At 59.2% G+C, this 110056-nt stretch carries 121 protein-coding genes and 1 pseudogene (1 of these 122 cut by a window edge); 72 read left to right on the top strand and 50 right to left on the bottom strand.

What is annotated here, in order from left to right; translation table 11 throughout:
• From rplC to bfr, 29 genes are all read left to right on the top strand, one after another.
• Positions 1-605: the 3' portion of a 50S ribosomal protein L3 gene (gene rplC, locus B348_RS0113725; RefSeq protein ID WP_003194649.1), read on the top strand. The gene continues 31 nt to the left of window position 1, outside the view; 605 of the gene's 636 nt are visible here — the last part of the coding sequence; its start codon lies off the left edge, out of view; its stop codon occupies positions 603-605.
• 12 nt (positions 606-617) lie between these two features.
• Entirely contained in the window at positions 618-1220 is a 603-nt protein-coding gene (gene rplD / locus B348_RS0113720; protein ID WP_003176424.1) for a 50S ribosomal protein L4, read from the top strand.
• Complete coding sequence (gene rplW, locus B348_RS0113715) at positions 1217-1516, top strand: 50S ribosomal protein L23 (RefSeq protein WP_002555488.1); 300 nt, start codon at positions 1217-1219, stop codon at positions 1514-1516. The genes rplD and rplW overlap by 4 nt, the downstream gene beginning before the upstream one ends.
• Before the next feature lie 14 nt (positions 1517-1530).
• Positions 1531-2355, top strand: a complete 825-nt coding sequence (gene rplB, locus B348_RS0113710; RefSeq protein ID WP_003176423.1) for a 50S ribosomal protein L2 — start codon at positions 1531-1533, stop codon at positions 2353-2355.
• A 16-nt stretch (positions 2356-2371) separates the two neighbouring features.
• A complete protein-coding gene (gene rpsS / locus B348_RS0113705; RefSeq protein ID WP_002555486.1) occupies positions 2372-2647 on the top strand; it encodes a 30S ribosomal protein S19 in 276 nt (91 codons plus the stop codon).
• A gap of 11 nt (positions 2648-2658) precedes the next feature.
• The gene (gene rplV, locus B348_RS0113700; protein ID WP_003103908.1) at positions 2659-2991 is read left to right on the top strand and encodes a 50S ribosomal protein L22; all 333 of its coding nucleotides are present in this window, start codon (positions 2659-2661) and stop codon (positions 2989-2991) included.
• A 13-nt stretch (positions 2992-3004) separates the two neighbouring features.
• The gene (gene rpsC / locus B348_RS0113695) at positions 3005-3691 is read left to right on the top strand and encodes a 30S ribosomal protein S3 (RefSeq protein WP_003176422.1); all 687 of its coding nucleotides are present in this window, start codon (positions 3005-3007) and stop codon (positions 3689-3691) included.
• A 12-nt stretch (positions 3692-3703) separates the two neighbouring features.
• Positions 3704-4117, top strand: coding sequence for a 50S ribosomal protein L16 (rplP, locus tag B348_RS0113690; RefSeq protein WP_017736665.1), 414 nt, complete (start codon positions 3704-3706; stop codon positions 4115-4117).
• Positions 4117-4308 carry a 50S ribosomal protein L29 gene (gene rpmC / locus B348_RS0113685; protein ID WP_002555481.1) on the top strand — a complete coding sequence of 64 codons (192 nt, stop codon included), beginning with the start codon at positions 4117-4119 and terminating at the stop codon, positions 4306-4308. Before rplP ends, rpmC begins: the two co-directional genes overlap by 1 nt.
• 2 nt (positions 4309-4310) lie before the next feature.
• Complete coding sequence (rpsQ, locus tag B348_RS0113680; RefSeq protein WP_003176419.1) at positions 4311-4577, top strand: 30S ribosomal protein S17; 267 nt, start codon at positions 4311-4313, stop codon at positions 4575-4577.
• Between the two features lie 23 nt (positions 4578-4600).
• Positions 4601-4969 carry a 50S ribosomal protein L14 gene (gene rplN / locus B348_RS0113675; RefSeq protein WP_002555479.1) on the top strand — a complete coding sequence of 123 codons (369 nt, stop codon included), beginning with the start codon at positions 4601-4603 and terminating at the stop codon, positions 4967-4969.
• A gap of 11 nt (positions 4970-4980) precedes the next feature.
• Positions 4981-5295, top strand: coding sequence for a 50S ribosomal protein L24 (gene rplX, locus B348_RS0113670; RefSeq protein ID WP_003176416.1), 315 nt, complete (start codon positions 4981-4983; stop codon positions 5293-5295).
• A gap of 22 nt (positions 5296-5317) precedes the next feature.
• A complete protein-coding gene (gene rplE, locus B348_RS0113665) occupies positions 5318-5857 on the top strand; it encodes a 50S ribosomal protein L5 (protein WP_003194642.1) in 540 nt (179 codons plus the stop codon).
• A 13-nt stretch (positions 5858-5870) separates the two neighbouring features.
• On the top strand, positions 5871-6176 hold the full coding sequence (gene rpsN, locus B348_RS0113660) for a 30S ribosomal protein S14 (protein WP_003176414.1): 306 nt from the start codon (positions 5871-5873) through the stop codon (positions 6174-6176).
• Between the two features lie 206 nt (positions 6177-6382).
• The gene (gene rpsH / locus B348_RS0113655; RefSeq protein WP_003176413.1) at positions 6383-6775 is read left to right on the top strand and encodes a 30S ribosomal protein S8; all 393 of its coding nucleotides are present in this window, start codon (positions 6383-6385) and stop codon (positions 6773-6775) included.
• A gap of 12 nt (positions 6776-6787) precedes the next feature.
• Complete coding sequence (gene rplF, locus B348_RS0113650; protein WP_003176412.1) at positions 6788-7321, top strand: 50S ribosomal protein L6; 534 nt, start codon at positions 6788-6790, stop codon at positions 7319-7321.
• 10 nt (positions 7322-7331) lie between these two features.
• Positions 7332-7682: a 50S ribosomal protein L18 gene (gene rplR / locus B348_RS0113645; protein ID WP_017736664.1), complete on the top strand. Its 351-nt coding sequence runs from the start codon at positions 7332-7334 to the stop codon at positions 7680-7682.
• A 3-nt stretch (positions 7683-7685) separates the two neighbouring features.
• The gene (rpsE, locus tag B348_RS0113640) at positions 7686-8186 is read left to right on the top strand and encodes a 30S ribosomal protein S5 (protein ID WP_003176409.1); all 501 of its coding nucleotides are present in this window, start codon (positions 7686-7688) and stop codon (positions 8184-8186) included.
• Between the two features lie 2 nt (positions 8187-8188).
• Positions 8189-8365, top strand: a complete 177-nt coding sequence (gene rpmD, locus B348_RS0113635; RefSeq protein WP_003186033.1) for a 50S ribosomal protein L30 — start codon at positions 8189-8191, stop codon at positions 8363-8365.
• A gap of 3 nt (positions 8366-8368) precedes the next feature.
• On the top strand, positions 8369-8806 hold the full coding sequence (gene rplO / locus B348_RS0113630; protein ID WP_003176407.1) for a 50S ribosomal protein L15: 438 nt from the start codon (positions 8369-8371) through the stop codon (positions 8804-8806).
• Entirely contained in the window at positions 8807-10135 is a 1329-nt protein-coding gene (gene secY, locus B348_RS0113625; RefSeq protein WP_017736663.1) for a preprotein translocase subunit SecY, read from the top strand. It begins immediately after the preceding gene.
• A 27-nt stretch (positions 10136-10162) separates the two neighbouring features.
• Positions 10163-10279, top strand: coding sequence for a 50S ribosomal protein L36 (gene rpmJ / locus B348_RS1000000130960; RefSeq protein WP_002555468.1), 117 nt, complete (start codon positions 10163-10165; stop codon positions 10277-10279).
• A 129-nt stretch (positions 10280-10408) separates the two neighbouring features.
• Positions 10409-10765, top strand: coding sequence for a 30S ribosomal protein S13 (gene rpsM / locus B348_RS0113620; protein ID WP_003194635.1), 357 nt, complete (start codon positions 10409-10411; stop codon positions 10763-10765).
• Positions 10766-10795: 30 nt separating this feature from the next.
• Positions 10796-11185 carry a 30S ribosomal protein S11 gene (gene rpsK / locus B348_RS0113615; RefSeq protein WP_002555466.1) on the top strand — a complete coding sequence of 130 codons (390 nt, stop codon included), beginning with the start codon at positions 10796-10798 and terminating at the stop codon, positions 11183-11185.
• An 18-nt stretch (positions 11186-11203) separates the two neighbouring features.
• Positions 11204-11824: a 30S ribosomal protein S4 gene (rpsD, locus tag B348_RS0113610; protein WP_003210056.1), complete on the top strand. Its 621-nt coding sequence runs from the start codon at positions 11204-11206 to the stop codon at positions 11822-11824.
• A 22-nt stretch (positions 11825-11846) separates the two neighbouring features.
• On the top strand, positions 11847-12848 hold the full coding sequence (gene rpoA, locus B348_RS0113605) for a DNA-directed RNA polymerase subunit alpha (RefSeq protein WP_003176403.1): 1002 nt from the start codon (positions 11847-11849) through the stop codon (positions 12846-12848).
• A 41-nt stretch (positions 12849-12889) separates the two neighbouring features.
• A complete protein-coding gene (rplQ, locus tag B348_RS0113600) occupies positions 12890-13276 on the top strand; it encodes a 50S ribosomal protein L17 (RefSeq protein WP_003176402.1) in 387 nt (128 codons plus the stop codon).
• Between the two features lie 238 nt (positions 13277-13514).
• Positions 13515-14963 carry a catalase gene (locus B348_RS0113595; RefSeq protein WP_017736662.1) on the top strand — a complete coding sequence of 483 codons (1449 nt, stop codon included), beginning with the start codon at positions 13515-13517 and terminating at the stop codon, positions 14961-14963.
• Positions 14964-15118: 155 nt separating this feature from the next.
• Complete coding sequence (gene bfr / locus B348_RS0113590; RefSeq protein ID WP_017736661.1) at positions 15119-15583, top strand: bacterioferritin; 465 nt, start codon at positions 15119-15121, stop codon at positions 15581-15583.
• A gap of 66 nt (positions 15584-15649) precedes the next feature.
• Here bfr and uvrA read toward each other — a convergent pair whose 3' ends face one another.
• Positions 15650-18484 carry an excinuclease ABC subunit UvrA gene (gene uvrA, locus B348_RS0113585; RefSeq protein WP_017736660.1) on the bottom strand — a complete coding sequence of 945 codons (2835 nt, stop codon included), beginning with the start codon at positions 18482-18484 and terminating at the stop codon, positions 15650-15652.
• A gap of 178 nt (positions 18485-18662) precedes the next feature.
• Between uvrA and B348_RS0113580 the strand changes: the two genes are divergently transcribed.
• From B348_RS0113580 to tam, 3 genes are all read left to right on the top strand, one after another.
• The gene (locus B348_RS0113580; protein WP_017736659.1) at positions 18663-20057 is read left to right on the top strand and encodes an MFS transporter; all 1395 of its coding nucleotides are present in this window, start codon (positions 18663-18665) and stop codon (positions 20055-20057) included.
• A 9-nt stretch (positions 20058-20066) separates the two neighbouring features.
• Positions 20067-20582 (top strand): single-stranded DNA-binding protein, encoded by a 516-nt coding sequence (locus tag B348_RS0113575; RefSeq protein ID WP_003232445.1) that lies wholly within the window; start codon positions 20067-20069, stop codon positions 20580-20582.
• 138 nt (positions 20583-20720) lie between these two features.
• Positions 20721-21482: a trans-aconitate 2-methyltransferase gene (tam, locus tag B348_RS0113570; RefSeq protein WP_017736658.1), complete on the top strand. Its 762-nt coding sequence runs from the start codon at positions 20721-20723 to the stop codon at positions 21480-21482.
• Positions 21483-21503: 21 nt separating this feature from the next.
• Here the strand turns inward: tam and B348_RS0113565 are convergent, their stop codons facing one another.
• Entirely contained in the window at positions 21504-22067 is a 564-nt protein-coding gene (locus tag B348_RS0113565) for a cysteine hydrolase family protein (RefSeq protein ID WP_017736657.1), read from the bottom strand.
• Positions 22068-22163: 96 nt separating this feature from the next.
• On the opposite strand from B348_RS0113565, the gene B348_RS0113560 reads away from it, so the two are divergent.
• Positions 22164-23123 carry a GlxA family transcriptional regulator gene (locus B348_RS0113560; RefSeq protein WP_017736656.1) on the top strand — a complete coding sequence of 320 codons (960 nt, stop codon included), beginning with the start codon at positions 22164-22166 and terminating at the stop codon, positions 23121-23123.
• 113 nt (positions 23124-23236) lie between these two features.
• Here B348_RS0113560 and B348_RS0113555 read toward each other — a convergent pair whose 3' ends face one another.
• The 3 genes from B348_RS0113555 to B348_RS0113545 are packed head-to-tail and all read right to left on the bottom strand — an operon-like array spanning position 23237 to position 26212.
• On the bottom strand, positions 23237-24184 hold the full coding sequence (locus tag B348_RS0113555) for a lysylphosphatidylglycerol synthase domain-containing protein (protein WP_017736655.1): 948 nt from the start codon (positions 24182-24184) through the stop codon (positions 23237-23239).
• A complete protein-coding gene (gene clsB / locus B348_RS0113550; protein WP_017736654.1) occupies positions 24174-25436 on the bottom strand; it encodes a cardiolipin synthase ClsB in 1263 nt (420 codons plus the stop codon). The genes B348_RS0113555 and clsB overlap by 11 nt, the downstream gene beginning before the upstream one ends.
• Positions 25433-26212, bottom strand: coding sequence for an endonuclease/exonuclease/phosphatase family protein (locus tag B348_RS0113545; RefSeq protein WP_017736653.1), 780 nt, complete (start codon positions 26210-26212; stop codon positions 25433-25435). Before B348_RS0113545 ends, clsB begins: the two co-directional genes overlap by 4 nt.
• Before the next feature lie 168 nt (positions 26213-26380).
• Between B348_RS0113545 and B348_RS0113540 the strand changes: the two genes are divergently transcribed.
• Both B348_RS0113540 and B348_RS0113535 read left to right on the top strand, forming a co-directional pair.
• Entirely contained in the window at positions 26381-28459 is a 2079-nt protein-coding gene (locus tag B348_RS0113540; RefSeq protein WP_017736652.1) for a mechanosensitive ion channel family protein, read from the top strand.
• A gap of 87 nt (positions 28460-28546) precedes the next feature.
• On the top strand, positions 28547-29431 hold the full coding sequence (locus B348_RS0113535) for a sugar nucleotide-binding protein (RefSeq protein ID WP_026136777.1): 885 nt from the start codon (positions 28547-28549) through the stop codon (positions 29429-29431).
• A gap of 140 nt (positions 29432-29571) precedes the next feature.
• Here B348_RS0113535 and B348_RS0113530 read toward each other — a convergent pair whose 3' ends face one another.
• From B348_RS0113530 to B348_RS0113510, 5 genes are all read right to left on the bottom strand, one after another.
• Positions 29572-30270, bottom strand: coding sequence for an OmpW family protein (locus tag B348_RS0113530; protein WP_017736650.1), 699 nt, complete (start codon positions 30268-30270; stop codon positions 29572-29574).
• Between the two features lie 94 nt (positions 30271-30364).
• Positions 30365-30886, bottom strand: a complete 522-nt coding sequence (locus B348_RS0113525; RefSeq protein WP_017736649.1) for a DUF3299 domain-containing protein — start codon at positions 30884-30886, stop codon at positions 30365-30367.
• 11 nt (positions 30887-30897) lie between these two features.
• Entirely contained in the window at positions 30898-32163 is a 1266-nt protein-coding gene (locus B348_RS0113520) for an ABC transporter permease (protein WP_026136776.1), read from the bottom strand.
• Position 32164: 1 nt separating this feature from the next.
• Positions 32165-32875, bottom strand: coding sequence for an ABC transporter ATP-binding protein (locus tag B348_RS0113515; protein WP_017736647.1), 711 nt, complete (start codon positions 32873-32875; stop codon positions 32165-32167).
• 153 nt (positions 32876-33028) lie between these two features.
• Positions 33029-33622: a DUF2796 domain-containing protein gene (locus tag B348_RS0113510; RefSeq protein ID WP_017736646.1), complete on the bottom strand. Its 594-nt coding sequence runs from the start codon at positions 33620-33622 to the stop codon at positions 33029-33031.
• Between the two features lie 131 nt (positions 33623-33753).
• Here B348_RS0113510 and B348_RS0113505 point away from each other — a divergent pair, with 131 nt between their 5' ends.
• Positions 33754-34095, top strand: a complete 342-nt coding sequence (locus tag B348_RS0113505) for a hypothetical protein (RefSeq protein ID WP_017736645.1) — start codon at positions 33754-33756, stop codon at positions 34093-34095.
• Here the strand turns inward: B348_RS0113505 and trxA are convergent.
• The 4 genes from trxA to B348_RS0113485 form a co-directional block, all read right to left on the bottom strand.
• Positions 34092-34964 carry a thioredoxin gene (gene trxA, locus B348_RS0113500; protein ID WP_017736644.1) on the bottom strand — a complete coding sequence of 291 codons (873 nt, stop codon included), beginning with the start codon at positions 34962-34964 and terminating at the stop codon, positions 34092-34094. The two genes, B348_RS0113505 and trxA, sit on opposite strands and share 4 nt — an antisense overlap.
• Before the next feature lie 72 nt (positions 34965-35036).
• Complete coding sequence (locus B348_RS0113495; RefSeq protein WP_026136775.1) at positions 35037-36038, bottom strand: Abi family protein; 1002 nt, start codon at positions 36036-36038, stop codon at positions 35037-35039.
• Between the two features lie 251 nt (positions 36039-36289).
• Positions 36290-36943 carry a methyltransferase gene (locus B348_RS0113490; protein ID WP_017736642.1) on the bottom strand — a complete coding sequence of 218 codons (654 nt, stop codon included), beginning with the start codon at positions 36941-36943 and terminating at the stop codon, positions 36290-36292.
• A complete protein-coding gene (locus tag B348_RS0113485; RefSeq protein ID WP_026136774.1) occupies positions 36940-37395 on the bottom strand; it encodes a YbaY family lipoprotein in 456 nt (151 codons plus the stop codon). Before B348_RS0113485 ends, B348_RS0113490 begins: the two co-directional genes overlap by 4 nt.
• Positions 37396-37534: 139 nt before the next feature.
• Between B348_RS0113485 and nrdR the strand changes: the two genes are divergently transcribed.
• From nrdR to B348_RS0113430, 11 genes are all read left to right on the top strand, one after another.
• The gene (gene nrdR, locus B348_RS0113480; protein WP_017736640.1) at positions 37535-37999 is read left to right on the top strand and encodes a transcriptional regulator NrdR; all 465 of its coding nucleotides are present in this window, start codon (positions 37535-37537) and stop codon (positions 37997-37999) included.
• Positions 37996-39132 carry a bifunctional diaminohydroxyphosphoribosylaminopyrimidine deaminase/5-amino-6-(5-phosphoribosylamino)uracil reductase RibD gene (ribD, locus tag B348_RS0113475; RefSeq protein ID WP_017736639.1) on the top strand — a complete coding sequence of 379 codons (1137 nt, stop codon included), beginning with the start codon at positions 37996-37998 and terminating at the stop codon, positions 39130-39132. The genes nrdR and ribD overlap by 4 nt, the downstream gene beginning before the upstream one ends.
• Before the next feature lie 48 nt (positions 39133-39180).
• Positions 39181-39843, top strand: coding sequence for a riboflavin synthase (locus B348_RS0113470; RefSeq protein ID WP_017736638.1), 663 nt, complete (start codon positions 39181-39183; stop codon positions 39841-39843).
• Between the two features lie 15 nt (positions 39844-39858).
• On the top strand, positions 39859-40950 hold the full coding sequence (gene ribBA / locus B348_RS0113465) for a bifunctional 3,4-dihydroxy-2-butanone-4-phosphate synthase/GTP cyclohydrolase II (protein ID WP_017736637.1): 1092 nt from the start codon (positions 39859-39861) through the stop codon (positions 40948-40950).
• Between the two features lie 88 nt (positions 40951-41038).
• Positions 41039-41515: a 6,7-dimethyl-8-ribityllumazine synthase gene (gene ribE / locus B348_RS0113460; protein WP_003176356.1), complete on the top strand. Its 477-nt coding sequence runs from the start codon at positions 41039-41041 to the stop codon at positions 41513-41515.
• The gene (nusB, locus tag B348_RS0113455) at positions 41512-42012 is read left to right on the top strand and encodes a transcription antitermination factor NusB (RefSeq protein WP_017736636.1); all 501 of its coding nucleotides are present in this window, start codon (positions 41512-41514) and stop codon (positions 42010-42012) included. The genes ribE and nusB overlap by 4 nt, the downstream gene beginning before the upstream one ends.
• A gap of 17 nt (positions 42013-42029) precedes the next feature.
• Positions 42030-42995 carry a thiamine-phosphate kinase gene (gene thiL, locus B348_RS0113450; protein ID WP_017736635.1) on the top strand — a complete coding sequence of 322 codons (966 nt, stop codon included), beginning with the start codon at positions 42030-42032 and terminating at the stop codon, positions 42993-42995.
• A 55-nt stretch (positions 42996-43050) separates the two neighbouring features.
• Positions 43051-43770, top strand: a complete 720-nt coding sequence (locus B348_RS0113445; protein ID WP_017736634.1) for an ABC transporter substrate-binding protein — start codon at positions 43051-43053, stop codon at positions 43768-43770.
• Positions 43771-43899: 129 nt separating this feature from the next.
• Positions 43900-44517: a GTP cyclohydrolase II gene (ribA, locus tag B348_RS0113440; RefSeq protein WP_016978544.1), complete on the top strand. Its 618-nt coding sequence runs from the start codon at positions 43900-43902 to the stop codon at positions 44515-44517.
• On the top strand, positions 44514-44933 hold the full coding sequence (locus B348_RS0113435; RefSeq protein WP_017736633.1) for a nuclear FMR1 interacting 1 family protein: 420 nt from the start codon (positions 44514-44516) through the stop codon (positions 44931-44933). Before ribA ends, B348_RS0113435 begins: the two co-directional genes overlap by 4 nt.
• The gene (locus B348_RS0113430; protein ID WP_017736632.1) at positions 44930-45718 is read left to right on the top strand and encodes a cobalamin-binding protein; all 789 of its coding nucleotides are present in this window, start codon (positions 44930-44932) and stop codon (positions 45716-45718) included. Before B348_RS0113435 ends, B348_RS0113430 begins: the two co-directional genes overlap by 4 nt.
• 101 nt (positions 45719-45819) lie before the next feature.
• Here B348_RS0113430 and B348_RS0113425 read toward each other — a convergent pair whose 3' ends face one another.
• From B348_RS0113425 to B348_RS01000000130025, 8 genes are all read right to left on the bottom strand, one after another.
• The gene (locus B348_RS0113425) at positions 45820-47709 is read right to left on the bottom strand and encodes a TonB-dependent receptor domain-containing protein (protein ID WP_017736631.1); all 1890 of its coding nucleotides are present in this window, start codon (positions 47707-47709) and stop codon (positions 45820-45822) included.
• 156 nt (positions 47710-47865) lie between these two features.
• Positions 47866-49764 (bottom strand): 1-deoxy-D-xylulose-5-phosphate synthase, encoded by a 1899-nt coding sequence (gene dxs, locus B348_RS0113420; RefSeq protein ID WP_017736630.1) that lies wholly within the window; start codon positions 49762-49764, stop codon positions 47866-47868.
• A 111-nt stretch (positions 49765-49875) separates the two neighbouring features.
• A complete protein-coding gene (gene ispA / locus B348_RS0113415) occupies positions 49876-50763 on the bottom strand; it encodes a (2E,6E)-farnesyl diphosphate synthase (RefSeq protein WP_017736629.1) in 888 nt (295 codons plus the stop codon).
• Entirely contained in the window at positions 50760-51002 is a 243-nt protein-coding gene (locus B348_RS0113410; protein ID WP_003176346.1) for an exodeoxyribonuclease VII small subunit, read from the bottom strand. The genes ispA and B348_RS0113410 overlap by 4 nt, the downstream gene beginning before the upstream one ends.
• 88 nt (positions 51003-51090) lie before the next feature.
• Entirely contained in the window at positions 51091-52230 is a 1140-nt protein-coding gene (locus B348_RS0113405; RefSeq protein ID WP_017736628.1) for a Fic family protein, read from the bottom strand.
• Between the two features lie 92 nt (positions 52231-52322).
• Positions 52323-54752, bottom strand: coding sequence for a TonB-dependent siderophore receptor (locus tag B348_RS0113400; protein ID WP_017736627.1), 2430 nt, complete (start codon positions 54750-54752; stop codon positions 52323-52325).
• 103 nt (positions 54753-54855) lie between these two features.
• Positions 54856-55788 (bottom strand): FecR family protein, encoded by a 933-nt coding sequence (locus tag B348_RS0113395; RefSeq protein WP_017736626.1) that lies wholly within the window; start codon positions 55786-55788, stop codon positions 54856-54858.
• Complete coding sequence (locus tag B348_RS01000000130025; RefSeq protein WP_017736625.1) at positions 55785-56294, bottom strand: RNA polymerase sigma factor; 510 nt, start codon at positions 56292-56294, stop codon at positions 55785-55787. Before B348_RS01000000130025 ends, B348_RS0113395 begins: the two co-directional genes overlap by 4 nt.
• Before the next feature lie 196 nt (positions 56295-56490).
• Between B348_RS01000000130025 and B348_RS1000000130500 the strand changes: the two genes are divergently transcribed.
• Positions 56491-58407, top strand: coding sequence for a hypothetical protein (locus tag B348_RS1000000130500; protein ID WP_017736624.1), 1917 nt, complete (start codon positions 56491-56493; stop codon positions 58405-58407).
• Here the strand turns inward: B348_RS1000000130500 and B348_RS0113380 are convergent.
• Together B348_RS0113380 and B348_RS0113375 are read right to left on the bottom strand one after the other, a co-directional pair.
• Positions 58404-58802: a MerR family transcriptional regulator gene (locus B348_RS0113380; RefSeq protein ID WP_017736623.1), complete on the bottom strand. Its 399-nt coding sequence runs from the start codon at positions 58800-58802 to the stop codon at positions 58404-58406. The two genes, B348_RS1000000130500 and B348_RS0113380, sit on opposite strands and share 4 nt — an antisense overlap.
• Positions 58741-59385 carry an NAD(P)H-dependent oxidoreductase gene (locus B348_RS0113375; RefSeq protein ID WP_017736622.1) on the bottom strand — a complete coding sequence of 215 codons (645 nt, stop codon included), beginning with the start codon at positions 59383-59385 and terminating at the stop codon, positions 58741-58743. The genes B348_RS0113380 and B348_RS0113375 overlap by 62 nt, the downstream gene beginning before the upstream one ends.
• 244 nt (positions 59386-59629) lie before the next feature.
• Here B348_RS0113375 and B348_RS0113365 point away from each other — a divergent pair, with 244 nt between their 5' ends.
• Positions 59630-60394, top strand: a complete 765-nt coding sequence (locus tag B348_RS0113365) for a type IV toxin-antitoxin system AbiEi family antitoxin (RefSeq protein WP_017736620.1) — start codon at positions 59630-59632, stop codon at positions 60392-60394.
• Positions 60384-61315 (top strand): annotated as a pseudogene (locus tag B348_RS01000000130015) (nucleotidyl transferase AbiEii/AbiGii toxin family protein). The gene B348_RS0113365 and the pseudogene B348_RS01000000130015 overlap by 11 nt, the downstream one beginning before the upstream one ends.
• Positions 61316-61424: 109 nt before the next feature.
• On the opposite strand, the gene ycaC reads toward B348_RS01000000130015, so the two are convergent.
• Entirely contained in the window at positions 61425-62057 is a 633-nt protein-coding gene (gene ycaC, locus B348_RS0113355; protein WP_017736618.1) for an isochorismate family cysteine hydrolase YcaC, read from the bottom strand.
• A gap of 374 nt (positions 62058-62431) precedes the next feature.
• Positions 62432-63106, bottom strand: coding sequence for a hypothetical protein (locus tag B348_RS0113350; protein WP_017736617.1), 675 nt, complete (start codon positions 63104-63106; stop codon positions 62432-62434).
• 237 nt (positions 63107-63343) lie between these two features.
• Here B348_RS0113350 and B348_RS0113345 point away from each other — a divergent pair, with 237 nt between their 5' ends.
• The 4 genes from B348_RS0113345 to B348_RS1000000131960 all read left to right on the top strand — a co-directional run bounded on the left by B348_RS0113345 (position 63344) and on the right by B348_RS1000000131960 (position 67416).
• Positions 63344-64630, top strand: a complete 1287-nt coding sequence (locus B348_RS0113345) for a hypothetical protein (protein WP_017736616.1) — start codon at positions 63344-63346, stop codon at positions 64628-64630.
• A gap of 68 nt (positions 64631-64698) precedes the next feature.
• Positions 64699-64929 carry an AlpA family transcriptional regulator gene (locus B348_RS0113340; RefSeq protein ID WP_017736615.1) on the top strand — a complete coding sequence of 77 codons (231 nt, stop codon included), beginning with the start codon at positions 64699-64701 and terminating at the stop codon, positions 64927-64929.
• A gap of 332 nt (positions 64930-65261) precedes the next feature.
• A complete protein-coding gene (locus B348_RS0113335) occupies positions 65262-66227 on the top strand; it encodes an inovirus-type Gp2 protein (protein WP_017736614.1) in 966 nt (321 codons plus the stop codon).
• 178 nt (positions 66228-66405) lie between these two features.
• The gene (locus B348_RS1000000131960; protein WP_156796360.1) at positions 66406-67416 is read left to right on the top strand and encodes a hypothetical protein; all 1011 of its coding nucleotides are present in this window, start codon (positions 66406-66408) and stop codon (positions 67414-67416) included.
• On the opposite strand, the gene B348_RS0113325 is transcribed toward B348_RS1000000131960, so the two are convergent.
• Positions 67344-68075, bottom strand: a complete 732-nt coding sequence (locus tag B348_RS0113325; protein WP_231980899.1) for a GntR family transcriptional regulator — start codon at positions 68073-68075, stop codon at positions 67344-67346. The genes B348_RS1000000131960 and B348_RS0113325 overlap by 73 nt on opposite strands.
• Before the next feature lie 459 nt (positions 68076-68534).
• Here B348_RS0113325 and B348_RS0113320 point away from each other — a divergent pair, with 459 nt between their 5' ends.
• From B348_RS0113320 to B348_RS1000000130955, 9 genes are all read left to right on the top strand, one after another.
• Positions 68535-70145, top strand: coding sequence for an ABC transporter substrate-binding protein (locus B348_RS0113320; protein WP_024947383.1), 1611 nt, complete (start codon positions 68535-68537; stop codon positions 70143-70145).
• Between the two features lie 67 nt (positions 70146-70212).
• Positions 70213-71253: an ABC transporter permease gene (locus B348_RS0113315; protein WP_017736610.1), complete on the top strand. Its 1041-nt coding sequence runs from the start codon at positions 70213-70215 to the stop codon at positions 71251-71253.
• The gene (locus B348_RS0113310; RefSeq protein ID WP_019818817.1) at positions 71250-72095 is read left to right on the top strand and encodes an ABC transporter permease; all 846 of its coding nucleotides are present in this window, start codon (positions 71250-71252) and stop codon (positions 72093-72095) included. The genes B348_RS0113315 and B348_RS0113310 overlap by 4 nt, the downstream gene beginning before the upstream one ends.
• The gene (locus B348_RS0113305; protein WP_017736608.1) at positions 72092-73750 is read left to right on the top strand and encodes an ABC transporter ATP-binding protein; all 1659 of its coding nucleotides are present in this window, start codon (positions 72092-72094) and stop codon (positions 73748-73750) included. Before B348_RS0113310 ends, B348_RS0113305 begins: the two co-directional genes overlap by 4 nt.
• A complete protein-coding gene (locus tag B348_RS0113300) occupies positions 73747-74703 on the top strand; it encodes an NAD(P)-dependent oxidoreductase (protein ID WP_017736607.1) in 957 nt (318 codons plus the stop codon). Before B348_RS0113305 ends, B348_RS0113300 begins: the two co-directional genes overlap by 4 nt.
• Positions 74700-75623, top strand: coding sequence for an allantoinase PuuE (locus B348_RS0113295; RefSeq protein WP_019751963.1), 924 nt, complete (start codon positions 74700-74702; stop codon positions 75621-75623). Before B348_RS0113300 ends, B348_RS0113295 begins: the two co-directional genes overlap by 4 nt.
• The gene (locus B348_RS0113290) at positions 75616-76377 is read left to right on the top strand and encodes an SDR family NAD(P)-dependent oxidoreductase (protein WP_017736605.1); all 762 of its coding nucleotides are present in this window, start codon (positions 75616-75618) and stop codon (positions 76375-76377) included. The genes B348_RS0113295 and B348_RS0113290 overlap by 8 nt, the downstream gene beginning before the upstream one ends.
• 154 nt (positions 76378-76531) lie before the next feature.
• Positions 76532-77968, top strand: coding sequence for a dihydropyrimidinase (gene hydA, locus B348_RS0113285; protein ID WP_017736604.1), 1437 nt, complete (start codon positions 76532-76534; stop codon positions 77966-77968).
• Positions 77965-78714, top strand: coding sequence for a fumarylacetoacetate hydrolase family protein (locus B348_RS1000000130955; RefSeq protein WP_019818812.1), 750 nt, complete (start codon positions 77965-77967; stop codon positions 78712-78714). The genes hydA and B348_RS1000000130955 overlap by 4 nt, the downstream gene beginning before the upstream one ends.
• 1127 nt (positions 78715-79841) lie before the next feature.
• Here B348_RS1000000130955 and B348_RS1000000131770 read toward each other — a convergent pair.
• The 15 genes from B348_RS1000000131770 to B348_RS0113200 all read right to left on the bottom strand — a co-directional run bounded on the left by B348_RS1000000131770 (position 79842) and on the right by B348_RS0113200 (position 93948).
• Positions 79842-80087 (bottom strand): SDR family oxidoreductase, encoded by a 246-nt coding sequence (locus B348_RS1000000131770; protein ID WP_256203226.1) that lies wholly within the window; start codon positions 80085-80087, stop codon positions 79842-79844.
• 14 nt (positions 80088-80101) lie between these two features.
• The gene (locus B348_RS0113265) at positions 80102-80281 is read right to left on the bottom strand and encodes a hypothetical protein (RefSeq protein ID WP_017736600.1); all 180 of its coding nucleotides are present in this window, start codon (positions 80279-80281) and stop codon (positions 80102-80104) included.
• A 13-nt stretch (positions 80282-80294) separates the two neighbouring features.
• A complete protein-coding gene (gene radC, locus B348_RS0113260; RefSeq protein WP_017736599.1) occupies positions 80295-80792 on the bottom strand; it encodes a DNA repair protein RadC in 498 nt (165 codons plus the stop codon).
• Positions 80764-81714 (bottom strand): hypothetical protein, encoded by a 951-nt coding sequence (locus B348_RS0113255; protein ID WP_017736598.1) that lies wholly within the window; start codon positions 81712-81714, stop codon positions 80764-80766. Before B348_RS0113255 ends, radC begins: the two co-directional genes overlap by 29 nt.
• 91 nt (positions 81715-81805) lie before the next feature.
• Positions 81806-82810, bottom strand: coding sequence for a YqaJ viral recombinase family protein (locus tag B348_RS0113250; RefSeq protein ID WP_019818805.1), 1005 nt, complete (start codon positions 82808-82810; stop codon positions 81806-81808).
• 75 nt (positions 82811-82885) lie between these two features.
• Positions 82886-83854 carry a DUF932 domain-containing protein gene (locus tag B348_RS0113245; RefSeq protein WP_017736596.1) on the bottom strand — a complete coding sequence of 323 codons (969 nt, stop codon included), beginning with the start codon at positions 83852-83854 and terminating at the stop codon, positions 82886-82888.
• A gap of 92 nt (positions 83855-83946) precedes the next feature.
• Entirely contained in the window at positions 83947-84276 is a 330-nt protein-coding gene (locus tag B348_RS1000000131955; protein WP_074059157.1) for a hypothetical protein, read from the bottom strand.
• Positions 84277-84571: 295 nt separating this feature from the next.
• Positions 84572-85957, bottom strand: a complete 1386-nt coding sequence (locus B348_RS0113235; protein WP_017736594.1) for an aspartate aminotransferase family protein — start codon at positions 85955-85957, stop codon at positions 84572-84574.
• Positions 85958-85968: 11 nt separating this feature from the next.
• Positions 85969-87441, bottom strand: a complete 1473-nt coding sequence (locus B348_RS0113230; RefSeq protein ID WP_017736593.1) for an NAD-dependent succinate-semialdehyde dehydrogenase — start codon at positions 87439-87441, stop codon at positions 85969-85971.
• 145 nt (positions 87442-87586) lie between these two features.
• Entirely contained in the window at positions 87587-88066 is a 480-nt protein-coding gene (locus tag B348_RS0113225) for an Lrp/AsnC family transcriptional regulator (protein WP_017736592.1), read from the bottom strand.
• A gap of 139 nt (positions 88067-88205) precedes the next feature.
• Positions 88206-89207 carry a N(2)-acetyl-L-2,4-diaminobutanoate deacetylase DoeB gene (gene doeB / locus B348_RS0113220; protein ID WP_017736591.1) on the bottom strand — a complete coding sequence of 334 codons (1002 nt, stop codon included), beginning with the start codon at positions 89205-89207 and terminating at the stop codon, positions 88206-88208.
• A gap of 3 nt (positions 89208-89210) precedes the next feature.
• Entirely contained in the window at positions 89211-90401 is a 1191-nt protein-coding gene (doeA, locus tag B348_RS0113215; protein WP_019818799.1) for an ectoine hydrolase DoeA, read from the bottom strand.
• 43 nt (positions 90402-90444) lie between these two features.
• Positions 90445-91437, bottom strand: coding sequence for an ectoine utilization protein EutC (gene eutC, locus B348_RS0113210; protein ID WP_017736589.1), 993 nt, complete (start codon positions 91435-91437; stop codon positions 90445-90447).
• Positions 91438-91473: 36 nt separating this feature from the next.
• Positions 91474-92445, bottom strand: coding sequence for a hydroxyectoine utilization dehydratase EutB (gene eutB, locus B348_RS0113205; RefSeq protein ID WP_019818796.1), 972 nt, complete (start codon positions 92443-92445; stop codon positions 91474-91476).
• A 108-nt stretch (positions 92446-92553) separates the two neighbouring features.
• A complete protein-coding gene (locus B348_RS0113200; protein ID WP_017736587.1) occupies positions 92554-93948 on the bottom strand; it encodes a PLP-dependent aminotransferase family protein in 1395 nt (464 codons plus the stop codon).
• Between the two features lie 276 nt (positions 93949-94224).
• Between B348_RS0113200 and ehuB the strand changes: the two genes are divergently transcribed.
• The 5 genes from ehuB (at position 94225) to B348_RS0113170 (ending at position 97679) form a co-directional block, all read left to right on the top strand.
• Complete coding sequence (ehuB, locus tag B348_RS0113190; RefSeq protein ID WP_017736585.1) at positions 94225-95082, top strand: ectoine/hydroxyectoine ABC transporter substrate-binding protein EhuB; 858 nt, start codon at positions 94225-94227, stop codon at positions 95080-95082.
• Between the two features lie 69 nt (positions 95083-95151).
• Complete coding sequence (gene ehuC, locus B348_RS0113185) at positions 95152-95811, top strand: ectoine/hydroxyectoine ABC transporter permease subunit EhuC (RefSeq protein WP_019818793.1); 660 nt, start codon at positions 95152-95154, stop codon at positions 95809-95811.
• Entirely contained in the window at positions 95808-96464 is a 657-nt protein-coding gene (gene ehuD, locus B348_RS0113180; RefSeq protein ID WP_017736583.1) for an ectoine/hydroxyectoine ABC transporter permease subunit EhuD, read from the top strand. Before ehuC ends, ehuD begins: the two co-directional genes overlap by 4 nt.
• A gap of 80 nt (positions 96465-96544) precedes the next feature.
• Positions 96545-97339, top strand: coding sequence for an ectoine/hydroxyectoine ABC transporter ATP-binding protein EhuA (ehuA, locus tag B348_RS0113175; protein WP_017736582.1), 795 nt, complete (start codon positions 96545-96547; stop codon positions 97337-97339).
• A 100-nt stretch (positions 97340-97439) separates the two neighbouring features.
• Positions 97440-97679, top strand: a complete 240-nt coding sequence (locus B348_RS0113170; protein WP_017736581.1) for a hypothetical protein — start codon at positions 97440-97442, stop codon at positions 97677-97679.
• 484 nt (positions 97680-98163) lie between these two features.
• On the opposite strand, the gene B348_RS0113165 is transcribed toward B348_RS0113170, so the two are convergent.
• Positions 98164-98496 carry a hypothetical protein gene (locus B348_RS0113165; protein ID WP_017736580.1) on the bottom strand — a complete coding sequence of 111 codons (333 nt, stop codon included), beginning with the start codon at positions 98494-98496 and terminating at the stop codon, positions 98164-98166.
• 233 nt (positions 98497-98729) lie between these two features.
• On the opposite strand from B348_RS0113165, the gene B348_RS0113160 reads away from it, so the two are divergent.
• Positions 98730-98948: a hypothetical protein gene (locus B348_RS0113160; RefSeq protein WP_017736579.1), complete on the top strand. Its 219-nt coding sequence runs from the start codon at positions 98730-98732 to the stop codon at positions 98946-98948.
• A 116-nt stretch (positions 98949-99064) separates the two neighbouring features.
• On the opposite strand, the gene B348_RS0113155 is transcribed toward B348_RS0113160, so the two are convergent.
• Both B348_RS0113155 and B348_RS0113150 read right to left on the bottom strand, forming a co-directional pair.
• Complete coding sequence (locus tag B348_RS0113155) at positions 99065-99685, bottom strand: tyrosine-type recombinase/integrase (protein WP_017736578.1); 621 nt, start codon at positions 99683-99685, stop codon at positions 99065-99067.
• 149 nt (positions 99686-99834) lie between these two features.
• Complete coding sequence (locus B348_RS0113150; RefSeq protein WP_017736577.1) at positions 99835-100752, bottom strand: LysR family transcriptional regulator; 918 nt, start codon at positions 100750-100752, stop codon at positions 99835-99837.
• A 143-nt stretch (positions 100753-100895) separates the two neighbouring features.
• Between B348_RS0113150 and B348_RS0113145 the strand changes: the two genes are divergently transcribed.
• From B348_RS0113145 to B348_RS0113135, 3 genes are read left to right on the top strand one after another with little or no spacing between them, the layout of a single operon-like run.
• Positions 100896-102320 carry a cytosine permease gene (locus B348_RS0113145; RefSeq protein ID WP_017736576.1) on the top strand — a complete coding sequence of 475 codons (1425 nt, stop codon included), beginning with the start codon at positions 100896-100898 and terminating at the stop codon, positions 102318-102320.
• A gap of 50 nt (positions 102321-102370) precedes the next feature.
• Positions 102371-103984 carry a class I adenylate-forming enzyme family protein gene (locus B348_RS0113140; protein WP_017736575.1) on the top strand — a complete coding sequence of 538 codons (1614 nt, stop codon included), beginning with the start codon at positions 102371-102373 and terminating at the stop codon, positions 103982-103984.
• Positions 103981-104973 carry a DsbA family protein gene (locus B348_RS0113135; protein WP_017736574.1) on the top strand — a complete coding sequence of 331 codons (993 nt, stop codon included), beginning with the start codon at positions 103981-103983 and terminating at the stop codon, positions 104971-104973. The genes B348_RS0113140 and B348_RS0113135 overlap by 4 nt, the downstream gene beginning before the upstream one ends.
• 164 nt (positions 104974-105137) lie before the next feature.
• On the opposite strand, the gene B348_RS0113130 is transcribed toward B348_RS0113135, so the two are convergent.
• From B348_RS0113130 to B348_RS0113105, 5 genes are all read right to left on the bottom strand, one after another.
• On the bottom strand, positions 105138-106343 hold the full coding sequence (locus B348_RS0113130) for an integrase arm-type DNA-binding domain-containing protein (protein WP_017736573.1): 1206 nt from the start codon (positions 106341-106343) through the stop codon (positions 105138-105140).
• Positions 106344-106707: 364 nt separating this feature from the next.
• Positions 106708-107481, bottom strand: a complete 774-nt coding sequence (locus B348_RS0113120; RefSeq protein WP_026136772.1) for a S24 family peptidase — start codon at positions 107479-107481, stop codon at positions 106708-106710.
• A 213-nt stretch (positions 107482-107694) separates the two neighbouring features.
• A complete protein-coding gene (gene ppa / locus B348_RS0113115) occupies positions 107695-108222 on the bottom strand; it encodes an inorganic diphosphatase (RefSeq protein ID WP_003176323.1) in 528 nt (175 codons plus the stop codon).
• A gap of 109 nt (positions 108223-108331) precedes the next feature.
• Positions 108332-109147: a zinc-dependent peptidase gene (locus B348_RS0113110; RefSeq protein ID WP_017736570.1), complete on the bottom strand. Its 816-nt coding sequence runs from the start codon at positions 109145-109147 to the stop codon at positions 108332-108334.
• Positions 109148-109153: 6 nt separating this feature from the next.
• Positions 109154-109810 (bottom strand): DedA family protein, encoded by a 657-nt coding sequence (locus B348_RS0113105; RefSeq protein ID WP_017736569.1) that lies wholly within the window; start codon positions 109808-109810, stop codon positions 109154-109156.
• Between the last annotated feature and the right edge of the window lie 246 nt (positions 109811-110056).

Genomic DNA, 110056 nt, shown 5'->3' with positions numbered 1-110056 from the left:
GTATGACCCGTATTTTCACCGAAGAAGGTGTCTCCATTCCGGTCACGGTCATTGAGATCGAACCGAATCGCGTCACCCAGTTCAAAACTGAAGAAACCGATGGCTATCGTGCAGTGCAAGTCACTGTCGGCGAGCGTCGTGCTTCGCGCGTGACTGCTGCTCAAGCAGGTCACTTCGCAAAAGCAAACGTTGCAGCTGGTCGTACTGTTATGGAGTTCCGTCTTGAAGATGGCGACTACCAGGCTGGCGATCTGATCAACGCTGAAATCTTCGCCGCTGGTCAACTGGTTGATGTAACCGGTCAGTCCAAGGGTAAAGGCTTCCAGGGTACGATCAAGCGTTGGAATTTCCGTGGCCAAGACAACACTCACGGTAACTCCGTTTCCCACCGCGTCCCGGGCTCTATTGGCCAGTGCCAGACTCCTGGTCGTGTATTCAAGGGCAAAAAAATGTCCGGTCATATGGGCGCTGAGCGCGTGACCGTGCAGTCCCTCGAAGTAGTGCGCGTCGACGCTGAACGCAATCTGTTGTTGGTCAAGGGTGCTGTTCCTGGCGCTACTGGCGGCAACCTGGTTGTACGTCCAGCGGCCAAGGCTCGCGGTTAAGGGGAAGCTGACATGCAATTAAATGTAAATGACGCTCAAGCGATCGAAGTTTCCGAACTGACATTTGGCGGCGAATTCAACGAGACGCTCGTTCACCAAGCAGTCGTGGCCTACATGGCCGGCGGCCGTCAAGGTAGCAAGCAGCAAAAGACCCGTTCCGACGTACGTGGTGGCGGTAAGCGCCCTTGGCGTCAGAAAGGCACTGGCCGTGCTCGTGCCGGTACTATCCGTAGCCCAATCTGGCGTGGCGGCGGTACCACTTTCGCAGCTCGTCCACAGGATCACTCTCAGAAGCTCAACAAGAAGATGTACCGCGCAGCACTGCGCTCCATCCTTGCTGAACTCGTGCGTACTGATCGTCTGGTCGTGGTTCAGGACTTCGCTGTTGAAAGTCCAAAAACCAAAGATCTGCTGGGCAAGCTGAACAATATGAGCCTGACCGACGTTTTGATCGTGTCTGAAGCTGTTGATCAGAACCTGTACCTGGCTGCTCGCAACCTGCCACACGTTGATGTACGTGACGTGCAAGGTTCCGATCCAGTTAGTCTGATCGCATACGACAAGGTGTTGATCACCGTGTCGGCCGTGAAGAAATTCGAGGAGCTGCTGGGATGAACCAGGAACGCGTATTTAAAGTTCTGCTTGGCCCGCACGTTTCCGAAAAGGCTACGGTTCTGGCTGACAAGAAAGGCCAGTTCGTTTTCAAGGTTGCAACTGACGCAACCAAGCTGGAAATCAAGAAGGCCGTCGAAAGCCTGTTCAGCGTGAAAGTAGAGCGTGTTACTACCCTGAATGTTCTGGGTAAGAGCAAGCGCACTGCTCGCGGTCTGGGCAAGCGTAATGACTGGAAGAAGGCAGTTATCTCCCTTCAGCCAGGCCAAGATCTCGATTTCAGCAGCAGTGCTGAGTAAGGAAGGGGTGCATCATGGCAATCGTTAAATGCAAACCGACTTCCCCTGGCCGCCGTTTTGTGGTCAAGGTGGTCAACCAGGAGCTGCATAAAGGCGCTCCTCACGCACCGCTGCTCGAGAAAAAATCGAAGACTGGTGGTCGTAACAACAATGGTCGTATTACCACTCGTCACATCGGTGGTGGCCATAAGCAGCATTATCGTCTGGTCGATTTCCGTCGCAACGACAAAGATGGCATCTCTGCCACTGTCGAGCGTATCGAATACGATCCAAACCGTACTGCTCACATCGCTCTGCTGCTGTACGCAGATGGCGAGCGTCGCTACATCATCGCCCCTAAAGGCGTGAGCGCTGGCGACCAGCTGATCGCAGGTGCCCTGGCACCGATCAAGCCGGGCAACGCTCTGCAACTGCGTAACATTCCAGTTGGTAGCACCGTACACGGCATCGAATTGAAGCCAGGTAAAGGCGCACAGATCGCTCGTTCCGCTGGTGCTTCGGCTCAGTTGATCGCTCGTGAAGGTGTCTACGTGACCCTGCGTCTGCGTTCTGGTGAGATGCGTAAAGTGCTGGCTGAATGCCGCGCGACCCTGGGCGAAGTCTCGAACTCCGAGCACAGCCTGCGTTCGCTGGGTAAAGCTGGTGCCAAACGCTGGCGTGGCGTTCGCCCAACCGTTCGTGGTGTTGCCATGAACCCGGTTGACCACCCACACGGTGGTGGTGAAGGTCGTACCTCTGGTGGTCGTCATCCGGTATCGCCATGGGGCTTCCCGACTAAGGGCGCGAAGACTCGTGGTAATAAGCGTACCGACAAAATGATCGTCCGTCGTCGCAAGTAAATAGAGGGATACGACAGTGCCACGTTCTCTGAAAAAAGGTCCTTTTATTGATCTTCACCTACTGAAGAAGATCGAAGTGGCGGCGGAAAAGAATGATCGCAAACCGGTGAAAACCTGGTCGCGTCGTTCGATGATCCTGCCACAAATGGTCGGTCTGACCATCGCAGTACACAACGGTCGTCAACACGTCCCAGTTCTCGTTAACGAAGACATGGTCGGCCACAAACTGGGCGAGTTTGCCGGTACCCGCACTTATCGTGGGCACGTGGCAGACAAGAAAGCCAAGCGTTAAGGGGTTAGGAAATGGAAGTAGCCGCTAAGTTGTCGGGCGCTCGAATCTCCGCCCAGAAAGCCCGCTTGGTCGCCGACCAGATCCGCGGGAAGAAGGTGGGCGAAGCGCTCAACCTGTTGGCTTTCAGCAGTAAGAAAGCCGCCGAGATCATGAAGAAAGTGCTGGAGTCGGCCGTAGCCAACGCCGAGCATAACGAAGGCGCAGACGTTGATGACCTGAAGGTCAGCACCGTTTTCGTCAACGAAGGGCGTTCGCTGAAGCGCATCATGCCACGTGCCAAAGGCCGTGCTGATCGCATCGTCAAGCGGTCTTGCCATATCACTGTCAAGGTTGCTGACAAGTAACGGAGTCGAAGAGATGGGTCAGAAAGTACATCCCATTGGCATTCGCCTGGGAATCGTCAAGGAGCACACCTCCGTCTGGTACGCAGACGGTCGGACTTATGCGGACTACTTGTTCGCTGATCTGAAGGTGCGTGAGTATCTCCAAGACAAACTAAAAAGCGCGTCCGTAAGCCGTATCGATATCCATCGTCCGGCACAAACTGCACGTATCACCATCCACACCGCTCGTCCAGGTATCGTTATCGGGAAGAAAGGTGAAGATGTTGAGAAACTGCGTCAGGACCTGACCAAGCAAATGGGTGTGCCTGTGCACATCAATATCGAAGAGATCCGTAAGCCGGAGCTCGACGGTATGCTGGTTGCGCAGAGCGTAGCTCAGCAGCTGGAGCGTCGCGTAATGTTCCGTCGCGCTATGAAGCGCGCCGTACAGAACGCCATGCGCATTGGTGCCAAAGGCATCAAAATCCAAGTGAGCGGTCGTCTCGGCGGTGCTGAAATCGCACGTACTGAATGGTATCGCGAAGGTCGTGTGCCACTGCACACCCTGCGTGCCGACATCGACTATGCCAACTACGAAGCTCACACCACTTACGGTGTGATCGGTGTAAAGGTTTGGATCTTCAAAGGCGAAGTAATTGGTGGTCGCCAAGAAGAACTGAAACCACAAGCACCAGCGCCTCGTAAAAAAGCTGCTAAGTAAGGGGTACGCCAAATGTTGCAACCTAAGCGTACGAAGTTCCGCAAGCAGATGACAGGCCACAACCGTGGTCTGGCTCAGCGCGGTAGCAAAGTCAGCTTCGGCGAGTTCGCGCTGAAGTCTGTAGCTCGTGGTCGTCTCACCGCTCGTCAGATCGAGTCAGCGCGTCGTGCTCTGACCCGTCACGTTAAACGTGGCGGCAAGATCTGGATCCGTGTATTCCCGGACAAACCGATCTCCAAGAAGCCTCTCGAAGTGCGGATGGGTAAAGGTAAGGGTAACGTGGAATATTGGGTTGCCCAGATTCAGCCAGGCAAAGTCCTGTATGAAATCGAGGGTGTTACTGAAGAGCTGGCGCGTGAGGCTTTCGCCCTGGCTGCTGCAAAGCTGCCGCTCGCCACCTCCTTTGTTAAACGGACGGTGATGTGATGAAAGCGAATGAACTTCGTGAAAAATCCGCACAGCAGCTGAACGAGCAACTGCTCGGCTTGCTGCGCGACCAGTTCAATCTGCGTATGCAGAAAGCAACTGGCCAGTTGGGGCAGTCTCATCTGCTCTCGCAAGTTAAGCGTGACATCGCTCGCGTGAAGACTGTGCTCAACCAGCAGGCAGGTAAGTGATCATGGCTGAAGCCGAAAAGACTGTCCGTACGCTGACTGGCCGTGTTGTCAGCGACAAGATGGACAAAACCATCACCGTTTTGATCGAGCGTCGCGTTAAGCACCCGATCTACGGTAAATATGTTAAGCGTTCGACTAAGCTGCACGCGCACGACGAAACCAATCAGTGCCACATCGGCGACAAAGTCACTATTCGTGAAACTCGTCCGCTGGCCAAGACCAAGTCTTGGGCACTGGTTGATGTTCTCGAACGCGCTGTGGAAGTCTAAGGACTAGGGGTCGGAGAAATTATATGATTCAGACTCAATCCATGCTCGATGTGGCCGATAACAGCGGCGCTCGCCGTGTTATGTGCATCAAGGTGCTGGGTGGCTCCCATCGTCGTTACGCTGGTATCGGTGACATCATCAAAGTTACCGTGAAGGAAGCAATTCCTCGCGGTAAAGTGAAAAAAGGCCAAGTGATGACTGCTGTTGTAGTCCGCACTCGTCACGGCGTACGTCGTGCTGATGGCTCCATTATCCGCTTTGATGGCAACGCTGCTGTTCTTCTGAACAACAAGCAAGAGCCGATCGGCACCCGTATCTTTGGGCCAGTGACCCGTGAACTTCGTACTGAGAAGTTCATGAAGATCGTCTCGCTCGCCCCAGAAGTGCTGTAAGGAGATCCGACATGCAAAAGATTCGTCGTGACGACGAGATCATCGTGATCGCCGGCAAAGACAAAGGTAAGCGCGGTAAGGTGCTTAAGGTTCTCGCTAATAACCGTCTGGTTATCGGTGGTCTGAACCTGGTTAAGCGTCATACCAAGCCTAACCCGATGTCGGGCGTGCAGGGCGGTATCGTCGAGAAAGAAGCTCCGCTGGATGCTTCTAACGTCGCCATCTTCAACGGCGAAACCAACAAGGCTGACCGCGTTGGTTTCAAAGTAGAAGACGGTAAGAAAATTCGTGTCTTCAAGTCGACCCAAAAAGCGGTTGATGCTTGAACACTGCTAGGTAGATTAGACCATGGCACGACTACAAGAGATTTACCGGAAGGAAATCGCCCCTAAGCTTAAGGAAGAACTTAAGCTTGGGAACGTGATGGAAGTTCCGCGCGTTACCAAAATCACCCTGAACATGGGTCTGGGCGAAGCGATCGGCGACAAAAAAGTCATCGAGCACGCTGTTGCTGACCTGGAAAAGATCACCGGCCAGAAAGTCGTTGTGACCTACGCTCGGAAATCCATCGCTGGCTTTAAAGTCCGTGAAGGTTGGCCGATCGGCGTCAAAGTGACCCTGCGCCGTGAGCGTATGTACGAGTTCCTGGATCGTCTGCTGTCGATCTCCCTGCCTCGGGTTCGCGACTTCCGCGGCCTGAATGCCAAGTCCTTCGATGGTCGTGGTAACTACAGCATGGGCGTGAAAGAGCAGATCATCTTCCCGGAAATCGACTACGACAAGATCGATGCTCTCCGCGGTCTGGACATCACCCTGACCACCACTGCCAAGAACGATGATGAAGGTCGCGCCCTGTTGCGTGCTTTCAAATTCCCGTTCCGCAACTGATTGGAGTAGGACCATGGCCAAGATGAGCATGAAAAACCGCGAGCTGAAGCGTCAGCTCACGGTTGCCAAGTACGCCAAGAAGCGTGCAGCACTGAAAGCAATCATCGTTGATCTGAACGCAAGTCCAGAAGCGCGTTGGGAAGCTACAGTAGCTCTGCAGAAGCAGCCACGTGACGCAAGCGCTTCGCGCATGCGTAACCGCTGCCGCCTGACCGGTCGTCCACACGGCGTTTACCGCAAGTTCGGCCTCGGCCGTAACAAACTGCGTGAAGCGGCAATGCGTGGTGACGTACCAGGTCTGGTTAAAGCCAGCTGGTAAGTACTTTCAACGTCCTGGTGGTCGGAATCGAAAGATACTGACCACCGGTGGCCTTGAATCTGGAACAAGCCCCTTTTGGGGCTTGTTTCATTTCCGGAGTGTGTCTAAAATACGCGGCTCGCCTGAGCCCGTGTTTTTTACCCGGAGATTCTCGGCGACATATGTAGCCGCAAGGCTAATTTTTTTGTATTAGGAGCGTCTAGCCCATGAGTATGCAGGACCCGTTAGCGGACATGCTAACTCGTATCCGTAATGCCCAGATGGCTGAAAAGTCCGTCGTAAGCATGCCATCTTCCAAGTTGAAGGTAGCTGTTGCCAAAGTCCTGAAAGACGAAGGCTACATTGCGGGTTATCAGATCAGCAGCGAAATCAAACCACTGCTGTCCATCGAGCTGAAGTACTTCGAAGGCCGTTCGGTCATCGAGGAAGTGAAGCGCGTTAGCCGTCCAGGCCTGCGTCAGTACAAGTCCGCTGAAGATCTGCCGAAAGTTCGTGGCGGTCTGGGCGTGTCTATCGTCTCCACCAACAAAGGTGTGATGACGGATCGTGCTGCGCGCGCTGCCGGTGTCGGCGGCGAAGTTCTTTGCACTGTGTTCTAAGGGGGGATAAGCATGTCTCGCGTCGCTAAGAACCCCGTTAAGCTGCCAGCCGGTGTCGAAGTAAAATTCGCAGGCCAACAGCTTTCGGTGAAGGGTGCCAAGGGTACTCTTGAACTGAACATCCATTCGTCCGTTGAGATCGTTGAAGAAGCTGGTGAGCTGCGTTTCGCTGCTCGCAATGGCGATCAACAAACTCGCGCAATGGCCGGTACCACGCGTGCGTTGGTAAACAACATGGTCCAAGGCGTAAGCCAAGGCTTCGAGCGTAAGCTCCAGCTGGTCGGTGTTGGTTACAAAGCGCAAGCAAAAGGCACGGTTTTGAACCTGGCCCTTGGCTTCTCGCACCCAGTGGATTACGAACTGCCGGAAGGCATCACCGCTGAGACTCCTAGCCAGACCGATATCCTGATCAAGGGCATCGACAAGCAACTGGTAGGTCAAGTGGCTGCTGAGATCCGCGACTTCCGTCCACCAGAGCCGTACAAAGGCAAAGGTGTGCGCTACGCGGACGAAGTCGTCCGTCGTAAAGAAGCCAAGAAGAAGTAGGGCATAGCAAATGACCGACAAAAAAGTTACTCGACTGCGTCGCGCTCGCAAAGCACGCCTGAAAATGCACGAACTCGAAGTCGTGCGTCTCTGCGTGTTCCGCTCGTCGCAGCACATCTACGCCCAGGTCATCTCGGCCGACGGCAACAAAGTCCTGGCGAGCGCCTCGACTTTGGATAAAGAACTGCGTGATGGTGCCACTGGCAACATCGACGCGGCCACTAAGGTTGGCCAGCTGGTCGCTACGCGTGCTAAGGCCGCTGGCGTCTCGCAAGTGGCTTTCGACCGCTCTGGCTTCAAGTACCACGGTCGCGTGAAAGCGCTGGCTGATGGCGCTCGTGAAGCTGGGCTGGAGTTCTAAGTTATGTCAAATAACGACCAAAAGCGCGACGAAGGCTACATTGAGAAGCTGGTTCAAGTTAACCGCGTAGCCAAAACCGTTAAAGGCGGCCGTATCTTCACTTTCACCGCGTTGACCGTGGTTGGTGATGGTAAAGGGCGTGTTGGCTTCGGCCGTGGCAAGTCGCGTGAAGTGCCTGCTGCGATCCAGAAGGCAATGGAAGCTGCTCGCCGCAACATGATCCAAGTTGACCTGAACGGCACCACTCTGCAGTACGCAATGAAGTCCGCCCATGGCGCTTCGAAGGTGTACATGCAGCCTGCTTCTGAAGGTACCGGTATCATCGCTGGTGGCGCTATGCGTGCTGTCCTCGAAGTTGCTGGCGTCCAGAACGTTCTGGCCAAGTGCTACGGCTCGACTAACCCGGTAAACGTGGTTCACGCCACTTTCAAAGGTTTGAAAGCTATGCAATCTCCTGAGTCCATCGCTGCGAAGCGTGGTCTGACTGTCAAGGAGATCTTCTGATCATGGCTACCGTTAAAGTAACGCTGATCAAGAGCATGACCGGCCGCATCCCTAACCACAAACTGTGCGTTAAGGGTCTGGGTCTGCGTCGCATCGGTCACACTGTAGAAGTACTTGATACTCCCGAGAATCGCGGGATGATCAACAAGGCTTACTACATGCTGCGTGTAGAGGGTTAATCGATGAAACTCAATGATCTGAGTCCAGCGCCGGGTTCCCGTCGCGAAAAGCATCGTCCGGGCCGTGGTATCGGTAGCGGTTTGGGTAAGACTGGTGGCCGTGGCCACAAAGGTCAAACCTCCCGTTCCGGTGGCACCATCGCTCCAGGCTTTGAAGGCGGTCAACAGCCGCTGCATCGTCGCCTGCCTAAGTTCGGTTTCGTATCCCTGAAAGCCATGGACCGCGCAGAAGTGCGTCTGTCCGAGCTGGCCAAAGTGGAAGGCGACATCGTTACTGTGCAGACCCTGAAAGATGCCAACGTGATCAACGTCAACGTACAGCGTGTGAAAATCATGCTGTCCGGTGAAGTGACTCGCGCTGTCACTATCGGCAAGGGAATCGGCGCCACCAAAGGTGCGCGTTCGGCTATCGAAGCAGCTGGCGGCAAGTTCGAGGAATAAATGGCTAAGCAAGGTGCTCTCTCAGCGCTCGGCAAAGGCGGTATGTCTGAACTTTGGGCTCGTCTGCGTTTTCTGTTCCTGGCGATTATCGTCTACCGAATAGGCGCACACATCCCGGTTCCAGGTATCAACCCGGACCGACTCGCAGACCTGTTTCGACAGAATGAGGGGACCATTCTTAGCTTGTTCAACATGTTTTCCGGCGGCGCGCTGGAACGGATGAGCATCTTTGCACTGGGGATCATGCCGTACATTTCGGCATCGATCATCATGCAACTGATGACCGCCGTCAGCCCGCAGCTGGAGCAGTTGAAGAAGGAAGGTGAAGCTGGCCGTCGCAAGATTAGCCAGTACACCCGCTACGGCACTGTAGCCCTCGCCCTGGTCCAGGCTATCGGCATGTCCGTTGGTCTGGCTGGGCAGGGTGTTGCGTTCACTGGTGACTTTGGCTTCCATTTCGTCGCGGTATCCACGTTTGTGGCTGGTGCGATGTTCATGATGTGGCTGGGTGAGCAGATTACTGAGCGTGGTGTTGGTAACGGTATCTCGATGTTGATTTTCGCAGGTATCGTCGCCGGTCTTCCGAGAGCAATTGGGCAGTCTTTCGAGTCTGCACGTCAGGGTGATATCAATATCTTCGCCCTGGTTGCCATCGGTTTGCTGGCAGTAGCGATTATCGGTTTTGTGGTGTTCATTGAGCGTGGCCAGCGTCGTATTGCTGTTCACTACGCCAAGCGTCAGCAGGGCCGTAAGGTCTTCGCTGCGCAGACCAGCCACTTGCCGCTGAAAGTGAATATGGCCGGTGTTATTCCGGCAATTTTCGCGAGCAGCATTTTGCTGTTTCCGGCTTCGTTGGGTACCTGGTTTGGTCAGTCTGAAAATATGGGCTGGCTGCAGGACCTCTCTCAGTCGATCGCTCCTGGTCAGCCGTTGAATATTCTGCTGTTTAGTGCAGGGATTATTTTCTTCTGCTTCTTCTATACGGCGTTGATGTTCAATCCGAAAGACGTAGCGGAAAACCTGAAGAAGTCCGGTGCCTTTATTCCGGGCATCCGTCCAGGTGAGCAGTCGGCACGCTACATTGATGGCGTTCTGACTCGTTTGACCCTGTTCGGTGCTCTATATATGACGGCCGTGTGCTTGTTGCCCCAGTTCCTGGTGGTTGCAGCAAACGTTCCGTTCTACCTTGGCGGGACCTCGTTGCTGATCGTCGTCGTGGTTGTGATGGACTTCATGTCCCAAGTACAATCGCACCTCGTTTCGCACCAGTACGAATCCCTGATGAAGAAAGCCAACCTGAAGGGCTACGGCAGCGGCATGTTGCGCTGAGTACCCATAAGGTTCGAGGAGTTGGTGATGAAAGTTCGTGCATCGGTGAAAAAGCTGTGCCGTAACTGCAAGATTATTCGCCGCGAAGGTGTTGTTCGAGTAATTTGCAGCGCGGAACCGCGTCACAAACAGCGCCAAGGCTGAGTGTGATCCGCTTGAAGCCCGGCAGCTAGTGCGCTGCCGGGTTGATTATTTGTTATTACAGCGATATTATCTCGCGCCCTATTTCTTGGCTTCCGGGGCGTAGGTAGCTGTCAATTGGAGTCCCACTGAATGGCCCGTATTGCAGGCGTTAACATTCCAGATAACAAGCACACTGTTATCTCGCTGACCTACATCTATGGTGTTGGTCGCACAACTGCGCAGAAGATTTGCGCGGTCGCTGGGGTAAACCCAGCCGCTAAGATCAAGGATCTGAGCGACGAGCAGATTGAACAGCTGCGTGGCGAAGTGGCGAAGTTCACCACTGAAGGTGACCTGCGTCGCGAAATCAACATGAAAATCAAGCGTTTGATGGACCTCGGTTGCTATCGCGGTCTGCGTCATCGTCGTGGTCTTCCAGTACGCGGTCAGCGTACCAAGACTAACGCGCGTACCCGTAAAGGTCCGCGTAAGCCGATCCGCAAGTAATCGCCCCAGCGAATCGACAGGAAAATTATCATGGCAAAACCTGCTGCTCGTCCTCGTAAAAAAGTTAAAAAGACAGTGGTTGATGGCATCGCCCACATCCATGCTTCTTTTAACAACACAATCGTGACCATCACCGACCGTCAAGGTAACGCGCTGTCTTGGGCTACCTCTGGTGGTTCGGGTTTCCGCGGTTCCCGCAAGTCCACCCCGTTTGCTGCTCAAGTAGCTGCTGAGCGTGCTGGTCAAGCTGCGCTGGAATACGGCCTGAAAAACCTCGACGTTAACGTCAAAGGTCCAGGTCCAGGTCGTGAGTCTGCTGTCCGTGCTTTGAACGGCTGTGGCTATAAGATCGCCAGCATCACCGACGTGACGCCAATCCCGCACAACGGGTGCCGTCCGCCGAAGAAGCGCCGCGTGTAATCCAGGAGATTGTAAAGAATGGCTCGTTACATTGGTCCAAAATGCAAACTCGCTCGTCGCGAAGGCACCGATCTCTTCCTGAAGAGCGGCGTGCGCGCGATCGAATCGAAGTGCAACATTGAAGCAGCACCTGGTATCCACGGCCAACGCCGCGGTCGCCAGTCCGACTACGGCACCCAACTGCGTGAAAAGCAGAAGGTCCGTCGTATCTACGGCGTTCTCGAGCGTCAGTTCAGCGGCTACTACAAAGAAGCTGCTGGCAAGAAAGGTGCAACCGGTGAAAACCTGCTGCAACTGCTCGAATGCCGTCTGGACAACGTTGTATACCGTATGGGCTTTGGTTCGACTCGTGCCGAATCCCGTCAGCTGGTATCGCACAAATCCGTCAGCGTAAACGGCCAAACCGTTAACGTCCCGTCCTACCAGGTTCGTGCTGGTGACGTGGTCGCGATTCGCGAGAAAGCAAAAAACCAACTTCGCATTGTCCAAGCTCTCGATCTGTGTGCCCAACGTGGCCGCGTAGAATGGGTAGAAGTAGACACTGAGAAGAAGTCGGGCGTTTTCAAGAACGTTCCTGCTCGCAGTGATCTGTCCGCCGACATCAACGAAAGCCTGATTGTCGAGCTCTACTCCAAGTAAGGGCTAGAAAATAGGTGCATCCATGCAGATTTCGGTAAATGAGTTCCTGACACCCCGCCACATTGATGTGCAGGTTGTCAGTCCAACCCGCGCCAAGATCACTCTCGAGCCTCTCGAGCGTGGTTTTGGCCACACCCTGGGCAACGCGCTGCGCCGCATCCTGTTGTCCTCAATGCCCGGCTGTGCAGTAGTCGAGGCCGAGATTGACGGTGTGCTCCACGAGTACAGCGCCATCGAAGGTGTACAGGAAGACGTAATTGAAATCCTGTTGAACCTTAAAGGTCTGGCTATCAAGCTGCACGGCCGTGACGAAGTTACGCTGACCTTGTCGAAGAAGGGTTCGGGGGTGGTTACCGCTGCCGATATTCAGCTGGATCATGATGTCGAGATCGTTAATCCCGATCACGTAATCGCTAACCTGGCGTCTAACGGCGCCCTGAACATGAAGCTCACCGTAGCTCGTGGTCGTGGTTATGAACCGGCCGACTCGCGTCAGAGCGATGAAGACGAAAGCCGCAGCATTGGTCGCTTGCAGCTTGACTCTTCGTTCAGCCCGGTTCGCCGTATCGCATACGTGGTGGAAAACGCCCGTGTCGAACAGCGTACTAACCTGGACAAGCTGGTTATTGATCTGGAAACCAACGGTACTCTGGATCCTGAAGAGGCTATCCGCCGCGCTGCAACCATTCTGCAACAGCAGTTGGCTGCGTTCGTCGACCTCAAGGGTGACAGCGAACCAGTGGTAATCGAGCAGGAAGACGAGATCGATCCGATCCTGCTTCGCCCGGTTGACGATCTGGAACTGACTGTACGTTCGGCTAACTGCCTTAAGGCGGAAAACATTTACTACATCGGCGACCTGATTCAGCGTACCGAAGTAGAACTGTTGAAGACTCCGAACCTGGGCAAGAAATCCTTGACTGAAATCAAGGACGTTCTGGCCTCCCGCGGTCTGTCCCTCGGCATGCGCCTCGACAACTGGCCGCCTGCAAGTCTTAAGAAGGACGACAAGGCGACTGCCTGATCGTCGTAATCACCGAACGTGAGTTTGGTAAGGAATGAACCATGCGTCATCGTAAAAGTGGTCGTCACCTGAGCCGTACCAGCTCGCACCGCAAGGCCATGTTTCAAAACATGGCGGTGTCGCTGTTCGAGCACGAGCTGATCAAAACTACACTGCCGAAAGCTAAAGAACTGCGTCGCGTTGCTGAGCCGCTGATCACTTTGGCCAAGACAGACAGCCTGGCTAACCGCCGTCTGGCTTTCGACCGTACTCGTTCGAAAGCTATCGTTGGTAAGCTCTTCAACGACCTGGGCAAGCGTTACGCTACCCGTGAGGGTGGCTACCTGCGCATCCTCAAGTGCGGTTTCCGCGCTGGCGACAACGCGCCTATGGCGTACGTCGAGTTGGTTGATCGTGCTACTGCTGGCGAAGCTGTAAGCGCCGAGTAAGACGTCAAGCTGTAACGAAGAACCGGGCCTAGTGCCCGGTTTTTTGTGCGCGTAATAAAAGCGCGATTTGTACAAGCTTCCCCAGGTAGGGCTCGGCACTATGGCTGTTGGAGTTGTTGGTAGTAATTTTCTATTGATGTCCGCAATTTAATGAATTTGTGGGTGTCATGTTGATGATCAATACTCTCCACCAAGCCGATTAGCCGGCAGTTCCAAGTCCGACCTGAGGAATACGCACATGAGCCAGAATAAAATCCTTACGACCGCCAGCGGTGCTCCCGTTGCGGACAACCAGAATTCCCGTTCCGCTGGCCCGCGCGGCCCGTTGCTACTCGACGATTTTCACCTGATCGAGAAGCTCGCTCACTTCAACCGTGAAAACATTCCTGAGCGCCGTGTACACGCCAAGGGGTCGGGTGCTTACGGTACGTTCACTGTTACTAAAGACATCACGCAGTACACAAGCGCCAAGTTGTTCGAGTCTGTTGGTAAACAAACGCCAACTTTCCTGCGCTTCTCCACTGTAGGCGGCGAGCGCGGTTCGGCGGATACCGAGCGTGATCCACGTGGCTTTGCTCTGAAGTTCTACACCGAAGAAGGCAACTGGGACATCGTGGGTAACAATACCCCTGTGTTCTTCATTCGCGACCCGCTCAAGTTTCCAGACTTCATCCACACTCAAAAGCGCCTGCCGCAAAGCAACCTCAAAAGCGCGCAAATGATGTGGGACTTCTGGTCGCACTCTCCAGAAGCGTTGCACCAGGTCACCATCCTGTTTTCGGACCGTGGCATCCCAGACGGCTACCGTCACATGCACGGCTTCGGCAGCCATACTTACAGCCTGATCAACGCCCAAGGCGAGCGTCACTGGGTTAAGTGGCACTACAAAACCAAGCAGGGCATCAAGAATCTGGCGCCGGCCGAAGCGGCACGTTTGGCCGGTACTGATCCCGATTACGCCCAGCGCGATCTGTTCGGTGCAATCGAGCGCGGTGATTTCCCGAAATGGCGCGTCTGCATCCAGATCATGACTGAAGCCCAGGCGAATGCTCACTACGAGAACCCCTTTGATGTGACCAAAACCTGGTCGCAGAAGGAATTCCCGTTGATCGAAGTGGGTGAACTGGAACTCAACCGCAACCCACAGAACTACTTTGCAGAAGTCGAGCAAGCGGCGTTCGGTCCAAGCAATATGGTTCCAGGCGTAGGCCTGTCGCCAGACCGCATGCTTCAAGGTCGCGTTTTCGCCTATGCCGATGCCCACCGCTACCGTGTTGGCACCAACCACCAGCAACTGCCGGTGAATGCCCCTCTGAGCCCGGTGAACAGCTACCAGCGTGACGGTTCGATGGCATTCGGCCCTAACGGTGGTGCCGCTCCTAACTACGAGCCCAACAGCTACGCCGATGCGCCTAAGCAAGCGCCTCAGTACGCCGAGCCTGCGCTGGCGCTGAGCGGTGCTGCCGATCGTTACGATCACCGCGAGGACACTGACTACTACAGCCACGCAGGGGCGCTGTTCCGCCTGATGAGCGATGAGCAAAAAGCGTTGCTCACCAGCAACATCGCCGGTGCGATGGCGGGTGTGTCGAGTGATGTGGTTCAGCGTCAACTGGCGCATTTTTACAAGGCCGATCCGGCGTACGGAGAAGCAATCGCAAAGGCACTGGGTGTATCGCTTAACTGACTCTAAACGATAAGCAGAACCGCCCTCATTTGGGCGGTTTTTGCGTTATTTCAGCTACTTTTCTCGGGAAATCTTCACTTTTCTGCCGTTGATCCCGTGACCTCCGAGTCAGCATGGTTCAAACTACAGACTTTCAAGCAGGGAGATGTAGGGCGATGCAAGGTCACCCCGACGTAATCGATTACCTCAACACGTTGCTGACGGGCGAACTGGCAGCTCGTGACCAATATTTCATCCACTCGCGTATGTACGAAGACTGGGGCTTTACCGAGCTCTACGAACGTATCAACCATGAAATGGAAGAAGAGGCACAGCACGCCGACGCACTGATGCGCCGCATCCTGATGCTCGAAGGCACGCCGCGCATGCGTCCCGACGACCTGGACACCGGTACCACGGTGCCTGAGATGCTCGCCAGTGACTTGCGCCTGGAGTACAAGGTACGTGCCGCACTCTGCAAGGGCATTGAGCTCTGCGAGAAGCACAACGACTATGTCACCCGTGAAATCCTGCGTGTGCAGTTGAACGACACCGAAGAAGATCACACCTACTGGCTGGAAAAGCAGTTGGGCCTGATCAAGCTGGTCGGCCTGGAGAATTACCTGCAATCGCAGTTCTGATCCCCGGCTACAAAAAAGCCCCTGTCGCCTTAACGGTGACAGGGGCTTTTTGTTGGGCCCGATAAATCAGGCCCGGTCGCGCGCCAACAACGGTTTGAGGTAGTAACCAGTGTGCGACTGCGGCATCTCGGAGACTTCCTCCGGTGTGCCCACCGCGATGATCTGGCCACCTTTGGAGCCACCTTCCGGCCCGAGGTCCACCAGCCAGTCAGCAGTCTTGATGACATCCAGATTGTGTTCGATCACCACCACGGTGTTGCCGTGGTCGCGCAAGCGATGCAGCACGTCGAGCAATTGCTGGATATCCGCGAAGTGCAAACCGGTGGTCGGCTCATCCAGGATATACAAGGTCTTGCCGGTATCACGCTTGGACAGCTCGCGCGACAGCTTCACCCGCTGCGCCTCGCCGCCGGACAGCGTGGTCGCCGATTGGCCCAATTTGATATACGACAGGCCCACATCCATCAACGTCTGCAGCTTGCGCGCCAACGCCGGAACCGCGTCGAAGAACACCCGAGCTTCCTCGATGGTCATCTCCAGGGTTTCGTGGATGCTTTTGCCCTTGTACTTGATCTCCAGGGTTTCGCGGTTGTAGCGCTTGCTCTTGCACACATCGCAAGGCACGTAGATGTCCGGCAGGAAGTGCATCTCCACCTTGATCAGGCCATCGCCCTGGCACGCTTCGCAGCGCCCGCCCTTGACGTTGAACGAAAACCGGCCAGGCCCGTAGCCCCGCGAGCGGGATTCCGGGACACCTGCAAACAACTCGCGAATCGGTGTGAACAACCCGGTGTAGGTCGCAGGGTTCGAACGAGGCGTGCGGCCAATGGGGCTCTGGTCGATATCGACCACTTTGTCCAGGAGCTCCAGGCCCTTGATGCTGTCATGCGCTGCCGCTTCCAGAGTGGTCGCGCCGTTCAAGGCGGTGGCACTCAACGGGAACAGGGTGTTGTTGATCAGCGTCGATTTACCTGAGCCGGAAACACCCGTCACGCAGGTTAAGAGTCCCAGGGGAATCTCCAGGTCCACATTACGCAAGTTGTTGCCACGCGCGCCCTTGAGGTGCAGTGCCTGCTTCTTGTTGCGCGGTGTGCGTTTGGCCGGTACTTCAATTTTCACGCGGCCAGACAGGTACTTACCGGTCAGCGAGTCAGGGTGCGCCATGACTTCGGCCGGCGTGCCCTCGGCGACAATGTGCCCACCATGAACACCCGCGCCCGGGCCGATATCGACGACATAATCCGCCAGGCGAATTGCATCTTCGTCGTGCTCGACCACGATCACGGTGTTGCCGATATCCCGCAGGTGTTTCAGCGTGCCCAGCAGGCGATCGTTGTCCCGTTGGTGCAAACCGATCGACGGTTCGTCGAGGATGTACAGCACCCCCACAAGACCCGCGCCAATCTGGCTGGCCAGGCGAATCCGCTGGGCTTCACCGCCGGACAACGTATCTGCGCTGCGATCCAGCGACAGGTAGTCCAGGCCCACGTTGACCAGGAACTGCAAGCGCTCGCGAATTTCCTTGAGGATCTTGTCGGCAATCTCGCCGCGACGGCCGGTCAGCTTGAGTACACCAAAGTACTCACAGGCGTCGCCGATAGGCAGGTTGGTCACCGCCGGCAACGTCTTCTCACCCACCCACACGTGCCGCGCTTCACGACGCAGGCGCGTGCCGCGGCAATCCGGGCAGGGTTGGGTACTGAGGAATTTCGCCAGCTCTTCACGCACGCTGGCTGATTCGGTCTCGCGGTAGCGGCGCTCCAGGTTTGGCACGATGCCTTCGAACGGGTGCGAGCGTTTAACGATGTCGCCGCGGTCGTTCAGGTATTTGAAGTCGACATTCTGCGGACCGCTGCCATGGAGGATGACTTTCTGCTGGTCCGCCGGCAGTTGGTTGAACGGCACTTCCAGGCTGAATTTGTAGTGGGATGCCAACGACCCCAGCATCTGGAAGTAATAGACGTTACGCCTGTCCCAACCACGTATCGCACCTTCGGCCAAGGTCAGCTCGCCATTGACCAGGCGCTTGATGTCGAAGAACTGCTTCACGCCGAGGCCATCGCACGTCGGGCAGGCGCCGGCGGGGTTGTTGAAGGAGAACAGCTTGGGTTCCAGCTCGCTGATGGCATGGCCGCAGATTGGGCAGGCAAAGCGCGCGGAGAAGATGATTTCCTCACCCGGCTCGTCGTCCATCGGCGCCACCAGGGCAATGCCATCTGCCAGCTTCAAGGCCGTCTCGAACGATTCCGCCAGGCGCTGCTGCAGGTCAGCCCGCACCTTGAAGCGATCCACCACCACATCGATGGAGTGCTTCTTCTGCTTGTCGAGCTTCGGCGCTTCGTCCAGCTCATAGAGCTTGCCGTTGATCCGTGCACGTACAAAACCTTGTGCACGAAGCTCTTCGAAGACGGAAAGGTGTTCGCCCTTGCGCTCGCGAATCACCGGTGCCAGCAGCATCAGCTTGGCGCCTTCCGGCTGGGCCAGCACCAGGTCAACCATCTGGCTGACGGTCTGGGCTTCCAGGGGAATGTCGTGGTCGGGGCAACGCGGAATACCTACGCGCGCGTATAGAAGACGCAGATAGTCGTAGATTTCGGTGATGGTGCCCACGGTGGAGCGCGGGTTGTGGGAGGTCGACTTCTGCTCGATGGAGATCGCCGGCGACAGGCCTTCAATGGTGTCGACGTCGGGCTTTTCCATCATCGACAGGAACTGCCGGGCATAGGCCGACAGCGATTCCACATAGCGCCGCTGGCCTTCGGCGTACAGCGTATCGAACGCCAGGGACGATTTGCCGGACCCCGACAAACCGGTGATGACGATCAGTTTGTCCCGGGGCAGGGTCAGGTCGATGTTCTTCAGGTTGTGGGTTCTAGCCCCACGAATCAGGATCTTGTCCAAGATGGCCTCGCACGGCGGGCGTAAATAATGCCGGAGTATACGGCTAAAGACTGGATGAATATACACTGTCAAAGTGCCGTGTGCAGCCTTACATGAAAGCTGCGCGGCAAACCGCCGCATATACCCTCTCAATCGATGGGACTGGTAGAATCGCCGCCGGTTCACACGAGGTTTTTCCATGCACGATCCCCACAGCGAACGCATGAGTAGCGGCGAGACCCGAGCGGCAAGCGGTCTGGCCCTGGTGTTCGCGTTCCGTATGCTTGGCATGTTCATGGTGTTGCCGGTACTGGCGACCTACGGGATGGACCTCGCAGGCGCGACCCCCGCCTTGATCGGCCTGGCGATTGGCGCCTATGGCCTGACCCAGGCGATATTCCAGATTCCATTCGGGATCATTTCCGACCGCATTGGCCGCCGCCCGGTGATTTACCTGGGGCTGATCGTGTTCGCCCTCGGCAGTGTGCTCGCGGCCCAGTCGGATTCGATCTGGGGCGTGATTGCCGGCCGTGTCCTACAGGGCGCCGGGGCGATTTCTGCCGCCGTCATGGCACTGCTGTCGGACTTGACCCGCGAACAACACCGCACCAAGGCCATGGCCATGATCGGCATGACCATCGGCCTGTCGTTTGCCGTGGCCATGGTGGTCGGTCCCTTGCTCACAAGTGCGTTCGGCCTGCACGGCCTGTTCCTCGCCACCGGCGGCATGGCGCTGTTCGGTATCGTGATCGTGGCCTTCATGGTGCCGCGCTCCACCGGCACGCTGCAGCACCGCGAATCGGGCGTTGCGCGCAAGGCGTTGCTGCCGACGCTCAAGCACCCCGACCTGCTGCGCCTGGATTTAGGTATCTTCGTATTACACGCCATGCTGATGTGCAGCTTCGTCGCCTTGCCCCTGGCGCTGGTGGAAAAAGCCGGCCTGCCCAAGGAGCAGCACTGGTGGGTCTACCTCACGGCACTGCTGATTTCGTTCTTCGCCATGATCCCGTTCATCATCTATGGCGAGAAGAAACGCAAAATGAAACAAGTGCTCCTCGGCGCCGTCGCGACGCTGATGCTCACTGAGCTATTCTTCTGGCAGTTCGGCGACAGTCTGCGCGCACTGGTAGTCGGCACGGTGGTATTTTTCACCGCGTTCAACCTGCTGGAAGCTTCGTTGCCTTCGCTGATCAGTAAAGTTTCACCGGCCGGAGGCAAGGGCACGGCGATGGGGGTGTATTCCACCAGCCAGTTCCTCGGCTCTGCACTGGGCGGCATCATGGGCGGCTGGATGTTCCAGCATGGCGGTTTGTCGGTTGTGTTCCTCGGATGCGCCGGGCTGGCTGCACTTTGGCTAGCCTTTGCTGTTACCATGCGCGAACCTCCATACGTCACAAGCCTGCGCCTGCCGTTGTCGCCCGAAGCAATTCGTGAAGCCGGCCTGGTAGAGCGCCTAAAGGCCGTTGTTGGGGTAACAGATGCGGTAGTGATCGCCGAAGAAGCCGCCATCTACATCAAATTGGACACCGAATTATTGGATCGCGCGACGCTTGAGCAACTGGTCAACCCAGTGCCGACAGCGCGCCCAGCCTAGGAGAACGTTATGGCCCGTGGGGTTAACAAAGTCATATTGGTCGGTACATGCGGCCAGGATCCCGAAGTTCGCTACTTGCCTAACGGTAACGCCGTGACCAACCTGAGTCTGGCGACCAGCGAACAGTGGACCGACAAGCAAACCGGCCAGAAGGTCGAGAAAACCGAATGGCACCGTGTGTCGATGTTCGGCAAGGTGGCAGAGATCGCCGGTGAATACCTGCGCAAAGGTTCGCAGGTCTACATCGAAGGCAAGCTGCAAACCCGCGAGTGGGAAAAAGACGGTATCAAGCGTTACACCACCGAAATCGTGGTCGACATGCAAGGCACCATGCAACTGCTGGGCGGCCGTCCACAGGGCGACCAACAGGGCCAGGGCGGCATGTCCAACTCGGCTCCGCGTCCACAGCAGTCGCGTCCGCAGCCAAGCCAGCAGCCTCAGCGTGAGTCGCGTCCAGCGCCACAGCAGGCCGCTCCGCAACCGGCCCCGGATTTCGACAGCTTTGATGACGATATCCCGTTCTAAGGTCCAAGACCCAGAACACACAAAACCCCCGATAGCCCAGGCTTCGGGGGTTTTTTATTGCCCGATCATCCGGGCATTTGTTCTCAGAGCCCACAGGATTTAGGCTGTGGCCAACCTTTAACACGAAGGAATGCTGCGATGACCTGGTCAGCCAAGCAATACACGATGTTCGAACTGCAGCGCACCCGTCCGGTCCGTGACCTGGTGGCGGCGATTCCCAATACCGACGTGCGCACCGCCGTCGACCTGGGTTGCGGCCCCGGCAACTCCACCGAAGTACTGGCCGAGCGCTTCCCGCACGCCCACGTCACCGGCATGGACAGCTCCGACGACATGCTCGCCGACGCCCGCAAACGCCTGCCGGCACTGAGTTTCGAGCTGGCGGATATTGGCGACTGGAACCCAGCGCAAGCCTTTGACGTGATCCTGGCCAACGCATCCCTGCAATGGTTACCGAATCACGCCACGCTGTACCCGCACCTGGTCAACCAACTGACACCCGGCGGCACGCTGGCGGTGCAAACCCCGGACAACCTCGACGAGCCTGCCCACCGGCTCGCCCGTGAAGTCGCTGCCGAGGGCCCATGGGCCGCCAAGATCGGCGCGGTCAAACACAATGAGCGCCACGCCGCGAGCTACTACTACGAACTGTTGAGCAAACACTGCAGCACCGTCGATGTGTGGCGTACCACTTACCTGCACCCGCTGGCAGATCACGCCGCGGTGGTGGAGTGGTTCAAGGCGTCGGCCCTAAGGCCATTCCTCGCGCCTTTGACCGATAGCGAAAAGGCCGCCTTCCTACAGGAATACAAGGCGCGGATTACCCAGGCTTACCCAGCCCTGGCCGATGGCACTGTATTGCTGCCATTCCCGCGCCTGTTCATCATCGCGACGCGCTAACGTCGGGCACGCAAGTGGCGGTCAGGCCGCCGCCGCTTGCGCCTGCAAGTATTCATCCGCCGACACCACGCCCGCATAACCAAATGCCAGTGAGGCCATATACGCCCCATGCACTTGCGCGGCTGGAATCACCTGGCCATTGAACTCCAGATCCCGGGTGGCGCAGGCGTCGTGAATGACCGTGACCTTGTAGCCCAGATCCGCCGCCGCCCGCACCACGGCATCAATGCACATGTGGCTCATGCTGCCGACCACCACCAGTTCGGTGATGCTGCGTTGTTCCAGTAGCGCACGCAGATTGGTTTCGCGAAACGCATTGACGAAATGCTTCAACACCACCGGCTCGTTGCCCTCGTTCAGCACCTTGGGATGCAAATGCGCACCCTCGGAACCTGGTGTGAAGAATGGTGCGTCTTGGGATGTGAATTCGTGGCGCACATGAATCACCGCATCACCGGCCTGGCGAAACGCTTGCAGCACCTGCGCAGCCTTGTCCGCCGCGGCGTCCACGCCGTCGAGTGGCCACTTGCCCTGAGGGAAGTAGTCGTTCTGGATATCGATTAGGATGAGTGCTTGCTTGGCCATGGGTATTGCCTCGTGATGGGTTGATGGGCCCAGTATCTTCGCTGGCGCCTGCACCTGGGATTGGCTGCACCGACAATAACAGGGGGAAAACTGACAATGGTCGTTGTTGAGTTGGGTGTGTTGATCTACCAGGGCGCGCAACTGGCCGCCGTGCATGGTTTGACCGACTTGTTCGGCGTGGCCAACCGGATCGCCGCCGAGCATCGATCTGCGCAATTGCCATTGCTGCGGGTCAGCCACTGGCAAGTGGATGCACTGGGCCAACCGCTGCGTGTGTTCGACAGCCACCCAGGCCTGGATCAACCGATGATGGCTGTGCTGGTGCCGCCGTCCATCGGCGAGTTTACCGAAGAACAAACGCCGCCGGCGCTGTTGCAGTGGCTGCGCGAGCAACATGCCACGGGCACGGTGCTTGGCGGCGTGTGTATCGGTTCGATCATGCTGGCGCGCAGTGGCCTGTTGGATGGGCGCAGCGCCACCACCCATTGGTCATCGGCCCAGTCCTTCGCGGCCCGCTATCCGGCGGTGCGGCTGGAGGCGGATAAGCCCATCGTCGATGACGGCGACCTGATCACCACGGCCGGGCTGATGGCCTGGTCCGAACTGGGCCTGCGCCTCGTGGATCGGCTGATGGGCCCGAGCATCGCCGCCGACACGGCACGCTTCCTGGTGATCGAGCACAGCGACAGCGCCAGCCAGTGCGGCAGTAACTTTGCGCCGATCCTTGGGCATGGCGATGGCGCCATCCTCAAGGTTCAGCATTGGCTGCAAGCCAGCGGGGCGGTGGATGTGTCTGTCGCCGCCATGGCGCAAGAGGCGGGCCTTGAGGAGCGCACCTTCCTACGGCGTTTTCGCAGCGCCACCGGCTTGAAGCCGACTGAATACTGCCAGCACCTGCGCGTGGGCAAGGCGCGGCAAATGCTTGAATTCACCAACGGCACCATTGATCACATCGCTTGGACCGTGGGCTACCAGGACCCCAGCGCCTTTCGCGCCACCTTCAAGAAAATCACCGGCCTGGCGCCCAGTGATTACCGCAGTCGATTTGGCGTTTAAGATCCCGGTGTTCTCTAAGCCGTCTTCGCGAGCAAGCCCGCTCCCACATTGGAATACATTTCAACTGTGGGAGCGGGCTTGCCCGCGATTGCGGTAGACCGATCAACACAAGCTCAAGCCGGCGCCTTCTTCACCCGCAACGCCTTCGCCTTGGCCTCCACCCCGAGGTACATCACCAGCGCGATCAGCAGTGGCAAAATAAAGTAGATCGCCCGATAAGCAATCAGCCCCGCCAGCAAGCTGCCCCGCGACGCCTCATGTTGCAGCAATCCAATAAACACGGCCTCCAACACCCCAAGCCCCGCCGGGATATGGGTGATCACGCCGGCGATGGCGCTGATGAGCAACACCCCGAGTACCAACGGGTAGTCCAGCTTGGCCGGCAGCAGGGTAAAAATCACCGCCGCCATCAGCGACCAATTCAATGCGCCCAAGGCCAACTGCAAGCACGCCATGCGCACTGACGGCAGGTTGATCTCCATACCGCGAACCGACCAAGCGCGTTTTTTCGAGAATTGGCAGGCGGCCAAGTAACCAAGACTAAGCAGCACCAACACAACCCCAATGCCCTGCAACGCGCCGGTACTGACTTTCCACCCTGGCGGCATGGTCACCAGGCCACTGCTGAAAATCACCCCGGCCAGCGCCATATAGCCGAACCAATTGGTCGCCAGGCTAAGCCCCAGGATCTTGGCGATATTGCCGGTGCTCACCCCCAGCCGCGAATACAACCTGTAGCGCATGGCAATCCCCCCAACCCACGCGCTGAGGTTGAGATTGAAGGCGTAGCTGATGATGCCCACCGGTAGGATCTGCTTCCACGTCAAGTCTTGGCGAATGTAGGTGCGGCCGATCAAATCAAAGCTGGCGTACACCAAAAAACTGCACAGCGTCACCGCGCCTGCGATCAGCAAGGTACGCAGCTTGAAGTCCCCCAGGGTCTGTACCACCTCGCTCCAGTCGATGCGCCGGGCGAGCAGGGTGAACAGTACGACCAGCGCCAGGAAGAACACCACGGTCAGCGGTTTCTTCCAGCGTTTGAAGCGCGATTCAGCGCTCATTGGCCTGGCCCTTAAACGGTTTCAGCCGCGGTTTATGGGCGGGCAGCCAACCGGTCATCGCGGGGAAGTGACGCATCACATGAAACACCAGGAAACCTACGGTCAATCGCCACAGCCACAAACGCGGCTTGCGGTTTTCCGGCATGGTCTGGCAGTGATCGCGGGCGAGTATTTCCAGGCGCTCATAGAGCTGTTGGTTGAATGCGCGATCGCGTATCAGCACGTTGGCTTCCAGGTTCAGCGCCAGGCTCAACGGGTCCAGGTTACTCGAACCCACGGTGCTCCAGTCGTCATCCACCAGCGCAACTTTGCCGTGCAGCGGGCGCTGGCAATACTCGTGGATCACCACGCCATCCTTGAGCAGGTAGTCGTAGAGCATGCGCGCGGCCAGCTTGGCTAGAAGCACATCCGGTTGGCCCTGCATGATCAGTTGTACCTGTACGCCCCGGCGCGCCGCGTTGCGGATTTCCCGCAGCAGGCGGTAGCCGGGGAAGAAATAGGCGTTGGCGATCACCACGCGTTTTTGCGCGTGACTCAGGGCGTGGATATAGGCTTCTTCGATGTCATCGCGGTGCTGTAGGTTGTCGCGATAAATCAGGCGCACCATGCCCTCGGCGCTTTCGGCCGTCCACGCTGAAGGCCGCTGCTGGCGCCACCGCCAACCGCGCCGGGCGCGTGGCTGACGGCCGCTTTGTGCGAGGGCGAAATGATGCAGGTCGGCCACCGCCGGACCCGTCACCTGCACCGCATAATCCTGCTTGGCCTCGGGGCCGAAATCCCCCAGATGGTCGGCCGAAAAATTGACCCCGCCGATAAACGCCACGGCGGCGTCCACCACGACGATCTTGCGATGCAGGCGGCGAAACCAGTTGGTGCGAAAACCCAGGGTCTTGGACGCCGGGTCGAACATCTGCACCGTCACCCCGGCGTCCGCCAGCTCACCGAGAAACGACGGGCTCAGCTCGCCACAGCCAAAGCCGTCGAGGCTGACCACCACCTTCACGCCACGCTGCGCCGCGTCGATCAGGATGTGTTGCAGCTCATGCCCCACCTTGTCTTCGAACAGGATAAAGGTCTCCAGCAGGATTTCCCGCTGCGCCTCGCGCAGAGCCTCGAAGACCTTCGGGAAGTACGCCTCGCCGTTTTCCAGCAACTGCACCTGGTTATCGCTGTGCCAGCCGTAGTCCAGGTCGCGGGCCTTGGCGGCGTCCGGCGGCTGGTCGGTGGCGATGTGTTCGACGGCGACGCTCATAGCTCGATCTCCACCGACAGCGGCACATGATCTGACAGATGCGACCAGGGCCGTGTGGTCAACACCCGGGGGTTATGCACCTTGAGGTGGCGCACGTAGATGCGGTCCAGCGGCAACAGCGGCAGGCGCGCCGGGAAGGTGCGTGCCGGTTTGCCGTGGGCCTGCATGAACACTTCGGTGAGGCCGCTCTGGCTCAAGTCGGCCTTCTGCCGCCAGTCGTTGAAATCTCCGGCCACCACCAGTGGCGCATCGGCCGGAATCTCGCGGATGCGTTGCTCCAGCAGGCGCAGTTGCTGCTGGCGATGCCCCTCGCGCAGGCCCAGGTGGATGCAGATCGCATGCACCTCCTGCCCGGTGCCCGGCAGTCGCAGTACGCAATGCAGCAGGCCACGGTTTTCATGGCCGCTCTGGGAGATGTCCAGGTTGTCGTAGCGCACAATCTGGAATTTCGACAGCAACGCATTACCGTGGTCCCCGTGGGGGTAGACCGCGTTGCGCCCGTAGGCGAACTGCGGCCAGATGCTGTCGGCGAGGAATTCGTACTGCGGCATGTTCGGCCAGGCGCTGTAGCGCTGCGGGTGGCGTTCGTGGGTGCCGTGGATTTCCTGCAGGAACACCATGTCCGCGCCCACACTGCGCACGGCTTCGCGCAGCTCGGGCAGGATGAAACGCCGGTTCAGGGCGGTAAACCCCTTATGGATATTGACCGTCAGCACCGTGAAGCGGGTGATGGCAACGCTGGGGGTGACGGGCATCCAGTCGGGACTCGCAGCCATGGTTGCTCCTGAAAAAGAGTGGGGCTTTGCCCCCGTTTAAGGCTGACTCTAGGGGGCGGCGGAAAGTTTCCAGCGTCCTACGGACGGCATAAACATGGCCGGGCGGGGGAACGATCAAGGCCCAAACCCGTCAGTTCCTTACAGACCCTGCTGAAGGAGCCCGGTGTTTTGCTGAACTCAAAGACTGCACTACTGCTCGGTGCGCTGCTGTTGTGCGGCAGCGGCGCACTGCAAGCCGCCGACCCGCAAGCCGAAGCACCGGCCAAGCCGGAACTGCTGGTGGAAGGCGGCCTGCTCGGGGCCATCAGTTCCAGCATCGACAATGTGCAGGACAAGCTCGACCTCAATCAGAGCCTGGTCGATGCCTGGCGCCTGCGTGCGGACCGGGCGGCAGACGAAGTAGGGCGGTTGGTGGACCAGGCGTCAGAACGTTCGCCATGGAGCGTCGCCGGGGACTTCCTGCTGTTATCCGGGGTGTGGATCGGCGCGTTTGCGTTGCTCACGTTGTTGGGGCGCTGGTTCGTGCAGCGCCTGAGCCGGCGCGCCTTTGTCGAACAACGCGAGCGCCTGCAAGCCGTGCTCGGCTACGTGGTGCCCTATACGCTGCCGGCACTGGTCTGCCTGCCCTTGACGCTTTACGTCAGCCATTTTTTACCCACATCAGTAGGAAGAGCGCTGGCGCTGTGTTTTGCCTACGCCACCAGCAGCGGGATCTTTTCCACGTCGATGCTGCTGTGTGTGATCGTCATGTTCAACCTCGGCCACAAACGGCCAGCCGTGGCGATTATTCGCAGTTATTGCCCCAGGCCGCTGTTCCTCATCGGCTTTCTCGCCGCCCTCAGCGATGCCCTGACCAGCCCACAAATCGCCCGTCAACTCGGTGGTAATATCACCAGCAGTATCGCGGTGTTTACCGGCCTGTTTGCTGCGGTGATCTTCGGCGTACTGGTGGTGCGCCTGCGCCGGCCAGTCGCCCACCTGATCCGCAACCGGCCGTTGGCCCAGCGCCTTAAACACCCGGCGTTGCAGCAATCGCTGCGGGTGTTTTCCGGGCTGTGGTACTGGCCGATCCTGTTGATGGTGCTGGTCTCGGCGATCAACCTGATTGGCGCCGGTGACGACAATCAAAAGGCCCTGCGCTGCGCGTTGTTCACGACGATCCTGCTGATCGGCACGGTGTTCCTCAGCACGGTGCTGCAACACCTGTTCAAGTCCCGCAGCCAGGTGGCGATCCAGCGCAGCAGTGCCTATAAGGAACGTTTCCTCAGCCTGTTGCACGCGATTTTGCGTATCGCCATGGCCATCGGGTTTATCGAGATCCTCGGGCGGATCTGGGGCGTCTCGTTGTTTGAGTTTGCCGAGCGCAATTCCATCGGCCGGGCGATCAGTGATTCCCTCAGCAGCATCGGCTTGATCCTGCTGATGACCTGGCTGTTCTGGGTGGTGCTCGACACGGCGATCCAGGAAGCCTTGAAGCCACCCGTCAACAAACGCTCCAGCCGCCAGCCGAGCACGCGGGTGAAAACCATCCTGCCGCTGGTGCGCAACGCGGTGAAAATCATCCTGGTGGTGATCTGCGCGATCACCACCATGGCCAACCTGGGGATCAACGTCGCGCCGCTGCTGGCGGGTGCCGGGGTGGTGGGCCTGGCGATTGGTTTTGGCTCGCAGCAACTGGTGCAGGATGTGATCACCGGGCTGTTCATCATCATCGAAGACACCCTGTCCATCGGCGACTGGGTGGTGCTCGACTCCGGCCACGCCGGCACCGTCGAAGGCCTGACCATCCGCACCCTGCGCCTGCGCGACGGCAAGGGGTTTGTGCATTCGGTGCCGTTCGGGCAGATCAAGGCGGTCACCAACCAGTCGCGGCAATTTGCCTACGCGTTCTTCTCGGTGCAGTTCACCTACGACACCGATGTGGACAAGGCCGTGGAGTTGATCCGCGAGGCGGGCCAGTCGATCCGTGACGATGGGTTCCTCAAGTACAACCTGCAAGGGCCGCTGGAGGTGTTTGGCGTGGATAAGATGGACCTCAATGGCGTGGTGCTCACGGCGCAGTTCCGTACCGTGTCGGGTGGGCAATATGCGGTGAGCCGTGCCTTCAACCAGCGCTTGAAGAAGCTTGTGGATAACTGCGCCGAGGTGCAGTTTGCGCAGACTTATCCACAGCAGGTGATGGTGCCCGTCAAGGCGGCCCTTGAGCATGAGCCGCCGGAGGCCGGCGCGAAGACAGTTAATCCGTGACGGTTGCGCTACAAACCCGCAAAATGCAACGATTCTGACCAATACTTAAATAGCCATCGTTCCACACTGACCGGGCCTGCACACTCTATGCGAATGCGCCTTATGTTGTTGGGCGGCGGGAATGCCCTCGGGCAGGCGCTGATTCGCCTCGGTGCAGAGGAAGACATCGGTTTCCTCGCCCCCAAACCGCCCCAAGACGGCTGGGATGCCGCGAGCCTTACCCAATTGCTCGACGACACCCGTCCCGATGCGTTGATCAACCTCGCCTACTACTTCGACTGGTTCCAGGCCGAAGCCGTCAGCGAAACCCGTCTGGCCGCCCAGGAGTTCGCCATCGAACGCCTGGCCGAACTGTGCCAGCACCACACCATTACCTTGCTGCAACCGTCCAGCTACCGCGTGTTCGATGGCTCCCGTGCCACCGCCTACAGCGAAAAGGACGAGCCGGTGCCCCTGGGCCTGCGCGGCCAGGCGTTGTGGCGCATCGAGCAAAGCGTGCGCGCGACGTGCCCGCAACATGTGTTGCTACGTTTTGGCTGGCTGCTGGATGACAGCGTCGACGGTACTCTCGGGCGCTTTTTGGCCCGGGCCGAGAAGCCGGATGAATTGCTGATGGCGGATGACCGTCGTGGCAACCCGACGCCGGTGGATGATGCGGCGCGGGTGATCATCTCGGTGCTCAAGCAACTCGATTGTGCGGCGCCGCTGTGGGGCACCTATCACTACGCCGGCCAGGAGGCGACCACGCCGTTGGCGCTGGGCCAGGCGATCCTCACGGAAGCGCGTACGTTTCATCCGCTGGCGATTGAATCACCCACCGCCCAGGCCCATGCGGCTCGGCCGGACGCGAGTGATGAACCGCAACATGCGGTGCTGGCCTGCAAGAAGATCCTGCACACCTTTGGCATCAAGCCACGGGCGTGGCGGGCAGGGTTGCCGGCGTTGCTGGATCGGTTCTACCGCCATACCTGACACCGCCCCAAACGCAAATGTGGGAGCTGGCTTGCCTGTGATGCAGACACCTCGGAGTTTCAGTCATACCGAGGTGATGCTATCGCAGGCAAGCCAGCTCCCACACAGTCCAGCTCCCACATTTTTTTATGCGGTGTGGCTTAGAACTTGTAGCCGATACCCACCATGTAAACCATCGGGTCCACGTCCACATTGACCTTGGCGCGCGTGCCTTGGCCCAGGGCGTTGTTGTCCACGGTGGCCTTGGTGCTGATGTCGATGTAGCGCGCCTGGGCGTTGATCATCCACTTGTCGTTGATCATGTAGTCCGCACCGATCTGTGCGGCCCAGCCCCAGGAGTTTTCTGCCTTGAAGTTGCTGAAGCCTGCACCCTGGGCGCGGCTGCCGACGTGCTCGTCGTAGATCCAGGTGTAGTTGATACCGGCGCCTACGTAGGGTTGGAAGGCGGACTTGTTGTCCAGCGGGTAGTACACGACGCTCAAGGTCGGCGGCAGGTGTTTCAGGGTGCCGAGCTTACCGTTGGCGGCGCCGAGGGCGGTGCCCTTGATCTTCACGTCGTGCTCGAACGGCGTGGCGGCCAGCAGTTCGATACCGACGTGGTTGGTCAGCATGTAAGCGAAGTTGAGGCCCAGTTGGGTGTCGCTGCTCATGGTCGCCTTGCCGCCCAGGTTGGCGCCGGCCAATGGGCCCTGGTCAACTTTGACGGTGCCGCTGTCGGCCTTCGGGTTCACGGTGATTGCACCGGCGCGAACCAGAATGTCGCCCGCTTCGTGAGCGTGGGCAACCGGGGCGACGAGGGCGAGCGCGAAGAGGGACGCGCCGAGCAGGGACTTGTTCATGGGAGCTCCAAAGGACGTTTAAAAGTTGTAGGTCCAATGGTAAAGATCGTTCCGTGCGGTCTTTTGATTCAGCTCAATGAAAGGGCGATCAGCGTTATTCCTGCAGTTCGTACATGTAAATCTTCTCGGCCTCCATCTGGTAACCGGCATCGGCCAGCTCGCTGGTGGACGGCTTGACCTGCATCGCGCCTTCGATCCAGTACGGCTGGTACAGCTCATCGAGCTTCACGCCGACTTCGCTTTTCACATGCACGATCTGGTTCGATGGCGGCGGCGGCACATGGATGCACGCGCCGAAATACGGCACCAGCAAGAACTCGGTGGTGCGACCTTCTTCGCTGACTTCCAGCGGCACGATGTAACCCGGCAAACGAATATGCTGACCGTCAAGCGCCTGCACCACCGGCGCGTTGGGCAGATCCTGCTTGGCCGCTGGCGCCGCTTCGGCCGACAAGGCATCGGCCATGCCTGACAGATCGTGCAACGGTTTCATGTTTGGCACTTCCGGCGGCGCGTCAGGTGGGATCATCTCCTGCCACGACAAATCCTTGGGCTGGTCGCCGGCCCACACGGGCGCGGATACCAGCAGCAACAACGCAAACAGCGCACGACGCATCGAAGCCTTCCTCATAAACGTATGGACAGGCCGTCGGCCAGGGATTGTCGATAGGCGCGCCACGCGGGCACGCCTCCCATCAACAGCGCGGCGGCCAGGATACCGGCGAGCAGCGTCCATTCATATTCGCTCGGCCACGCCATTGGCAAGTCCAGGCCGTAGTTGGCCTGCAAATAGCCACGTGAGGCGGCGATGCACACGTACAACAAGCCAACCCCGGCGACCACGCCAGACAGCGCCAGGGCGAAGGCTTCAAAGATCAGCAACGTCGCGATATGCCACGGGCGGGCGCCCACCGAACGCAGGATCGCCATCTCGCGGCGGCGCTCGTTGAGGCTGGTGAGGATCGCCGTGAGCATGCCGATCAAGCCGGTCAGCACCACGAACAGCGAGATCACGAACAGGGCTTTTTCGGCGGTGCCCATCATGCTCCACAACTCTTGCAGCGCCACGCCCGGCAGGATCGCCAGCATCGGTTCGCCACGGAATTCATTGATCTCCCGTTGCAGGGCAAAGGTGGAAATCTTGTTGTTCAAACCCAGCATGAACGCGGTGATGGCCTGCGGGGTGAGGTCCATGTTGCGCGCCTGATCGGCGCTGATGCGGCCTTTGCCCTGGGCGGGCACGCCGTTGTGCCAGTCGATATGGATCGCTTCCATGCCGCCGAGGCTGATGTGCAGCGTGCGGTCCACCGGCGTGCCGGTGCGCTTGAGAATGCCGACCACGGTGAAGGGTTTGTCGTCGTGCTTGACCAGGCTCACCACCGCCACGCCGTGGGCCAGCACCAGCTTGTCGCCGAGCTTGTAGTGCAGCGCCTCGGCGACTTCGGCGCCGAGCACCACTTCAAACGGGTCGGTGGCGAAGGCGCGGCCGCTGGCCAGTTCGAGGTTTTGCTTGCGGCCGTACTGGTAGTGCTCGAAGTAGGAGTCGTTGGTGCCCATCACGCGGTAGCCGCGATGGGAATCGCCGAGGGAAATCGGGATCGCCCACTTCACTTGGGGGTTGGCGGCGAAGTGTTCGTAGCTGTCCCAACGGATGTTGTTGGTGGCGTTGCCGATGCGGAACACCGAGTACAGCAACAGGTTGACCGAGCCGGAACGGGCGCCGACGATCAGGTCGGTGCCGCTGAGGGTGCTGGCAAAACTGTTGCGCGCCTCGACGCGCACGCGTTCCACCGCCAGTAACAAACAGACGGAAAGCGCGATGGCGAACGCGGTGAGGATCGCGGTAAAGCGGCGGTTAGCCAGGCTGGCCATGGCTAGACGGAACAGATACATCTCAAACCTCTGCGGGCGTGGCGGCGCGATTGAGTTCGGCCAGCGACAGGTGGCGGTCGAACAGCGCAGCCAGGCTTTGGTCATGGCTGACAAACAGCAGGCTGGCGCCGGCGTCACGGCATTCGGCGAACAACAGCTGAAGGAAAGCTTCGCGGGCGTCGTAGTCCAGGGCCGAGGTGGGTTCGTCGGCGATCACCAGTTCCGGTTGGCCGATCAACGCCCGGGCAGCGGCGACCCGTTGTTGCTGGCCGATGGACAGCGAATCGGCGCGGCGCTCCAGCAAGTCCTTGTCCTTCAAGCCCAGGTGCGCGAGCAGGGTGGCAGCGGCTTGATCGACACTGCCGTGGCGCTGCTTGGCCCGTTGTGCGCGCAGCTTGGAAAAGTGGCACGGCAACTCGACGTTCTCGCGCACCGAGAGGAACGGCAGCAGGTTGAACTGCTGGAAGATATAGCCGGTGTGGTCCACGCGGAAACGGTCGCGGGCGCCGGCCGACAGTTCGGTGAGTTCCTGGCCGAGCAGGCGGATGCTGCCCTGGCTGGGCTTCTGCACACCGCCGAGCAGGCCCAGCAGCGTGGTCTTGCCGCTGCCGCTCGGGCCCTTGAGGAACAGGGTTTCACCCGCTTCCAGGCGGAACGCGGGGATATCCAGCAACTGCGGGTGACCGGGCCAGTTGAAGCCCAGGTCGGACAGTTCGATCAATGCTTGGGTCATGGGAAATCAGTGTCGCCTGTTGGCTGGGTTGCAAATGTGGTGCTGGACCCCTGTGGGAGCTGGCTTGCCTGCGATGGCATCACTGCGGAGTGTCTGATGTACCGCGCCGCCTGAATCGCAGGCAAGCCAGCTCCCACATTGACCGGGTCTGCTTCAGAACTTCAGGGTAGCGGCTGTAGCCGTCGCATCAACACCTTGCTGACCGCTCGGCCCGATCAGTTGTACCTGAATTTTCTGGGTGGCGGGGAAGGTCTTGAACACTTGGCTCAGGTCGAGATTGCTCAGGGCCGTCGGCGTGGCGCAGGTGAATTGGTAGTGGGCGTGGATTTCGCTGTGGTCGTGATGATGCTCGCCACCCTTGGCGTCGTGATCGTGGTCGTCATCATCGTCGTGATCGGCTTCGGGTTTGTCGCCGAACAGCGGGCTGTTGAGTTCCTGGCTGCTGACCACGCATCCGGCGCCTTTGGGCAGGTTGAACAGGGCCAGCGGGTTTTCCAGCTGTTTGCGCACGGCGGCGACCTTGGCTTTGTCGGCGGGCGTGCTGGCCACGTGTTCAAAACCCACCAGGTTCATCGCCGGGCTGTCCAGCTCAAGCTCCAGGGCCTGGCCGTCCAGCACCGCGTTGAGGCGACCCACGCCATGCTCGTGGGCGCCGAGGCTGCCGTGTTCGTGGTCGTGCTCTTCATGAGCATGGGCAACCGCCAGTGGCAGCAGGGCAAACGGCAAAGCAAGCAACAGACGGCGCATGGGGCGGCTCCAGGACATGAAAGTTTTGTTATGTGATCTTATAACAATAGTCGCGAGAGTTTGACCGCCTGCTTGGCGTTGCGCAAGCCGCATGGGAGCATGCCGGTCAGAAAAGTGCAGGAGTACGGACGATGTTGCGAATTCGAGGAACCGTCGGCGACCTGCCGGTGGATTTGACCCTGGAGTTGGACGACGGCGATTGGGCACGCCTGGGCGCGCAATTGCAGGCCGCCCCGCTGCCAAGCGCACCGGCAGCGGCGCCGGTCAAACAGGATGAGGATCAGTGGCAGAGCGCCCAGGATCTATTGCGCAATGCCGGGCAGCTCAACGGCCTGGAGTTGCTCGATCAATTGGAAGGCTTGGCCGGCGACGCCTCGGCGGGCAAGCGCCTGTTGGTGCGCCTGCGCCACAGCGCCAAGGTCAAGGTCGCCAGCGGCGGGGATACGCCGCTGTACAGCTGGATCGGTGATTAGTACAGCGCCGCGAACAACTTGCGACGGTACACCGTGACCAGCGGGTGATCGTTGCCCAACAGCTCGAACACCTGCAGCAAGGTCTTCTGCGGCAAGCCTTCGCTGTAGCTGCGGTTGCGGATAAACAACTTGAGCAAGCCTTCCAGCGCCGCGTCGTACTGCTGGCGCGCCAGTTGCTGGATGCTCAGTTGATAGGCCGCTTCATCATCCTGCGGGTTTTGCGCTAGGCGGCTTTTCAGGTCGGCGGCGTCCGGCAGGTCGGCGGCCTGGCGCAGGAAGGTGATCTGCGCCTTGGCGCCGGCGAGGGCGGCTTTGTGCTCGTCGCTTTCGACCGCATCCAGCACTGTTTGCGCTTCACCCAGTTCGCCACGTTCGGCCAGGCAGCGTGCATACAGGATCAGCGCGGCGGCGTTGGTGTTGTCCTCGCCCAGCAGCGTCACCAGCACGGCCTCGGCATCGCTGATGCGACCGTCGGCAAACAACGCCTGGGCCTGCTCCAGCGGATCTGCGGCGGCCGGTGGTGGCATCTGCACATGGGGCTCCAGCATTGCCCGCACCGCCGACTCCGGCTGCGCCCCGGCAAACCCGTCCACCGGCTGGCCATCCTTGAACAGCACCACCGTCGGCAGGCTGCGAATGCCGAAGCGCGCGACGATGTCCTGCTCGGCCTCGCAATCAACCTTGGCCAGCAGCAACTCGCCCTGATAACTCTCGGCAATCTGCGCCAGCAGCGGCATCAACGCCTTGCACGGCGCGCACCACTCGGCCCAGAAATCTACCAGCACGGGCTTGTGGAACGAATTCTCGATGACGGCTTGGTCGAACGTAGCGGTGGTGGCATCGAAGATGTACGGCGTGGGCTCACTCATGGGGCGTCTCGAAGAAAGCGGGAATGGGGCAACTATAAGGGCTGGCGCTGGCTACCGGAAGCTGCATGGCGTTCAGGTGCGAGGTGCGTGCCAAAAAGCGTCTTGATGCCAGTCGGGGGGAAACCCCATCGCCTTGAGGTTGACTTCGGGAAACTCATGGACGAGCTGACACAGGCGCTGACCCCAGCGAGCATTCGGGCTTACCTGATGCATCAGGTGATTCAATATGCAGAGGACCGCGAAAATGCGCGTATGTGGTCCTGGCAGGAAGAGGTGCGCCGGCCACGGGAAATTGGCTTTCTTCGGCAACTCGGGACGAATACCCAATTCCCGGTTCCACATCCGCGAATGATGGGCGCACATGTTTCGGACAGTGGTCAGGGTATGCAGCCAGGACTGCATCAAGGGCGCTGCTAGCCCTAGACGCTTGGCAATGGCCTTTTTGTCCGAGTCCCTGGCCAGGCCTTTGTAAAGGTGGGACAAGTCGCCCAGCGTCAGCTCTTCCAACATAGCCCAGCCAGGCATCAAAGGCGGATGGGAGTAAGTTGCCGGGTAATGGCGGGCATAGCTTTCTTTCGCTCTATGGCGTTTAAGTGTGGCTTTTCTGTTGTCGTCCGCATGCAGCTGGTCGATGCGCTCGCATTCTCGCTGGTAGTCACGCGTTGCGTTGGATTGCTTGATCGACAGGGTTGTCAGCAGGCGCTGATGATCGAACGCAGGGTGGAACATCTGTGGGTTGATATACCAGTGACTGCCGTAAACAGGTCCCATGTGGTTACTGATAACGGCGCGCGATGCAACTTCAACCCTTTCGATTGCATCCATGCTCAGTAAACGAAGTCGCCGGTCAAAATCGTAGAGGCGGGTTAGTTGACGAAACTGGCTACCGTTACGAAATCGATGGTCCCTATCTTCTGGTTGTTGGAAGGGTCGCATGTAGGGGCTTAATCGAAAGAAGCTGACTGCCTGCAAAAAGGACTCGGCCCGAGCCTCATTTTGAATATGTAAGCCTCGGCGCTTGAGCAGTTCCAGTTGCGAAGGAACGTCGATGGCAGGCTTGCTGAAGGACCTCATGCCCAAAAAGTACCGGGCATAAAAAACCCGCACAATTTGTGCTTGGCTACTGACGCAACCAGAGGCATGGCGGGTGTATTGCCGCAGAGGTTAGGCAGCGGCCTTACTCTTTGCAAGGCTTTAATAAGCGAAATTGTAAGTGTAGGCATGCTGGTCGATTGTCCAGGCCGCGTGCGAAAGGAGCGTATTGTCCTCGCCGTTCCTATCCCTGTCTCAACCAACCTATTGCCAGAAATTTGTAACGCACGGGCTTATCGCCGCGAGTGGTACAGGCTCACCTTGCGAAACTCCCAAGGCTCCGCCAGGTCCGGCAGCGTCAGCGCATCAAGGATCTCCAGCCGCCGATAATCCGCATGCTGAAAGTCGCGCACCCGCGAATCCGCCACCAACGCCTCTCGGCCACGGGTGAGGAATTGATCCAATAACGGCAGGTTGGCGCGGTCGTAAAGCACATCGGCCACGAGGATCAGGTCGAAGCGGTCGGCTTCGGCGAAGAAATCCGCCGAATAACCCAGCGTCACACCGTTGAGTTCGGCATTCGCCCGGCACGCCGCCAGCGCCAGCGGATCAAGGTCGCACGCCACGACTTCCAGCGCGCCGGCTTTGACGGCCGCAATCCCGGCCACGCCGGAACCGGCGCCAAAATCCAGCACGCGCTTGCCGGCCACCCACTCGGGGTTTGCCGCGAGGTAGCGCGCCAGCGCCAGGCCGCTGGCCCAGCAGAAGCTCCAGTAGGGCGGTTCATGCAGGATACGCCGGGTTTCTTCGGGGCTGAAGGCGCGGTCCATGTTGTCCGCGTCCAGCAGCCATAACGACAACGCGGTGCCCGGCAGCGGGCAGGGCAGCAGTTGTGCGTCGCCGATCAGTTCGCTCAGTGCCGCTTGCAGGGGCAGCGGTGGCGTCATGGTGCCTTGACGAGTTGCAGGGGGCCGGTGGTCTGGGTGATCGCCTGGGTGATGCGTACGGCGGGCAGGTGCAGGATCAACTGGCCGGACTGGCTGGCGCGGCCGCGCACTTCAACGCGGGCACCGGCGGGGAAGGCCTCGGGGTTGAAGCGCAGGCGGAAGGCCAGGGGCTTGCCGTTGCCGGTCAGCACGCTGCTGGCGAGCAGTTGTTGTGGGCGCGAGCGTTCGTCGATCACCAGCAGGGCCATCTCGACTTCGGCGCCGGCGGGCACGTTGGTCAGGCTGCCGTTGATTTCACGCTGATAGGCCGGCAGTGGGCCGAGGTCTTCAATGCCCGGGACCTTTTTCTCTTGCGCCGGCACCGGTTGCGGCGTGGACGGTTTAGGGGCTTCGCTGCTGCAGGCGACCAGGAAACCGAACAGGGTGAGCAAGACAAGTGGTCGTAACTGCATGTACGGCTCCAGAAAGGGCAAAATCCGTGGCTTTAAAATCAAGAAACATAATAGCCAGTCTATATACCGTAAAGGCTATGGCTTGTCTTGCCACGGGGATGCGCTACCATGGCCCTCCCTTTTTTTGTTGCCTGCCACCATGCACTGTCCCTTCTGCGGTGCCAACGACACCAAGGTCATTGACTCACGTCTGGTCGCCGAGGGCGATCAAGTGCGTCGCCGGCGCGAATGCCTGGCCTGCGGTGAGCGTTTCACCACCTTCGAAACCGCCGAACTGGTATTGCCGCGCCTGATCAAGTCCGACGGCAGCCGCCAGCCTTTCGACGAAGACAAACTGCGCGCCGGTATGCAGCGCGCCCTGGAAAAACGCCCGGTGAGTGTCGAGCGCCTGGAAGCTGCGCTGGTGCATATCAAGCACAAGCTGCGGGCGACCGGCGAGCGCGAGGTCAAGAGCCTGGTGGTTGGAGAGCTGGTGATGGGCGAGCTGCAAAAGCTCGACGAAGTCGCCTATATCCGTTTCGCCTCGGTGTATCGACGCTTCCAGGACCTCAACGAGTTCCGCGAAGAAATCGACCGCCTGGCCCGTGAGCCTGCCAAACAATGACCCCACCGTCTGCCGAACAAGCTGTCCTCGACGCCCACTACATGGCCCGCGCCCTCGAATTGGCGCGCAAGGGCCTGTACACCACCCATCCCAACCCCCGGGTCGGCTGCGTGATCGTGCGCGATGGGCAGATTGTCGGCGAAGGGTGGCATGAACGCACCGGCGAGCCCCACGCCGAGCCCAACGCCCTGCGCGCCGCCGGTGACAAGGCCCGTGGCGCCACGGTGTACGTGACCCTCGAACCCTGTAGCCACCACGGCCGCACGCCGCCCTGCGCCGATGCGCTGGTGAGTGCCGGCGTGGCGCGGGTGGTGGCGGGTATGCAGGACCCGAACCCGGAAGTGGCGGGGCGCGGTATGCAGCGTCTGGCCCAGGCCGGGATCGAAATCTGCAGCGGCGTGCTGGAAAGTGAAGCGCGTGCGTTGAACCCCGGTTTCCTTAAACGCATGGAACACGGCCTGCCGTTTGTGCGGGTCAAGCTGGCGATGAGCCTGGACGGCCGCACCGCGATGGCCAGCGGCGAGAGCCAATGGATCACCGGTCCCGCCGCCCGTGCCGCCGTGCAACGCCTGCGGGCCGAGGCCAGCGTGGTACTGACCGGCGCCGACACCGTGCTGGCCGACGGTGCGCGCCTGACCGTGCGCGCCGCCGAGTTGGGCCTGGATGCAGAGACCACCGCACTGGCCATGTCGCGTCCGCCCTTGCGCGTGTTGATCGATGGCCGCTTGCGCGTGCCGCTCAACGCGCCGTTCTTCAAGGCCGGCCCGGCGCTGGTCATTACCTGTGTGACGCCGGAAAACCAGTTCCCCCGTGGCCCCGAGTGCCTGGTGGTGCCGGGCGTCGAGGGTCAGGTCGACCTGCGTTCGGCGCTGGTGGCCCTGGCGGCCCGTGGCGTCAACGAAGTGTTGGTGGAAGCCGGCCCAAGCCTGGCGGGCGCCTTTGCCCAGCAAGGCCTGGTGGATGAGTACGTGATTTTCATCGCCGGCAAGTTCCTCGGCTCCGCCGCGCGGCCTTTGCTGGACTGGCCGCTTGAGAAATTGGCGGACGCCCCCCAACTCAAGATCACTGAAATGCGCGCTGTAGGCGATGACTGGCGAGTCACTGCCATCCCTGTGCCAGCAGCGAGCGTATAATTCTGACCGGGCGCTCAAGAGCCCCGCACCGTTTTCCAGGAGAAGGCCATGTTCACCGGCATCATCGAATCCATCGGCAGCATCCGTGCCATGACCCCAAAAGGCGGCGACGTACGCCTGTCGGTTGAAACCGGCAAGCTGGACCTCGGCGACGTCAAACTGGGCGACAGCATCGCCATCAACGGCGTGTGCCTGACGGTCATCGAGTTGCCAGGCAACGGCTTTGCCGCCGACGTCAGCCGGGAAACCCTGGACTGCACCGCGATGAACGACCTCAAGGCCGGCAGCCCGGTCAATCTGGAAAAAGCCCTGACCCCGACCACCCGCCTGGGCGGCCACCTGGTCAGCGGTCACGTCGACGGCGTCGGCGAAGTGGTTGCGCGCAGCGAAAACGCGCGTGCCGTGGAATTCCGCATTCGCGCGCCCAAAGAGTTGGCCAAGTACATCGCCCACAAAGGCTCGATCACCGTCGATGGCACCAGCCTGACCGTGAACGCCGTGAACGGCGCCGAATTCGAACTGACCATCATTCCCCACACCCTCAGCGAAACCATCATGGCGTCTTACCAGCCAGGTCGCCGGGTGAACCTGGAAGTGGACTTGCTTGCCCGTTACCTGGAGCGCCTGTTGTTGGGCGATAAGGCCGCAGAGCCAACCGGCAGTAACATCACCGAAAGTTTTCTGGCCGCTAACGGCTACCTGAAATCCTGACCAAGGGGGTGCCGCGTGGCGCTCAATAGCATCGAAGAACTGGTTGAAGACATCCGCCAAGGCAAGATGGTCATCCTGATGGATGACGAAGACCGCGAGAACGAAGGCGACATCATCATGGCCGCCGAGGCGTGCCAGGCCGAGCACATCAACTTCATGGCCAAGCACGCCCGCGGGCTGATCTGCATGCCCATGAGCCGCGAGCGCTGCGAACTGCTCAAGCTGCCGTTGATGGCGCCGCGCAATGGCTCGGGTTTTGGCACCAAGTTCACCGTGTCCATCGAAGCCACGACGGGTGTCACCACCGGTATCTCCGCCGCTGACCGCGCACGCACCGTGCAAGCCGCTTCCGCCAAGGACGCCAAGGCCGAAGACATCGTCAGCCCCGGCCACATCTTCCCGCTGATGGCCCAGCCCGGTGGCACCCTGGCCCGTGCCGGCCACACCGAAGCCGCCTGCGACCTGGCGCGCATGGCCGGTTTCGAGCCAAGCGGGGTGATCTGCGAAGTGATGAACGACGACGGCACCATGGCCCGTCGCCCGGAACTGGAAACCTTCGCCGCCGAACACAACCTCAAGATCGGCACCATTGCCGACCTGATCCACTACCGGATGATCCACGAACGTACCGTTCAGCGGATTGCCGAGCAGCCACTGGACAGCGAACTGGGCCAATTCAATTTGGTGACCTACCGTGATTCAGTGGAAGGCGACGTGCACATGGCCCTGACCCTGGGCACCATTTGCGCCGAAGAGCCGACCCTGGTGCGTGTGCACAACATGGACCCGCTGCGCGACCTGCTGATGGTCAAGCAACCGGGTCGCTGGAGCCTGCGCGCCGCCATGGCTGCGGTTTCCGAGGCAGGCAGTGGCGTGGTGCTGTTGCTCGGCCACCCGCTGGATGGCGATGTGTTGCTGGCGCATATCCGCGAAACCGCCGACCACGCGCCGGTGAAAAAACCGACCACCTACAGCATTGTCGGTGCCGGTTCGCAGATCCTGCGTGACCTCGGTGTGCGCAAAATGCGCCTGATGAGCGCACCCATGAAATTTAATGCCATATCCGGTTTCGACCTGGAAGTAGTAGAATACGTGCCCTCCGAATAAAGGCCGGCGATCCTTGCCCCTTGTTCGCGGTTAAATCATCACTAAGGGACGCCGTTTGCGCGTCCCGGCTCTTTAAGAGATTTGTCGAATGACCCTGAAGACCATCGAAGGTACCTTCATCGCCCCCAAAGGCCGCTACGCCCTGGTAGTGGGCCGCTTCAACAGCTTCGTGGTTGAAAGCCTGGTAAGCGGTGCCGTGGACGCCCTGGTTCGCCACGGTGTGAGCGAGAGCGACATCACTATCATCCGTGCGCCTGGCGCCTTCGAAATTCCACTGGTTGCGCAAAAAGTTGCGCAGCAGGGTGAATACGCGGCGATCATCGCCCTGGGCGCGGTCATTCGTGGCGGTACTCCGCACTTCGAATACGTGGCTGGCGAATGCACCAAGGGCTTGGCCCAGGTGTCCATGGAGTTCGGCGTACCGGTTGCGTTCGGCGTGCTGACCGTGGATTCCATCGAGCAAGCCATCGAGCGTTCCGGCACCAAGGCCGGCAACAAAGGCGCTGAAGCTGCCTTGTCCGCCCTGGAAATGGTCAGCCTGCTGTCGCAGTTGGAGGCCAAGTGATTTCCGACGAGAGCGACAACTTCAACCCGCGCGAGCCACGTCCAGCCGATGCCGGCAAGCCGTCCAAGAACGAGAAGCGTCGCGCTGCTCGTCAGTTGGCGACCCAGGCCCTGTATCAGCGCCACCTGGCCGGTACTTCGCTGAACGAAATCGAAGCGCAGTTTCGCGTCGACAACGATTTTACCTTCGCCGACCTGCCGTACTTCCACGACATCCTGCACGGTGTGCATGCGCACCTGACCGAGATCGACACGGCCCTGGCCCCTTGCCTGGACCTGACCATCGAGGAGCTGGACCCGGTTGAACTGTGCGTGATGCGCCTGTCTGCCTGGGAACTGCTGTACCGCGTCGACGTGCCGTACCGCGTAGTGATCAACGAAGGCATCGAACTGGCGAAAGTCTATGGTTCGACCGACGGTCACAAGTTCGTCAACGGCGTGCTCGACAAGCTGGCCCCGCGCCTGCGTGAAGCCGAAGTGAAGGCGTACAAGCGCTAACCTGCGCTTGATTCGCAATGGGCGAGTTTGAGCTGATCCGCAAATACTTCGCCGCCGCGCCTTGTGCGCAGGGCGGCGAAGGCATTGCCCTGGGGATCGGCGACGACTGCGCCTTGCTGGCGCTCCCCGCCGGGGAGCAGCTGGCAATCTCCACCGATACCTTGGTGGCTGGGGTGCACTTTTCCGACCCCTGCGACCCGTTCCTGCTCGGCCAGCGCTCGTTGGCCGTGGCCGTGAGCGACCTGGCCGCCATGGGCGCCAACCCCCTTGCATTCACCCTTGCCCTCACCACCCCGACCGTCGATGCCGATTGGCTGCAACGCTATGCCCAGGGTTTGAACGCCATGGCGCAAAGCTGCGGCGTTGGCCTTGTGGGCGGTGACACCACGCGTGGCCCGCTGAGCCTGACCCTGACCGTGTTTGGCCGGGTGCCCGCCGGGCAGGCGTTGACGCGCGGCGGGGCGCAGCCGGGCGATTTGTTGTGTGTGGGCGGCGAGTTGGGAGATGCCGCTGGCGCCTTGCCACTGGTGCTGGGCCAGCGCAGCGCCGAGGCGGCGATTGCCGAGCCGTTGCTGGCGCACTATTGGTCGCCGCAACCGCAGTTGGCGTTGGGGCTGGCGTTGCGGGGCAAGGCGACCTCGGCCATGGATATCTCCGACGGGTTGCTGGCCGATTGCGGGCATATCGCCAAGGCCTCGGCTGTCAGCCTGTTGATCGAACGCCAGCGGTTGCCGTTGTCCCAGGCGCTGCTGGCGTTTGTCGGTGACGACGACGCGCGCGTGGCGGCCTTGAGCGGGGGCGACGACTACGTGCTGGCGTTCACCCTACCGCCCGGCGAACTGGCGTCGCTGCTGGCAAACGGTTGGCCGATCCATGTGATCGGCCGGGTCGAGGCGGGGCAGGGCGTGACGCTGCTGGACGCCAACGGCCAGGACATCACCCCGGCCGTGCGTGGCTATCAGCACTTTCGCGAAGCGCCGTAAGTCGGCGACCTGCGCTAATCTCTACAGGGTCTTTACGGAGTAGGAGCTTGTCACCATGGATGTGCGCCACTGGCTGCTGATCCTGCTGTGCGCCTTCATGCCTCTGGCCTACGCCGATGAGGCTCCCGGCAAAGTCATGCTCGCCAGCGAAGCCTGGGACGACTACACCAACGCTGATGGCAGCGGCCTGGCCTGGGACGTGTTGCGTGAAGTGTTCGAGCCGGCCGGGATACAGCTGCAAACCCGCACTGTGCCGTATACCCGCTCGGTTGGCCTGGCCCAGCGCGGCGAGGTGGATGGCTGGGTCGGTTCCTACCGGGACGAAGCCACCGGCGTGCTCTACCCCCATTGGAACTTTGACTCCGACCACATCTACGCCCTCGGGCTGGCCAGCACGCCGACGCCAACCCTGGCGACACTGGGCGACTACCGCTTGGCCTGGGTGCGTGGCTACAAGTACGAGGAATATTTGCCCAATGTCCACCGGTTCAACCAAATCGAACGCCGCGATGGCATTTTGCCGATGCTGCAACACGGTCGGGCAGACTTCTATATCGATGCGCTGAGCGAGGCGAAGTACGTCCTCAGTCAATCCGAGGAGCCGTCGAAGTTCCAGCTCACCCACATTGCCGAGCTGCCGTTGTATATCGGCTTTGCCGATACTGAGCGGGGGCGGGCGTTGATGGCGGTGTATGACCAGCGCGTCGAGGCATTGGTGAAAAGCGGCGAATTGAAGGCGATCTTCGAGCGCTGGAAGCAACCCTACCCGTTCTGATCTGCATAGAACCGAGTGGAAGGCCAATCGAACCTATTGATCTTTATCAACGATAATTCAGCTTAAGCGTCTGTAGGAACGTGCTGTTACAATGGCCGCCTTTGTAAAAACTGAAATCAGGAGCACACGGTGCCCGTCGTTTTCGTCGCCGCTTCCAAGCTGCCTACCCCTTTTGCCACGTTCACCATGAACGGCTTTCTTGAAGAAGCCACCGGGCGCGAGCACGTTGTGCTCAGCCTTGGCGATATCGCTGACGGCGCACCGGTGCTGGGCCGCGTGCACTCCGAGTGCCTGACCGGTGACGCCCTGTTCAGCCAGCGTTGCGACTGCGGTTCGCAACTCGAAGCAGCGATGCGCGCCATCGCCCGTGAAGGCCGTGGTGTGCTGTTGTACTTGCGTCAGGAAGGCCGTGGCATTGGCCTGATGAACAAGATCCGCGCCTACGAGCTGCAAGATGGCGGCGCCGATACCGTCGAGGCCAATGAGCGCCTGGGCTTTGCCGCCGACCAGCGCGACTACGCGATCTGCCTGCCGATGCTCGAACACCTGGGGGTCAAATCCCTGCGCCTGATGACCAACAACCCGCGCAAGGTCAAAGCCTTGACCGAGATGGGCATCACCGTCGCCGAGCGCGTGCCGCTGCACACCGGGCACAACCCGCACAACAAACTCTACCTGGCCACCAAGGCCAGCAAGCTCGACCACATGATGGGCAACGAGCACCAGGGCGAGGTTGACCGCGCGTGACCCGTGGCCAGGTGAAACGGCGACTGTCCTTCAACTGGTGGCAGTACCTGGCCCTGGCACTGCTGCCCTTGTTTGTGATCAACCTGGTGTTCGGCCAAGCCGAATCCCTGCTGCCCGTGCTGGCCATGCCGTTCTTTATTGCCGGCGTGGCCTCGATGTTTCTCAGCCTGCGCTATTTCCACGGCTATAAACACGCGCTGATCGCCACCTCGAAAGCCCTCGACACCCCCGAAGAACCCGCCGCCTGGATCACCCTCGCAGCCCGTCGGCGTACCGCCTTGCTGATTGCCGCCGTGCCCGCCTGGATCGGCGCGCTGGCCGTGTTTGTCGGCCTGGAAGCGGTGCCGTTGTTTCTATTGGCGCTCTCGACCCTGGTGCTGTTCTACCTCTATCGCATCCCCCGTCAACTGGGATGAAGCGCCCCTGGCTGGCGCTCCTGCTGCTGGCATGCAGCGTCCAGGCGCAGGCGGCCGAACGCGTGGTCAGCCTGGCGCCATCCCTCTCTGAAATCGTGGTTGAACTGGGCGCCGCCGACCTGCTGGTGGGCGTGCTCGACGGCGGCGAACGGCCCGCCGCCCTGGCGACGCTGCCGTCGGTCGGGCACTACGGCCAGTTGAACATCGAGCGCCTGCTCAGTCTCAAGCCCGACCTGATCCTGCTCTGGCCCGGCAGCGTCGGTCCGGCGCAGCGTGAGCAGTTGCAGCGCTTGAACATCCCCGTCTACGTGGCCGAACCCCATAGCCTTGAACAGCTCGCCAGCCAGGTCCAGGCCATCGCGGACTCGTTGGGCCGTGCAGATGCCGGGCGCCAGCTGGCCGCACAGTTGCGCCAGCGCCTGGGCGAACTGCGCCAGCGCTACCATCGGGATCAGCCGTTGCGGGTGTTCTACCAAGTGTGGAACCAGCCGCTCTACACCGTGGGCGGCGGGCAGATCATCAGCGATGCGCTAAGCGTTTGCGGCGCACGTAATGTGTTCGATGACCTCACATTGCCCGCCCCGCAGGTGAGTATCGAATCGGTGTTACAGCGTGATCCCGAGGTGATCCTGGTGGGGGATCAAGCTCAGAAAGATGCCTGGAGTGTCTGGCCAAACATGGCTGCACGCGTGCGGTTGGTGCCGGATAAAGGGCTGGAGCGGCCCAGTGGGCAGATGGTGGAGGCGGTGGCGCGGTTGTGTCAGGTGATATCGCCTGACCTGTGAGACCGCTATCGCAGGCAAGCCAGCTCCCACAGTTTAGATCTGTGAATACATTCAAAATGTGGGAGCGGGCTTGCCCGCGAAGAGGCCAGTGCAGGCGCCGATCAAATCTCAGGTGTCCAGGGCACACCAACCATCCACACCCGGCCTTCTTCCCGATAAGCCTGATTGTTCTTGAAGTCCGCATCGTCATAGCTATACATCGCCCGCGCAAACGACTTGTCCAACAGGTTATCGACCTTCAGCGACAACGCCACTTCCCGATTCAACGCCCAACTGCTGCGCAAGCCGAGCAGCGCATAGCCGCCCAGGCGTTGTGTGTTGTCCTGCGCGTCATAGCTGCTGCTGATCGCCTGCCAGCTGGCGCCCACCCCCAGCCGATCGAACTGCCGGTCCAGGTCCAGGCTCAACGTACGACGCGCCCGGCGGGCCAGGGTGTGGCCACTTTCGCGGTCACGCGGGTCGATAAGCGATAGCCCCAGGTTGCCTTGCCAGCCAAACAGCTCTTGCTTGAGCGCGGCCTCAAAGCCATTGATACGTGCCGATGCGACGTTTTGCGGCTTGCTGGCGCTGTCGAGGATGATCGCATCGCGCAGGTCGGTACGGTACAGCGAGGCTTCCAGGCGCGTGCTGTCGCTCAATTGGCTACGCCATTGCAGCTCGTAGCTCTTTGAGGTCTCGGGCTGCAGGTTCGGGTTGCTGTACTTGGTGTCGGGGTAATACAGGTCGTTGAAGGTCGGCGCGCGGAAGCCTTCGCTGTAGCTCAGCAGCAGGTCGTTATCGGGGTTGAGCGGCAAGGTGACGCTGGCGCTCCAGCTGTTCTGCCCGCCGAACTGCTGGTTCTGGTCGCGACGCAGGCCCAACTCGGTCGAGAACCACGCGCCGTGAAAGCGATGCTGCACAAACGCGGCGCGATTCCAGCGGCTGTTTTCGGTAAAGGTGGTGGAACCGTGGAAACGGTCTTCGTACCAATCCGCGCCGAGTATCAGGTTGTTCTGCTCGTTCAGGGTCAGGTCGTTCTGCCAGTTGACCGAGTCGCGGTAGGTGTTGAACACGCTGAATTCATCGCTGAGGGTGTCGCGCTTGGTGTCGCGATTCTCGCTGTGGCCCAGTTCCACGCGCGACTGCCAGCGCTCACCGAGGCTCGCGTCGACATAGGCGCTGGCGCTGCTCACGGTGTAGTTGGTGTAGGGTTTTTGCCCCACGCTTTGCCCGCTGGCGAAGTCATAACGGCCGAAGCTGTTGTCGTATTCGGACTTGCCACGGCTATCCAGCAGGTTGAAGCCCACCGACAGTTCATCGCTGAAAGCATGACTGAGGTTCACGCTGATGGACTGGTTGCGATAGGCATCATGGTCGCCATCGCTGGGGAATGACGCATGTGTCGAGTTGATGCCCGCCGTTTCATCCAGACTCGCGCCCAGGTTGAAGCGCGTGCGTTCATCACCCCCGGACAGCCCGAGGCTGCGCTCCCAGGTCTGGTGGCTGCCAAAGCCCAACTTCAAGCGCGGTTGTAGACCTTGCCCGGCATTACGCCGGGTGAAAACCTGGATCACCCCGCCAATCGCGTCGCTGCCGTAAATCACCGAGCGCGAACCGCGCAGCACTTCCACCCGTTCGATCTGATCGACATTCAGGTATTGCAGGCCGCTGTCGCCGGAGGTGGTGTTGGCGATGCGCTGACCGTCCACCAGCACCAGGCTCTGGGCGGATTTTGTGCCGCGAATATAAACCCCCGGCAAACTGCCACGCCCGCCGGTGGGGGCGATTTGCACGCCGGGCGCGCGGCTGAGCAGATCCGTGAGGCTGGTGGGTTGCAGGCGGTCGATGTCGTCGCGGGTGAATACGGTGTTGGCGGCGCTGCTGTCGTTGCGCGCCTGCACCTGGCGGTTGGCGCTGATGACCACGTCGGGGAGGGTGAGCGCTTGGTCGCGGGTGTCGGCGAGCAGTTCGGGGGCAGGTAGAAGCAGCAGGGCGAGGTGCAGGCGTTTCATGGTCTGTCCTTAGAGTTTGAAGTCGACACAAAACAAATGTGGGAGCGGGCTTGCCCGCGAATGCGGTGGGTCAGCTACCAATAAGCTGGCTGATCCACCGTATTCGCGGGCAAGCCCGCTCCCACATTTTGATCCGGTTTCGATCGGGGGATTGGGTTACAGGCCCAGCAGCGCCATGCGCTCGCGCACCGACGCTTCAATCCCTGCCTCATCCAACCCACACTCCGCCAGCATCTGCGCCGGCTTGGCGTGTTCGACGTACACATCCGGCAAGCCCAGGTGCAGCACCGACTTGAGGATGTTCTCCCGCGCCAGGAACTCGCTGACCGCCGCGCCCGCACCGCCCATGATGGCGTTTTCTTCGACCGTCACCAGCAGTTCATGGCTGGCGGCGATTTCGCGTACGAGGGCTTCGTCCAACGGTTTGACGAAGCGCATATCGACCACGGTGGCGTCGAGCTTCTCGGCGACCTTCAAGGCTTCGGCCAATTGCACGCCAAACACCAGGAAGGCGGTCTTGCTGCCTTGGCGGCGCACGATGCCCTTGCCGATCTCGATCGGTTCCAGGTCCTTCTCGATCACCGCATTCGGGCCGTTGCCGCGCGGGTAGCGCACGGCGGCCGGGCCGTTGTACAGGTGGCCGGTGGTGAGCATCTTGCGCAGTTCGTTTTCGTCGCTCGGCGTCATCACCAGCATGCCGGGGATGCAGCGCAGGTAGGACAAGTCGAAGCTGCCGGCGTGGGTCGGGCCGTCTTCGCCCACCAGGCCTGCGCGGTCGATGGCGAACAGCACGTCGAGGTTCTGCACCGCGACGTCATGCACCAACTGGTCGTAGCCACGTTGCAGGAAGGTGGAGTAGATCGCCACCACCGGTTTGGCGCCTTCACAGGCCATGCCGGCGGCGAACGTGACGGCGTGCTGCTCGGCAATCGCCACGTCGAAGTAACGCAGCGGGAAACGCTCGCTGAACGCCACCAGGTCGGAGCCTTCCTTCATCGCCGGGGTAATGCCCACCAGGCGCGGGTCGGCGGCGGCCATGTCGCACAGCCATTCGCCGAACACACCGGAATACTTCGGCCCGCTGGCCTTTTTCGGCGCGGCGGCGGGAGCGTCCAACGGTTCCAGCTTGGTGATGGCGTGGTAGCCAATCGGGTCGACTTCCGCCGGGGCGAAGCCTTTGCCTTTCTTGGTGACGATGTGCAGGAACTGCGGGCCCTTGAGGTCACGCATGTTGCGCAGCGTGGCGATCAGGGTCGGCAGGTCGTGGCCGTCGATCGGGCCGATGTAGTTCCAGCCCAGCTCTTCGAACAGGGTGCCGGGTACCAGCATGCCCTTGGCATATTCTTCGGTGCGCCGGGCAATTTCCCACGCGCCGGGCAGACGCGAGAGCACCTTCTTGCTGCCTTCACGCATGCTGGCGTAGGTGCGGCTGGAGAGGATCTTGGCCAGGTAATTGGACAGGCCACCGACGTTGCGCGAGATCGACATGTCGTTGTCGTTGAGGATCACCAACATGTTGGCGTCCACTTCCGGCGCATGGTTCAGCGCTTCGAAGGCCATGCCCGCGGTCAGCGCGCCATCACCGATCACCGCAATCGCCTTGCGATCGCTGCCTTGCAGGCGGGCGGCGATGGCCATGCCCAGCGCGGCACTGATGGAGGTGCTGGAGTGGCCGACGCCAAAGGTGTCGTACTCGCTCTCGGCGCGGCGCGGGAAGGCGGCAATGCCGTCCTTCTGGCGCAGGCTGCCCATTTGTTCGCGGCGGCCGGTGAGGATTTTATGCGGATACGCCTGATGGCCCACGTCCCACACCAGCCGGTCGTCCGGGGTGTCGAACACGTAATGCAGGGCGATAGTCAGCTCGATGACGCCCAGGCCGGCACCGAAATGCCCACCGGTCTGGCCGACCGTGTAGAGCAATTCCAGGCGCAACTCATCGGCCAGGGTTTCCAGCTCGGCTTCACCCAGACGACGCAGGCCGGCCGGCGTGGCAGCACGGTCGAGCAGGGGCGTGGACGGGCGCTTGCGGGGAATCTCTTGAAACGTCGTGGGCATCAGGCGAATCGTTATAGGTATAAGAAGAGGCGGCAGTTTACCTCAAGCATCGCAAACTGCCCACGCAGAGCGCCGAACTTGGCCGATATGCGGCCGCAAAGGCCGCCCTGATCAGTGCCGGCGTTCGACGATATACCGCGCCAGGTCACGCAGGGGCTCGGCCGCCGCGTCGAAAGGTCGCAGGGCGGCCAGGGCCAGGTCGCGCAGTTCCAGGGCATAGGCCTTCGCGGCTGCAAGCCCGAGCAGTGCCGGATACGTCGGCTTGTCCCGTGCGATGTCGGCGCCCTGGCGTTTGCCGAGGGTGGCGGTGTCACTTTCGACGTCGAGGATGTCGTCCTGCACCTGGAACGCCAGGCCGATGGCGCGGGAATAGGTGTTCAGCGCCGCCAGTTGCGCGGCGTCGGCGCGGCCACTGGCCAGGGCGCCGAGGTGCACGGCGGCTTCGATCAGTGCACCGGTCTTGTGCCGGTGCATGTATTCCAGGGCCTGTTGATCGAGCTTCTGGCCGACCGAACCAAGGTCGATGGCTTGACCACCGACCATCCCGGCAGGGCCCGCGGCGACGGCCAGGGCGGTGACCATGCGCAAGCGGATCTCGGCGTTGACGCTGCTCAGCGCAGGGTCCAGCAGGGCGCTGAACGCCAGGCTTTGCAGACCGTCACCGGCGAGAATCGCACAGGCTTCGTCAAAGGCCTTGTGGGTGGTCGGCTGGCCGCGACGCAGGTCGTCGTCGTCCATGGCCGGCAAATCGTCGTGTACCAGGGAGTAGGCGTGGATCAACTCCACCGCACAGGCCGCGCCATTGGCCTGCTCGGCCGGTGCGCCGAGGGCTTCGCACGCGGCATACGCCAGCAACGGGCGCACACGCTTGCCGCCATTCATCACGCTGTAGCGCATGGCTTCATACAGGCGCTTGAGTTCGGGGCTTGGCGCAACAAACAAGGGCTCCAGCGCCGCATTGACCCGGGCTTGGCTACTGGCCTGATACGCGTCGATCATTCCGGCTGTTCCGCATCGAAGGGTTCTTCGGCCAACTCCCCGTCACGCTCCAGCAGCACCTGGACCTTCTGCTCCGCCTGCGCCAAGGCGCTCTGGCAGTCGCGGGTCAGGCCGATGCCTTGCTCAAACGCTGTCAACGAGTCTTCCAGCGACAACTCGCCGTTCTCCAGACGCTCGACCAGGGTTTGCAGGTCGGCGAGGGATTGTTCGAAATCGAGTGCAACTTTTTTGCGGGCCATGGCGGCTATTCCGGTAGACGGTAAACCGGCGCGACACTAGCAGACATGGGGATGCTGGGCAAATAAGCGGGCAAATGAGCGGGGCGGCTCAATCGCCCAAGGCATTGATTTGATAACGCGTACTACGGCCTCCGCCGGGCAATCGCACCAGGCAGTTTTTCTCCAGCAGATCAGCCAGGTGACGCGTGGCGGTCGCCTTCGACACCTTGGCCACGGCCTGGTACTGGGCGGCGCTGATACCCTGTTCAAAGCCCTTTTCCCCGCCGTCCAGCAAGCGGTTGAGCACTTTGATCTGTTCGGCAGACAGCACGAGGTCGCGGTGCTGCTGCCAGAACCGGCTCTTGTCGAGCACCCGGTCAATCTGCGCCATGGCCTGTTGCACGCTGCGCAGCAAGGTCTTGAGGAACCATTCGAGCCAGTCGGTGATATCCAGCGTGGCTTTTTGGCTCGACTCCAGCGCCTGGTAATAACCCGCGCGGTCCTCAAGGATGCTGGCCGACATGGCATAAAAACGAATGGCCTGGTGCTCGCCCTGGGCCAATGCCAGGTCAGTGATGGCGCGGGTCAGGCGACCATTGCCGTCGTCGAACGGGTGCAGCGTGACAAACCAGAAATGCGCGACGCCGGCGCGGACGAGTGGATCAAGCTCCGGTTGGTCGCGGCTGGTTTCGAACCATTGCAGGAACTCATCCAGCGCGTGTTCCAGGCCTTTGCGCGGCGGCGCCTCGAAATGCACCGTCGGTCGATCAAGCCGGCCCGACACCACCTGCATCGGCTCATCCCCGCGCAATGCGCCGATATTCAGCGCACGCGCAGCAAAACCGGCTTCAGGCGTCGGGAACAACAAATGATGCCAATTCAAAAGGCGGGCGAGGGTAAAGGGTTGGGCGAATTGTTGCGTGGCATCCAGCACCAGCTCCGCCAGGCCTTCGCTGCGGCGGCTGACGCGGGCGTCCTTCACCGGCTCCAAACCCAGACGTCGCGCCAGGGACGAGCGTACCGAGCCCACATTCAACTGTTCCCCCTCGATTGCCGAAGAAGTCAGGATATTTTGCAGCAACGCATCCAGTTCATTCTGCGCGTTGACCGCCTGGCTGACCGTGCCGAGCATGCCCAGCAGCTTGCCTTGGGCTTGTCCGCACTCGCGCAACAAGACCGCCAGGCGACCCGGTTGCCAGTGGAAGTGCGGCCAGTCGGCGTGTTGCCAGACCCAGAAGGGGTGGTCCATGGAGCAGTACCTGAGTGGGTGAGCCGAATAAAAAGGCTATTCGGCTCATTTGGTGAGCCGATTGTGCAATGTATTCGGCTCACCGTCCACCGTCAGAAATCGTACTTGAAGCCCGTCATCAGATTCCGCGGCGCCCCGTAAACCCCGGCGCTGGTGGTGGTGAAGTACTCCTTGTCGAACACGTTGTTGAGGTTCACCGACGCCGACAGGTTTGGCGTGATTTCGTAGCGCGCCATCAGGTTGGCCACGGCATAGCTTTCCTGGGTGTAGTAGCTCAGGTCGAAGCCGGTTTTGCTCTGCCAGTTGAAGCCGCCGCCGACGGTCAGTTTGTCCAGGGGGCCGGACAGGCGGTAGGTGGTGAACAGTTTCATGCTGTGGCGGGGGATTTGTGTGGCGATGCGTTGGTCATCGGCGTCGGTGCTGACGCTGTAGGTGTAGCCGCCGGCGGCGTTCCAGCCCGGGGCCAGTTCGCCGTTGAGTTCCAGCTCCACGCCCTGGGTGGTGGTGCCTTGCACGGCTTTGTAGGCCTGGAACAGTGTGGGCGTCAGCTTGTTGCCGTCTGGCTGTGAGAGGTTGTCCTGCTCCAGGCGGAACAACGCCAGGCTGGTGTTCAGCGTGTCGTCATTGAAGCTGCCCTTGATGCCCAACTCATAGCCGGTGCCTTCCAGCGGCGCCAGGTAGGAGCCGCTGACGGTCTGGTCGCTTTGCGGGCTGAAGATCTTGGTGTAGCTGCCGTACACCGACCAGCGGTCGCTGAGGTCGTAGACCAGGCCGCCATAGGGGATGAACACGCCGTTTTCTTCGCGGTCGAGGTGGATGTCGTCGTAGCCTGCGGCGGTGTAGGAGACGTCGTCAGTCTGCTTCCAGTTGATCAGGCGCCCGCCGAGGATCAGGCTGGTGGCGTCATTGAGGTGCCAGCGCGAGGTGAGGTAGGCCGAGTACTGGTTTTCCTTGAAGTCCTCTTTGCCCTTTTTCTCGAAGTCGGGCTTGGGCGCGCTGCCGTCCCAGTCGTAGATCGGCCCGATGGTGCCGTCGTAGCCGGTCCAGGCGCGCATCCAGCCGCCGTAGTCCGGCGCGTTGGTATTGCGGATTTGCGACAGCTGCATCCCGGCGATCAATTCATGCTCACGCCCGAGGAATTCGAACGGGCCGGTGACATAGGCGTCTATCGCGTTCTGCTTGGGGTTGCCCTGAAACTTGTTGGGGATCACCAGGCCGCCCAGGCCGGTGGCCGGGTCGGGGTTGCCGGAGAGAAAGTCGATGGCCGAATCGTATTTGTTTTCGGTGCGGGTGAAGTCGAGCTTGGCGCTCCAACCGTTATCGAACTGCTGCTCCAGGGACGCGAAGTAGCTGGTCTGCTGGTGATCGTAGAAGGACCAATCGGTGGCGGTGTTGTAGGAACGCTTGAAATCCGTACGCCCGCCAGCGCTGTCGAACAGGGGGAAACCGCTACGCGGCGGCGCGTTGGTGTGCACGGTCTGGTAGCTGAAACCCAGGGTCAGCAGGGTGCTGTCGCTGAGGTCGAACTCGCTGATGCCGTAGACCAGGTTGGTGTCCTGCTTGTAACGATCGACCCAGGAATGCTGGTTCTTGTAGTCCATCACCATGCGGCCACGGATATTGCCGGCGTCGGTGAGCGGCCCGGAGACGTCCACCGAGGTGCCGTAGCGGTCCCAACTGCCGGCTTCGCCGCTGATGCTGGCCTGGGGCGTGGCGGTGGGTCGTTTGCGGATCAGGTTGATGGTGGCCGACGGTTGGCCCATGCCGCTGATCAGGCCGGTGGCGCCGCGCACCACTTCGACGCGGTCGTACATGGCGGTGTTCTGGGTGTAGTTGTCCATGCGCGACGAGGTCGGTACGCCGTCGATCTCGAAGTTGCTGATGGCGAAACCGCGCGAGTAATAGGCGTCGGAGTCCGCGCCCTGGCCTTCGCGTACCACGGTGATGCCGGAGGTGGCCTCCATGGCGTCCGTCAGGTTCGAGAGTTTCTGGTCGGCGATGCGCTGCTGGGTGATCACCGTGACGGACTGCGGGGTTTCCTTGAGCGCGATGTTCAAACGGTTGGAGCTGCTGGACGACTGCGTGGTGTAGGAACCGGTACCTTCGGTGGTGGAGCCGGGCGCCTTGCCGGAGATGCTCACTGGCGCCAATTGCAGGGTGTCGCTCGCACTGGCCGGGATATCGATCACAAAACTGCTGGCGTTCGGCTGGCTGTAGCGGGCGTGGGTGCCGCCGGTGAGGATGGCCAGCGCTTGCTGTGGGGTATGTTCGCCGTGCAGTTCAGCGGAACGCAGGCCATTGGCTTGTGCCGCGTCGTACAGCACTTGGTAGCCGCTTTGCTGCGCGAACTGGTCCAGCGCGTCGGTGAGCGATTGCGCGGCGATATTGAAACTTAAACGTTGGCTGCTCGCCGCGTTTGTCGTCGGCGTGGCCGCCTGGACGTAGGACAGTGGCAAGCTGGCCGCCATCAAAGCGACCGCCAGCGGTAAGTAGTTGAACCCCGTGACCTGTGAATACGGCATACATCCTCCCCGGACTACAAATGATAATTCTTCCTAAGTGCGGGGTAAGACGCAGCAGGCAGCCGAATTACCGTGGGAGGCGAAAATAATTTTTGCGTGGCGATCAACCGCGCACGATCAGCACGCGACGGGTGAGTGCGGTGGTACGCAATTTTTGGGTGCTGATCAACGCGTCGAGGGCGCTGTCGATCTGTTTCAAGTTGAAGCTGGCGCTGATGGGGCGCTGACCGACCTGCTCGTCGAGCCATATCACCCGGCCGCCCTGATAGCGCATCAACTCCTCCAGCACCTCGCGCAACGGTGCATTGCGCACGCGCAGTTGGCCGTCGCGCCAGGCCAGCAGGCGCTCGGCATCGACGGTGTGCGGCGCTTGTACCTGGCCCTCGATGACCTTGAGTTGTTCGCCCGGTTGCAGCACCTGATGTTGCCCGCCGCCCATCACTTCGACGCGGCCGCGCAGCAGCGTGACTTCGTCTTCGGCCGTGCCATGGCTGACGGCAAACGCCGTGCCCAGCACGCGTACCCGGGTGTTGCCGGTTTGCACCACGAACGGCCGGCCATCGTGGCTCACGTCGAAGAACGCCCGCCCGCGCAACAGGTGCACGCGGCGTTCATCATTGTTGAGGCTGATATCGACGGCGCTGTCACTGTCCAGGTGCACCTGCGAGCCGTCGGCCAGGGCGATGTCCTGCTGCTGCCCGGTGGCCGTGGCGTAATCACTGCCCCAGGTATTCAGCGGCGGGGTCATCAGCATCAGCGTGGCGAAGGCCAGCAACACGCAGGCAGCGGCGGCATACAGCGTGCGTCGTGGCAGCGGCCGGCGTCGTTCGCTGCGTCGTACTGCGTGGGCCGGTTGCTCCAGCAGGCGCCAGAGCATTTCCACATTCTGGTAGGCATTGGCATTCAGCGGGTCCGCACGCCACAGCGCGTACGCATTGCGCTGCTCGGCGCTGACGTCTGCGCTGCGCAGGCACGTCCACCAATCCAGCGCTTGCTGATCACGTTCGGACGGCGAGGGTGCAGGGTGATTATTCATCGGGACTCGTTGCCTTGCAGGACCGCCGCGCAATGGGCCATGGCCTTGTTCAAATGCCGCTCGACCGCACGGGCATCCAGGCCCAGGCGAATGGCGATTTCCTTGTAGCTCAGTTGCTCGACCCGGGCCAGCAGAAACACTTCACGGGTGGGCGAGGGTAGCCCATCGATCAGGCGCTGCAAATGCTCCAGGGTATTTCCGGCGATCGCACTGCCTTGTGGGTCGGCGTCACCGGCCAGGTCTTGCAGTTCCTGCTCGTCGCGAATGCCGCGTACGCGGTTGCGGCGGGCGTGGTCGATGCTCAGGTTGTTGGCGATGCGGTAGAGGAAGGCGCGCACGTTGCCGATCTTGGCGACTTCGCTGTTCATCAGGCGGATAAACGCGTCTTGCAGCAGGTCGTTGGCGGTTTCGCGGCAGTTCACCCGGCGCGTGAGGTAGGCCAGCAGTTCATTGCGGTGACGGCGATAGAGCGGGCCGAGGTTGCGGTTGCCGGGGTCGTCGGACATGGCACGAAGCGCCGCTCAGGGGGTGGGGGAAGGGATGGTAGTGCTAATGAGAAATTGTCGCAAGAACACTGGTTCGCGACGCCAGCGTGTGGCAGAGGCGGTTATCACAGTAATGGCCTAGTGCTATTCTGCGCCACGACCTGCAGCCACCCGTGGACAGTGCAGGCACAAAAAGCGCGTTTGAGGAGATAGGGATATGTCGTTGTTGGCGTTCTTGCAGGCCAAAAAGTACTCAAGCTCGGGGCGTGTGCATGTCGCGCCGAATATTCCCAAGAAGCTGCTGAGCAATGCCCTGGCGGCTTACGATCTGACGCTGGACCCCAGCGACGTGGTGGTGTTGATCGACGACACCATGTTCGGCAGCGGCAAGGACGGCTGCCTGATCGGGCATGACTGCCTGGCCATCCGCGAAACCTTCAGCGACGCTGTCAGCTATGCCTACAGCGAAGTGCAGTCCCTGGAGATTCAGGGCAGCAAACTCTTCCTCAACAAGCGTCAGGCGATTGCCTTCAACATGCCGGACAAGGCCGATCTCAACCAATGTTTCTCGTTGGTGCTGGAGTGGATGCGCAGCCAGTCCGGTGATCAGCCCAGCGCCAAGCGTGCCGAAGTGAAAGCGGCGGCCGGCAGCCAGGAATTGAGCGCTGCGCAAGTCGACGCCGTGGTGCAAATGACTGTCAACCTGGCCGAGCGCCTGGGCCTGGAGCGCGTGTACGTGCGCCCGCACATCCCGCAGAAAAAACTGCAGGCGGCACTGGAGTCCTACGGCGCCAATATGCGCGAAGACGAAGTGCTGGTGCTGATCGACGACACCCTCTTCGGCGGCGCCAAGGAGGGCGTGCTGATGGGCGAGAGCAAGCTGGCGCTGAAAATGGTATTTGAAGCGCCGCGCCTGTTTTTCTGGCGCCATCTGGAAGGGTTGTCGGTGGAGAAGCGCGACCTTTACATCAATGCGCGCAAAGTCGGTTCCTTCACCCAGGTCGGCGAAAAGGAACTGGGCGAGTTTTTCTCACTGATCGACCAAGCGTTGGTGGATGCGCGCCAAGCCTCGGCCGATGACATTCCGCTGCCCGAGAGTGCGGCGCCTGAGCCTGTGCAAACCGAAGAAATCTTCGCCCTGGCGGTCATTGACGACAGCGAAGCCAGCAGCCCCTCCGAGCAACAGAAAAAAGCCGGCGCCAAGGACAAACTGCTGGGCTACGTCGCTGTAGCCATCGAGCAAAACAAACCGAAGATCCTGCCCTTCCTCAAGGAGAAAACCGGCGAGGCGTCCCTCGCTGCTTTGCGTGATGACGCTAACGTCGAGAAGCTTGGAGGGTTCATTTATGCCTTCCTGCCGGGCGTGGTGCGCCTGGCGCTCAAGGAAGAAACCTTCGTGCGCTTCGTCCTGGAAAACCGCAACAAGCTCCTCGACAAACTGCTGGTCGGCGAAGCTGAACGTGTCGCCGCGCTGCCGGACATCACGCCGGTGAACCGTGGCTACCATGCCGACCTCGACGACCTGTTGATGGATGACGAGCCAGGGGTGCGTCCGGGGCAGCAACCGATCGAGACCCTGGGCGTCATCTTGCAGGAGCTCAAGCAAGAGCTGCACGACGATCCAGAGGCCGAATTCATCTGGCAGTTGCCCATTGGCTTCCTTGAAGCGCTGCTGCCCAAAGCCGAAAAACTGATCGGCTTCCCCGACAAGAAAGTCGAGGACCAGGTCTTTTTTGCCTTGGCCCTCATGTATGGTTTTTCCTTCCACAAGGTGCCCGAGGCGGTGCGCAGCCAAGAGAAGATTCTGGAAAGTTTCCTCAACGGTTTCGGCGTCATCTTGAGTGGCTACGAAGAGCACAACGCCTTCAGCACCTTCAACGTCGATGATGACGTGATGCCCATGTTGCTGATCATGACCAAGGTGGCGAGCAAACAGCAGCTCAATGAACTGGTCAGGAAAATGCTCGACGAACACGCTCTCGTCGCCGAACCGGGCGACTTCGAGATGGACGACATCATGTCGTTGCTGCGGGAAGCCAACAACGGCGCAGTGGCCTGGGTGGACGCACTGACCCGCATCAGCGTTGATCGCGAACGCGAAGTGCAACGCAAATGGGGCGACGTGCTCAACTAAGACCGTGACGGGCGGCCAGTTTCAACCAGGCGTTCAAACTGGCACTGCCCTTGCGCACCGTCCAGGCTGGCCTCAAAGGCCAGCAAGCCGGCAAGCACCTTTTGCTGGGCTTCAATCTGCGTGATCAGCTCGTGTTTTTTCTGCGCAATCGCCTGCGCTGCGCGCTGCTGCGCCAGCGCATTGCCGGGGTCGCCGTGGAGGATTTCCTGCAACTCCTTGAGCTTGAACCCCAGCTGTTGCGCGCACTTGATAAACATCAGCAGCTCGACACTCTGCTCGGAATAGACCCGGTACTGGCCCTCCCGTCGGGGCGGCGGCAACAGGCCAATCGCCTCATAGTGACGAATCGCCTTGATGGTCGTGCCTGACAGTTGCGCGGCTTTGCCGATGTACATGAAAACTCCCTTTTCCTGCGAGTGCGCTGGCTTGTTTCAGCCATTTTTCCCGTCGTGCTGTTGTCGATCCCAACACCGGCCCGAACAGCAACGTCTGGGTCGACTTGATGCCGCAAAACGCCAGGGTGGCCGTGCGCATCTGATGGACGCCCGGCATGCGATAGATCCAGCGGTAATACCATGGCGGCGTGTCCAGGGCCACCAACAAATGTGCGGTCCTGCCCGCTAACAGCTTGTCGGGGAATGCCTTGCCCGAGCGGTATTTGAACGCAAAACCGGGTAGGAAAATGCGGTCGATAAAACCTTTCAACAACGCCGGGGTGCCGCCCCACCAGATCGGGAACACGAAGGTCAGGTGAGTGGCCCAGAGGATGTCGGCCTGGGCGCTGAGCAGGTCGGGTTCCAGGGCTTGGATCTGGCTGTAGCCGTTGTGCAGGATCGGGTCGAAATCCAGCTCGCCCAGGCGTAGGACGCGCACCTCATGGCCGGCGCTTTTTGCGCTGCGGGTGTAGGTATCGGCGAGGGCGGCGCAGAAGCTGGTGGTGGCGGGGTGGCCGAGGATGACCAGGATGCGGTGGGGCATGGTGGGGTGTCCTGAATGGGGGATTCAGGGTAGGGGGTGCTGTATAGGGGAGAGTCAAGGGGAGCATTTGTGCAAGGCGCCCCTTGCACAATTTCATCGTGCTGTGACGTTCACAGGCTACCGAGAGCAGAGTCTGCCAGCGAGCTGCCGGCTGGGTATCTATCTGGGGTTGATGAAAAGCATGTTCAGTGTCAAATTGGTTTATTATTTTCTTAAATAATCACCTTTTAGGTGTGTATGGAATATGAAAATAAACCAGTTGCTTGCTGACTGGCCGTCTGGTTCCGTCGCAACTCAGGCATGGCTTCATGAGCACGGCGTGGGGCCTGGCCTTGTGCGCAAATACCAACTCAGCGGGTGGGTGGAGCGTGTCGGTCATGGTGCGTGGAAACGAAAGGGCGACGAGATAGATTGGCAGGGCGGTGTATTCGCATTACAGCAAGGCACTTCGGTTGAGGTTTGGCCAGGAGGCGCGACTGCGTTGAGTTTGGTCGGATACAGCCATTACCTGACATTTGGAAAACCGACTGTCGATCTGTTCGGCACACCGGCTGCCGTCCTTCCAGGCTGGTTCCGTAAGTACCCTTGGAATGTCAACGTCAGCTTCAATCCGGGTGGGCTATTTGCCGCGATGGAAGACTTGGCGTTACAAGTTTTCCAGGTGCCTCGCAGCCGATTTGAGTTAAAAATCTCCACCCCGGAACGCGCAATACTTGAACTCATCCATCAAAGCGCCAATGAAGTGCTTTTCAGCAGTGTGGTCGATGTATTCGCTGGGTTGGGAGCCTTAAGCCCGAGACGCCTGCAACGCCTGCTTGAGTCGTGCAACTCCGTTCGAGTCAAACGTGTTTTTCTTCTGCTGGCACGAAACTCAAGTCACGCGTGGTATAGGCGTATAGATCTTTCCAGCATCGATCTAGGGAAGGGCAAGCGCCAAATCATCCGGGGTGGTCGACTCGATAAAGAGTTCCTTATCACCGTGCCGGAGAGCTTTATCAGTGGCGCTTGATGCTCGTTATATCGCTCAGGTTCGTTTGTTAGTGCAGGTCATCCCTTACATTGCGGCGGAGCGATGTTTTGCGCTTAAAGGTGGAACGGCCATCAATCTGTTTGTACGTGACCTGCCTCGTCTATCCGTGGATATCGATTTGGCGTATTTGCCCAGTTCGAATCGCCAGCAGGCGTTGACCGACGTTCGCTAGGCGCTTCGACGCATTGCTGACGCAGTTGGGCGAGGCTTGCCTCAGGTAGTTACCTCTGTTCAAGCGAATCGAGACGATGAGTTACGGGTTCTAATCAGAAGCCCGCAGGCACAAATCAAGGTTGAAGTTTCGCCAGTGATTCGCGGCACTGTTCATGCCCCTCAAGAGCGTGATGTGGTGGCATTGGTTGAAGACGATTTTGGGTTTGCCTCCATCGCGGTAGTCGCCTTGCCCGATCTATATGGTGGGAAAATCTGCGCTGCGCTGGACCGGCAGCATCCCAGAGACCTCTTTGACGTGATGTTGATGCTGCGTGAGGAAGGTTTGACGCGTGAGATCTTTGAGGGCTTTCTGGTGTACTTGATCAGTCATCGACGCCCCATAAGTGAACTGCTTATTCCACGATGGAAGCCTTTCACGGAGTTGTTCCAGGCTGAGTTCGCAGGCATGACTCGCGAACCTGTCACGCTTGAGCAAGTGGCGGCAACCAGGCAGCGTTGCTGGCAGCAATGCGACAACAGTTCTGTGAACAAGACGCTGCCTTTTTACTCTCGCTCAAACGCGCCGAACCGGATTGGACGTTGCTAGGCCTGACGGGGGTTGACCAACTGCCGGCTGTGCAATGGAAGCTGCGTAATATCGCAGAGATGTCAGTTGCCAAGAGGGATGAGGCATTCGCGAAACTGGATCGTGTGGTTGGCCAGATACTGGGTGCGCAGGCTTTTTGATGATTGAACCAGACCTATAGTTGTCCGGTTCGTATTTGTGCAGCAGCCTGCTGCACAAACAACAAAAGCCTGCTTTTTCAAGGCAGGCATTTTGTTTGACGCGCTGTGTTTAGTCCTTGCGCGCCGTCAGCGCCGAGTAACCATTCATCAAGTTGCGGTAGTTCGGGATGCGCTGGGACAGCAGGTTCCCCAAACCTTCGATATCGTTGCGCCAGTCGCGGTGCAGCTCACAGGCCACCGAGAACCAGTTCATCAGCTGCGCGCCGGCCTGGGTCATGCGGCTCCATGCGGCCTGCTGCACGGTGGTGTTGAACGTGCCCGACGCATCGGTGACCACAAATACCTCAAAACCCTCCGCCAGTGCCGACAGGGTCGGGAACGCGACGCACACATCGGTGACCACACCGGCAATGATGATCTGCTTGCGGCCGGTGGCCTTGATCGCCTTGACGAAGTCTTCGTTGTCCCAGGCGTTGATCTGGCCAGGGCGGGCGATGTACGGCGCATCCGGGAACATCTCTTTCAGCTCCGGCACCAGCGGGCCGTTGGGGCCCTGTTCGAAGCTGGTGGTGAGGATGGTCGGCAGGTCGAAGAACTTGGCCAGGTCTGCCAGGGCGAGCACGTTGTTCTTGAACTCGTTGGGCGAGAAGTCTTGCACCAGGGAAATCAGGCCGGTCTGGTGATCGACCAGCAGTACGATGGCGTCGTCTTTGTTCAAGCGGTTGTAGGTTGGCGTGCTCATGGTTGAATCCTTTTTTGTTCAGGTTGGTTGGGCGTTGCGTTCAACATGGGCACAGATTAATGGGTGGGCTTCGGGTGATAAATCGGCTGTGGTGTGTCTTACTGTCAACTCAAAAGGGACAATGTGAGGCGGGAGGTGGTTTTGGTTCGCTCGGCGTTGCTGTGAAGGCCGCGGGGGTATTTTTTGAATGAGGGCGAGTTACCGATGATTGACGCTCAGGTCGCTCTGACTTTCTTGCGGGCATTAAAAAGCCGGCTTGTGGCCGGTGTTCTTATTAAATATGTTGTTGATTTTAAAATACTTTATTTTTGCTTGTCGTATTGACCCACACTTTGACCCACACTGATGCGAGTTGCTGCCCTGGGAGGCTGATCTCAGATGTTCCTAGGGCTCATCATTTCATGCTTCGCTAGGACGGCCCTGATTGCCTCCTGGATCTCGCGCATTCGCTTCTCGGCAATCCTGTTAGCTTCTGACTCCTGCTCAGCCGAAAGTTCGGGGGTCTGTTCGTTGAGGTATACCTGCCAGCCAGCCAGTCGTCTCAGGCTGGCGTCCAGGTGCTTGGTGGTCACCTCGAGCCTGATCTTGTTCAGCTCCTGCGCAAGCTTGCTTGAGTTGCGGGTGATTGTTTTCTCCAGGGCCTCGCGTCGCTTTCCCTCTTTCTGATCTTGGCTCGACTGCAGGGCGCCTGCGATCAGGCTTTCTATGATCGCTGTTTCGGTGGTGTCAGCATTTTTTGCAAGGATTTTTAGCTTGTCCTTGGTGTTGAGAGGCAGGGTGAAAGAGCACGTTTTTCGCCCGCCTTCCGCCAGTCTATAGCGCCGCTGTCTGATGGAGTTTCTCATCCGTTCAATGAGCTTTACGCCTGCTGCATATTTTTCTAGCTCATGGATCGACTCGGCGAGCGAGTGGTAAAGCATGGGGGGTGTCGGGCTGGGCTTGGCCTTAAGCCCTTCAGGCCATCGCTTCGACAGGTAGCTCGCTGCCCACTCCGCCTCTTTGCGATCGAGTTCATTTAGCCAGCTTGGCGCATTTTCAGTCTCAGCCATCCCCTCTTACCCCTCCCGTTTAGCGGTGCCGGTGCGCCGCACTCGTTCGATTTTTGACGATCGTTAACAGTGAGATTAACAGATCTGTTAATTGGCATACGTCATGCGTGTTTAATGGTAAGGTTAACTCATTCATTACAGGATGTGTTAATCGTCCTGTTACATGAATTATGGTTTGTGGGAAAATAGGGTATAAAGTCTGATCTAATTTGATCATGAAATTTTAGGTTAAGAGCTATGATAGCCTTCTTGAAGATTGATGTTGAGGCTGAATCAAGATTCTTCCTGCAAGCATTTCTATGCATGAATGACTTGAGTCTGGAGGCCCCTTACAAGATCAAGTCGGTAGCGAAGCAGCTCTGCTTGACGGAGAGATTTGTCCGGGACGCATCGCAAGAGTTGGTCAGGGCTAGGCTTCTGAGGGAAAGCAAGCAGGAAGGCGGGGTTGGGCGTCCTGGTGTTGGATACGTTGCCTCGGAGCGCTTGCTTAGAGTGCTCGCCGAAGTAGGCAGAGAATTCACCCACCAAGAGCTAATGCTTCGCCTTTTTCTTGAGCCGGACATTTACGCAGTTGGAGAGGGTGAAACGTCGGCATCGACAGATCAGGAGGAAAAGTCATCCCGCTCCGCTACCCGCAAAGACGGTCGACCTGCTGCCCCTGGTGCCAAGGGGCGGCTGGGGGCTGCCTCCCGGATGTTATTGGCCGCTCTTCTCAGCGAGGCTGACGAGTGCGGTGTCGTGACTGGGCTTGGAGGGCCGAGGCTCAGGGCCATGACTGGACTCGACTCCTTATCGATCAAGCATCAATTGAAGCGTCTTTTGAGCTTGGGGTTCGTTCGTAGCTATGTGCCGGGGCTGTCGAATGGGGTTTTCGTTGGCTCAAAGGTCACGAGCATTTACTACCTGAACCTTGATCACCCACAGCTCCGTGTGAAGCAGAGGCAGCGGGGATTGGTGGTGTACGCAACTCAGGGGCCGAACAAGTACGACATGCTTGAATCGGCAATGCCTACGACAGAGGCACTAAAAGTATTGGGGCCTAGAGCTTTGGATATGCTCTATCACAAGCTGGCAAGCCATACATCCCACCTGCTGACGGCTATTTGGGCGGCCCCTGAGTACGAGCTTGTTGACGTTAAAGCGGCAGTTCTTGAAAGGATTGCTGGTGAGCTGGGTGGGCCACTGACTGTTGGTGCTGATCGGGGTGTGCCTGGCCCATGGGATGGCTTGATGGAAAGCTTCCATGCTGAAGCGTGTAGATGGGCCGAGAGCATCTACAAAGGGCTGCGCCGAATGAAAGTGTGGCAAGGATACAGGCCCCAGCTGGTTAGACTCATCCCTGCTCCAGTCAGAAGCGATGGCTGGAGCATTGTGTCGCTGGTTGTCTATCCAGCCCCCAGAGCCAGCAATACATGTCTTTGGGTATGGGACGTGCGCGGAGGGAGGCTTGACTCGTATGTGCGAGAGGATGCATTGGACCTGGCGCTGCGCTATGAGGTGGCGCTTTTGACCAAGGCACCCTAGGCGAGCTACAGGCCGGTCATTTTTTACCGCCACCGCAGATCCTCTGAGCCATACAGAGGAGCCTGCTCATGCGAATCATGCGATTGAAAGAGGTAATCGATACAACTGGCCTGTCTCGGTCGACCCTGTACAAGTACATCGGGGAAGGCAGGTTCGTTTCCCCGGTCTCGCTAGGCGATAGATCAATTGGATTTGTCGAAAGCGAGGTCTTTGATTGGATTCTGGCCAGGATCGAAGAGCGTGACCTGGCGGAGGAGGCTGCAATGCGTTCCACCAGCCGCCTAAGTGTAGCCAAGTAGAGCCGATCATAAACGCCATGACTCGCTAAGGCTGGTCATGGCGTTTATGCCGTTGGGGGGCAAAGTTCTCAGCTAACTCTCCCAACGTTAAGCGCGGCGAATCTCTCGGCTGGCCGAGCAATGTTGCTCCCATTGCTCGGCCAGCCTGGGGTGGCCGCTGGGGCTTGGATCGGGATCTAGTTATATAGCTCTGGACTATCAATTTATAACCACGCAATAGCCTGAGCTCTAATGGCAGCACGAACTCTAACACCCTGCCTATGGGTTAGGTCATCGGTGAAAAAATACACATCACGTACCTGATATGCCAAAAACTAATCAGGTACACAACCATGACCAAACGAAACACCCACACCAGTCCATCCCGGTCCGATACCTCTATCCGGATTGAGCGTCTCATCAACGCCATCCAGCGTTCAGATAGCCAAGCCTACCGAATCAGATACTCGAAGCATGGTGATGAACTGGTCAGTGAAACCAGGCTGTCAAAGTACTTCGATGGGATCGAGCAGATGATCGCGCTGTTCGAGGGAGATGTGGAGTACCAGTCCAGCTGGCACTTGAGCCTCTTTCAGCAAGCCTGCCAGACCATTGGGGTTGAGCTCAGCCCATGTGGCATTACCTGCTTGAGCGAGGACGGAACACGCTACCTGAGCACCAGCGAGACACTGAACGAACTGACCAAGTGCATCCGTACTCTCCGCACCCAAAAGAGGTTCATGCGTCGGGACGCTGACCAGCGCTACCTGGCTATTCAGCAGGAGATCGAGATCGGTAGCTACGTGGATGCCGTGCTTGATCGCTATGCCCGTACCTGCGTGGTCAGGGTTGATCTGTATTACCGGACAGAGGTCCAAGCGAGGTTGCGTGTGGAGCGCGTATTCGACGACCTGAATCGGTTGATTGCTGAGCGTGAGCGTAACCTGATTTTTGACCATGAAACCGGCTACATCTGCAGCGTTGAGCAAGGCGAGGATCGGGGCTATCACATCCATGCTGCGTTCTTCTTCAACGGTGCTGAAGTGAATGCCGACATCTACAAGGCCCAGCGGATCGGTGAGCTGTGGGAGCGCATTACCCGTGGTCAGGGCTGCTTCAACAACTGCAACCTCGAAAAGGATAAATACCAAGACAGGCTTGGCATTGGCCTGATCCACCGGCGAGACCTGAACGCGCGGGGTAACGTGCATTACGCCATGCGTTACCTGGTCAAGAATGATCAACACCTGCGACTCAAGCCGGTTGGTGCTCGTTGCTTGCGTAAGGGGCAGGCAAAGAAAGGCTTGCGGGGCGACTAATCGGTTCGCTCCCCTGGCGACCATATTGATCACGCAGGTTGGGTCGGTAGTTCAAGCTCGCGCTGGTGATCTGGTGGGTTGCCAGCGTGCTGGACGCTAGCGCGGTGCCTGTGGAGTCCTGGTCGGCCGATGGTTTAGGCTCTGTCCAGGAATCTAAGGCTGCTGTGAGTGCTGTGGGATGACAGAGAAAGGAGAACGATGCCGGCAGCATTACCAGTCGGTGTATGAAAGGAATCAGCCTGCACTCGGCAAAGGCCGTGCTCTTGATGAATCTTTGCATCATTTCTTGGATCAGCGGCCTGCAGGTAAAAACCTCTCTGCACTTGACCGCGCGACTGGCCTGGCTTCAGCACCGTTTTGGCATGATGCGGAGGCGGTCACTCGCTCCGAGCTGGCAAGCCTTGCTCTCAGTCGGGTGCTGCTCTTCGACAATGCAGTCAGTGTCGACCTACTGCTGGAGCTGGCCAGCCATGCCCCAGACACCCTCAGATGGGCAATCCGCTACTCGAAGCTGTTTGAGCGTACTGCTTCGCCGCTATGGCTTGCGCTTCGTGCAGCGCTCGTGGGGGGAGAGTGGCAGATATTCTTCGGTGTCTGTGACCGTTTGCTGGATCAGCTCAAGCCCTTTGATGAGCTGATTGGCAACGCTGAAAAACAGCTTGGGCACTTATCCCTGCTGGAATTGTTTTCCTACCTCAGCGTGCTGGCCTATCAGGCGTTTTCTGAAGACGCTTCCGATGATCGTTCCGGTCAGCAGTGGAAGCTCTACAACCGCATTATCCTGAGGAAACTCCAGGCTTGCCCGGAGGAAGATTTTCGCCTGAACGAGTCACGGCTCGGGCAGTCGCTGAAGCGCCACCTGTCACCGATTATTTTCCCCGAATCGTCCACCGCTGATGCAGCTAGATGTCGTGAAAACCTCGAATGGCTGGCTGTTCTGATTGCGGCAACCCAAGAGCGGATCGACTACGAGGGTTCGATTGACTGGTTCTGCTTCGGTCCGGAGTGCAATTACCAGCTAAAACCGGGTGTCGAAGGAGCGGCAAACACCGTTGTGGGATGGACCTTAATGCTCTGCAAGGAGGGGTTCGGAATATCTTCCCAATTTCGTACCGTTCAACCGAAGATTTCGTCCAGATCCACCTCCTGTTCTTCCCCTATCGAAAGATCCAGCGTGTTCTCGATGTGATTCAGGTGCTCTATCACGAGCCTGACCGCCTCCTCAGTTTCGCCTGACTTGATAGCGTTCACGATCTCAAGATGCTCATGGTTTGGGCATGCCGGCACATTGGGCGCGTCGTACAACAGGATAATCAGACAGGTCAGCGAAGACAGCTCTCGCATAAGTTTCAAAAGTGGGGGACTGCCGACCATTTCTGCGATCCGTAGGTGGAACTCTCCAGACAAGCGAATAACCGCGCGCTTGTCATTGTTTTCCCGAGCAGCGCGCTCTAGGGCCACATGGTCATAGAGTTGAGTGATCTGGTTTTCACCCGCGTGCGCTACGAGCGTCCGAATTAGCGCCGGCTCCAGAATCCTGCGTGCGTTAAATATATGCCGAGCTTCCTCTACAGACGGACTGGCTACGAACGCGCCACGGTTGGGAATCGTGGTGACAACACCTTCATGTGCGAGCCGGGCGAGCACTTCGCGAATGCGGGTGCGGTTGACCTCAAATACGCTGGCAAGCTTCTCCTCCACAAGCTTGGTACCAGGGATGAGCCGGTGTTCCATCACCGCATTCAGGATGCGCTCATAAATGGCGTCGCGTTTCTCGGCTGTTCCAAGAATCTGGCCAGTAGTGCGGGCTTTGCGAGGACGTGCTGTGGGTGAGTCGTCGATGAGCATGGGTGCCGTCTGCATGGTTTGTTACCAAAGAATTAGCGATTGTCACAGAATTACCCGGGATTGTTCAAATGTGCACCTCGAATGACCACGAATCATGGGTGCGCACCGAGAGTGAGCAAGAACTCGGCCAGGGTTGGTTGGTGCTTGACTGGCTGTTGGCTTACCCCGTTGCACATCGTGAAGTTCCTGATTTCGGGGCCTGTAAGACTATTGTCATTGACGTTCAAACCGGGAGCGAAGTTTTGTCACACCGATGGCACAGGGATTGCTATGTGATTGTCACAATTTCAAATTGTTTAGCAACAATCTTGGGGCTGCATGTCAGCTATCGATTCTCTCACTGCCCAAGCCATAGACAGCCATTCTAGAGCGGGGGGGGTGAGCCATAAGTTTATTGGCATCACGTCTTCGTATTTGAGAAGGGCTTACTCAATCACCTCCAACCAAGAATCCTATCCTATGAATACGAAAATAATGCGGTTCCTTCTGAGGCCCGCTGCGCAGGCGCTGGCAGTCGTTTCGCTACTTGGTGGGGCTGTTGCTCCGAATGCATTTGCCCAGAATGCGAGCGCCATCCTGGTGGTTGCAGGCCCTCGCACGCCTGAGTCGCTCGATCAGGAATATCCGCCGACCGAAGCCACCCACGAAGCCAAGCGCAACATCTACGAGCGCCTGCTGGCCTACGACACCAAGGTCGTCGACGGTGTGCAGGTGGAAAACTTCGACAAGCTGGTGGGGGCGCTGGCTGAAAGCTGGACGGTGGCAGACGACAAAACCTCGATCACCTTTCATTTGCGCAGTGGCGTCAAGAGCGCAGCGGGCAACACCCTGTCCGCCGACGATGTGATGTGGTCGTTCGAAAGGGGCTGGAACAAGAACGCGAATTTCCGCTGGTACATGAGCCAGATCCTCGGCATCAAATCCTTTGAAGAAGCGTTCAAGAAGCAGGATGAAATGACCGTCACGGTCACCTTGCCCAAGACCTCTCCGCTGATCGAGCGAATCTGGGTCAACAATGACCTCGGCATTCTGGACGCCACTGCTGCCCGCAAGAACGTCACCAGTGACGACCCTTACGCATCCAGTTGGCTGGCCACTCACTCGGCCTCGTTCGCGCCCTATCAGGTGACGAAATTCCAGTCAGGCCAGGAGGTGGTGTACGAAGCCAACCCGAATTATTACCGGGGCGTGCCGCGTCTTTCGAAAATCATATTCCGCGAAATGCCGACATCGGCCAACCGCCTGGCAGCACTGCAAGCTGGGGCCGTGGATGTAGCCGAATGGCTTTCGCCACGTGAGCTGGCGATGCTGGAGAAGAATCCTCAGCTGAAGATTTGGCAGGTGTTTGGCAACTACATTCACCGCGTTGAAATGAACAACACCACACCTCCGTTCGATAACCCCAAGGTTCGCCAGGCGTTGAATTATCTGGTGCCGCGCGAAGATATTCTGAAGGCGGTGTATTACGGCAAGGCACGGGCAACCAAGAGCCCGATCTCTGAAATCTATCCGTCCTATACCGATGAATATTTCACGTACACCCAGGATGTGGAGAAGGCCAAGGCACTGTTGAAAGAGGCGGGCCAGGAATCGGGCTTCAAAACCCAGCTTGGCTACCGTACCGGTGATCAGATCGAGGAAGAGATTGCCGTCATCCTCAAGACCGCGTTCGCCCGCGCCAACGTTGACGTGGAACTGGTGAAGTTGCCCGCCTCGACGCTGGTGGAGAAGTACTCCAAGGGCACGATCCCCATGTATTTCTTCCGCGACATGGCCATTGTCCCCGATGCGGCTTATGTGGCGAATCTCTGGCTTAACAGCGCCTCACTTATCAACTACCCGAAATTCAACAATGCCGAAGTCGACAAGCTGATCAACGACGCGTTGTCGAGCACGGACGAGGCGGCGAGGGATGCTGGCATGAAGCGCGTCCAGCAAATTGTTGTGGACGAGGCGCCTTGGGTGTTTTTGATGAATCCAGGCTACCAACTGGCCACCCGCGCCAATGTCGCTGGTTTCAGTTGGTACACGCCCAACAGCAACAGTTGGTACGACCTCTACAAGAAATAAGTAGAGCCAGCAGCGGGGTGGTGCTTTGCCCCGCTAGCTGCGCAAGACTACTTGCAAGGAAACCAGTATGAGACTTAGCAATTCATTGCGGTCGCTGCCTCGCCCACTACGTATCGTACTGGCCAGGCTGACTATTCTTGTTCCGCAGATGTTTGGCGTGCTGCTTGCCACGTTTCTGCTGATTCGTTTACTGCCTGGTGACCCGGCCCTGCTGATGCTAGGCAATATGGCCACGCCCGAGCAGATTCTGAGCCTGCGCGAGCGGCTGGGCCTCAACGGCAGCATCTGGTCGCAGTTCACGAGCTACCTTTCAACGGTCGTTCACGGTGACCTGGGAACGTCGATGTTCACCTCCAACCCTGTGGCCGTTGATTTGCTCGACCGGGTGCCGGCAACGCTCGAGCTGATTACCTACGCAATGATTCTGACGATCATGGTGAGCGTGGTGCTTGCGGTTGTTGCAGTGACCAAGCCCAACGGAATGATCAATCGGTTCAGCAAGGTCTACGGCCTGGCGGCGGGCGCGGTGCCTGACTTCTGGGTGGGTCTGCTGCTCATCTACTTTCTGTTCAATGTCGCCGGCATTGCTCCCGCACCGTTCGGCAGGCTGGACCCGATACTCACTGCGCCGCCAGCCGTTACCGGGTTTCTGACCATAGACACGTTGCTTGCCGGTGATACCGCCGCATTCGCCTCGGCTGTCGGCCGCCTGTGGTTGCCGGTGCTTACGCTGACCATCGTCAACGCCGGCGCGTTGATGAAGATGACCCAGATTGTTTTCGCCGATAACTACCGCAGCGAGTTCATTCGTCATGCACGGGCGAGCGGTCTTTCTGAATGGCAGTTGGTTCGGATCGCGATGCGCAACAGCCTGCCACCGATCATCACCATGGTCGGTTTTCTCTTCGGTTTTCTGCTGGGCGCGGCGGTTCTGGTTGAAACGATTTTCGCCTGGGGCGGCCTCGGCCAGTACGCGGTATCCGCTGTCATGAACAGCGATTACCCCGCGTTACAGGGATTTGTGCTGGTCGCTGCCGCTTTCATTCTCATCGTTTACACCGTCGTAGATGTTCTGTACGGCATTGCTGATCCGAGGATTGAAGTATGAGACCGCTATCTGCACAGCGTAGCGTTGCCGGCAAGGCAACCTTGATCATCGGCCTGGTGCTGCTGGCTATTCAGTTTGTGGCGATCATCTTTGCGCCATGGATTGCCCCTTACTCGCCGGAAACCGCTGATCCGATAAATGCACTGCAAGAGCCATCGTTGATTCATTTTTTCGGCACCGATGTGTCCGGCATGGACATTTTTTCCCGTGTCATTTTCGCGACCCGAATCAACCTTCTGATCAGCGTGACCGCCGTGGCCATCGCCTTTGTCATTGGCGTTCCACTCGGGCTCGCCATTGGCTACTACAAAGGCTGGGGCAGCTCCCTGGCGATGCGTTTTTTTGACTTTATCCAGTCATTTCCTGTGTTTGTGCTGGGCATGGTGCTGGTGTCCGTCATGGGCCAGGAAATATGGAACGTTGCCATTGTGCTGGCCGTACTTTTCACACCGGTCTTCGCCCGGCTGATCCGGGCTGAAGTCTTGTCGCTGCGTGATCGTCCGTTTATTGCCGCGGCCAGATGCAGTGGTGCCACGGACAGCGCAATCATGTTCCAGCACATCCTGCCAAATGCGTTGACGCCTGCCATCGTGCAGATATCCATCAGCATCGGCATGGCCATTCTGCTGACGGCGGGCCTGTCCTTCGTCGGTGCCGGCGTGCGCATGCCTACTCCGGAATGGGGTCTGATGGTCAGCAACGGCGCGCAGCAAATGATCCTGGGTATCTGGTGGGTCGCGCTGTTTCCAGGGCTCGCCATCGTTTTTTCAGTACTGACGTTTGCGCTTCTCGGAGACGCGGCCAAGCAACTGTTCGACCCGCAGACAAGGAGCTCCTCATGACAAACACCAACGAACCCTTACTTGAGGTACGCAACATCAGCGTCGGGTTTTCGGACCGATCAATGCCGCCTGCCTTACAGGAAGTGAGTTTCTCGCTGAAGAAGGGGGAGATTCTCGGCATTGTTGGTGAGACAGGTGCAGGAAAGTCGCTTCTTGCGCGCGCCATTATCGACATGCTGCCAGGCGACGGATGCATTGTTGACGGCGAGATACGGGTCAACGGGCACGCGATTTCCACGATGACACCGCAGCAAAGACGCGGCTATCGAGGCGGCGAGGTTGCGCTGATCGGAACCAACGCTAAATCGTTGCTGGACCCGGTAGTGAAGGTGGGCGAGCAAATCGCCAGAGTTCTTCGGGCCCATCGAGGGATCAACAAAAAAGACGCATGGCAGGAGTCAATTCGCCTGTTTGAGCAAGTCGGAATTGTGAACCCTGAGAAAAGGGCGCACGCCTACCCGCATGAGCTTTCCGGTGGTATGGCGCAGCGGGTGGTAATCGCCATGGCGTTGATCGCACAACCGAAAATTCTGCTCGCCGATGATGCGACCCTGGGGCTTGATGCAACGATCCAACTGCAGGTGCTGGACCTGCTAGTGGAAAAAGGGCGTGAGCTTGGGCTGGCGGTTGTTCTGATTACCCATGACCTCGGCATGGTGGCCAGCTACTGCGATCGGGTCGGCATCATGAAAGCCGGGCGTTTGGTGGAGCTCACCACCATCCGCTCTTTTCTTAACGATGGTCCTCAGCATCCCTATAGCCGGGAGTTGCTGGAGGCAGCCCGTGTACGTCCGTTGCCGATGGATGGCCAGCCGGCACAACCCGGCGCCGAGGCTGCACCGCTGCTAGAGGTCACGAACCTGGTGAAGTTGTTCCATGTGGAGGGCTCCACTGAGCCGGTTCGCGCGGTAGACCATGTGTCGCTGACCATCCGCAAAGGGGAGACCTTGGCCCTGGTTGGGGAAAGCGGATCCGGCAAAACCACGACCGGCCAATGCCTGGTTCGTTTACTGCAATCGGACTCGGGCTCGATCCGGTTCGATGGCCAGGAAACACTGACCCTCTCTGATAAGCAGTTCAGAAACGTGCGCCGGCGGATGCAGATGGTGTTCCAGGAGCCTTATGTGGCGCTTAACCCCAGGTGGCGGGTGCGCGATCTCGTTGCCGAGCCTCTCAAGTTGGGCGCACCGCTGACCCGCGCGGCCAAACAGGCGCGGGTTTTGGAGTTGCTCGATCTGGTTGGCATATCCAGGGCCAAGGCAGATGTTTACCCCCATGAGCTGACGGCCGGCGAGCAGAAGCGCGTAGGCGTGGCCAGGGCCTTGGCGGTCAATCCTGATTTTGTGATTTTCGATGAGCCGACAACGGCACTCGACATTCGGGTTCGAGCGCAGATCATCGACCTTGTGCGGGATTTGCAAAAGCGTATGGGGCTGTCGGCGCTGTTCATTACCCATGATTTGAACTCAGTCCGGTCATTGGCGCATTACGTTGCCGTGATGCGCCACGGCAAGATCATCGAGCAAGGCCCGACGGAGGAGATTTTTGCCAATCCGAAGGAGGCCTATACCCGCAAGCTGCTCGAGGCCGAACTGCCTATCGAGGTCCGAGAAGAGGCGCCAATGCGCGCCCCACAGGCGGAGCTGCGCGCATGAGTTTCGATCAATCGATAAGCAAACCGGTATTGGTCACCGGAGCGGCAGGGTTGGTAGGTCGCCAGGTGGTGCGTCGTCTGGTCGAGCAGGGCCGACCGGTGCTGGCACTGGATCGGCTCGCCTCGGTCACCCAGGAGGGGGTCAAGATCACAGCGTGCGACCTTGGCGATATCCATCGCCTGCATGCCATCGCTCTGGATGGAGTCGATTCCATCATTCATTGCGGTGCGTTTTCCGGGCCAATGGTGGCGCGTGATGCGCCGTATTCGATGGTGCAAGTGAACATTGTCGGTACCGCCAACGTACTTGAGTTGGCGCGTGTTCACGCTGTTCGGCGCTTTGTGTATTGCTCCTCGACCAGTGCTTATGGGGTGGTCGAGTCGGGTCCCGCTTACGAAGACGTTTTACTCAAGCCAGGCAGCCTCTACGGTGCCAGCAAGGTTTCTTCCGAGTACATCACCACGGCCTACGCCGAACAGTATGGGCTGTCTGCGGCGAGTGTTCGACTGTCCTGGGTCTACGGCCCGGGGAGAACCACTGACTGTGTGATTCGTAAGATGATTGAAGATGCCTTGGCCAGGCGCGCCACCCGAATGTCTTTCGGAGCGGACTTCCCCAGGCAATTCATTCACGTTGAAGACGCCGTTCAGGGCTTGCTTTGTGCGCTGGATGCCCCCGTGCTGCCACGCACCACCTACAACGTCACCGGCGACACCCGTGTAACGCTTGAAGAGATCGCGCAGGTCGTGCGCACTATCTTTCCCGGTGCCGATATCGCCCTTGAGCCGGGCGCGGATCCTGTCGATGAATTCCAGCAGAAATTCAGTATTGATGCGGCGCGCCGTGACCTGGGTTACGTGCCAAAAATATCCCTTGATGACGGCATTCAAGCGTACGCGCGCTGGCTGGAATCGACTCACCTTCCTCATAGTTTCGAGGTGCAGAAAGCATGAGTGATCTTCAACGAGATTTTGTCGGCTATGGCCGTAATCCTCCTGATCCTAAATGGCCCGGGGGCGCCCGACTCGCACTGAATTTCGTCATGAACTATGAGGAAGGCTCGGAGCCGTCCATTCAGGACGGCGAGGACAGTAGCGAAACGTGGTTCACCGAAAGCAGCGGCCTCAATACCGGTGTAAAGGGCCGGGATCTGGCCGCTGAAGGGCTATTCGAATATGGCAGCCGAGTGGGTTTCTGGCGGGTGATGCGCCTGTTCCAGGAGCGTTCCCTGCCAGCGACCATCTATGGCTGCGCGCTCGCCCTGGAGCGTAATCCGGATGCCTGTGAAGCCATCCGCGAATCGGGCTTCGATGTGTGCTCCCACGGCTGGCGGTGGATCCAGCACTACCAGCTCAGCGAGGAACAGGAGCGCGAGCACATCCGTAAAGCGGTGGAATCCCTTGAGCGTACAACGGGCGTTCGGCCCCAGGGTTGGTATTGCCGCTACTCCCCGAGCGTCAACACCCGTCGGCTGCTGGTCGAGGAGGGCGGGTTCACCTACGACTCGGATTACTACGGGGACGAGTTACCGTTCTGGACCCAGGTAAGCGGCAAACCTCACCTGATCATCCCGTATTCGTTAACCAACAACGACGGACAGTTCGCGGCTGGCGTCAGTACCGGAAGCCAATGGTTCAGCTTCCTCAAAGATGCGTTCGACATGCTCTACAAGGAAGGAGAAACCCAACCCAAGATGATGTCGGTCGGTCTGCACCTGCGCTTGGTGGGGCATCCGGCCCGGGCAGCTGCATTGGAGCGATTCCTCGATTACGTTTTGAGTTTCCCTGACGTATGGATCACTCGACGCATCGATATTGCCAACCACTGGCAGAGCGTCCATCCCGCTCGAACACTGGGAGTCGGTCATGAGTAACGTGTTTGATCTTTCGGGCCGCAAGGCTGTTATCACCGGCGCAAGCAGGGGAATCGGTGCGGCGATTGCGCAATTGTTTCTGGAGCATGGTGCAGAAGTTGCCATTTGCCATGTGGCAGATCATCAGAATGCCGAGGCGTTCCAGAATCGCGTGCGCTCGCGAGGCCTTGAACTACACGCCAGCGAATGCGACGTCTCTGATCCAGCGGCGGTAAACCGTTTCTGCACCTGGGCGCAGGAGCGTTTGGGGCAGGTCGACATCGTGGTCAATTCGGCCGGTGTGGGTGGCGGCGACCGTCCATTTGCCATGACCGATGATCAGGATTGGGATCGTATCATCGGGATAAATCTGCGCGGGACGATGCTGGTCACTCGCGCCTTTTTCGCCGGGATGCTCGAACGCCAGTATGGCCGCGTCATCAACGTTGCTTCACAACTGGCATACAAGGGCGCGCCAGGGCTGGCGCATTACTGTGCGGCGAAGGCCGGGGTGGTGGGGTTTACCCGAGCACTGGCTTATGAGGGTGCGCCACACAATGTGATGGTCAACGCGATTGCGCCGGGGCCGGTCGATACCGACTTGTTGCGCAATCACAGCGCGCAATGGCTTGAGGCCAAGAAAGCACAGTTGCCGGTGGGGCGCTTCGGCCAGGTAGATGAAATCGCACCTACCGCTTTGCTCCTGGCTTCGAGCGCTGGCGCATTTTATGCCGGGCAAACACTGTCCCCCAATGGCGGCGATGTAATGCTCTGACTACGTAATGCGCGCGCGAGGCATGGCATTCGAGCGACGCAATGTGAACCCGTGATTCCAGATACCACCCGTAGGTTCGAACGCTTCGAGCAGCCGGGCGTGGCTTGCTACGCCCGGAATAACGGTGGCTGGCTCCTGCTTGAAAGAGGTTGATATGCAAATTCTGGACACTGTTATCCGTAATGCCCGCGTGGTTACAGCCGCTGACATTTTTACCTGCGACATCGGCATTCGTGATGGACAAATTGTTTCACTGGCGACTGACTTGCCCACTGGATTGAAAGAGATTGACGCGGCGGGGCGGCACGTTACGCCGGGGGGCGTCGATAGCCATGTGCACCTGGATCAGCCGACCGGCGACGGTTCTGTCATGGCGGACGACTTCTACAGTGGCACCGTATCTGCCGCCTGCGGTGGCACTACCACGGTCATTCCCTTTGCCAGCCAGCAGAAAGGCGAGAGTTTGCGTGCCGCTGTCGAGGACTACCATCGGCGAGTTGGCGACAAGCCGGTGATCGATTACGCATTCCACCTTATCGTGACTGACCCCACGCCTGATGTGCTGCAACGGGAGTTGCCCGCTCTGATTGCCGAGGGCTATACCTCGTTCAAGATCTACATGACCTACGACGCGTTGAAGCTCGGTGACCGGGAAATTCTCGAGACGCTGTCGGTGGCACGTCGGGAAGGAGCCATGGTGATGTTGCATGCCGAGAACAGCGATTGCATCGCCTGGCTTACCGAGCGCCTGCTGGCTGCAGGCCTGGACGCGCCCCGTTATCACGCCACCTCCCGGCCCATGCTGGTTGAGCGTGAGGCCACGCATCGAGCGATTGCATTGGCCGAGTTGGTGGATGTGCCAATTCTGATCGTCCATGTGTCTGGTCGTGACGCAGTCGAGCAGATTCGCTGGGCGCAGAGCAAAGGCCTGAAGGTCTACGCCGAGACCTGTCCTCAGTATCTGTTCCTGACGGCGGCTTCGCTCGGATGCGACGACAGCTTTGAAGGCGCGAAATGCATCTGCAGCCCACCACCGCGCGATCCTGCCAACCAGCAGGTCATCTGGGACGGCCTGGAAAATGGTTCATTCGAGGTGTTTTCATCGGACCATGCGCCGTTCCGGTACGAAGGCCACGACGGTAAAAAAGCCCATGGTGAAAGCCCGACGTTTGAACAAGTCGCCAATGGTATTCCTGGGATCGAAACGCGAATGGCGCTTCTCTGGTCCGAAGGTGTTCGCAAAGGCCGGATTACCCCGCAGAGTTTCGTCGCACTCACATCCACCAATGCCGCAAAAATGTATGGTTTGTACCCACGCAAAGGCAGCGTCGCAATTGGCGCCGATGCTGACCTGGTCATCTGGAACGAAGGTGAGCCAGTACGCATTACCAACGAAATGCTGCACCACAATGTGGATTACACCCCCTATGAAGGTATGCAGTTGAGTGCATGGCCGGCCATAACGCTGGCACGAGGAGAGGTCGTTTGGGACGGCGAACCAAGAGGCGCCGCGGGCCGCGGGAAGTTTTTACCGTGCCAGAAGCCTGCTCCCGCTCAAACTCGTCGTCGCCCGCATGAACTGCCGCTATGAACGGCGCGACCCAGGTAGCGGCGGCATTGGTCCAAGCATGGCGACAGCGGCGTAATGTGCCATATGACGGGCTTGGTTTGCTGACTGAAGCCGATGCTTACCAGGTTCAGGAACTTGTCGCCGCCGAGCTTGGCTGGTTCGGTGACTCGTCGGAGACTGCGTGGAAGCTTGGCGGCAGCCCTGGAAGGCTGGTCAGCACTGCGCGCGTGCCGAGCCACTCCATTCATTTATCGGGTTGGGCGGTCCCTGAGGGCTATTGCAGCCGTTTCGGCATCGAAGGTGAGCTGATCGTGCGACTTGGGCGAGATGTCGATGGCGATTCCGATCATGCAGCAGCCTATGAAGCGATTGATGCATGGCATGTCGGGATCGAGCTGTGTGATACCCGCTTTCAACAGGGAGAGCAGGCGCATCCCTTGCTTCGCCTGGCTGATCAGCAACTCAACCGCGCATTGGTGCTGGGCGAAGCGACTCAGCCTCCGGCAAACTGGTCGCAGCAGGCAGTCGAGGTCTGGGTGGATGGGCGGCTGCAGATAGTTGATGTTGGAAGCCATCCCTTCACTGATCCACTGGCCTCGCTGCCGTGGTTGGCGAGGCATGCTGCATCGCAGAACCGGCCCTTGAGGGCTGGTGATCTGATCGCCACAGGAAGCTGGACAGGCCTTTTTTGGGCCCCGCCAGTCGCAAATGTGAAAATTAAATTTCCAGAATTAGGAGAGGTATTGCTCTCAACAGGACCCGCTTAGAGGCGACTTGAAGCTGCCACCCGCCCTGAGAGCGTTGAAACATGGCGTTTATGGAATGCGAGGAGTTATGGCGAACCGCGCAATCTGATGGCGATGCTGCGCGAGAGGTTCTGAAGGTAAAGGGTAAGCCAGCCTCTGGTTTCCGACAGTTCAATTCTGTCGGCGTGGGAAAAAACGCCCCGACAAAACCCTAAAACAGGGACTCAGATAGCTGAGTCTTTGCAGGAAATGGCTGATTAGTCGGTGCGCATCAAGCCGAATTTTCTGGAATCAACGATAACGCCCCCGGGCAGCTACTTCGTTCGTAGCTGAAGCTCTCAATCTGATGCTTGGCAGACGGCTTCCAGATTTACCTCATCAGGGCCTAGCACATAGGCCGCGTAATATCCGGCGTGGTAATGGGACCTGATTCCTGGCGCTCCGTTGTCTTGACCCCCAGCGACCAGCCCGGCCGTATGGAACGCGTCGACTGCCTCATGACTCTGGGCGATCAAAGCTATATGCGCCCCGATGCTAGGGGAGGTGGTGGCATGCACCCAGAGAAATGGCTTGCCAGAAGAGCCGAAGCCCAATCTCCGAGGAGCTGATTGCGGAGGGGGGCTTCTATGCTCGCGAGGAGGGTAATCCCCAGCGGCTTCAGCGCTTGTTCGTAGAAGGCGCGAGCATGTGAAATGTCCGAAACACCAATACCCAGATGATCGATTAACGAACCAGAAAATTCATCCATCAGAGTGTCCTAAGGAAGTTGAAGTTAGGTAGGTCAAGCTCACATTGGCCGCGGGCGCCGCATTGGTCCGTCTCCCAAGGTCGCCAGAAGCAACGTCGCCGGCCAGCGTGAGGACAATGCCGCCATAGCAAAGGTCGCGGCCGATCCAGCAAATGAACTTGTTCGGTGCCAAGAATGTATGTGTACGCAGCGGCACCTAGAGCATGGCCTATCTGCTGATCCCTTTGCGTCAGTCCTTACACGCTACCGGGGTTCCGCCTGGAGGCTCTACGTATACCCGCACCGGCAACACGACACCACGGCGACGGTCCAGCATCCGCACCAGCACTACACCGATGCAGCTTCCTTAGAAATCCACCTAAGGGTCGGCGTTAACCGGAGCGAATGGTTGGTGGCCTGCTCAGGTCTGGGAGGCGCCGCCGTCCGCGAACAGTTCGGCGCCGTTGACGTAGCTCGACGCATCGCTCGCCAGGAAGAGCGCGGCGGCCCCAATCTCGTCTGCTTGGCCGATGCGGCCCAGGGTTCTCTGTTCGTCATAAGGCTGCGAGGCTTGGTCAAACACTGCCAGAAATTCAGCATTGCCCGATGAACAGGGGAAAAAAGAAAATACTCCTGTTCCAGTATGGGCAGCCTTGCGACTGCCCATACTGATGATGCCGCTTACCGAGGTGCTCCTCGTGAAGATTTCAGCAACCGATTGACGATCCAGCATGCCAGCACCACGGCAATCAGCAGTGGTGGAAAGCGCACCATCAGAAGTACCAGCAGCAGAAGGGCCAGGCAGCCCGCGAGGATGCCGGCGAACAGGAACACGGCAGCAAAGATCCGCAGTAGCTTCATCGTCGTGTTCTCCTCACAGGTAGCCCAGTTCCGCCAGCGATACGCAGCCCTCCTGGCCCACCACGATATGGTCCAGCGTTCGCACCCCGACTAGGTTCAGGGCCTCCCGCAGTTTGTGGGTCAGGGTGAGATCTGATTGGCTGGGTTCCGGATCACCGGAAGGGTGGTTGTGGACCAGCACGGCTGCCGCGGCGTTGTGCTCCAGGGCAGCCTTGACGACTTCTCGGGGATAGACGCTGGCGCTGTCCAGGGTGCCCCGGAACAGTTCATGAAAGACGATCACCCGGTGCCGGCTGTCGAGCAGAAGCAGGGCGAATACCTCATGCTCGTAATCGCCCAGCAGCGCCTGCAGGTGGCCGAACACTTCCTTCGGTGAGGTCAGTGCTCGCCCCCGGCGCAGGCGCAGACTCGCCAACTGGCGGGCCATCAGCAGGATGTCGGTTTCGGTGACCGGTGAATCGACCAGGTAGGTGCCGGTCGATTCACTGGCCTTCAGCTTGTGCAGGCGCATGGTGGGCTCCTTGATGGTTATCGATCGGTGGGGTGTGGCGCTGGGCTTGTGCGTCCAGCTTCTCGGCCAGGCTGGCTTTCGCAGAGCGCTGGGAGGTGTTGGGGGATGGAGATTGGCTTTCCTCGGCGGGGTAGAACTCTTCGGCGATGGCACCAGAGTCTTCCTCGCTGTCCTCGAAGGCGCCATTGCCGAAGCCACGCTGCGCCGCTTCATCCAAGGCGGCCTGATCGAAGCCTGCTGCTTGCCGCTGTGCATCGAGCCCATTGGCGGCCTGCAGCGCCTCCGTCATCACCATACCGCCGCGTACCGTCAGGTCGACGTAGAAGATCGGCGTACCATGGCTTTGCCGGGTGGACTTTCCACGCAGACGCAGCTCCAGCGGCAGGCAGGCCAGGCGGTTGCCGGAGATGGCCTGGAAGTAATGCAGGCGAGCCGCCAGAGTGCGGATGCTGTTGAAGCCGGTGGTGCGGAACACGAAGCTGCCCAGCGGATCGTCGTCGCCGATGATCACGTTCAGCCGGCCGTAGGGCCTGCAGGCATTGCCTTTGGCTAGCGGGCAGGCATCCGGCGAAGGGCAGGGCAGTGTCTGCATGCCGTCCTGGGTGACGCGCCTGCAGGTTTCGCCATTGCCGACGCAGAGCGGGCGCCCGGACTGGCGGTCGAACAAGGTGTAGTCGGCGCGGAAATTCAGTTCCGGCTCGTTGAACAGCAGGCGTACCGGAATGTTGCGCAGCTTGTCGTCCTTGCTCTGGCGCAGCTCGTCATTGAGCGGGTGGAGCAGCCAGCCGTCCTTGCCTTGCACCTGTGAGGTGATGGTGAACTGGTCATCCTTTTCCGGCAGGCGCTTGCCGTTCTTCTCGACGACCTTGCCTATCGAGATGCGGCCGAGCACCGGCGGGGTGATAGCTAAACCTTTGAGCATGATGGCTCTCCTGGAAATGAAAAAAGGCCAGCTACGCAGCGCGAACTGCATGGACTGGCCAAGGGGAGGGAAGAGTTGATGGAGACGGAAATCAGCTGACCAGGAAACGGCGCGCACCGGGTTTCAGCAGCGGGTACTTGGCCTGCAGGTAGGGCTTGTCCTGGAGCAACTGAGCGACATCGAGACCGATGCTGTCCTTGGCCTTGCGCCAGCTGACGTAGCCGCTGGAGAATTCCACCCGACTGGCATCGCCCATGGCCTGCTGCAGCATCTGCTTGAGCTCGGCCTCGCGTTTTTCCTTGTCGGCAATCGACTGACGCACGGCTTTCAGCTCGATGTAAGCCGCTGACAGACCAGCATGCTGGCTGAGGTCGATGACCTGGCCGTTGTCCTCCGGGTAGAGGCAGCGCAGGGCTGATTCAGCGGAGGCGGTGCCATCGGCCGGCGGTGGGGTGTCGGTTTCCACGTAGTGCCAGAACTTTCGCTCCAGCTCGATCAGCCGAGCGATCATCTGCTCATCTCGCTCGATGCGGTGGATCTCCAGCATCTGGCCACCCAGCAGTACCGCCACATCCGCCGCCTGCTTGCCGGTGACGGCGAGCTGGTGCATCACCTGCAGCTGCACATACTCCGGCACGCCCTCCTTCCAGAGGCGTGCCCCGTTTATGCCGGCTGTTTTGCATTCGAGGATCTGCACGTCGTCCGCCCCGATCACCTCGCGGTCGATGTTGGCCAGCATCCAGGGCAGCTCCGGATCCGGATGTTGGAGCACGGCATTGATGCGCCGTACCTTGTTCTTCGTGCGCTTGCTGTAATGCCAGGCCACGATGGGCTCCAGCACGTTGCCCCAGTACATAGGGCTTTCCTCATCCTGAGGATCAGCCTTCGGCATGCCGGCATCACGCCCGGTCTTTTCAATCCACAGCTCCAGTTGCGACTTGTAGGGGTTCAGTCCTACGGCTGCGGCAGCGTCCGAACTGCCAATACCTTGCTTGCGGATCTGCAGCCAGTCTTCGCGCGGTAGCTCCTTGGTGCTGACCAGGCGCAGGGCAGGGCGTTTCTTGCCGGTGCTGCTGTTCAATGACGTTGCTTTCATGGGATTCACCTGCAGACATAAAAACGCCCGACCAGCACAAGGCTGACCGGGCGCGAGGGTTGATGTGAGTAAGGGTTAAGCGGCGAGCTGCAGCGCGGCATCCAGGGCGCGTTGCTTGATCTGCGCGCCTTGGCCGAACCAGGCCGAGTCCATGCGGTACTCGTTGCTGCGCGCACGGCGCTCGTGGTCGACGTATTCGGTCACGGCGTTGAGCAGGCCCCAGGCGGTGCCGCGCGCCGAGTCCAGCTGGCTACCGCGACCACGGCCTTCGTACAGCTCCTGGACCTTGCGCAGGGCGCGCTCGTTGGGCAGTTGCTCCGGCAAGGCGCCGGTCGGGCTGGTCTCGCACAGCACGTTCATGAAGAAGCCCAGGGCCTCATGCCACTGAACCTTGCGCTCGGCCAGCACGCGCATGCGGTACATGAAGTCGTCCCATTGCGAGGCGGCGATGCCGAGCTGCTTCTTCACCACCTTGGGATCGAAACGGGTGTTGTGCGGTACCTTGATTGCCCGGCTGGTGCCATCCAGGGCGATGGTCAAGGTGTTGTTGCACACCACGCGCACTGTGGTCGGCGTTGCCGTGGTGGCCAGGGTTCCGTCGCAGGAAGTGGCCAGCAGCAGGTAGCCATTCACCTGATCGTTACCCTTGAGCGCAGCGCCTTGCCCGGTACGCGCCAGCGCCCAGAACTTGCGTCCGCCTTTGAGCACGCCAGCGGTCTCCAACTCGTAGCCGGAGACCTCGGTGAGATCCCTGTAGAACTCCAGAACTTCCCGAGGCTGCACGGTGTGATAACGCTGCGAGACCACCGACAGCGGCGCCTTGGTGTCGGAGCGGAAGAGCACCTTCTGCTCGGGAAAGGAGTGGATAGCGCCCAGATGCCCGGCGACTTCTGATTTGAAATGCACCGGGCTTTCGAGGATCTGCCAGTCCATGCCGGCTTCGCGTTGCCAGACTTCGATGGGCTGTTTCTGAGTCAGCTGATTGCCCAGGCCGTGCCACGGAGTAGCGCCAGCGTAGGCCATGGTTTCGACGAGATGTGCCATGAGAGTGATTCCTTTGGGTGCAGGTCGGCATAAAACGCCGCGCCAGGCGCAGCACCGACCGGACGAGAAATAAGAGGAGAGAAAGAGCCGGGTCAGGCCGGCAGGTTGAAGCGGTGACCGCAGAGCAGGCAGAGGTTATGGGCCAGGACGTGGCGGTCGAGCGACTCACCGAGCTGGGCACCGAGCGCACAGCCACCGACGCCTCCGGCAAGACCGCCGAGAATGGCACCGGATACCGAGCCCAGGGTTATACCGACAGGGCCGGCAATTACGCCGAGCGCTGCGCCGGCCTTGCCGCCAGCCAGAGCAGCGCTAACGCCACGTGCGATGCCACCGACCGCGCCGATAGCAGCGCCGGCCTTCATGGCGTGATGGAAAGAAGCGACTTTGGGGGAGTGACAGCGAGGGCACTGCAATGACATGGGACGAACCTCCTTGGTGCTGATGTCATTGCGGTAATGTGTGGTTGAGATTTTTTTCGATCGAATGGCTGCTTTTCAGCAGCGCTAACTGAGTGCGAACTGGCTGGAGTCGGCCAGAAGCAGTCATTCGATGGGCCTTCAACAGTGCATCTCCGGCTCCCCTTACTCCCAAAATGAGTTTATGTAATCACAATCTTCTCTTCGCAGTTTGTTCACAACAAGACCAAACTTGCGATACAAAAAACCACCCGAACGGTGAAGGATCGAGCGGTTTTTTGGGGGGGAGCGGTAAGGCTTAGCCCAGTATCTCGCTGGCCACGTGATCGACCGCACTTTTGGTGATGTCGACAATCAGGTCGGCCTCCTCCTCGGTCAAGATCAACGGTGGTGCAAAACCGAGAATGTCGCCATGGGGCATCGCTCGGGCAATCATTCCGCGTTCAAGACAGGCTGCCGATACTTTCGGACCGACCTTCAACGCAGCATCGAATGGTGTGCGTTGCTCACGATCGGCCATGAACTCGACCGCGGCAAGCATGCCGTCGCCGCGCACTTCGCCCACCAGTGGATGACCTTCCAATACTTCCCGCAATCGACGATTCAGATAGCTGCCAACATTCTCTGCGTTGGCCGTCAGGTTTTCCCGCTCCAGGATGTCGAGGTTGGCCAGGGCCGCCGCCGCGCAGATCGGATGCCCGGAGTACGTCCAGCCATGTCCCATGGCACCTTGAGATTCGGAGGCTTTTTCGATCACGTCCCAGACTTTTTCACCGACAATCACTGCTGACAAAGGCGCATAGGCACTGGTCAGGCCTTTGGCCGTGGTGATCAGGTCAGGACGCATGCCATAGCGCCGACTGCCCATCTTCGAACCCAGGCGACCGAAGGCGCAGACCACTTCGTCGGCGATCAACAACACGTCGTATTTGTTCAACACCGCTTGTATGGCGGCCCAATAGCCGGCCGGCGGAACGATGATGCCGCCGGTGCCCATCAGCGGTTCGCCGATGAACGCGGCGACGGTGTCCGGCCCTTCGGCCAGGATCATTTTCTCCAGCTCGTCGGCGCAATAGCGCACGAAAGTGGCTTCATCCATACCTGCCGGTGCCTTGCGGTACCAGTGCGGACAAATGGTATGTTTAACGCCTTCGGCCGGGAGGTCGAAATGCTGGTGGAAAGTCGGTAGGCCGGTCAGGCTGCCGGTCATGATGCCTGAACCGTGATAACCGCGATCACGGGAGATGATTTTCTTCTTCTGCGGGCGACCCAATACGTTGTTGTAGTAACGCACTAGTTTGATCTGGGTTTCGTTGGCGTCGGAACCGGACAGGCCGTAGTAGACCTTCTTCATGCCCTCCGGCGCCCAGTCGATGATGCGGCTCGACAGCTCGATGATCGCTTCGGTTGAGTGCCCGACATAGGTGTGGTAATAGGCCAGCTCCTTTGCCTGCTTGTAGATCGCATCGGCGACTTCGGTGCGCCCGTAGCCGATGTTCACGCAGTACAGCCCGGCAAAGGCGTCGATGAAGTCGCGGCCTTCGTGGTCGCGGATACGAATGCCTGACGCGCTCTTGATGATGCGTCCCTTGAGCGTGCCGCTGGCGTGGTCATGGGCATGGGTTGACGGGTGCATGAAGTGCGCACGGTCTTGTTCGAACAACGAATCGAGTTTTTGGCTCATGGCGGATCTCCTTAGAACTGGCCTTGATGGTGCAGGCAAAAGTATTTGGTTTCGACAAAGGCTTCGAAGCCCTCGGTACCGCCCTCGCGGCCCAGCCCCGAGGCTTTCATGCCACCGAACGGGATCGGATGGCCGGTGAACTTGACGCCATTGACCGCGACCATGGCGTGGTCGAGGCGGCGAATCAGGGGGTAGATTAGGTCCAAGCGGTTGGAACAAATGTAGGCAGCCAGACCGTATTCGGTGTCGTTGGCCATTTCGATGGCTTGCTCGAGGGTGGCGAAAGGCATGACGCCAGCAATCGGCGCGAAATTTTCTTCGCGGTAGATACGCATCTGCGGCGTAACGTCGGCCAGCACCGTCGGCTGATAGAACAATCCGCCGAGGGCATGCGCTTCGCCGCCCACCAGACGTTGCGCGCCCAGCTTCAGCGCATCAGCCACACGCTCGACGGTCACATCGAAGGCGGCCTGATGCATCAGCGGGCCGATGTCGACGCTTTGCTCTTGATCACCCACCAGCGCGGGGCCGACCCGCAGTTCGCGCACCGCAGAGGCAAAGCGGCTGAGGAACGCCGGATAAATCGAGCGTTCGACCATAATCCGATTGGCCGCGCAGCAATCCTGGCCGGAGGTCTGGAACTTGGCCTCTACCGCGACTTTCACCGCCAGCTCCAGATCGGCATCGGCGCAGACAATGAACGGCGCATTGCCGCCCAATTCCAGCGATACCTTCTTCACATCCTGGGCTGCCGCTTGCAGGACCAACTTGCCGACCCGGGTCGAGCCGGTGAAGCTGACCGAACGCACGCGAGCGTCCTGCACCAGGGTTTGCATGGTCATTTGCGGTTCGCCCAGCACCACGTTGAACACGCCGGCGGGGAAGCCTGCTTCTTCCGCCAATTGCGCCAACGCGAACGCCGAGTAAGGCGTTTCGTGGGCCGGTTTGATGACCACAGTGCAACCGGCGGCCAATGCGGCGGCGGCTTTGCGGGTGATCATCGCCGAAGGAAAATTCCACGGCGTCAGCAGTGCACAGACGCCAACCGGTTCCTTGATCGTGCCCAGATGCGCGCCGGGGATATGGCTGGGGATGTTCTGCCCGTAAAGGCGCCGCGCCTCTTCGGCAAACCATGGAATGAAACTGGCGGCGTAGGCGATTTCGCCGCGGGACTCGGCCAGGGGCTTGCCTTGTTCCTGGCTGAGAATCCGCGCCAGGTCTTCCTGATGCTCAAGGATCAACGCCGCCCAGCGCCGCAGAATCGTTCCGCGGTCATCGAGGCTTTGTTCACGCCAGGCTGAAAACGCCCGGTGTGCGGCATCTACGGCGGCGATGATCTGAGGCTGATCGAGCATCGGCACATGACCGATTAACTTCTGATCGGCCGGATTGTGCACGGCGACGCTATGGCCGCTGTCACTGTGGACCCAATGGCCGTCTACGTAGCAAAGTGCTTTGAACAACAGCGGATGTTTGTATGTCATGGCGTTCACTCCAAACCGTGTGCGTGAATCCATGCTAGGGCAGCGCAGCCAAGATGATTTGGCGTTTGGCGGGGTGTAACCATAGGTTTTTTCTGATTGAACGCCGGTAAACAGGGACTTTTTGCGGTGAAGGTTTTGCCCCGATTTATGGTTCTTGCGCCACCTCGGCCGGCAAGGCACCCGCGGTCTTGATGGTTTTAGTGACGATGTAGGTGAAGTAGCGCTCAATGCCCAGGTCATCGAGCAACAACTGGTCGATAAACCGCTGGTAATGGTCAATGTCCGGCGCCTGGATCATCGCCATGTAATCAACACCGCCACCGGTGGCGTAACAGAATGCCACTTCGGCGGCCTCGTTCATGCGTTGCTCGAACCGCCGCATGTCCTGGGCGGTGTGTCGGGCCAGGGTGATTTCCACCAGCACCTGCTGGCCTTTGAACACCGCGTTCCAGTCGATCTGTGCCCGGTAGCCCTTGATAAGCCCTAGCGACTCCAACTTGCGAACCCGCTCCCACGCCGGGGTCACCGAGAGATTGATCGCCTCGGCCAGGCTCGACTTGGTGATCCGACCATCTTCGGCGAGGATTCGCAGGATTTTCAGGTCATAGCGATCGAGCTTGTGCATGGTCCGAGGACCTCCGGGCATTGAAAATTGTGGCAGAACCTGTGGGAGCGGGCTTGCCCGCGAATGCGGTATGTCAGTCACATCGATGCTGGATGTGCCGCCGCCATCGCGGGCAAGCTCACTTTCACAGGGGTTGGGGTCAGGTCAATACATCGGCGATGACTGCAATGATATCGCCGCACTGCACCATTCCTGGAAAGTGGCGCGCCGCCAGCAGCCCGCTGCGGGCCGCGCGATATTCCACCGGAGCGACGCCGCTACGGGTAGCGTCGTAAACGCGGGCAATCACTTCTCCCTTGCTCACGTTGTCGCCCAGATCGCGGCACATTTCCAGCAAGCCATCGTGTTCGCTATCGATGAAGCAAGTGGCATCGGGCATGCCTAACATGATTGACTCCGCGGGCTGGATCTCACCTTCAAGAATCCCTGCATGCACTAGCAGATTGCGCACCCCGCGCTCGGCAATCGCCACACTGCGCGCCGTGGACGAACCACCGCCACCCAGTTCGGTCGTGACAAAGACTTTGCCCTGACGCTCGGCGGCGGTGTCGTACATCGACCCTGCATCGAGCTCCAGCATGCGCATGCTGTAAGGCGCATTGAAAGCGCGCATGCCGGCTTCGCATTGAGCCTGCTGTTTTTTGTCGGGCAGCACATGACAGGCTGCAAAAGGCAGGAAATCCAGGGTGCGGCCACCGGAATGGATGTCCAGCACGATATCGGCCAAGGGCAACAGAGTCCGATTGAAGTAATCGGCAATTTTCTCGGTCACGGTGCCGTCCGGCTTACCGGGGAAACTGCGATTGAGATTGCCCTTGTCGATCGGCGACGTGCGCCGACCAGCATGGAACGCCGGGGTGTTCATGAACGGGACGATAATCACCCGCCCCGTTACCTCGGCGGCCGTCAGGCCCTGCGCCAGCTTGCTCAGCGCCACCGGGCCTTCGTATTCGTCACCGTGGTTACCGCCGGTAAGCAGCGCAGTCGGACCCTGGCCGCGCTGAATCACCGTTACCGGAATCATCACCGCGCCCCAGGCCGAATCGTCCCGGGAATACGGCAATTTGAGGAATCCGTGCTGCACGCCTTCGCGGGCAAAGTCCACCGTGGCATTGATCGGATTGTCAGGTAAATCGCTCATGGCTCAATCCTTCACGAACAGTTGGCGTGGCACATTGCACAGTGTCTCGACACCGGTCTCAGTGATCAAAATGCTTTCGGTGATCTCCAGTCCCCAATCGTCCATCCACAGGCCCGGCATGAAGTGGAACGTCATGCCCGGTTGCAACACACTGGTGTCGCCGGGACGCAGGCTCATGGTGCGTTCGCCCCAGTCTGGCGGATAGCTGATCCCGATCGGGTAGCCGCAACGGCTGTCCTTGTGGATGCCGAATTTCTCCAACACTTTGAAAAACGCCACAGCGATGTCGCCGGTGGTGTTGCCCGGTTTGGCTGCTTCCAGTCCCGCGGCGATGCCTTCGACCACCGCTTTTTCGCCGTCGAGGAAGTGCTGTGGAGGTTTGCCCAAATAGATCGTGCGCGACAGCGGACAGTGATAACGCTTGTAGCAACCGGCGATTTCAAAGAAGGTCCCGGCGCCTTTTTCGAACGGCGAATCGTCCCAGGTCAGGTGCGGCGCGCTGGCGTCGGCACCCGTGGGCAATAGCGGCACGATGGCCGGGTAATCGCCGCCATGACCGTCAGCGCCGAGGATCCCGCTGCTGTAGATTTCAGCCACCAGTTCATTTTTGCGCATGCCCGGCTCGATTCGTTCGAGGATCCGCCCGTGCATGTTTTCGACGATGCGCGCAGCGATGCGCATGTAAGCGATTTCCTGGGGCGACTTGATCGCCCGCTGCCAGTTCACCAACCCGACCGCGTCGATCAGCTTGGCCTGCGGCAGGTTTTTCTGCAGCGACAAATACGCGGCGGCGCTGAAATAATAGTTATCCATTTCCACGCCGATGGTCAGCGCGTCCCAACCCCGGGCACTGATGACTTCCCGCGACAGGTAATCCATCGGATGGCGTTCCCGGGACTGCACGTAGATGTCCGGGTAACCGACGATGTTCTCGTGCTGCATGAACACCGTGCGCTTGGCGCCGTTGGCGTCTTGCCCGCGACCGAACCAGACTGGCTCGCCGTCGAGCGCCAACAACACGCATTGGTGAACGTAAAACGACCAACCGTCATAGCCGGTCAGCCAGGCCATGTTCGACGGATCGGTGACCAGCAACAGCTCGATGCCCTGAATCTGCATGGCCGCTCGAACCTTGGCCAGACGCTGGGCGTATTCCTCCCGTTCGAACGGGAGATTGATGACTATCTGAGACATGCACATGCCCTCTGATAAATGACGCACGGATGAAAAAAGTGGATTAGCTGCCGAACTGAAAACCCTTGCCGGCCGAGCGCGCGCGCTCGAAGGCCAGATTGGCCATGGCGGTGTCCTGGGCGCCGGTGCCGGTGAGGTCGCACAAGGTGACTTGCGCCTCGCTGGTCCGACCTGGGCGCTGGCCTGCGAGCACTTGCCCCAATTCGGCCAAGCCCGATTCGTCGGTAATAGCGCCGGCCGCCAGAGCGTGATGCAACTCGCCGAGGATTCGCGTCTGGCTCAAGCGATCCGCCACGTAGCGGTCGACCTGCGCCAGCGCCTGGGGGGAAATTTCGTTTTTGTGTTCGGCGTCCGAGCCCATGGCTGTGATATGCAAGCCGGGGTGCAGATGGCGCGCTTCGATCAAGGGTTCGCGGCTCGGGGTGCAGGTGATCGCAATGTCCACGCCGGTCATGGCCTCGTCGATGCTCGCGCAAGGCGTGACCGTCAGGCCGCTGTCGCGCGCCAGTTCAGCGCTGAAGTCTTGAGCCTTGGCGCTATCACGTGCCCAGACTTGAACGGATTCAATCGGTCGCACCAGGCGCAATGCCTGAAGCTGTAACGCGGCCTGCTCGCCGGCACCGATCAGCGCCACGCTGCGACTGTCGACCCGCGACAGGGCGCGAGCCGCCACGGCGCCCGCCGCGGCTGTGCGTACGGCGGTCAGATAACCGTTGTCCAGCAGCAAGGCGTCGAGCAAACCGGTGCGCGCCGACAGCAACATCATCATGCCGTTGAGGCTCGGTAGGCCGAGTTTCGGATTGTCGAAAAAACCCGGACTGACCTTGATCGCAAAACGCTCCAGGCCCGGCAGGTACGCAGTCTTCACGTCCACTTCGCCATTGTGCTCGGGGATGTCCAGACGCAGGATCGGCGGCATTGCCACCGCTGCTGTGGCCAGCAGCACAAAGGCTTGTTCGATGGCTTCGATGCTCGGCAGGTCTAGTGCTACGCAGGCACGCAGATCCGCTTCGCTCAATAAGGTGATGTCACTCATCAATGCGGCACTCCATTCAGTCGTTATTGTTGGGGTTCACGCATCTGCGCCCGCGAGGACGCGCAGGTGCTGATCGATGTCGACGTTACGGCCGCTGACCACCACCACGATCGGCCCGCGCGGCTCAATCAATCCATCAAGCAACGCGGCAATCCCGACCACGGCCGCGCCTTCCAGCACCAGACGCTCTTCGCGATAGGCATGGCGTAGGGCATTGGCGATGGAAGTCTCGCTGAGCAAATGCAGGTGGTCACACAGATCGCGAGTCATGTTGAAGGTGTAACGGTTGTTCAGGCCGATGCCACCGCCGAGCGAGTCGGCCAGGGTCGGCAGCTCTTCGACTTCCACCGGATGCCCGGCTGCGAGGCTGGCGTGCATGGCTGCACCGCGTTGCATGCTGATGCCGTGGGTGATGATGTTCGCGCTGACGCTTTTGATCGCCAGCGCAACCCCGGCAAACAAACCGCCGCCGGACAACGGCACGAGAATTTGCACCACGTCCGGTTGCTGTTCGAGGATTTCCAGCCCCAGCGTGCCCTGCCCGGCGATGATGGTCGGGTGATCGAACGGCGGCAGCAATGTCGCGCCTTGCTCGTTGGCGATCCGTTCGGCTTCACGCTGGGCGTCGTCCTGAGACTGGCCGACGATGCATACCTCGGCGCCCAGATCACGAATGGCTTGAACCTTGTTCGCCGGCACCAGATGCGACAGGCAAATCGTCGCCTTCACGCCTTGCCGGGAAGCGGCATACGCCAGAGCACGACCGTGATTACCGGTCGACGCCGCCACCACGCCACGCGCTTTCTCCTCGGCGCTGAGCTGCGCCACGGCATTGCTCGCGCCGCGCAATTTGAAACTGCCGGTGATTTGCTGGGATTCGAGTTTGAGGTACACCGCCACGCCCAATCGTTGCGAAAGGCTGGGCGAGTATTCCAAGGGGGTACGCCGGACAAGCGATTCGATGCGCTGGCGAGCGAGGTAAACATCATGTAGCTGCAACGTTGACATGACCGCGTCCCGACTGTGGTGTTGGGCGCAGTCTAAGAGGACTGGATTGTCGTAATGAATGTACTAGGGCAATTTATCCGACAAACTTTTTTGCGGACTTTTTCCCGGTCAAAAATCATGGATTTGCGGGTACTGCCCGAATATCTCGCGCATGCTTATCAATGCATCACGCATTTCTTCGTCGCTGCATTCGGCGCCGACACACACCCTCACCGCTCGAGCTCGCGGCGTTCCACGCACGGTGAACGGATCAGGCGATGCGACAGCGATGTGCCGGTGACGCAAGGCCCGCACCAGGCTGTCGACCTCCCAGTGTATTGGAATGCCAACCCACGCGTTCAGTGCATGAGGATGCTGGCCGAGCAGGTGCTCGCCCAGGTATTTGCTGACTATCGCCTGCCTGCCGGCCAACAGTTTGCGCTGCAATCGCACGAGCGTGTCGGCGCGACCGTCACGAATCCAGCGCGCAGCGATTTCGGAGACCATGGGCGTGGCCATCCAGCTGTTGACCCGCAAGATACTTTCGGTGCGCAACGCCAGTCGCTTGGGCACTACCAAATAGCCGATGCGCAAACCGGTCAGCACTGACTTGGTCATGCTAGTGCAATAGAACGATAACTCCGGCAGGTAATGGCTGATTGGCGGCGCGCGATGCTCATCCAGCAACGGCCCGTATACATCGTCTTCAATGATGTGCACACCGAAACGCCGGGCGATATCGGCAATCTCCCGCCGACGACTGTCGGGCATCAGGCTGGTGGTCGGGTTGTTCAGGTTGGGCGTGCACACCAGCGCGGTGATGCGCTCATTGCTGCACATGTCTTCGAAGTGTTCCGGGTCTATGCCATAGCGGTCCATTTCCAGGCCTTTGAGGGTGAATCCCAATACCTGAGAGTTGCCGATTACCCCGTGATCGGTGATCCCTTCGCAGAGCACGACATCATCGGGACCGGCCAGAGACGCCAGCGCAAGGAAGATGCCGTGAGCGGCGCCGTTGGTAATCAGGATGTCATCACGCTCGACCCGCAGTCCTTGCCGTCCGATCCAGTGCGTGGCCTCTTCGCGGTGCGACTCGAAACCCGCAATCGGACGAAATGCGTGTATCCACGGCTGATCCTCTTCCGTGCTGAGTTCGAGACAGGTGTCACGCCAGAACTGGTCGTGCTCGCGGGTGTGCAGGATCCGCGCGATGGAAAAATCCACCAGGGCCCGTTCGGGGCTATCGAGAATATAGGTAGCCACTCGATCGCTCATGCGCCGCGACACAAAACTGCCGCGCCCGACTTCGCAACGCACCAGCCCCTGACGCTCCAGCTCTTTATAGGCGTTGGTGACCGTCTGCACGCTGATGCCCATGGTATCGGCAACATGCCGCTGCGGTGGCAGGCGCTGATCATTGGCCAAGACACCCTGCTCGATATCATCGGCAATCGCCTGCACCAGAATCTTGTACTTTGACTCGCCACTGCGGGCGATATCCAGTGCCGCTTTCCATTTGTCCATCAGCGCTAAAACTCGGGTCTGTGCTCGTCGGGACAGCATCGCGCTAGTATCCATGCAATGCAATTGTCCTAGTGCAATACAATGATGCTCAGCGCTTTTGTATGCTCGGCTCAAGGTCGACAGCGGGCACCTTAAAGCCCACAACAAAATCAATCGACCTGTACCGGACTGCGCCCAGCTCCATGAGATCAGTCCTTGTACGCTTTGCTCTTGTAACACTGCCTCCTACCACAGAGCCGTCACCGACGGGTCAACAAGAAACAGGAGATTTTATCGATGAGCAATTTCCCTTCCCGCAGCACCCATGCATTGCGTCACCTGTTCATAGCTTGCGCGATGTTCGGCCTAGCCGCCGGCGCCCAAGCCGCTACGACACTGGAAACCGTCAAACAGAACAGCAGCATCCGTATCGGTTATGCCAACGAAACCCCATTCGCCTTTACCGAAACCGACGGCAGGGTCACCGGTGAATCACCGGAAATCGCCAAAGCCATCTTTGCCAAAATGGGCATCAAACAGGTTGACGGCGTGTTGACCGAATGGGGCTCGTTGATCCCGGGTCTGCGCGCCGGGCGCTTCGACGTGATTGCCGCCGGCATGTACATCACGCCGGCTCGCTGCAAGCAGGTGCTGTTTACCGATCCGCAGTATCAACTGCCAGACGCGCTGCTTACGGCCAAAGGCAACCCGAAGGGGCTGCACAGTTACGAAGACATCGCCAAGAATCCCGAGGTGAAGCTGGCAATCATGGCCGGCACGGTGAACCTGGGCTATGCCCGCGACTCGGGTGTAAAGGATGAGCAAATCCTCCAAGTACCGGACACCACCGCCCAGTTGCAAGCCGTGCGCGCCGGTCGTGCCGATGCGGCAGTGGGTACTCAACTGACCATGAAAGGTTTGGCCGCCAAGGGTGGTGAAAAAGTTGAAGCAGTCACCGAGTTCAAGGATGACCCGTCACACATTGGATACGGTGCTCTCGCCTTCCGTCCGGAAGACAAAGACCTGCGCGATGCGGTCAACGCCGAGTTGAAAAAATGGTTGGGTTCCGAAGAGCACCTCAAGGCAGTTGCCCCTTTCGGGTTTGACAAATCCAACGTGACAAGCAAAACGGCTGCCGAGCTCTGCGCTCAATAGTCGAAACAGGCATGGCGCCACGGCGCGATGCCTATTTCCCTGCTTAACCCGGATGGACAGGTTTAAACCATGGGTGAATTACTTCCGCTATTGATACAAGGCGCTTGGGTGACGCTCCAGGTGACGATCTTCGGTTCGCTGCTGGCGATTGTCGCGGCGATTCTCGCGGCCCTGGGGCGCATGTCGCCCTGGCGGCCATTGCGCTGGTTTTCCATTGCTTACATTGAAGTGTTTCGCGGCACGTCGTTACTGGTGCAATTGTTCTGGCTGTTTTTTGTGCTGCCGCTGCCGCCCTTCAACCTTGAACTGAGCCCCTACAGCGTGGCCATCGTCGGCCTAGGCTTGCACATTGGTGCTTACGGCGCCGAGGTGATGCGCGGTGCGATCAGCTCCGTCGCCAAGGGTCAATACGAAGCGTCCACGGCACTCAACTTCAGCGGCTACAAACGCTTTCGCCGCATCATTCTTCCGCAGGCGTTGCTGGCCGCTATACCGCCGGGTACCAACCTGCTGATCGAATTGCTTAAAAATACTTCGCTGGTGTCGTTGATCACCCTGTCAGACCTGAGCTTCAGGGCTCGTCAACTGGATCAGGCCACTTTCCAGACCCTGGAAATCTTCAGTCTGGCGCTGGTGATGTATTTCATCCTGGCGCAAGCCATCAACATCGGCATGCGCCGCATTGAGCAGCATCTGGCTCGCGGGCGGTTGCGTGGAGGTCTGTCATGACACTGTTCGACTGGACCTATGCCTGGCATATCCTTCCCGATTTGCTGCGCGCCTCGCTCAACACCGTGGGCATTACCCTGATCGGTTTCCTGATCGCCATTGTGCTGGGACTGTTCCTGGCTATCGGCCGACGGAGCCGCAGAGTCTGGCTGTCGTGGCCGACCACCGCTGTGATCGAGTTCATTCGCAGTACGCCACTGCTGATCCAGGTGTATTTCCTTTACTACGTGCTGCCCAATTACGGCGTCAGCATGACCGCCATGCAAGTGGGCATTCTGGGTATCGGCCTGCATTACGCCTGTTACATCGCCGAGGTGTATCGCGGCGGCCTCGATGCGGTGCCGCGCGCACAATGGGAAGCAGTCACGGCGCTGAACATCGCCCCGTACAGCGCATATCGCAACATAATCCTGCCGCAGGCCCTGCGGCCGATCCTGCCGCCATTGGGTAACTATCTGGTGGCAATGCTCAAGGATACGCCGGTGCTGTCGGCGATTACCGTGGTGGAAATCATGCAACAGGCCAAGAACATCGGCTCCGAGAACTTCCGCTATCTGGAGCCGATCACCATGGTCGGTCTGTTTTTCCTCGCCCTAAGCATCGCTTTGGCTTATCTGGTACGGCGCCTTGAAGTGCGCCTGGAGCTACGCTAATGACTACCCCACTGTCGACACCCGGTGACCTTTCAAGGCACAGCAACCCGACCCCGCTGCATCCGCAAGAGGCCACGGCCATGCAGAAAACCAAACCGGTAAAGCCGATCGTCAGCTTCCAGGACGTTACCAAGAGCTACGGCAACTTTACCGTGCTCGATCATTTGAACCTAGACGTCACGCCGGGTGAAAAAGTCGCGATCATCGGCCCCAGCGGCTCCGGAAAATCCACACTGCTGCGGGTACTGATGACACTCGAAGGCATCGATGACGGACTGATTCGCATTGAGGATGACTTGCTGACCCACATGCCCAATCGCAACGGTGTATTGGTGCCCGCCAATGACCGGCACATCCGCCGAGTGCGTGGCAAGATCGGCATGGTGTTCCAGAGTTTTAACCTGTTCCCTCACATGACAGCGTTGCAAAACGTTATCGAGGCGCCGGTGCAGGTGCTCGGCATGAAACCGACCGAGGCCCGTGAACGTGCAGCAGACTTGCTGGAACTGGTGGGTCTGGGCAGCAAGCTCGGGCATTACCCATCGCAGTTGTCCGGTGGTCAACAACAACGGGTGGCGATCGCCCGGGCACTCGCCATGCGCCCGAAAGTCATGCTGTTCGACGAAGTGACCTCCGCCCTCGACCCGGAACTGTGCGGTGAAGTGCTCAACGTGATCCGCAAGCTCGGCACCGAACACAACCTGACCATGCTGATGGTGACGCATCAAATGGGTTTCGCCCGTGAGTTCGCTGATCGTGTGTGCTTTTTCTACAAAGGGCAGATTCACGAGCAGGGCACCCCGGCGCAAATCTTCGAACACCCGCAGCAGGAACGCACGTGCGCGTTTCTCAGTGCGGTGAAAGAAGCAAACTAGGCAAGCTCACCAGCCCTGGCCGCCACTCGGGTCGATTACGCGTTGGGATTGCAGTTCATCGTCCCGCTGGGGGATTTGGTAAAGCCAAAAGGAGTAGTTCATGACTTGCTTGATTTGTGGTGAAACTGCGGCGGTCGTTGAAACTGATGGTGAATACGAGGAAGGAATCTGTCCGAGCTGTGGGCATTGTCGAATTACGGGTGCGGCGCTTGTGCTGATGAAAACCCACGGCCGGTATTTCGATATAGAGCTGACTCGGAAGTGGATCACAGAGCACCAAGGCATCGGATTTATTCCAACAATTGATTCGCGCCAGGCAGTTCGCCTGATTGACGTTTAATCGGCGACTCAATTCAGATCCGTCACTGTCCCGCTGAGGCAAATACGCTTTTCTGTGGGCATAGGGGCCCAATCCAGGGGCATGTCCTGGCGGTGACGTGATTCGGATTTATGGGCTATTGGTTGATGGCCCGGTATATGGTCTGATTCAGGAGCTTTGTAATGACAGATACCCCCTTACAGAGATGCCGACGTGGTGTTGGCGTGCCCAAAATGTGGAAGCAACCACTTTGAACGTCCGCTTCCGCGAAAGTCGTAAGACCGCTTAGGGTCGATTTTTGCCTGTCGCCACCCTCAGATATGTGGCTTGGGGTTGGCGACCATTTAAACATTGAGAGTGGGATCGGGTGATGGTTTTAAATCCAATCCGGGATACGACTAACGCCCCTAATATTTGAGGCTTCAATCGACACGAATCTGTTGGGTGGCCCGCGGTAAAGTGAATGCGGCATGATGCCCAGCGGGCGAAAAGTGAGAGTACCCACTTACATCGGTTTGACCGAGACTACTTCCACAAACCTGAATTTTTTTCTGGCCGTCTTTGTAGCTTCTTGTTCTGCAACTAGGGAGCTCAGCGTATCGGCCTCATGCACCATCTCGTACATCTCGCCTTCAAATTCGTTTCCCACACGGAGCGTAACTCTCAACCTAGGAGTGAAGCCTTTTGAGACTGCCTTTTTCTTCGCTGCCTTCACCGGTTGTACGATCACAACATCCGGGACTGTGTCCTGCACGTCTGAGTTAATTGCCGGCGCAGAGGGCTCAGAATCACCGAATAGCGCCCGGCGCATCTCATCTTCCATCAATTCCGTATTCATACCATTTCTCAGAAGGGTGTTATCTATAACCTGATCGATTCTATCAGGATGGCCGGACTCTGTAGTAAAGCGTCGTTGGGTCTGACCTGAGGTGACAAAGGCCAACAGAGCAGATACCGGCGAGCGTCAGCATCTGTCCATCTGCCGCCTATCATGGCGGGCAGCTGTCGGCCAGTCTCAGCCAAAGACGAGATGAGCTAGGCTTCCGGCATCATTCCTCAAGGACGACCGCCATGCCAGATAACTCAGACTGCAAGATCGCCACGGCGGACGCTCTGACATTGCTCCTCCACAACCAGCACGCCTTAAGTGCAGCTATAGAAGAAATAACCAAGTGGCTCTCAGAAAATGGGGTAGGAAGCGTCGCCGCTAATGCGATGTCGGCTATGGAAACGCTGGACACTAATGCTCAAGCCATCACAGATTCCATTTTGAGGATACGCCAGTCATAAATTACTCAGCGCAAGACTGCCCTCTGATTTGAATGCCCCCCGATTTTGTAGACACAATTGACTGGCGGCTATGGGACGGATAGCGACGGTCTAGCATCGACCGTCGCAGTGAATGGTCAGACTTCCGTCTGCTCGGCCATTTCCAAGGCATCATCGACCTCGATTCCCAGGTATCTGACAGTGCTTTCAAGCTTCGTATGACCAAGCAGGAGTTGGACGGCTCTCAGGTTCTTCGTCCTGCGATAGATCAACGAAGCCTTGGTTCTCCTTAGCGTGTGGGTTCCGTACATGGTTGGATCAAGGCCAATAGCTGTCACCCAAGCTTTGACTATTCGAGCGTATTGCCTGGTGGAAAGATGGTCTGAGGCGTGCAACCGGCTCGGGAACAAGAAGTCCTCGCTGCGGAGACGCGCCTCGCGCATCCAAGCCTCCAGAACCGTTCGGGTTTGCTCAGTGATTTCAAACTGCACTGGGTGCTGAGTTTTTTGCTGCATCACGATGGCCCGTGACGACACATGCTCCCCATGGGCGATGTCTCGGACTCGCAACTTGGTTAAGTCACAGGCACGCAGCTTGCTATCGATGGCCAAGTTGAATAGCGCCAAATCACGCGCCTTCTCAGCAAGCTGAAGTCTTACTCGGATAGCCCAGATATCTCTGACTCGGAGCGGGGCTTTCTGACCGACAAGCTTTCCCTTGTTCCAAGGCTGATGGCTGTATGTAGCAATGGTGTTCATGGCTCGTCCTCCACGTTGAGGGAGGACAAGAGTGGATCAGTCACAATGGCTGGTGGTCGCTATCCGACCCATAGCTGTCGTTCACCAGCGGAAAACTGCTCCGCAACGGACTGTCGAAAATAGCTCGGCGGAGAAATCAAAAACCTTCATCAGATTGTCGAGGTTTCAAGCGTATCGGCTTCATTGAACAGTTCGCGCATCACCACCACGAACGCTTCAGCCGGGCGGGATGGGTTCTGGGTTTGCGACGAGGCGATCACGACTCGTTGCGGTGGGATGCTAGCGTCAAATGGGCGACACACGATGGGTCGCCCGTCGTAGCTCAAGTCTCCAGCGGGTCGAGTGACGAGAATCGACACTCCGTGCCCATGTGCCACGAGTGAGCGCACCATTTCCACCGAGCGCAACTCCATAATGACATTGGGCTCTACACCGCCCGAGCGGAACAGTGACAGGAAATAGTCGCGACTGTGAGGTAGGTCTAGAAGGATAAAGGGCTCGGTTTGCAAATCCTGAATACACAAGCTGGCTTTTGCTGCCAGATGATGCCCTTCGGGCAGCAGCACATAAGGTGATTGCAGTCCCACCGCCTGTAGCTTGACCTTACGAGCCAGGTTCATGTCATAGATCAGCGCTAAATCAAGGGTGCCGCGCTCCACCCGTTCAATCAGTTCCTCGGTGTCACCTTCGACAATGGCGACTCGTACCTCAGGAAAGCGCTGCTTGAAGCGCTCGACCATGGTGGGGACATGTCGCGCGCCCAACGTTGCAAAGCAACCCACCGAAAGGTCCCCCACCACGCTATCAGTCTCCTTGGCAGAGAGCTGCGCGGCACTTTGCAGTAGCTGCCTTGCTTGCTGGTAACGGCGGGTTCCGGCGGAGCTGAGTTCGATCCCTTTGCCTGGAATCCTCACGAACAAGCGCTCATCCCATAAGGCTTCCAACTCCGCAATCGCGTTTGATATCGAGGGTTGGGACACACTCAGCGACTTCGCCGCATTGACGGTACTTCGACATTGGGCCGCTGCTACAAAATATTCGATTTGCCGAAGGCTGAAGTGAATCATTATTTTTAATTCGCTGTATCAACAGTGCATATTTTTAATTATATACCCCGCCGCTTAACCTCAGTCCATCCACAGCCTGTGTCCTTCCAAAAAACGCGCTGATCTGGCGCAGATGCTGCACTAACAATATCGAGGATTCGCCCATGGCTAGTTCAACTGCGCCTGTTGCACCGAGGTCGGTAATTGAAACCCGCTCCATCGATTACATACCGGAAAACGAGCGCCATGGCAGCGCCTTCGGTCAGTTCACACTGTGGCTGGGTGTGAACCTGAACATCACGGCCATCGTCACCGGGGCTTTGGCGGTGGTGCTGGGAGGCGATGTATTCTGGTCGTTGATTGGCCTTCTGATAGGCCAAGTACTTGGCAGCATCGTCATGGGCCTGCAAGCTGCCCAGGGGCCGGCGATTGGCCTGCCACAGATGATCCGCAGTCGCGTGCAGTTCGGTGTCTATGGTGCGGTCATTCCGCTTGTACTGGTGAGTTTGTTGTACGTGGGGTTCTCGGCGGGCGGCACGTTGCTGGCCGGTCAATCGGTGGCGAAAGTGCTATCGATCGCGGACTGGCAGGGCATCATTCTGTTCGGCCTGGTAACCCTGTTGTTGGCGACCCTTGGGTATCGCACCATCCACTCCATCGCCAAAGTAGCCAGCGTGGTGGGCGTCATTGCCTTTATCTACATGTTCGGTGCGTTGCTGGCCCGGCACGATATCCATGCGCTGCTCGACAATCGTCACTTCGTCGCTGCCAACTTCGTGTTTTCGATCTCGTTGGCAGCCGCCTGGCAGATTTCGTATGGGCCATATGTAGCGGACTACTCCCGATATTTGCCCAGTCAGACGTCCAAGTTGAAGATCTTTCTGGCTGCATCGCTGGGCACAGTACTGGGATCACAGGCCGCCATGACCTTCGGTGTGTTTGCCGCAGCCCTCGCCGGAACCGCCTTCTCGGGCCATGAGGTAGAGTTTGTCGTCAGCCTGGGCTCGACGGGTGTGTTGGCCATGATCCTGTATCTGGTGGTCGGCTTCGGCAAGATCACCATGATGACCCTCAACGCTTACAGCAGCTACATGTCCAGCGCGACCATTGTCAGCGCGTTCTGCGGCGTCAGCAGAGTGTCTCTGGCCCATCGCTTCATCTATGTGCTGGGAATGGTGTCCGTTGCAGTGCTGATTGCCCTGGCCGGTTCCCACAGCTTTATCAGTGCGTTTTCTTCCTTCCTCATTTTTCTCCTGGCGTTCATCACCCCCTGGAGCGCGATCAGCCTGGCCGACGTGTTCTTCGTCAACGGCACGCGCTATGACCTGGCAGCTCTCAATGATCCCGCTGGCCGCTATGGCCGTTGGAACTGGCCGGTTATTGCCACCTACTGCTGTGGGGTACTGATGGAGTTGCCGTTCATTTCCAGCGGTTTCTACACCGGACCGGTCGCCCGTGCGCTGAACTATGCAGATGTTTCCTGGGTGGTCGGCCTGCTGGGTACCGGAATGCTTTATTGCCTGGTCAGTCGGCGAATGGCCGCCAGGGTGCCACCGTCCCTGACGCCTGCTCTCGACAGCAAAGCCTAACTGGATTTCCAATCCAATCAGCCTTCACTTCACTCTCAGGTAGTCTTTTCATGACATCGGATAAATCCCGCTTCGCACGCGAAAACTTGCCCGGCGACCCATACGCAATGCTGTTGCACTGCGCGAACCGCTGGCCGGACAAGGAGGCGCTCGTATTTGACTCCACACCTCAGCGGCTGACCTTCAGCCAATGGTTGCTTGCTTCCCAGACACTGGCCTGTGCCTTGCGGCGGCGCGGGATTCAACCCGGCAGCTCGGTGGCATTGTGGGCGGAAAACAGAATCGAATGGCCAATCGCGCAGGTCGCCATCGCTGCCATTGGTGCGGTGCTGGTGCCGGTTAATACGCACTTTCGCGAGGACGACCTCCTGCATGTGCTGGACCACAGTCAGTCGGTGGCGATCTTGCTTTCCGCGCGCTTTCGCTCCAGTGACTATCTGTCCATGACACTGGACACTCGTAACCGGTTACCCCTTCTGCGCGACGTGATTTGTTTCGACGGACCTGGGCTTCACGCTGAGAATTGCTGGAGTTACGCAGCACTGATGAGCGAAGGACCGCAGCTGCCATTTCAGGCGTGGCCCTGGTCGCCTCGCGAGCTGGCCAGCATCCAGTACACCTCCGGCACCACAGGGCGGCCAAAGGGCGCTGAACTGTGCTTCGAAGGCATGTTGATGAATGCACGAGGAACCGTCGCGCGTCTGGCGGTTACCGCCGAGGATCGCTGGACTTCCATCATTCCGCTATTCCACTGCGCGGGCTGCATTATGAATGTGCTCTCAGCGCTGGCCGCAGGGGCTACGTATGTGGGGGTCAGTGCCTTCGAAGCCGAGCGAATGTTGCACCTCGTGGAGGCCGAGCGCTGTACGCTGCTGACGGGCGTTCCCACCTCTTATCTGGCCATGCTGGAGCACCCGCGACGAACACAGTACGACCTTGGCTCGTTGCGGGCGGGCACTTGCGGTGGCGCCGATTGCGACCCGGCTTTGCTCGAACGCTGCGCGTCTGCGTTCCCGATTCCAGGCCTGGTACAGGTGTACGGCCAGACTGAAGCCAGCACCCTTATCGCTTTGGACAGTTGCGAGAGTGCGCAGCGATTCACCACCGCCGGCATGCCATTGCCAGGCATGCAGGTGCGCGTGTGTGATCCGGACAACGGCCAGGTGCTGGCCTGCGGTGAGACCGGGCAGGTTCAGGTGCGCGGGCCCATGGTGATGCTCGGTTATCATCGTGACCCGCTGGAGACTACTCGTTGTATCGACCTCGATGGCTGGATGCAGACGGGGGATCTCGGACGCGTTACCGCCGATGGCCGAGTGGAACTTGTGGGAGGACGGTTACGCGACATGATCATCCGCGGTGGCGAGAACATCTACCCGGTGGAGGTGGAGAACCTGCTACGCGGCCACCCGGCGATCACCGAAATCGCTGTATTTGCCATGCCGGATCCTTTCTACGGCGAAGTGGTCGCCGCGGCGGTCGAGTTGGGTGGGGCGCTCTCCGCTGCGCAGGTGAAGCAAGCGTGTGCCGGAAAAATCGCTGGGTTCAAGCATCCATCCAGGGTGTTCAAGGTCAGCCAATGGCCCATGACGTCCAGTGGAAAAATACTCAAGCGCGAGCTGAAAGCCCAAGCCATGGCGATGCAGTTGGAGGAATTGCCATGAGCACACCGATCATCGGCCACCGGCATCACTGCGCATTCGTACCAGGGCTTCAACAGACGGCTGCCGCCATCGGTAATGCCGGGGTGCAGGTGGTATCTACGCCGGCACTTATTGCTCTGCTGGAGGAAACGGCGGGCAGTGGCGTTCAGGCTTTCTGCGTTCCGGGATGGGGCACGGTTGGCACTAAAGTGGATATTGCGCATTTGAGCCCGGCCTGGCCGGGCATTGAGGTCCAGTGCGAAGCCGTGTTGGAGTCGACCAAGGGCCGCACGTTGAGTTTCGCGGTGAGCGCGAGCCAACAAGGGCGGTTAGTGATGCGCGGCCATCACGAACGAGTGAGGGTCGACCTCAGCCGCTTCTCCCTACCGCAACCGATCAGTGCGGGCGAGCCAATTGAGTTTTTTTTCGATTTTCACAGTCCATGGTGCTACCTGGCTATGCCGCGCTTGCGAGAAATCGCCGCTGCCCATGGTCGAGCGATTCATTGGCGGCCTATGCACTTGGCCAACCTGATCGATCACATCGGGGGGCGGCGACCACTGGAAGCATCGCCAGCATTTGTGCGGTGGTTTCAGCAGGATTTGCAGGATTGGGCTCGACTGAGACGCTTGACGCTAAGCTACCACCCTCAGTTTCCATTACGGCCTTCCCGAGCTTTGCGTTGCAGCTTGTATGCAATCGAGAAGGGAAAGGGCGTGGAGTTCATCTTCAACGTGATGCGAGCTTACTGGAGTGAAAACCGGGATATCAGCGACCTGGAGATCCTCGGCGATCTGGCGATTGCAGCAGGCCTGGACCGAAGTGCAACTATTCAAGCTGCTTCCGATGAGCGATTCAAACTGGCACTGGAGGCTAACAACGATCAAGCCGTGCAGGTAGGCGTTTTCGGTGCTCCGACCTTCATCGCCGATTCGAAGCTGTTCTGGGGCAATGATCGGCTGGAAATGATGGGAGATTATCTAGCCCAGAGTAACGGTCAGAACAATTAGTCCCTGGCGATGGAGGAGCGTTGAATCAGGCTTAAAGAGTGGGAAGGTTTCTGTATTGCTTCATTTGACGAACCGCTCCTCAATTCATACCCGGGAGCAAGTCGACTGACTGCTTATGGCCGGTTTCTGCCTGTTGTTACCGGCTGCTTTGGGCTGGCTGTGGGTCACTTCTTGCTCGTGCAGAACTTGGCCCATTCCGCCATCAGTGCCCTGCGCTTCTCCAGAAGGTCGGAGCGCGAATAGGCCGCCTCGGTCTGGTCGCGTTCATCATGGGCAAGCGCAAGCTCGCATACCTCTCGCGGGTAGTTGGTGCATTCGTTTGCCCAGTCCCGGAAGGTCGATCGAAAGCCATGTCTCGTGATGTCTGCATATCCCAGCTTGTGCAGCAGGTTGCGTATGGCGTTGCCATGCATGACACCATTCTTCCCTTGCCCAGGGAAGAGATATATTGAATGAGTCGTATTCATGATATCCAGCATCTCGACTACCGGGGGCGATAGAGGAATGACGAAAGGTTTTCGCATCTTCATGCGCTCAGCCGGCAGTGCCCAAGTGCCAGTTTCGAGGTCAAACTCAGACCATTGAGCATGTTGGATCATGTGGTAACGAGCACCGGTCAGAATCAGTAATCTGGTTGCGATGGCGTCACGTGTATCGATGTTGGCCAGGGTGGATATCAGCTTCGGAGTGTCTTTCCACTGCAGTGCTGGGAAGTGTTGGCGCTGCCTGGCCTTCTTCTTCTCTGCCTTGCTCAGCAAGTTGTCCAAGTGCCCGCGCCAGCGGGCAGGATTGTCTCCCTCGCGTAAACGCCGAGTCTTGGCTGCATCCAGTATTTGCTCGATCTGGCCCCTGATTTCATCAGCAGTCCGTGTCTTGGTTACCCAGATGGGTTGCAATGCAGCAAGCACATGCTCGGTGCTGATGATGTCAGCCGACAACTTGCCCATGGTCGGGAAGGCGTAGAGCTCCAGTTTGCGCAGCCAGCCTTTCCGCCACTTCTCAGACCAACTGCTGCCGTGTGCTTGTTGGTATTCGCGAGCGAGATCTTCGAACGTCGTGCGACGTGCTGCAGCCTGGCGTTCCGCTTCGCGCTTGGCTTCCTTTGCTGCATCGCGGGTTGCCAGTGGGTCGCTTCCGGAAGCTAGAAGCTTGCGTTGATCGGCGGCCAACTGCCGGGCTTGGCTGAGTGTGACGGTTGGGAAGGGGCCTAGCCCCATTTCGCGGCTGCGGCCATCCAGCTTGTAGCGGAAGATCCAGCTGGTGCCGCCGCTCTTGGATACCTGGAAGTACAGGCCATCGCCATCATTGGTTTTTCCTGGCGTTGCAGCCTTGGTTATCGACTCCACGGTCTTGCTGGTCAGCTTGCCCATTACTAGCTCCTACTCCAACCCACACCCCTCGACCCACACTTTGACCCACACCTTGGTCGCGGATTTTATGGATGGTTACTGGATGTCCTAGGACGAATGCTAAGCTGCAGGGCCCGTATTTGCTAGTGCTGTAGGATCTTGTCGGATTTCTTCGGGCAATAAAAAAGCCGGCTTGTGGCCGGCTTCTCGCTGACTGCCTCAGCTTGTTTTTGACAAACCTCAACAGCCTTCAAATCGCTCAGCCAACATTGCGTCTGGCTGAATAGTAGGGGCATCCGCGGGAACTCCTCCGCATCGCCGAGCAGGGTGAATAGCCTTGAGCCAACCCCTGCCAAATGTGCGGCGCATGATACCCACATTCACCTCAAATGCCCACCTCCGGTTCCGATTTAGAGCCTTCCCAGCCCAACAGGTGTTCATCCAGTGGCACGGGCGGGCGGCGGTTGTTTAGCGTGGACCACCAGAACACCCAACCGACGATCTTCACACTCTGTTCGAAACGTTGCTCGTAGGTGAGGTATTCGTCGGGATGTTCGCCGGCGTTGTGGCTGCGCATGCGCAGGCCGCCGCCGGGGCGGTTGTAGAGGTATTTGATGCGCAGCATGCCGTCGTGTTCGACGGCGTAGATTTCGCCGTCGACGATTTGCGTGCGGCCGCTGTCGATGGCGAGGGTGGCGCCTTGCTGGATGATGTCGATCATGCTGTTGTCGGCCATGTAGGCGCCGATTGCGCGGTCGGGGTTTACGCTGAGTGCTTCGAGGGTGTGCAGGGAGACGCGGATGCGCTCGGTGGAGGTGAAGGTGGGGTGGAGGGGGATCTCCACGTCGATTTTTTCCGGGGCGCAGGCTGGGCCTGTGAGGTATTTGCCGCTGTCTTCGCGGGTGGGCAGTGCATTCCTTGCAGTGGGCCCGTCCAACAGAAAGTTGGCCGGTGGGTGTTTGGGACCAAGGCCGGTGTTCAGCCAGCGACTGGAGACGCACAGTAGTTCTGCGATCTCGTTGAGTCGGCCCATGGGGACGCCGCGCTTGAACCAGTTGTTCACGTGTTGAGGCGTGACGCCGCGGTTCTTGGCGAAGTCGGACGCGGAAAGATGAACTTCCCGTAACAGCGCTTTTAAACGATCACCTGATGTATTCATAAACGCAGAGTTTACTGGCGGGGGAAGCAAATCAAATAAACCATGCGTTGATTTGCGCGTGTAGGCTTTTGCTTAGTTGTAGTTTGTTTTTTCAGTTTTCTTTTATTGTTAAACGTTAGTTGCTTTTCGTTGAACTCTGCGTTTAATGCCGAGCACAAAAAAGCCCCGAATAGTCGGGGCTTTTTTTATTGCAGTCGCCATGAGGCGCGGTGATCAGCCTTTGTAGGCGGCAACCGACTTCATGATCTCGGCGCGGGCGGCATCTGCGTTGCCCCAACCGTCGATCTTCACCCATTTGCCTTTTTCGAGGTCTTTGTAGTTCTCGAAGAAGTGCTTGATCTGTTCCAGCAGCAGTGGCGGCAGGTCGGTGTATTCCTTCACGTCCACGTACAGTTGGGACAGCTTGTCGTGGGGTACTGCGATGACTTTGGCATCGCCGCCGCCGTCGTCGGTCATGTTCAGGATGCCAACTGGACGCGCGCGGATAACCGAGCCTGGGGTAACCGGGTAAGGGGTTACGACCAGCACGTCGAGGGGGTCACCGTCGTCAGCCAGGGTGTTGGGGATGAAACCGTAGTTGGCCGGGTAGAACATCGGGGTGGCCATGAAACGGTCAACGAACAGGCAGTCGCTGTCTTTGTCGATTTCGTATTTGATCGGCGCGTGGTTGGCCGGAATCTCGATGGCGACGTAGATGTCGTTCGGCAGGTCTTTGCCAGCCGGAATCTTGCTGTAGCTCATTGGGCGTTGCCCCCGTTAATTGGCCAAGAAACTTGGCCGGATTGGCCTAAAAGTGGCGGCGATTATAGGCACATTCTGGCGCCGATGCCATGCGCCAGACGTCGTACGGTCATTCGTCTTGCGGCTGATAACGCGGGTCGCTGGCTTGCAGTTGGTGCAGGCGGGCCAGGGTGTCCTGGCGATAAAAGCGGCTGAGTTGGGCGTACACCTGTGGATAACGATTGACCAGTAAATCCGGGGCGCTGAAAAAGTATTCGCTGGTGACGGCAAAGAACTCCGCCGGGTTTTCGGCGGCGTAGGGGTCGATTTCGGTATCGGCATCCGGGTTGGCGTCCAGCTGGCGATTGAGGTCGTCGTAGGCGCCTTGCATCACGCTGGCCCACTCCTGCACGCGCATGTCATGGTGCAGCGGCGGCAGGCCGTTCGCGTCGCCGTTGAGCATGTCGAGTTTGTGCGCCAGTTCGTGGATGACCAGGTTGTAGCCTTCCCAGTTGCCGCTGGCCAGCACGCCGGGCCAGGCGAGGATCACCGGGCCCTGTTGCCAGGCTTCGCCGCTGTGTTCGCCGTCCCACTCATGCTCGATGCCGCTGCTGTCGCGATGGCGCTGGGGGCTGAGGAAATCGTCGGGGTACAGCACGATTTCGTGGAAGCCCTGGTACCAGTCGAGGTCGCCGAGGTTCATCAACGGCAATTGCGCCTGGGCGGCGAGCAGCAGGCGTTGTTCCTGATGCAGTTCGACGCCGGGGAGGGCGGTGAGGTGTTTTTCGGCGAGAAACACCACGCAGGCTTCGCGCAGCCATTGGTCCTGTTCGGCGCTGATACCGTCGAGAAAGGTCAGGTGCTCGCGCACCCGTTGCCAGGTGTCATCGGCAATCGGGTGCTTGGCCAGCAGGCGCCGGCGACGCCAGGCGCTGAGGGACCACATCGCCAGTTACTGCGGCTTGGCTTCGGAGGACGTGCGACCAAAGCGGCTGCGGAACACGCCAATGATCATCGGCACCAGCGACAGCAGGATGATAAACACCACCAGCAGCGAGAGGTTCTTCTTGATAAAGGGCACGTTGCCGAAGAAGTAGCCCAGGGTCACCAGGCCGCCGACCCAGAGGATGGTGCCCAGTACGCTGAAGCCGAAGAACCGCGGGTAGGGCATGCGGGCGATGCCGGCGACGAACGGCGCAAAGGTGCGCAGGATCGGCAGGAAGCGCGCCAGGGTCACGGTTTTGCCGCCGTGCTTGTCGTAGAAGTCGTGGGTTTTTTGCAGGTAGTCGCGACGGAATATTTTCGAGTTCGGGTTGCTGAACAAGCGTTCTCCGGCCGTTCGTCCGATGACATAGTTGGTGCTGTCGCCGAGTATCGCCGCCAGCATCAACAGGCCGCCGAGCAAGACCGGGTCCATGCCACCGCCAGCCGCCACGGCGCCAGCAATAAACAGCAACGAATCACCCGGCAGGAACGGCATGACCACCAGGCCGGTTTCGCAAAAGATGACCAGGAACAGAATGGCGTAGATCCACGGACCGTAATTGGTTACCAGCATGTCGAGGTAGACGTCGAGATGCAGGATAAGGTCGAGCGGGTTGAAATCCATGGATGGCACCTGTGTGAATGGCTCGGCTCAGCAGGCCAGTGCGGAAGCTGGGGTAAGTAAGACTACAAATGTATGTCGCGATTCTTACAACCTTGAGAGGTCCGCATTATACGGATCGAGAGGTGAAAAGCCTGTTGGTTTTGTAGCGGGGGATGTCGCGATTTGTAAGGATATACACCGCTCCAAATGTGGGAGCTGGCTTGCCTGCGATGGCGGTGGGTCTGTGAAAGGTACGCTGGCTGGCCC

It is taken from the genome of Pseudomonas sp. CBZ-4 (genome assembly GCF_000346755.1).
Taxonomy (GTDB): Bacteria; Pseudomonadota; Gammaproteobacteria; order Pseudomonadales; family Pseudomonadaceae; genus Aquipseudomonas.
Note: the sequence above shows the minus strand (reverse complement) of the source record. Positions and strands in the feature narration are given on the sequence as shown.

Bases quoted from the DNA above. Each gene is read 5' to 3' on its own strand.
- rplD (WP_003176424.1), top strand. From the start codon at position 618: ATGCAATTAAATGTAAATGACGCTCAAGCGATCGAAGTTTCCGAACTG.
- rplW (WP_002555488.1), top strand. From the start codon at position 1,217: ATGAACCAGGAACGCGTATTTAAAGTTCTGCTTGGCCCGCACGTTTCC.
- rplB (WP_003176423.1), top strand. From the start codon at position 1,531: ATGGCAATCGTTAAATGCAAACCGACTTCCCCTGGCCGCCGTTTTGTG.
- rplV (WP_003103908.1), top strand. From the start codon at position 2,659: ATGGAAGTAGCCGCTAAGTTGTCGGGCGCTCGAATCTCCGCCCAGAAA.
- rpsC (WP_003176422.1), top strand. From the start codon at position 3,005: ATGGGTCAGAAAGTACATCCCATTGGCATTCGCCTGGGAATCGTCAAG.
- rplP (WP_017736665.1), top strand. From the start codon at position 3,704: ATGTTGCAACCTAAGCGTACGAAGTTCCGCAAGCAGATGACAGGCCAC.
- rpmC (WP_002555481.1), top strand. From the start codon at position 4,117: ATGAAAGCGAATGAACTTCGTGAAAAATCCGCACAGCAGCTGAACGAG.
- rpsQ (WP_003176419.1), top strand. From the start codon at position 4,311: ATGGCTGAAGCCGAAAAGACTGTCCGTACGCTGACTGGCCGTGTTGTC.
- rplN (WP_002555479.1), top strand. From the start codon at position 4,601: ATGATTCAGACTCAATCCATGCTCGATGTGGCCGATAACAGCGGCGCT.
- rplX (WP_003176416.1), top strand. From the start codon at position 4,981: ATGCAAAAGATTCGTCGTGACGACGAGATCATCGTGATCGCCGGCAAA.
- rplE (WP_003194642.1), top strand. From the start codon at position 5,318: ATGGCACGACTACAAGAGATTTACCGGAAGGAAATCGCCCCTAAGCTT.
- rpsN (WP_003176414.1), top strand. From the start codon at position 5,871: ATGGCCAAGATGAGCATGAAAAACCGCGAGCTGAAGCGTCAGCTCACG.
- rpsH (WP_003176413.1), top strand. From the start codon at position 6,383: ATGAGTATGCAGGACCCGTTAGCGGACATGCTAACTCGTATCCGTAAT.
- rplF (WP_003176412.1), top strand. From the start codon at position 6,788: ATGTCTCGCGTCGCTAAGAACCCCGTTAAGCTGCCAGCCGGTGTCGAA.
- rplR (WP_017736664.1), top strand. From the start codon at position 7,332: ATGACCGACAAAAAAGTTACTCGACTGCGTCGCGCTCGCAAAGCACGC.
- rpsE (WP_003176409.1), top strand. From the start codon at position 7,686: ATGTCAAATAACGACCAAAAGCGCGACGAAGGCTACATTGAGAAGCTG.
- rpmD (WP_003186033.1), top strand. From the start codon at position 8,189: ATGGCTACCGTTAAAGTAACGCTGATCAAGAGCATGACCGGCCGCATC.
- rplO (WP_003176407.1), top strand. From the start codon at position 8,369: ATGAAACTCAATGATCTGAGTCCAGCGCCGGGTTCCCGTCGCGAAAAG.
- secY (WP_017736663.1), top strand. From the start codon at position 8,807: ATGGCTAAGCAAGGTGCTCTCTCAGCGCTCGGCAAAGGCGGTATGTCT.
- rpmJ (WP_002555468.1), top strand. From the start codon at position 10,163: ATGAAAGTTCGTGCATCGGTGAAAAAGCTGTGCCGTAACTGCAAGATT.
- rpsM (WP_003194635.1), top strand. From the start codon at position 10,409: ATGGCCCGTATTGCAGGCGTTAACATTCCAGATAACAAGCACACTGTT.
- rpsK (WP_002555466.1), top strand. From the start codon at position 10,796: ATGGCAAAACCTGCTGCTCGTCCTCGTAAAAAAGTTAAAAAGACAGTG.
- rpsD (WP_003210056.1), top strand. From the start codon at position 11,204: ATGGCTCGTTACATTGGTCCAAAATGCAAACTCGCTCGTCGCGAAGGC.
- rpoA (WP_003176403.1), top strand. From the start codon at position 11,847: ATGCAGATTTCGGTAAATGAGTTCCTGACACCCCGCCACATTGATGTG.
- rplQ (WP_003176402.1), top strand. From the start codon at position 12,890: ATGCGTCATCGTAAAAGTGGTCGTCACCTGAGCCGTACCAGCTCGCAC.
- B348_RS0113595 (WP_017736662.1), top strand. From the start codon at position 13,515: ATGAGCCAGAATAAAATCCTTACGACCGCCAGCGGTGCTCCCGTTGCG.
- bfr (WP_017736661.1), top strand. From the start codon at position 15,119: ATGCAAGGTCACCCCGACGTAATCGATTACCTCAACACGTTGCTGACG.
- B348_RS0113580 (WP_017736659.1), top strand. From the start codon at position 18,663: ATGCACGATCCCCACAGCGAACGCATGAGTAGCGGCGAGACCCGAGCG.
- B348_RS0113575 (WP_003232445.1), top strand. From the start codon at position 20,067: ATGGCCCGTGGGGTTAACAAAGTCATATTGGTCGGTACATGCGGCCAG.
- tam (WP_017736658.1), top strand. From the start codon at position 20,721: ATGACCTGGTCAGCCAAGCAATACACGATGTTCGAACTGCAGCGCACC.
- B348_RS0113565 (WP_017736657.1), bottom strand. From the start codon at position 22,067: ATGGCCAAGCAAGCACTCATCCTAATCGATATCCAGAACGACTACTTC.
- B348_RS0113560 (WP_017736656.1), top strand. From the start codon at position 22,164: ATGGTCGTTGTTGAGTTGGGTGTGTTGATCTACCAGGGCGCGCAACTG.
- B348_RS0113555 (WP_017736655.1), bottom strand. From the start codon at position 24,184: ATGAGCGCTGAATCGCGCTTCAAACGCTGGAAGAAACCGCTGACCGTG.
- clsB (WP_017736654.1), bottom strand. From the start codon at position 25,436: ATGAGCGTCGCCGTCGAACACATCGCCACCGACCAGCCGCCGGACGCC.
- B348_RS0113545 (WP_017736653.1), bottom strand. From the start codon at position 26,212: ATGGCTGCGAGTCCCGACTGGATGCCCGTCACCCCCAGCGTTGCCATC.
- B348_RS0113535 (WP_026136777.1), top strand. From the start codon at position 28,547: ATGCGAATGCGCCTTATGTTGTTGGGCGGCGGGAATGCCCTCGGGCAG.
- B348_RS0113530 (WP_017736650.1), bottom strand. From the start codon at position 30,270: ATGAACAAGTCCCTGCTCGGCGCGTCCCTCTTCGCGCTCGCCCTCGTC.
- B348_RS0113525 (WP_017736649.1), bottom strand. From the start codon at position 30,886: ATGCGTCGTGCGCTGTTTGCGTTGTTGCTGCTGGTATCCGCGCCCGTG.
- B348_RS0113520 (WP_026136776.1), bottom strand. From the start codon at position 32,163: ATGTATCTGTTCCGTCTAGCCATGGCCAGCCTGGCTAACCGCCGCTTT.
- B348_RS0113515 (WP_017736647.1), bottom strand. From the start codon at position 32,875: ATGACCCAAGCATTGATCGAACTGTCCGACCTGGGCTTCAACTGGCCC.
- B348_RS0113510 (WP_017736646.1), bottom strand. From the start codon at position 33,622: ATGCGCCGTCTGTTGCTTGCTTTGCCGTTTGCCCTGCTGCCACTGGCG.
- B348_RS0113505 (WP_017736645.1), top strand. From the start codon at position 33,754: ATGTTGCGAATTCGAGGAACCGTCGGCGACCTGCCGGTGGATTTGACC.
- trxA (WP_017736644.1), bottom strand. From the start codon at position 34,964: ATGAGTGAGCCCACGCCGTACATCTTCGATGCCACCACCGCTACGTTC.
- B348_RS0113495 (WP_026136775.1), bottom strand. From the start codon at position 36,038: ATGAGGTCCTTCAGCAAGCCTGCCATCGACGTTCCTTCGCAACTGGAA.
- B348_RS0113490 (WP_017736642.1), bottom strand. From the start codon at position 36,943: ATGACGCCACCGCTGCCCCTGCAAGCGGCACTGAGCGAACTGATCGGC.
- B348_RS0113485 (WP_026136774.1), bottom strand. From the start codon at position 37,395: ATGCAGTTACGACCACTTGTCTTGCTCACCCTGTTCGGTTTCCTGGTC.
- nrdR (WP_017736640.1), top strand. From the start codon at position 37,535: ATGCACTGTCCCTTCTGCGGTGCCAACGACACCAAGGTCATTGACTCA.
- ribD (WP_017736639.1), top strand. From the start codon at position 37,996: ATGACCCCACCGTCTGCCGAACAAGCTGTCCTCGACGCCCACTACATG.
- B348_RS0113470 (WP_017736638.1), top strand. From the start codon at position 39,181: ATGTTCACCGGCATCATCGAATCCATCGGCAGCATCCGTGCCATGACC.
- ribE (WP_003176356.1), top strand. From the start codon at position 41,039: ATGACCCTGAAGACCATCGAAGGTACCTTCATCGCCCCCAAAGGCCGC.
- thiL (WP_017736635.1), top strand. From the start codon at position 42,030: ATGGGCGAGTTTGAGCTGATCCGCAAATACTTCGCCGCCGCGCCTTGT.
- B348_RS0113445 (WP_017736634.1), top strand. From the start codon at position 43,051: ATGGATGTGCGCCACTGGCTGCTGATCCTGCTGTGCGCCTTCATGCCT.
- B348_RS0113430 (WP_017736632.1), top strand. From the start codon at position 44,930: ATGAAGCGCCCCTGGCTGGCGCTCCTGCTGCTGGCATGCAGCGTCCAG.
- B348_RS0113425 (WP_017736631.1), bottom strand. From the start codon at position 47,709: ATGAAACGCCTGCACCTCGCCCTGCTGCTTCTACCTGCCCCCGAACTG.
- dxs (WP_017736630.1), bottom strand. From the start codon at position 49,764: ATGCCCACGACGTTTCAAGAGATTCCCCGCAAGCGCCCGTCCACGCCC.
- ispA (WP_017736629.1), bottom strand. From the start codon at position 50,763: ATGATCGACGCGTATCAGGCCAGTAGCCAAGCCCGGGTCAATGCGGCG.
- B348_RS0113410 (WP_003176346.1), bottom strand. From the start codon at position 51,002: ATGGCCCGCAAAAAAGTTGCACTCGATTTCGAACAATCCCTCGCCGAC.
- B348_RS0113405 (WP_017736628.1), bottom strand. From the start codon at position 52,230: ATGGACCACCCCTTCTGGGTCTGGCAACACGCCGACTGGCCGCACTTC.
- B348_RS0113400 (WP_017736627.1), bottom strand. From the start codon at position 54,752: ATGCCGTATTCACAGGTCACGGGGTTCAACTACTTACCGCTGGCGGTC.
- B348_RS0113395 (WP_017736626.1), bottom strand. From the start codon at position 55,788: ATGAATAATCACCCTGCACCCTCGCCGTCCGAACGTGATCAGCAAGCG.
- B348_RS01000000130025 (WP_017736625.1), bottom strand. From the start codon at position 56,294: ATGTCCGACGACCCCGGCAACCGCAACCTCGGCCCGCTCTATCGCCGT.
- B348_RS1000000130500 (WP_017736624.1), top strand. From the start codon at position 56,491: ATGTCGTTGTTGGCGTTCTTGCAGGCCAAAAAGTACTCAAGCTCGGGG.
- B348_RS0113380 (WP_017736623.1), bottom strand. From the start codon at position 58,802: ATGTACATCGGCAAAGCCGCGCAACTGTCAGGCACGACCATCAAGGCG.
- B348_RS0113375 (WP_017736622.1), bottom strand. From the start codon at position 59,385: ATGCCCCACCGCATCCTGGTCATCCTCGGCCACCCCGCCACCACCAGC.
- B348_RS0113365 (WP_017736620.1), top strand. From the start codon at position 59,630: ATGAAAATAAACCAGTTGCTTGCTGACTGGCCGTCTGGTTCCGTCGCA.
- ycaC (WP_017736618.1), bottom strand. From the start codon at position 62,057: ATGAGCACGCCAACCTACAACCGCTTGAACAAAGACGACGCCATCGTA.
- B348_RS0113350 (WP_017736617.1), bottom strand. From the start codon at position 63,106: ATGGCTGAGACTGAAAATGCGCCAAGCTGGCTAAATGAACTCGATCGC.
- B348_RS0113345 (WP_017736616.1), top strand. From the start codon at position 63,344: ATGATAGCCTTCTTGAAGATTGATGTTGAGGCTGAATCAAGATTCTTC.
- B348_RS0113340 (WP_017736615.1), top strand. From the start codon at position 64,699: ATGCGAATCATGCGATTGAAAGAGGTAATCGATACAACTGGCCTGTCT.
- B348_RS0113335 (WP_017736614.1), top strand. From the start codon at position 65,262: ATGACCAAACGAAACACCCACACCAGTCCATCCCGGTCCGATACCTCT.
- B348_RS1000000131960 (WP_156796360.1), top strand. From the start codon at position 66,406: ATGACAGAGAAAGGAGAACGATGCCGGCAGCATTACCAGTCGGTGTAT.
- B348_RS0113325 (WP_231980899.1), bottom strand. From the start codon at position 68,075: ATGCTCATCGACGACTCACCCACAGCACGTCCTCGCAAAGCCCGCACT.
- B348_RS0113320 (WP_024947383.1), top strand. From the start codon at position 68,535: ATGAATACGAAAATAATGCGGTTCCTTCTGAGGCCCGCTGCGCAGGCG.
- B348_RS0113315 (WP_017736610.1), top strand. From the start codon at position 70,213: ATGAGACTTAGCAATTCATTGCGGTCGCTGCCTCGCCCACTACGTATC.
- B348_RS0113310 (WP_019818817.1), top strand. From the start codon at position 71,250: ATGAGACCGCTATCTGCACAGCGTAGCGTTGCCGGCAAGGCAACCTTG.
- B348_RS0113305 (WP_017736608.1), top strand. From the start codon at position 72,092: ATGACAAACACCAACGAACCCTTACTTGAGGTACGCAACATCAGCGTC.
- B348_RS0113300 (WP_017736607.1), top strand. From the start codon at position 73,747: ATGAGTTTCGATCAATCGATAAGCAAACCGGTATTGGTCACCGGAGCG.
- B348_RS0113295 (WP_019751963.1), top strand. From the start codon at position 74,700: ATGAGTGATCTTCAACGAGATTTTGTCGGCTATGGCCGTAATCCTCCT.
- B348_RS0113290 (WP_017736605.1), top strand. From the start codon at position 75,616: ATGAGTAACGTGTTTGATCTTTCGGGCCGCAAGGCTGTTATCACCGGC.
- hydA (WP_017736604.1), top strand. From the start codon at position 76,532: ATGCAAATTCTGGACACTGTTATCCGTAATGCCCGCGTGGTTACAGCC.
- B348_RS1000000130955 (WP_019818812.1), top strand. From the start codon at position 77,965: ATGAACGGCGCGACCCAGGTAGCGGCGGCATTGGTCCAAGCATGGCGA.
- B348_RS1000000131770 (WP_256203226.1), bottom strand. From the start codon at position 80,087: ATGGGCAGTCGCAAGGCTGCCCATACTGGAACAGGAGTATTTTCTTTT.
- B348_RS0113265 (WP_017736600.1), bottom strand. From the start codon at position 80,281: ATGAAGCTACTGCGGATCTTTGCTGCCGTGTTCCTGTTCGCCGGCATC.
- radC (WP_017736599.1), bottom strand. From the start codon at position 80,792: ATGCGCCTGCACAAGCTGAAGGCCAGTGAATCGACCGGCACCTACCTG.
- B348_RS0113255 (WP_017736598.1), bottom strand. From the start codon at position 81,714: ATGCTCAAAGGTTTAGCTATCACCCCGCCGGTGCTCGGCCGCATCTCG.
- B348_RS0113250 (WP_019818805.1), bottom strand. From the start codon at position 82,810: ATGAAAGCAACGTCATTGAACAGCAGCACCGGCAAGAAACGCCCTGCC.
- B348_RS0113245 (WP_017736596.1), bottom strand. From the start codon at position 83,854: ATGGCACATCTCGTCGAAACCATGGCCTACGCTGGCGCTACTCCGTGG.
- B348_RS1000000131955 (WP_074059157.1), bottom strand. From the start codon at position 84,276: ATGTCATTGCAGTGCCCTCGCTGTCACTCCCCCAAAGTCGCTTCTTTC.
- B348_RS0113235 (WP_017736594.1), bottom strand. From the start codon at position 85,957: ATGAGCCAAAAACTCGATTCGTTGTTCGAACAAGACCGTGCGCACTTC.
- B348_RS0113230 (WP_017736593.1), bottom strand. From the start codon at position 87,441: ATGACATACAAACATCCGCTGTTGTTCAAAGCACTTTGCTACGTAGAC.
- B348_RS0113225 (WP_017736592.1), bottom strand. From the start codon at position 88,066: ATGCACAAGCTCGATCGCTATGACCTGAAAATCCTGCGAATCCTCGCC.
- doeB (WP_017736591.1), bottom strand. From the start codon at position 89,207: ATGAGCGATTTACCTGACAATCCGATCAATGCCACGGTGGACTTTGCC.
- doeA (WP_019818799.1), bottom strand. From the start codon at position 90,401: ATGTCTCAGATAGTCATCAATCTCCCGTTCGAACGGGAGGAATACGCC.
- eutC (WP_017736589.1), bottom strand. From the start codon at position 91,437: ATGAGTGACATCACCTTATTGAGCGAAGCGGATCTGCGTGCCTGCGTA.
- eutB (WP_019818796.1), bottom strand. From the start codon at position 92,445: ATGTCAACGTTGCAGCTACATGATGTTTACCTCGCTCGCCAGCGCATC.
- B348_RS0113200 (WP_017736587.1), bottom strand. From the start codon at position 93,948: ATGGACAAATGGAAAGCGGCACTGGATATCGCCCGCAGTGGCGAGTCA.
- ehuB (WP_017736585.1), top strand. From the start codon at position 94,225: ATGAGCAATTTCCCTTCCCGCAGCACCCATGCATTGCGTCACCTGTTC.
- ehuC (WP_019818793.1), top strand. From the start codon at position 95,152: ATGGGTGAATTACTTCCGCTATTGATACAAGGCGCTTGGGTGACGCTC.
- ehuD (WP_017736583.1), top strand. From the start codon at position 95,808: ATGACACTGTTCGACTGGACCTATGCCTGGCATATCCTTCCCGATTTG.
- ehuA (WP_017736582.1), top strand. From the start codon at position 96,545: ATGCAGAAAACCAAACCGGTAAAGCCGATCGTCAGCTTCCAGGACGTT.
- B348_RS0113170 (WP_017736581.1), top strand. From the start codon at position 97,440: ATGACTTGCTTGATTTGTGGTGAAACTGCGGCGGTCGTTGAAACTGAT.
- B348_RS0113165 (WP_017736580.1), bottom strand. From the start codon at position 98,496: ATGAATACGGAATTGATGGAAGATGAGATGCGCCGGGCGCTATTCGGT.
- B348_RS0113160 (WP_017736579.1), top strand. From the start codon at position 98,730: ATGCCAGATAACTCAGACTGCAAGATCGCCACGGCGGACGCTCTGACA.
- B348_RS0113155 (WP_017736578.1), bottom strand. From the start codon at position 99,685: ATGAACACCATTGCTACATACAGCCATCAGCCTTGGAACAAGGGAAAG.
- B348_RS0113150 (WP_017736577.1), bottom strand. From the start codon at position 100,752: ATGATTCACTTCAGCCTTCGGCAAATCGAATATTTTGTAGCAGCGGCC.
- B348_RS0113145 (WP_017736576.1), top strand. From the start codon at position 100,896: ATGGCTAGTTCAACTGCGCCTGTTGCACCGAGGTCGGTAATTGAAACC.
- B348_RS0113140 (WP_017736575.1), top strand. From the start codon at position 102,371: ATGACATCGGATAAATCCCGCTTCGCACGCGAAAACTTGCCCGGCGAC.
- B348_RS0113135 (WP_017736574.1), top strand. From the start codon at position 103,981: ATGAGCACACCGATCATCGGCCACCGGCATCACTGCGCATTCGTACCA.
- B348_RS0113130 (WP_017736573.1), bottom strand. From the start codon at position 106,343: ATGGGCAAGCTGACCAGCAAGACCGTGGAGTCGATAACCAAGGCTGCA.
- B348_RS0113120 (WP_026136772.1), bottom strand. From the start codon at position 107,481: ATGAATACATCAGGTGATCGTTTAAAAGCGCTGTTACGGGAAGTTCAT.
- ppa (WP_003176323.1), bottom strand. From the start codon at position 108,222: ATGAGCTACAGCAAGATTCCGGCTGGCAAAGACCTGCCGAACGACATC.
- B348_RS0113110 (WP_017736570.1), bottom strand. From the start codon at position 109,147: ATGTGGTCCCTCAGCGCCTGGCGTCGCCGGCGCCTGCTGGCCAAGCAC.
- B348_RS0113105 (WP_017736569.1), bottom strand. From the start codon at position 109,810: ATGGATTTCAACCCGCTCGACCTTATCCTGCATCTCGACGTCTACCTC.